We start from the raw sequence: 115343 nt of genomic DNA on the forward strand, positions 1-115343 counted from the left end.
AATGACCTGATAATATTTTTTGTTGGAAAATTTGGACAGGCTCTTATTTAATCAAAAAATATTTTTACGTTTGCAGCTGTATTTAAACAATGTAATATATGAAGCGTGTTCGGCGTATTATAAGAAATATTATCGCATTCTTTTTTATTTCGACGATTCTTTCAGTTCTTTTATACCGTTTTATTCCGGTATATATAACGCCTCTTATGTTGATCCGTTATACACAAGATATTATGGCCGGAGAAAAGCCCCGTTTATATCATCGATGGATTTCTTTAGAAGATATGAGCAGATGGTTGCCTCAAGCGGTAGTCGCCTCAGAAGATAATCTTTTTTTAGAACATTCAGGGTTTGATTTTCAGCAAATAAAGAAGGCGATAGAAGAAAATAAAACACGTAAAAAAGCCAGAGGAGCGAGTACTATATCTCAGCAGACCGCTAAAAATGTGTTTTTATGGCCGGGACATTCCTTTATTCGCAAAGGATTGGAGGCTTATTTTACATTTTTGATAGAACAGTTATGGGGAAAGAAACGAATTATGGAAGTGTATCTGAATTCTATCGAAATGGGCAAAAATATATATGGTGCGGAAGCTGTTGCAGAACACCATTTTGGAACTACAGCCCGAAGGCTTACCCGATCGCAGTGTGCTCTTATTGCCGCATCGTTACCTAATCCTCTCAATTTCGATTCATCGGCACCCTCTCCCTATATGCAGAAGAGAAAGCGAAAAATTTTGTTATTGATGGATCAAATAGGTACTGTGAAATTCTGATGCGATTTTTTATTTCTTGCAAATAGCTATTTTGTGAGATTATTTTTGTTCAAATTTGTAGAATAATAGGATTGTTCGCTTTTATTTTGTTATATTTGCACTTCAAAATAGAGAAGATATGTCAAAACAAAAAAATAACAGTACAAATGCAATATTGCTGATGCATTGTCCAGACCAGCCGGGTATATTAGCTGTTGTAACAGATTTTATTAATGTGAACGGAGGGAATATCCTGTATCTTGATCAATATGTGGATCGGGAAAATCATGCGTTCTTTATGCGGGTGGAGTGGGATCTGACAAATTTTATTATTCCGCAAAATAAAATAGAAGATTATTTCAATACATTATACGGACAAAAATATGATATGAGTTTTAATCTCTATTTTAATGACCGTAAGCCACGTATGGCTATATTCGTATCGAAGATGTCTCATTGTTTGTACGATATATTGGCGCGATATACGGCCGGAGAATGGAATGTTGAGATTCCTGTTATTATCAGTAACCATCCCGATTTAGAAAGTGTAGCTAAAAGATTCGATATAGATTATCATGTATTTCCTATCAATAAGGACAATAAGATCGAACAAGAAGCAAAAGAGTTGGAGCTGTTGAAAGAGTATGATATAGATTTTATCGTATTGGCACGATATATGCAAGTCGTTTCTTCCGATTTTATAACGCATTATCCCGATAAGATCATAAATATTCATCATTCGTTTCTTCCGGCATTTATGGGAGCTAAGCCTTATCATGCGGCTTTTGAGCGGGGAGTGAAGTTAATCGGAGCTACAAGTCATTACGTAACGACAGACCTTGATGCAGGTCCTATTATCGAACAAGATATCGTTCGTATTTCTCACAAAGATTCTATTTCCGACTTGGTCTATAAAGGTCAGGATCTCGAAAAAATAGTATTATCTCGAGCTGTAGAAAAGCATATCGATCGGAAAATATTGACTTATCGCAACAAAACCGTTGTTTTCAATTAAGGGAAAATGAAAGTTGCAATTGTAAAATATAATGCCGGTAATATTTATTCAGTAGATTGTGCTTTGAGAAGAGTCGGGGTAGAAGCAGAAATTACGGATAATAAAGAAATATTGATGTCGGCTGATAAAATAATATTTCCGGGAGTAGGAGAGGCGGCGTCGACGATGCGTTATTTGAAAAAAAATAATCTGGATTCTTTAATTAAAGACTTGAAGCAACCGGTATTAGGCATTTGTATAGGAATGCAACTGATGTGCCGACATTCAGAAGAAGGAGATGTCGATTGTTTGAATATATTCGATGTCGATGTAAAGCGTTTTCATACTGAAAGTATAGAGTACAAAATACCGCATATGGGATGGAATACGGTGAAGAATGTCGATATGCGTGTGTTTCCGCAAAATGTTGAAAACCAATATGTATATTTTGTTCATAGCTATTATGTTCCAATATGTGAATACACCACTGCTGAGACAGAATATATTTTGCCTTTTAGTGCGGCTTTACATAAAGATAATTTTTATGCTTCTCAGTTTCATATAGAAAAAAGCGGAGCTGTCGGAGAAGATATATTTAATCATTTTTTGTCATTATAAACATATAGAATGATATGATTGAATTAATACCGGCGATAGATATAATAGACGGTAAGTGTGTGCGCTTGTCGCAAGGTGATTATAAACGTATGACTACATATAATCATGATCCGCTGGAGGTTGCAAAAGAATTTCAGGATCATGGAATAAGGCGATTGCACGTTGTCGATTTAGATGGAGCTAAAGCTCATCATATAGTGAATTATAAAGCTTTAGAACGTATTGCTTCTCGTACGTCGTTGATAATAGATTTTGGGGGTGGCATTAAATCTGACGGAGATTTGGAAATCGCTTTCGAGTCGGGTGCTCAGATGGTAACCGGAGGCAGTATTGCTGTGAAAAATCCGGAGATATTTTTGTCATGGCTTGAGAAATTCGGTTCAGAAAAGATAATTCTTGGAGCTGATGCTAAAAATGGAAAAATTGCAGTCGGAGGATGGACGGAATCGTCAGATAAAGAGCTTATCCCGTTTGTTGAAACGTATGTAGAATCCGGAGTAAAAAAAGTAATTACTACGGATATTTGTAAAGATGGAATGCTGAACGGGCCATCTGTCGATTTATATAAAAAGATGATGTCTGTAATTCCTGAGATTTATTTGATAGCAAGTGGTGGAGTTTCCTCTATCGAAGATATTGAAAAATTAGAGTCGGCCGGAGTTCCTGCCGTTATATTCGGGAAAGCCCTTTATGAAGGCCGTATAACATTGAAGGAATTGTTACGTTTTTTATAAAAATAGATATGTTAGCAAAGCGAATTATTCCATGTTTGGATGTAAAAGACGGTAAAACTGTAAAGGGGGTAAATTTTATAAATTTCAGAGATGCAGGAGATCCGGTTGAATTGGGGCACGCATATAGCCGACAAGGTGCAGACGAGTTGGTTTATTTAGATATAACCGCTTCTTATGAAGGACGCAAGACATTTACGGAAATTGTCAAGAAGGTTGCAGCTAAAGTATCTATTCCGTTTACCGTCGGTGGTGGAATAAATGAAATAAATGATGTTGACCGTTTACTGAATGCCGGTGCAGACAAAGTTTCAATAAATTCTTCTGCATTGAAGAATCCGAAATTAATTGAAGAAATTGCAAAAAATTTCGGTTCACAAGTTTGTGTTGTTGCCATAGATGCTAACTTTGACGATAATTTATGGCGTTGTTATTTAAATGGAGGAAGAGTTTCGACAGATAAAGAGCTTTTTTCTTGGGCAAGAGAAGCACAGGAGAGAGGTGCAGGAGAGATATTGTTTACCAGTATGACTCATGATGGCGTAAAAGACGGATATGCAAATGATGCGTTAGCAACGTTGAATTCTGAGCTGAATATTCCGGTGATAGCATCAGGAGGCGCTGGTAAGAAAGAACACTTTAGAGATGTTTTCCAGAAAGGGAAGGCTGATGCTGCTCTTGCCGCAAGTGTATTTCATTTTGGGGAGATTTCTATTTCAGAACTTAAAGATTATTTAGATCGAGAAAATATTTGTGTAAGAAAATAACGTATTGAAATGAATATAGATTTTGCAAAAATGGGAGGATTGATTCCTGCGATTATACAGGATAGTTATACTTCTAAAGTACTGATGTTGGGCTTTATGAATGAGGAAGCGTTAGCAAAGACTAAAGAATTAGGTAAAGTAACATTTTTTAGTCGTACTAAGAATCGATTATGGACAAAGGGTGAAGAAAGCGGTAATTTTTTGTTGGTTGATTCAATAAAAGAAGATTGTGATAAAGACACGCTTCTTATCAAAGTACGTCCGGTAGGTCCGGTTTGCCATACGGGTAGCGATACGTGTTTTGATGAAAAAAACGAGGAAGATATTATGTTTATTAAGTATCTTCAAGATTTTATAGATCGCCGTAAAAAAGAGATGCCGGAAGGTTCGTACACGACTTCTCTGTTTAACAAAGGAATAAACAGAATGGCGCAAAAAGTCGGAGAGGAGGCTGTGGAGACGGTAATTGAGGCAACGAACGGGACAGATGATCGGCTTATCTATGAGGCATCTGATCTAATTTACCATTTGATTGTATTATTGACGTCAAAAGGATATCGGATAGAAGATCTTGCCAGAGAATTGAAAAAACGGCATAAAGAATAGAATTTATGGAAGATGCGTTATTGATACAATATGACCATGTTGAAGTCTGCCGTAAGGAACTTGTTGTTCTGAAAGATGTAAATTTTAAATTGTATTCGGGAGAGTTTGTTTATTTTATCGGTCGGGTAGGTACAGGGAAAAGTAGCCTGTTGAAGACGATGTATGCTGAGATTCCGGTAGTTGAAGGGGAGGCCTCTGTTCTTGGATTTAATATGAAATCTCTCCGAAAGAAGGATATACCTCAGTTGAGGAGGAAAATAGGTATCGTATTTCAAGATTTTCAGTTATTGACCGATAGATCTGTAAAAGACAATCTCAATTTTGTTCTTCAAGCGACCGGTTGGAAAAACAAGGCAGAGATAACTGAGAGAGTAGAGCAAGTCTTGGTGCAAGTCGGCATGCAAAATAAAGCGTATAAAATGCCGCATGAGTTATCGGGAGGGGAACAGCAAAGAATTGTTATAGCCAGAGCGTTATTGAATTCTCCGCAGATTATTTTGGCGGATGAACCGACCGGAAATCTCGACCCTCAGACTGGACAACAAATTGTATCGTTATTGCATTCTATTTGTCAGACGGGCACGGCTGTTATTATGACGACCCATAATCATCGGCTGGTAGAAGAGTTTCCCGGTCGCTTATTGAAATGTGAGAACAAATGTTTATCTGAAGTCTCTCTTTAAGTATCGGTTGCTTATTATATATAATATCTTATCTTTGCATTTTAGATATTGAATATAAATTATTGAAAATACAGGTATTTAATATACGAACTATTAATTGAAAGAATAAAAATGAAAGTTTTAAAGTTTGGTGGAACTTCTGTGGGCTCAGCACAAAGAATGAAAGATGTTGCCAAATTGATTTGTGATGGAGAGCAGAAGATAGTTGTTTTGTCTGCTATGTCCGGCACAACGAATACACTCGTAGAAATTTCGGATTATTTATATAAAAAAAATCCGGATGGAGCTAATGAAATTATCAATGGCCTTGAGCATAAATATATGCAGGTTATCGATGAACTGTATAGTACAGACGAGTATAAACAGAAGGCTACTGAAATTGTAAAATCTCACTTCGACTATATTCGTTCTTTTACGAAAGATCTTTTTACTCTCTTTGAAGAGAAAGTGATTTTGGCTCAAGGAGAGCTGATATCGACGGCTATGGTAAATTTGTACCTGAATGAGACAGGTGTAAAATCTGTATTGATCCCGGCTTTGGATTATATGCGAACGGATAAAAACGCCGAGCCAGATCCGATATATATTAAAACGAAATTAAAAGATTTATTGTCTGTAAATCCCGATGCACCTATTTATATAACGCAAGGTTATATCTGCCGGAATGCTTATGGTGAAATAGATAATTTGCAACGAGGAGGAAGCGACTATTCCGCTTCATTGATCGGTGCAGCTATTCAGGCTGACGAGATACAAATATGGACAGATATTGATGGTATGCATAATAATGATCCTCGATTTGTTAAAAATACTTCTCCGGTAAGATATTTGCATTTTGAGGAGGCTGCGGAATTAGCATATTTCGGGGCAAAGATATTGCATCCTACCTGTATTCTTCCGGCTAAACTAAATAATATCCCGGTACGTTTATTAAATACAATGGAACCTGAAGCTCCGGGAACTTTGATTTACAATCAATCAGAGCCGGGAAAGATAAAAGCTGTAGCGGCAAAAGACGGTATTACAGCCATTAAAATCAAATCGGGGCGTATGCTCTTGGCTTACGGATTCTTGCGTAAGGTTTTTGAGATTTTCGAAAGCTATCAGACAGCTATAGATATGGTGACCACTTCGGAAGTAGGAGTCTCCGTGACTATCGATAATACAAAACATTTAACAGAAATTTTAGATGATCTGAAAAAATTCGGTACTGTCACAGTCGATGAAGATATGGTTATTATTTGTGTTGTCGGAGATTTAGAATGGAATAATATCGGATTCGAATCGAATACAATGCAGGCAATGAAAGATATTCCGGTAAGAATGGTATCTTACGGAGGTAGTAATTACAACATATCGTTTCTGATAAAATCAAAAGACAAGACTGCTGCATTACAATCTTTAAGTAAATATTTGTTTGATAAATAAGAAGAGAAAAAACACGGACTATTAAAAAGTAGTCCGTGTTTTTTAAAAATTGGTTGCATTTATTGTAGTCGACAGGCCTAAAAACATTTTCATAGGCTTTTAAATCTTAAAATATTAAATTGATAAATATATGAAAGGCGTTTTCCCGATCGATAAGTTCAGAAATATAGAGACCCCCTTTTACTATTATGATACCTCTTTACTGAGGGAGACATTAGATAAAATAAAACAAGAAACAGTTTTGCATTCAAATTATCATGTTCATTATGCTGTAAAAGCGAATGCCAATAACCGTATACTCTCTATTATTAGAGAGAATGGATTAGGTGCAGATTGTGTGAGCGGAGGAGAAATAAAAGCTGCTTTGGATGCTGGTTTTCCGGCTCAAAAAATCGTTTTTGCAGGGGTTGGTAAGGCTGATTGGGAAATTAAGTTAGGACTGGAATCTGATATATATTGTTTTAATGTAGAATCCGTTCCGGAGTTGGATAATATCGATGAATTAGCGGCTTTATACGGTAAGACCGCTTCGATAGCTTTACGTATTAATCCTAATATTGATGCACATACGCATCACTATATTACTACGGGGTTGAGTGAGAATAAGTTCGGGATTAGTTTAGTTCATTTAGATTCGGTGCTCGGCCATTTAGAAACACTGAAAAATGTTCGGCTTATCGGGTTGCATTTTCATATCGGTTCGCAAATTACGGATATGGATTCGTTCAAGGGTCTTTGTATTCGAATTAATGAAATACAAGAACATTTGTACCAACGGATGATTATCGTAGATTCCATAAATGTCGGTGGCGGTTTGGGGGTCAATTATGAAGAACCGGACAAACAGTCTGTTCCTGATTTCAAAAATTATTTTGACGTTTTCCATAAACATCTTAAGTTGAGACCTAAGCAAGAAGTTCATTTTGAATTAGGACGATCTGTCGTGTGTCAATGTGGTTCTTTGATTACAAAAGTCCTGTATGTGAAGGAGGGAGTAAACAAAAAATTTGTAGTAACTGATGCCGGGATGACAGATTTGATTCGTCCCGCTTTATATCAAGCTTATCATAAAATAGAAAATATTACTTCAGATCAGTTGCCGGAAGAGTATGATGTCGTAGGTCCTATTTGTGAGTCGTCTGATTGTTTTGGAAAAATGGTCTCATTAAATAAAACTCAACGAGGAGATTTATTGGCTATCCGTTCGGCAGGTGCATATGGTGAAATTATGGCTTCACAATATAATTGCAGAAAACTGCCTAAAGCTTATTATCAAGATAAAATATGATATTTCCGTAGGTCTTGACAAATAAAATAGAGAGGGTTTGTGTAAACAAGCCCTCTCTATTTTATTATCGGATATTTTTATTTTTGTTTTGATTTGCTGATTTCTTCTTGTACTATGGCATCCAGAACGGCAACAGTCGTCAAGTTTACAATATCTCTTGAAGAACTTTCGATATCCGTAAAATGTATAGGTTTGTTTAATCCCATTTGAATCGGTCCGATAGACTCTGCTAATCCCATTTCCAATAACATCTTATATGCCGAATTGGCTGAGCTTAAATTCGGGAAAATGAGTGTATTTACTTCTTTTCCTGCCAATTTGTTGAACGGGAATGTTTTGTCTCGCAGAGTTGTATTAAGAGCAAAATTGATTTGCATTTCTCCGTCAATTGCCAATTCAGGATAATTTTCCTGCATTTCTCTGACCGCTTCATGCACTTGTACCGGACTACCGGTATTGTCAGCGCCGAAATTAGAATAAGATACCATTGCCATAACAGGTTCGTGGGCAAAGAATTTTACGGCATGACGGGCTAAACGAGCAATATCTACTAATGTCTCTGAGTCGGGATGGCGGTTGATGAGTGTATCGGCAAGGAAATAAGTTCCTTTTTTGGTATTCATGATATGCATTGCTCCGAAATGTTTATGACCTTCCCGAATACCGATAACATCTTTTGCAATTTGTATGGTTTCGGTATATTTGGTATAAGTTCCGGTTATAAATGCGTCAGCATCACCTACTTCTACCATCATCATTCCAAAATAGTTGCGGTCGAACATTTTTTCTCGAGCTTCGTCTAAAGTGATACCCTCTCTTTGACGTTTCTGTGCTAATATTTTTGCATATTTTTCACGACGTTCCGTTTCTTCGCCGCTTCGTAAATTTACGATTTCGAGACCATCGAGATTTAAACCGTTTTGTTCGGCTACACTATGTATATAGTCGGTATTCCCCAGTAAGATCGGGAAACAGATACCTTCTTGATAAGCAGTAACGGCAGCCGAAAGCATATTGGCGTGATTGGCTTCGGCAAATACGACACGTTTCGGATTCTGAACAGCCATTTCGGTGAACCGACGTATCATTTTATTGTCATATCCCATTAGAGCTCTCAATTTACTTTCATAAGCATCCCAATCGGTTATTATTGGAGCTGCAGCACCAGATTCGATTGCTGCTTTTGCAACTGCCGGAGCAACGGTCGTGAGTAAACGGGGGTCGAGAGGTTTGGGAATAATATATTCCGGGCCGAAACTTATTCGTTTCAGATTATATGCTGCATTAACGACATCAGGAACAGGTTTTTTAGCTAATCCTGCAATGGCATAAACTGCCGCTAATTTCATTGCTTCATTAATACAAGTTGCTCTTACATCGAGAGCTCCTCTGAATATGTAAGGGAATCCGAGAACGTTGTTGATTTGATTCGGATAGTCTGATCGACCTGTTGCAAAAATTAAATCAGGACGAGAAGATTTGGCTTTATCGTATGCAATTTCCGGGTTCGGATTGGCTAATGCAAAAACGATTGGTTTCTCGTTCATAGAACGAATCATTTCAACGCTTAATACGTCCGCTTTCGAAAGTCCGAGAAATACATCCGCACCCCGCATAGCTTCTTCTAAAGTATCGATATCCCGGTCTGTGATAAATTGCTTTTTCGATTCGTTCAGGTCGGTACGTTTTTTGTTTATCACTCCACGACTGTCGACCATTACGATATTTTCTTTTTTCGCACCCAACATCATGTATAATTTTGTACATGAGCTGGCTGAAGCTCCGGCTCCGTTAACGACGATTTTTACATTTTCGATTTTTTTACCTTGTATTTCGAGTGCATTTAACAATCCAGCTCCGGATATTATAGCTGTACCGTGTTGATCATCATGCATTACGGGTATGGATAGTTCGGCTTTCAACCGATTTTCGATCTCGAAACATTCGGGAGCTTTTATGTCTTCAAGATTAATACCTCCGAATGTTGGGGCAATGGCTTTTACGGCTTGGATAAATTTTTCAGGATCTTTTTCGTTTACTTCGATATCGAAAACATCTATCCCGGCAAATATTTTGAACAGAAGACCTTTTCCTTCCATGACAGGCTTCCCTGCTAATGCACCGATATCACCTAATCCTAATACTGCCGTTCCATTTGATATAACCGCGACCAGATTGCCTTTTGATGTGTATTCGTATGCTTTTTGTGGATCTTTCTCTATTTCGAGGCATGGTTCGGCCACACCGGGAGAATAGGCGAGTGATAAATCCATTTGTGTGCTGTATGGTTTGGTGGGAACAACTTCTATTTTCCCGGGTTTGCCCTGACTATGATATAAAAGGGCTGCTTCTTTCGTTACTTTTGACATATGCTGTAAATTATATATGTAATGTAAATAGAATATTAATTCAATATTTATCAAAATTTTCCATGCAAATCTAATAATTTATATTTATCCCGAAAATAAAAAATACAAACTATAACATTGTTAAATAATGTGTTCATTTTGAGATCGCCTTGTTTACATTAATTAACTGTATTGAAAAATGGATTATTCAGAAAACTTTATGTGTTTTATAAGTTTTCATTTATCTTTGTCAAATATAAAAGAGTGATTAAGCTTTTTAATGCAAAAATTTAGACAAGCTCTTAAGTAGACTCTAAAAGAAAAAAGCCGTATGAATAAAGAATTGAGAAACAGAATTATTGATAAAGCTGCGGTTTTGTTCACCAGACATGGGATTAAATCTGTGACAATGGATTATATCGCCAGTCAGATGGGAATCTCGAAACGTACGCTTTATGAAAACTTTAAAGATAAAGACCAGTTATTGTTAGAATGTATTTTGTATATTCAGAAAGAGACAGAAGATGAGGCTGAAGAGATTTATAAAACTGCTGAAAATTCGTTAGATCTGTTGTTAAAGGTTTTTCAAAGTACATGGCGTAAAATGCAAAATGTGAATAGAAATTATTTTAGTGATGTAAAACGCTATCATCCGTCTATTGCACAAGTTCTGGATAATAATAGAGATCAAAGAGCCGGATATATGGCTTCATTAATGGAACAAGGCAAACGAGAAGGTTTGATTCGTGAAAATTTGAAGTCGCAAATAGCTTCTTTTTTATTGATGGCGCAATTTGATTTTCTTTTTAATTCAGATGAAGTATTTGCCTCGCATTATTCGTTTATAGATGTTTATGAAACGATTTTCATGAACTTTATTCGTGGTATTGCGACTTCAAAAGGAATTATGTTTATCGATGAGTTTGTCGATAGAACAGAGAATACATAAAGATAAATTTATTAGAACCCAAATAAGTATGAAAAAAGATATGTGTTTAAGACAGGTCGGGATGACTTTGTTGTTAACATTTGCGATTGTATATAAAGTCGGAGCTCAGGAGCAGTCTCGGTCTTTGACCTTAGATTTGGATAAGGCTATCGAAATTGCTTTAAGCGAAAACCCGACGATAAGAGTAGCCGATATAGAGATCACCAGAAAAGATTATTCTCGCAAGGGGGCTATCGGAAACTTATTTCCTACGATTACGGCATCCGGAGACTATTCCCGAACATTGAAGAAACAAGTTATGTATATGGACATGGATATTCCGGGAATGGATAATGGTATGAAAGTCGGGCAAGATAACTCTTATTCTATGGGATTTAATTTTCAATTGCCGATTGTTGCTCCTACGTTTTGGAAAAATATACAACTTTCGAAAGCTGATATAGAGCAGACTTTAGAAAGTGCCCGGGCTTCGCGGTTATCTTTAGTAGATCAGGTAAAGAAGGCATACTACAATGTTATGATGAGTGAAGATTCATATCAAGTTTTGAAAGAGAGTTATGATAATGCCTGCCTAAATGCAAAGGATTTTAGAAATAAATATGAACATGGTGTCGCTTCGGAATACGATGTGTTGCGCGCTGAGGTTCAGGTACGGACTTTAGAACCCGGATTATTACAAGCCGAGAATGGGGTGAAATTATCTAAGGTAAACTTGAAGGTTCTTTTGGGATTGGACATGAATATTGAGGTTACTCCTGCAAATAAGTTGTCAGATTATGAGGCTGATATGTATGAACAAGCGTTGAATATCGATACCTCTTTACAAAATAACACAAATTTGAAACAACTCGATTTGCAAGCGGATTATTTGAAAAAAGCATTGGTTGTACAAAAGATGTCATGGTATCCGACTTTAACAGCAACCGGTTTATATAATTGGACTTCTATGAGTAATGGGCCTATATTTAAAGATTTTCGTTGGAATCCGTATTCAATGATCGGTTTAACCTTATCAATCCCGATTTTTCAAGGAGGTAGCCGTTATTATAAGATAAAGGATGCACAATTAACGGTTAATCAGATGAAATTCCGCCGGCAAGATTTAGTTAGGAATTTACAGATGCAATCTATCTCATATATGGATAATATTCAAAAATCCATTAAACAAATTGCCTCTAATAAAGAAGGGGTAAGACAAGCCGAAAAAGCATATTCAATCATGCAGAAAAAATTTGAGATCGGAGCTGCAACTTTTATCGAAGTAAATGATGCTAATGTTGCTCTTACAAATGCCCGATTATCATATTACCAAGCTATCCATGATTATCTGGCTGCTAAATCGGATTTGGAACAAGTTACAGGTAATGTCGATTTGAGTAAATATATGAAAGATCAACAAAATTAATATTTATAATTCTCAAAAAGTCAAGGAAATAAAAAACAATAAATATGGTAAGAAATAAGAAATTCTGCATTATGTCATTAGTCGCTTCGGTTGTGATGTTCTCTTGTACTTCAGAAAAAAAACAAGAAGTTAAGGTTGATGAAAAACCTCTTGTCCGACTCGAGACTGTAAAGACACAAGAGGTAGAACAGATACAGGAATTCACAGCGACGGTCGAAGCCAATGTCGTAAATAACATAGCTCCGTCAATGTCATTGCGCATCAATGATATTTTGGTTGAAGTCGGTGATCATGTCCGTAAAGGGCAAGTATTGGCTCAGATGGATAAAGCAAACTTGCTCCAATCGCAGACTCAATTGGAAAATATTCAGTTAGAATATGACCGTGCATTTGAATTATATAAAGTCGGTGGAGCATCTAAACAAAGTTTAGATGCTCAAAAGACACAGCTGGACGTAGCAAAAACTGCCTATGAGAATTTGAAAGAAAACACGAGATTGGTCAGTCCGATAGATGGAATTGTTACGGCACGAAATTATGATAGTGGAGATATGATCGGGGGTGAGCCGGTTGTGACTATTGAGCAAATGTCACCGGTCAAACTTTTGGTAAATGTTTCGGAAAGTTTTTATACTCGGGTAAAAAAAGGAATGGATGTTAATGTAAAAGTCGAAGTTTATGGAGATGAGATATTTCAGGGAAAAGTTAGTTTGATTTATCCGACAGTCGATCCCCAGACAAGGACATTTCCGGTAGAAATCAAGTTACCGAATAAAGATCTGAAAGTTCGTCCTGGAATGTTTGCTCGTGTTACGATGAATTTCGGAACACAAAATCATGTAGTTGCGCCAGATTTGTCTATAATCAAGCAAGCAGGATCTGGAGACCGTTATATCTATGTATATAAAGATGGAAAGGTCTCCTATAATAAAGTTTTATTAGGTCGTCGGATGGATGATAAATACGAAATTATTTCCGGAGTATCCGATGGGGATCAAGTCGTTGTTGCCGGGCAGAGCCGTTTGACGAATGGGGCAGAGGTTTCTGTTGAGAATGCAGAGTAGCAAAATCGATAAGAGTTCCTCTTTCCGTATTTCATTTAAATGTAAAAAGAATAAGTTATGAGTTTATATTCATCCGCAGTAAAGAAACCGATAACAACAGCTCTCTGTTTTGTCGCTATTGTAATTATCGGTCTTTTTTCGTTGAGTAGATTATCTATTGACCTGTTACCGGATATTGAGACTAATACTATCATGGTGATGACTGCATATCCGGGAGCTAGTGCTTCAGATATAGAAACAAACGTAACGAAAGTTATGGAGAATACGTTGAATACCGTAACCAATTTAAAACATATAACATCTCAGTCAAAAGAAAATTTGTCTATTGTTACTTTGGAGTTTGAGTATGGTACGGATATAGATGTCGCGACAAATGATGTCCGAGATAAACTGGATATTGTCGAGACCTCCCTTCCGGATAATGTCGAAAATCCCATTATTTTTAAATTCGGAACAGATGATATACCGATTTTGATTCTTTCGGTTACGGCAGAAGAGAGTATGCCTGCTCTTTATAAAATTTTGGATGATAAGGTCGCTAACCCGTTAAAACGTATCGGTGGAGTGGGGTCGGTATCTGTGACCGGAGCTCCGGAACGAGAGATACAAGTATATTGTGATCCGCAGAAATTAGAAGCATATAACCTTACTGTTGAGGGTATATCAGGAATCATCGCTCAAGAAAATCTTAATACTCCAGGAGGTAGTATCGATATAGGTTCTAATACCTATTCTTTACGAGTTCAAGGGGAGTTTACGGACGCAAAACAGATGGAGGACATTGTTGTCGGTACGTATGGCGATAAAACTATTTTTTTGAAAGATGTAGCACGCATAGAAGATAGTGTTAAGGAGAGGGCTCAGGAAGCATATAATAACGGACTTCAGGGAGGAATGGTTATTATTCAAAAACAGTCTGGTGCAAATTCCGTAAATATTTCTAATGCTGTTTTAAAACGGTTGCCTGCTATTCAAAAAGATCTCCCTTCTGATGTGAAGCTGGATATTATTATAAATACATCCACGAATATCGAAAATACGATCGGCAGCTTAGTAGAGACTGTAGCCGTTACGTTTGTTATTGTAATGCTGGTCGTTTTGGTTTTTCTGGGGCGTTGGAGAGCTACATTTATTATTGTTATTACGATACCTATTTCTTTAATAGCTTCGTTCGCTTATTTGTTGATATCCGGAAATACGTTAAATATTATATCGTTGAGTTCGTTAAGTATTGCTATTGGTATGGTTGTAGATGATGCTATCGTAGTATTGGAAAATGTGACTAACCATATTGAACGGGGAAGTGCTCCGAAACAGGCGGCAATACACGGTACGAATGAGGTTGCAATATCGGTTATTGCTTCTACTCTTACTATGTTGGCAGTATTTTTGCCGTTGACGATGATTACCGGAATGGCTGGTATTTTATTTCGTCAGTTAGGATGGATTGTGAGTATAATAATGATTGTTTCTACAGTTTGTGCCCTATCTTTAACACCAATGCTTTGTTCGCAGTGGTTGCGTCTCGATCCTAAAAAAGGAAAGCTGTTTATGCTTTTCTTTACACCGATAGAAAAAGTTTTGGATTTGCTGGATACCGGGTATGCAAAATTAATTACTTGGGCAGTCGGTCATCGTACGATTGTCGTATGTGGTGCTGCGGTAATTTTTGTCGGAAGTTTGTTTCTCACAAAATTCATTTCTACCGAATTTTTCCCGACGCAAGATAATGCTCGTATTGGTGTGACAATAGAATTACCGGTCGGTACACGTACGGAAATTTCAAGAGAACTGGCCTTGAAAATAGATAAGGAGTTCAGAGAAAAATATCCGGAAATTTTAATTTCGAATTTTACGGTGGGACAAGCAGATACGGACAATACTTTCGGATCGATACAAACCAACGGAACTCACATTATTTCATATAATATTAATTTGTCCAGTGTCGGTGATCGTGAACGAGGATTAGTGGAGATTTGTGAATTGATGCGTCAGGATCTGAAAAAGTACCCGGAAATTAAAACTTTTGAGGTAAATGCCGGAGGAAGCTCTGAATCGATGGGGGGACAAAGTACCGTAGATGTCGAAGTTTATGGTTATGATTTTAATATGACCGACAAGATAGCCTCCGAACTTTCGGATAAAATGAAAGATTTAAAAATTTGTTCAGGAGTACATATCAGTCGGGAAGATTATATTCCTGAGTATCAGGTTGATTTTGACAGAGAGAAGTTAGCTTTGAACGGACTGAACGTAGCTACGGCATCTTCATATTTACGTAATCGTATCAACGGATCGACAGCGTCTTATTACAGAGAGGATGGTGATGAATATGATATTACTGTTCGTTATGCACCGGAATATCGCCAATCTGTAGAAGACATTGAAAATATAATGGTATATAATTCTCAGGGACACGGTGTCCGGATTCGAGATTTGGGAAAAGTCGTAGAACGTATGACCCCTCCGACGATAGAACGAAAAAACAGGGAGCGGGTCGTAACGGTAAAAGGAGTTGTTGCTCCGGGTGCTGCTTTAGGAGATTTGGTTTCTGAAACACAGAATATAATTTCCAAAATGGATATTCCGTCTGACATAAGTTTGAGTATCGGTGGAGCTTTTGAAGATCAACAAGATACATTTAAGGATTTGACTATTTTAGGAATTATGATCATAATACTTGTGTTTATTGTATTGGCGGCACAATTCGAATCTCTTACCGATCCTTTTATTATTATGTTTTCCCTACCATTTGCTTTTACCGGTGTATTTATAGGATTAGCCGTGACGGGAACGCCGTTAGGTGTTATGGCGATGATCGGTGTCATTATGTTAGCCGGTATCGTAGTGAAAAACGGTATCGTATTAATTGATTATACTATTTTGAATCGGGAAAGGGGACTGTCTATTACTCATGCCGTAATACATGCCGGCAAGTCTCGTTTGCGTCCCGTGTTGATGACGACTTTGACGACTGTGTTCGGTATGATTCCCATGGCTGTGGGAACTGGCGAAGGCTCGGAGATGTGGCGTTCTATGGGTATGACAGTTGCTTGGGGATTATCTGTGTCAACGTTGATTACGCTGGTGATCGTACCTGTTGTATATTGCATATTTGCTAAAAACGGAGTATTGCGAAAACGACGTAAATTAGCGGCAGAATTGAAAGGATTAGAGAAATTGTAATTATATACTCTTTCAGGGAATCTGTCATTTCCTGAAGTTTAAAATGTAAATAGCTAACTTATGAAAGCAGTATTTATAGCCTTTGATCAGGCTCATTTAGAGATGATTCAGAGTATTTTAGATCATCATAATTGTCGAGGGTTTTCATATTGGGAAAATATTCAGGGGAGAGGCTCTGTAAAAGGTGAACCACATTATGGTAGTCATGCTTGGCCGAGTATGAATTCTGCGATATTGACCATGGTCGAAGACCGGCAAGTCGACGGATTATTGAAACTTCTCAATAACTTAGATAAACAAAAGGAAGCTTTAGGGCTTAGGGCTTTTGTCTGGAATATAGAACAAAGTATATAAACAAGTTATGGCCGAAAAAGCAAATGTTATTGTCAAATTTATGTTGAGTGCTCGAAAAAGGAGAGGTATCTATTTTTTTTCGACCACTATATTTATTATTACAATATTTTTATTTTTCTTATCTGTTATTTTATATGGGCAGCATTTGCCGGGACGTCGTTTAGCGTTGCTATTCGCATTGATGGGAATCTTGCTATTCTTTTTTTCTTTATGGGCTATTTATAGTTTACGGAAAGATGGATATGTAGGGATGATTATATCGGATGAGGGAATTACTGATCTTTCTACCGGTTATAGGATTGGCACGGTACTCTGGAATGATGTGACGAAAATTAAGGTTATGGATGATCTTGAAAATCTGAATTATAAATATGTCGTTTTGGTAGTCAAAAATCCCAATCAATATATAATGCAAGAACCCACAGCAATAAAAAAACGATCTTTAATGCTGAAGCTACATCAATATGGCTCTCCTATATGTCTTTCGATACGGGCACTGGATTGTTCTTTTGAGGAATTGTATGCGGTAGTAACATCTCGATATCAGGCTATAAGAGGAGTGAATGCGGTCATTGTATCGGATTGATTACGAATCAAATAAAAAAGGCAGGATTTTAAATCCTGCTTTTTTTATAAGGGAAGTTCTTCACATTCTTTTATCCATATTGTACTGTTTGCATCACTCGGCATTTTCCAGTCACCTCTGGGCGAAAGGCTCACCGAACCGACTTTTGGACCGTCGGGAAGGCATGAGCGTTTAAACTGTTGGTTGAAAAAACGTTTAAAAAAGATTGTTAACCATTTTTGTATCGTACTTGTATCATACTTTCCTTCGAAAGCTTGTCGGGCTAAGAAGTAAATTTTGGCGGGACGGAATCCGAACCGTAAAAAATAATATAAAAAGAAATCATGCAATTCATAAGGTCCTACCAAATCTTCGGTTTTTTGTTTGATATTGCCGTGCTCATCTCCCGGAATTAATTCCGGACTAATAGGAGTATTGACGATGTCTAATAATGTATGTTTCGCTTCGGCAGATATTTCTTGAGATGCAGCCCATTCGACAAGATAACGCACAAGAGTTTTAGGAATACTTCCGTTTACTCCATACATCGACATGTGGTCTCCATTATATGTAGCCCATCCTAAGGCCAATTCGGATAAATCTCCTGTACCGATAACCAATCCGTTATTTTGATTGGCGACATCCATAAGAATTTGAGTCCTTTCTCTTGCTTGAGAGTTTTCATAAGTAATATCATGAATATTAATATCATGATTTATATCTTTAAAATGTTGTATGCATGCCTCTTTGATGCTGATTTCCCGTATTGTCACGCCGAGCAGTTTCATTAGTTCTTTAGCATTATGGTAGGTTCGGTCGGTAGTACCGAAACCGGGCATGGTAACACCGATGATTTGTTCGCGGTTTAGTTTTAGTCGGTCGAATGTTTTTACACAAACTAAAAGTGCGAGTGTCGAATCAAGTCCTCCCGATATACCGATAACTGCACATTGTGCGTGTGTATGGATAATACGTTTTGCTAAACCGGTTATTTGTATATTGAAAATTTCTTCGCACCGATCAAACAAAAGTTTATTTTCGGACGGGATGAAAGGATGAGGTGTTATGGTTCTTTTCAATTCTGTTAATTCGTATGTCGGAAGATGGAAATCTATACTCCGGTATTTTTCTGTAGAATACATCGAGCAACTATTATACCCTGAATTTATTCTTCGGTCAAAAAGTAAACGGTCTATATCGATTTCTGAAATAATTAACTGTTTTTCAGAAATAAACCTCTGACCTTCAGCGAGAATTGTTCCGTTTTCTGCAATTATTCCATTTCCTGCAAAAATGAGATCAGTCGATGACTCTCCGCTTCCGGCAGATGCATATATATAAGCGGCATTACAACGAGCTGATTGCTGTCGTATAAGTTCTTCTCTGTAAATTTGTTTCCCGATTAATTCATTGCTGGCCGATAAGTTTAACAATATATTAGCTCCATTTAAAGCCTGTAATGAACTGGGAGGAACAGTAACCCACAAATCCTCACAAATCTCTGTACCGATAACGACTTGATCTGACCGGAACAATAAATCCGTACCGAACGGAACTTCTTGTCCACAAAAATTTATTGAGGTTTGTCGGTTATCCATAGAAGACGAAAACCATCGCTTCTCATAAAACTCTTTGTAATTAGGTAAAAATGTTTTCGGAATGATCCCCAATATTTTCCCTTCTTGGAATACGATAGCTGCATTGAATATTTGATTACCGTTGGTGACAGGAGCACCGACAACACACAAAAGCTTTTCATCACTTGTTTTGTCGATTAGTTTCTTTAAAGCTTTTTCTGCGCTTTCTATTAATAACTGTTGAGTGAATAGATCTCCACAGGTGTAAGAAGTAATACATAATTCCGGGAAAACGATTATTTCTATATGTTTTTGTCCGGCTTCTCGTATTAATTTTTCAATTTCAATTGTATTGTAAATGCAGTCAGCGACTTTTGTTTTTGGAATAGCTGCTGCAACTTTTACGAATCCGTTGGTCATGATTTGCTCGAATTAGGGTTATTTTTGCAAAAGTATGAATTTTATGTAGCCTATGGCGGTTTGGAATAAAAAAATATTTCGCAGATTTTTATCTTGAAATATGAATATGTACTTTTGTAAAAAACAAAATATATACAAATGAAAAAAGTCATTTATGTAGCACTTCTGTGCTTTTGTGCTCAATCAGGCTTTTCAGCACATACGTTTGATTTAAAGTCTATCGTATCCGGAGAATATCAAACGAAGCGAGTTCCTGCATTTTTACCTATGAATGACGGAGAACACTATACTCAAAGATCGAAAGATAAAACCATGATTATAAAGTATAGTTATAAAACCGGACAGGCTGTGGACACATTATTTAATGTAGCTTCGGCAAGAGAATGTCCTTTCAAAACTTTTGACGGCTATTCAATGAGTGCAGATGAAAAAAAGATATTGTTATATGCCGATGCAGAGCCTGTTTATCGCCGTTCTTTCAAGGCTGTATATTATACCTTTGAAATAAGAAGGAATTTGGTAAAGCCTCTTTCTGATAAACCGGGAAAGCAACAGATTGCGACATTCTCACCTAATGGAAGAATGGTTGCATTTGTGAGAGATAATAATATTTATTTGAAAAAGTTGGACTATGGAACTGAGTCTGCAATTACTTCTGATGGAGTAAAGAATAAAATATTGAACGGAATTCCTGATTGGGTTTATGAAGAAGAGTTTTCTGTTGTCAGCACTTTGTCGTGGTCTCCCGATAACACTACATTAGCATTTGTAAAGACAGATGAAACGGATGTTCCGGAATATTCAATACAGATGTTTGAAGGGGAATGTCCGAGTCTGACTCCTTATGCGTATTATCCCGGAGAATTTGTGTATAAATACCCGGTTGCCGGAACAAAAAATAGTAAAGTCGCTGTTTTTACTTATACAGTAGAGACTCGTGCAGTAAAAAAAATGAATGTACCTGTTGATGAAGACAGTTATATACCGCGTATTCGGTTTACGCAAAATCCGGATCAATTGGCCGTGATGACCCTTAATAGGAATCAAAATGACTTTAGAATGTTTCTGACAAACCCGAAATCAGGAGTGAGTAAATTATTGATTCAGGATAAAAATGAAACATGGATAGATCCGGATATTATGGATTACATTACTTTTTATCCTTCCGGTTTTATTTTTGCATCAGAAAAAAGCGGATTCAGACATCTTTATCATTACAATATGTCAGGTACTCTTATTCGACAAGTTACCCGAGGAAATTGGGACGTGACAGCATATTACGGACAAGATGCCAAGGGGTATTATTATTATGAATCTGCTGCTGAAAGTCCTTTATGTAGAGCTGTTTATCGTGTTGACAACAAAGGAAATATTGTAAAAATATCAACACAAAAGGGGTATAATCAAGCCCATTTTAATCCGGCCTGCACCTATTTTGTAAATGAATATAGCAATGCGGTAACTCCGCCGGTTGTGACAGTACATAATTCTCAAGGTAAACAATTGCGTATTATCGAAGAAAATTCAAAATTGAAAAATCTGCCATTTTCTCGGAAAGAATTTTTTACTTTTAAGAATGAGTCGGGAGAAATATTAAATGGTTATATAATGAAACCGGATAATTTTATCTCCGGGAAAAAATATCCTGTTGTGATGGTGCAATATAGCGGACCGGGTTCTCAAATGGTTTTAGATAAGTGGGCTGCTATAGACTGGACTCAATATTTAACGGATAACGGTTATATTGTTGCATGTGTGGACGGTAGAGGTACAGGGGGTAGAGGTACAGCTTTTTCTCGCGCTATATATTGTAAAATGGGAATTTTAGAAGCTCAAGATCAGATAGCAGCAGCCCGTTATTTGGGATCGTTGGGATATGTAGACTCAAGTAATATTGCTATCTGGGGCTGGAGCTTCGGCGGATATACGACATTGATGTCAATGTCGATGAGTTCAGGAGTGTTTAAGTCGGGAATAGCTATTGCTCCGGTAACCGATTGGCGTTATTATGATACGGTATATACTGAACGTTATATGCGTACTCCTCAAGAGAATAACGATGGCTATATACAGACTTCTCCATTAAAAAAAGCCGCAGATCTTGATGGGAAGTTATTGATTATTTCCGGTACTGCGGATGACAATGTTCATTATCTTAATACATTGCAATATAGCGAAGCTTTGGTACAAGCAAATAAGCAGTTCGAAATGCAGATTTATACAAACCGTAACCATAGTATTTACGGGTGCAATACCCGATATCATCTTTATACTCGGGTATATGATTTTTTGCAAAGAAATTTAAAATAAGAACAAGACTATAAATAAAAAGAACAGACTGAGTGCATAATTATTCAGCCTGTTCTTTTGTTATTATATTATACAAAAAATAAAGTTGTTCGCTATTTTGTTTAAATCTGGATATTAGTATTTTAGAAGATCAAATGTTAATCTGCTGGATTATGTTGCATATTACATAAAAATACTGCATCTTAGCTTCGAGTTTAGCCTATAAGGATGTATAACAATTATGCTTCTTCTTCCTTGATTAGGTTAGGGGAAATAAAATTCTTCATTCACCGTAAAAGTGCTATTCTACATGTTAACTTGATAGGAATGACTTAGAGAAAGGTTGTTTAATAAATAATTTTATTGCCAGAGTAAATAAAAAGACTATACTTGAATATTTAAAGTTTCGTCTGTATTACTGGGAATGTAAATTTTTTTTGAGCTCTCTGATAGTTGAAATATGAAACAAGAAAAATTGTTTAAGCATAGATATTTTTATTTGCAGTCGGCAGGTCTTTTACCTCTTTTTCTGGTATCGTTAACCAATAATCATTTGACAGAAATTAATACAGTAAAACTGGCATTGTTTATAGGTTTGATTTGTCTGTGTATCGAAATTTTTTACCGGATATTTTATCGTCGATTTTTGCTTATGTTCGGAGTTTCAACTCTTACGTTGATCCAATTCGCTTCTTTGAAATTGCTTTTTTACAATTCTTTATTTCTTATTTCCAATACTGTTTTTCTAGGCATATTGCTTTTTATTAATATTTTGATCGTTCGAGGATTACATAGGGTTTTATTTCATAGGCATTCTCGTGGTTATTCACGTAAAGATCGTGTGGTGATGGCCAATATAATGCATGAATTTATGTATATGTCACGATTATTGCTGTATGTATTGAGTTTTTATTTGGCTGTTACGATTATGTTCAATACTTATTCTCGTAGTATGTATCCGGATATATACGTTTTCTTGAATTATCGTTTGAACCTTATTTTGATGGTGTTTTATTTTGTTTACGAATGTATCCGGATTATTTTGTTGAATAAAATGCTTTCTAAAGAAACGTGGTTACCGATTATTAATGAATCTTTATCTGTTATCGGAAGAGTAGAAAAACACGAGAGTTTCCGTCGTGGGAATCATTATCTCCATCCGCATTTGCGTGTCATCATTATGTGTGGTAATAGAATATATTTGCAACCGGGTCAAATAAAGGGAAGTTTATCGGGACTTCATTTGGATACTCCGGTATCTGAAGATTTGCGTTATGGAGAAACGCCTGATAATGTGTTGAAAATGGCTACGGAAAAATATATATCTGTAGAAAACCGAAATGCCCCGCGTAGAATATTGACATCGAAGTTTAAAACCGATATCATGAATCGTGTAATTATGTTATATGTTTTGAATGTTTCCGATGAGTCGTATGTCATTAATAAACCTCGTGGAGGAAAGTTTTGGACATCCGATCAGATTGATGCAGAATTGGGAAAAGGTGTGTTTAGTACCTGTTTTGAACAAGAGTATGAGTTTTTGAAGAATACGATTTTGCTCGCATGGGAATATACTGAGAAGGAAAAATGAAATATATGTTTGATTTAATAACGATATTAGGACCTACGGCTTCTGGGAAGACTTCTTTGGCTGTTGCTTTGGCTGCTGATTTAAATACGGAAATTATAAGTGCGGATTCCCGTCAGATTTATAAGCGCATGGACATCGGTACGGGAAAAGATTTGGAAGAGTATAAATATGAAGATAAAGAAATCCCGTATCATTTGATTGATATTTGTGAACCGGGATATAAATATAATCTTTATGAATATCAAAGAGACTTTAATGTAGTTTTTCAGGATTTGAGGACGAGAAAAAAATTTCCTATATTATGTGGGGGAACAGGTCTTTATATAGAGACTGTCTTAAAAGGTTATAGTATGCCTCAGGTTCCTGAAAATAAAGAACTTCGTGAGAAGTTGAAAGACAAGACATTGACAGAGTTGACATCTATATTGAAAACTTATAAGACTTTGCATAATACTACGGATGTAGATAGTTGTAAGCGGGCTGTAAGAGCTATAGAAATAGCCGAATTTTATAGGAATCAGCAACCGGAGGAGAGAAAAAACAAGCCATTGAACAGTTTTATCGTAGGAGTCGATATAGAAAGGGAAGCCCGTCGGAGAAAGATTTCTGAACGTTTACAGATGAGACTTGATTCGGGAATGGTGGATGAAGTAAGAGCTTTATTAAAAGAAGGAATTTCTCCGGATGATCTTATTTATTATGGCCTTGAATATAAATATCTGACAGAATATTTGATAGGGAGACTTTCTTATGACGAAATGGTGAGTAAATTAGAAATAGCTATTCATCAATTTGCGAAAAGACAAATGACATGGTTTCGAGGAATGGAACGGAGGGGGTTTTCTATTTTTTGGTTAGATGCATTTTTACCTTTGGAAGAAAAAATCATAAAAATTAAAGAACAGCTGAAAAAATAGATACAGGGATATCCGGGCTATTCAGTAAAGAGAATGGAAAGTCAATCAAATGTTTAAGATGTCCCTGTACCTTTATATATGGTATTTATGGCTGTAAAACATTCCTATTTATAAATATGTTCGTCTGTATAAGACAGTTTTTGCCATAAAAAATATTATTTTTGCATCCGTTTGGATATAAATAAAATACAAATGGAAAATTGCATGAAGAAGGTATTTTTGTTTGTGATTTTTTTGAATAGTTTCACAAGTGCTTATACTACAAATTTCTTGACTACAGACAGTGCGCAAAATGTTCCCGTCAGATATTTGATTTCAAGGAAAACGCCGGAAAAGATAAATCGTATAACAGAAGCCAAATGGTTTCAGATGACCTATATTTCTGTTCCTTTAATTGTTACCGGCTCTTTGGTAGAAATGAAAAAAGAGCCTTTTAGGAGCTTAAGAAATGAATATGTCCCGTCATTTCATCATGGATATGATGATTATTTGCAGTATGTTCCTATATTTGCATTGGTCGGAATGAAAGCTGCTGGAGTTGAAAGTCGCAGCTCATGGGGAAGAATGTTGACTTCAGACGCTTTCTCTGCAGCTCTTATGGCAACGACTGTGAATGTTATGAAACTTGTTATAGATTCTCGGAGACCTGACGGAACGGCTTTGAATTCTTTCCCTTCTGGGCATTCAGCAACGGCATTTATGGCTGCGACAATGTTTCATAAAGAATATGGCGTGCGTAGTCCGTGGTACAGCATAGGAGCGTATACGGTGGCTACTGCAACCTCAGTTTCCCGATTATTGAATAATAGACATTGGGTATCTGATGTAATGGTAGGTGCGGGAATCGGAATTCTATCTACTGAATTAGGTTATTATTTCGCAGATTTAATATTTGGCAAGAAAGGACTTAGACACCCTCAATATGATTTTGATGTTACATATTCCGATATATCCTCTTTTTTAGGATTATATATGGGTTTTACAATGATGCCGCGCCATATATCTCTTTCTCCGGAGATAAATTTCAATACCTCTACGGGAAGTACCGTAGGTGTGGAAGGCGCTTATTATATAACACCGTATGTGGGGGTCGGAGCTGAATTATTGGCAAGTAGTGTCCCTATGAAAATACAGGGCGGATTGTCTGTGCCTTCTGATGCTCGTTTAGAATCTGGAGCATTCAATACGATTACGACATCTTTGGGCGCATATTTTTCGTTACCGATTTCCAAACGCTGGTATTTAGGAAGTAAATTGTTGGCTGGGTATGGAAATTTTCAGGGAAATGGTGTCGATGTGGTACAGAATGATCCGGAAACGGGTACGGAAGTAAGATCGGATTTTTTGAAAATGAAACATGCTAATTTTTTTAATGCCGGGACGGGTATCTCCTTAGCGTTTTGGGCAAAAAAGAATCTTCTTGCCAAAGGCTTTTTAGATTATAAAGTTGCACCGGTAAATATTCAATATTATGAGGCTTCAGAATCTCGTCCTTATCAAGAATCTCGCCAAACATTGCATTCACTTACTTTAGGAGCATCTGTAAATATTGTATGGTAAGGCAGTAATATTTTTTACTGAAGAAAGTGAACCTTTGAGGATTGTTTGAATTAAAAAGAGTTGATTGATAGATAAAAATTGAGATTTTATATGATCTCAATTTTTGCACATCTTATGTCAATATATATACCTTATTGTATTATTCGATTGCTATTTTTGATTTATGAATTTAAATCGAAATAGCATGAAAAATTTTTTATCTTTATTATTGGGAGGACTACTGTTGGTGCAGTTCGGTGTTGCACAGGTAGACTCGACATCTCCTGTATGTGTTGTTAATGATGATTTTTCAAGTTGGACAACGGAAGATCAGACACCGTCTAAATCTACAACTCAAAGAAAGAAGCCTGTATGTATTGATGGAATAGTTCAGGATTATGACTATTTTTATTGTGGTATTACTCAAGTTGCTTCAGGTAGACTTACTTTGGATAAATTTTCTAATGGAGCATATTTTCAGTTGCCGGAGTTTCAAATACAGACTATTCAGCTTGATGCGACTTGTCCTGCCGATAAAGATATGCGCCAAATTGTTGTACAGCAATTGGTAAATAATGTGTGGCAGACAGTTGAAGGAGGCACTAAGGATTGTAATGGAACAGTGACATTCGTGATTAATGCTTCTGAAGCCGTTTCGGTTCGTTTTATTAATCCTAACAATGGAGGGATATATATTCAGAACCTGAGAGTAATGGCAGGAGCTCCTATTCCTCAAGCTGAGATAAAGAGTTTTTCTTTTAGAGAACAAACGTGTCCGGCTGTGATTGATAATGAAGCCGCAACGGTGCATGTTACAGTACCTTGTGCTGTAGATCGAACGAATCTTATACCTGAATATACAGTTTCTTCAGGTGCAAGTATTGTATGTAACAATGATGACCCTTATGATTTTAGCCATAATATGATATATACGGTGACAAATGGAAATCTGAGTAAGAATTGGACTGTGATTATAGATTGTGAAGATGTTGAGGTCTATTACAGTTTGACGCCAGAAGTTGAAGGTTTTGGACAGGTCAAGCTGTTTCCTTCCGGAGGTAAATATGAAGCAGGAACAGTTGTCACGGTAATAGCAGAGCCATTTTTTAATTCTGTTTTTTCCGGTTGGTCGGGAGATTTGTCTGGAACAAATTTGACAGAAAAAGTTATTATGGATGCGTCGAAAAGTATAAAAGCTGTGTTCTCCGGAGGAGAAATGGATCTTGATTTTGAAAAATGTATAGGTTTTGCATCAGTTCCTAATAGTGACTATCCTGAAGGAACTGTCGGGGGTAAAAGTGGTATTACTGTTTATATAAAGAATATGGAAGAGCTATCTAATTTTTTGTTAGATAGAATGTATCGTTGGAAAGGGAAAAAAATTACAGATGCAAAGACTAATTGGGGAACTTTCTTATGGGAGAATCCGCAATATCAACCTTATATTCTTATATTAGCACCGGGAACATATTCCAATGATGGAGGAAATCCGGAGTCTTTACGTAATGATATGCTTGATGTAAAAGAACATAGTTCTATAACGATTCAAGGAAGTAGAGATGTCAAATTCTTAGGAGTAGGCATACAAATAAATAAGGCCCAAAATATAGTTGTCAGAAATATAACGTTCGAATGTATCCCTGCTCCGGGTGATGGAATTAATGTAGATAATGGTCAGCATATATGGATTGATCATTGTACATTTTGGGATGGTCCGGGACGAACTTCCTATCAAGAATTGGATGGGGCGGTAGATATTAAAAATGGTTCTAATTATTGTACGGTTTCATTTTGTAAGTTTATGATCCATCGTAAAACGTGTCTTTTGGGTCATACCGATAAAAGTAGTGTAGATGTCAATAAATTGAAAACAACTTATTATATGAACTTTTGGGATGCTACTTTTTCACGCCATCCGAGGGTTCGTTATGCAGATTGTCATATTTTGAACAATTATTATAATAACGTAGGATTAGGTATTGAAGCTCATCCGAAAGAAGGTTGCGGTACAGGTGCGGCCGCTTGTTGCGATGCGCAATTGTATATTGAAAATAACTTTTATCAAGATACCCGTTGGCCGATGTTCGTAGCCTATGATGTTGCTAAATGGAAAGAAGTCTACGGTACGTCATTAGATTCTCCTTCAGGAAATATTCCGGGTGCAATAGTCCATACGGGAAATGTATATGATGATACAAACCTGACAAAATCTTTGGAAGGTATTGTGAATGACGAGATGCTTAATCCGAGTAAGAAATCGATAAAATTCGATGGTTATACTCCGGAATCGAAGCCCGAAACTTTTACTTTTAATCCTTCGGATATATATTCTTATTATCCATATCCTGCAGATGTCGTGCCTCAATTGACAACAAAATATTCCGGAGCAGATAAGATCAAATTTCCTGATTATGTATCGGCAGTGAACAGGGTAACTTTAGGTAATACTTCTTTACAAATATATCCTTCTCCGGCTACGGATTATATTCAAGTTGTTGTCCCTTTTAGCGGATTGTATGAGGTGCGTATTCTCTCGGTTTCTGGAATGTGCTTATATCAAAAAAGGTATGGCGAAAGTACGATACAGATTGATTTAAGCAGTGCGGGGATTATGCCGGGATGTTATTGGATACAGATCATTTCGAAAAATATGAGATATCAGAAAAAGTTTCTTGTAAAATAATTGAGGGTTCAATAGAGCTTGAAAATATCCGGAGCGTATGATGTTACCTCTGGATATTTTCATTCAAAAAATAAAATCGATCGAACGTTTTTTCTATTTTTCTTGTTTAATAAGAAAAATAGAAGACTATGTATAGACTTATATTATTACGACACGGAGAAAGTGTCTGGAATAGTGAGAACCGATTTACCGGGTGGATGGATGTCGATTTATCTCCTAAAGGAGAAAAAGAAGCAGAAATGGCAGGCTCTTTATTGAAAAGATATAATATTTTGTATGATTTGTGTTATACATCTTTTCTAAAACGAGCTATCAAAACTCAATTTATTGTTGCAGAGAAGGTTGATCGATTGTGGATTCCGGTTGTTAAATCATGGCGATTGAATGAGCGACATTATGGTGCTTTACAGGGATTGAATAAAAAGGAGACTGCTCTGGAATATGGAGATGAACAGGTAAAAACATGGCGAAGAAGTTTTGATGTACGTCCTCCGCAAATCAGTTTAGAAGATCCTCGTTTCCCCGGTTTTGATCCTCGATATGCTCAATTAGATCCGGCAATTTTACCGCAAGGGGAGTCATTAGAAGATACTGTTGCAAGAGTTCTCCCTTATTGGCAAGTTGAGATTGCTCCGCAGATAGCAGAAGGAAAAACTATATTGATAGCTGCACATGGTAATAGTTTAAGGGCTTTGATTATGTATCTTGAGGAATTGAGTCCGGAGAAGATCGTAGGAGTAGAGATACCTACGGGAACGCCGTTAATATATGAATTGGATAAACAGTTAAAACCTGTTACTCATTATTATTTGGAATGAGCGATAATCTTTTTACCTTTGTTTGGTAGTAACAAGAAAGATCATGAAGGTAAATAAGACTAATGCAGCCCGTTTGCTGGATAAGGCAAAGATCGTTTATGAGTTGATTCCGTATCAAGTGGATGAGTCTGATCTGGCGGCTACGCATGTCGCCGAACAGTTGGGCGAGAACATAGAACAGGTTTTTAAAACATTGGTTTTGCGAGGAGATAAATCAGGTGTGTTTGTCTGCGTCATTCCGGGTAATATGGAGGTAGATTTGAAAGCTGCGGCGAAAATATCCGGAAATAAAAGTGCCGAAATGATCGCTATGAAAGAACTCCTGCCCGTTACCGGGTATATCAGGGGCGGTTGTTCACCGATAGGAATGAAAAAGCATTTTCCGACATATTTTCATGAAACATGCCTTGATTTCCCTTATATATATGTAAGTGCGGGAGTGAGAGGAATACAGATTAAAATCAATCCTGCAGATTTGATAAAATTTGTTTCTGCAAAAGTCGGTGAGATTGCAATGTAAAAAAAATTTACAGTAGAGAGCCGAGATTCATTATTCCGGCTTTTTGCTGTAATATTTACAGTATTCTCTTATACCACATTCAAGACATTTCGGTTTTCTGGCAGTACAAACATATCTGCCATGCAATATGAGCCAATGATGAGCGATTGGCAGTAAATGCCCCGGAATATGTTTTACTAATATCCTTTCTGTTTCAAGAGGCGTTTTGGAGTTATCTGTAAGTCCTATTCGGTTCGAGACGCGGAAGACATGTGTATCTACGGCCATAGCCTCTTTATTGAATACGACCGATGCGATTACGTTTGCGGTTTTTCGGCCTACTCCCGGCAATTTTTGTAATTCATCTACATCAGAAGGAATGATTCCGTTAAATTCACTAAGTAATTTCTTTGCCATTCCGACCAAATGTTTTGCTTTATTATTGGGATATGATACGCTCTTGATATATTCATATACAACTTCAGGAGTTGTCGCCGCTAATGCTTCGGGCGTAGGGAAAGCCTGGAATAAAGGCGGAGTGATTATGTTTACCCGTTTATCGGTACATTGAGCGGAGAGGATAACGGCAATTAGTAATTGAAACGGATCTTTGTAATGAAGTTCCGTTTCGGCAACGGGAACATTTTTTGAGAACCACTCGATGATTTTGTCGTAACGTTCTTGTTTTCTCATTCTGTATAAATATAAAAGGTACAAAGTCTATGTGGAAAAACTTTGCACCTTGTTTGGGTTCGTTTTGATCTTAATGAGCAGATTCGAATTCTTCTAAAAAGCGTTGATCGTTTTCAGAGAACATTCGAAGGTCTTTTACTTGATATTTTAAATTTGTAATGCGTTCTATCCCCATTCCAAGTGCATATCCTGTATAAGTCTTACTATCTATGCCGCATGCTTCCAATACGTTCGGATCTACCATTCCGCAACCTAATATTTCGACCCATCCGGTATGTTTACAGAATGAACATCCTTTTCCTCCGCATAAGTTACAAGATATATCCATTTCTGCAGACGGTTCGGTAAAAGGGAAGTATGAAGGTCGCAAACGAATTTTCGTATCGGGACCGAACATTTCCTTTGCAAAAAACAGCAATGCTTGTTTCAAATCTGCAAAAGAAACGTTCTTATCTACATAAAGGGCTTCTACTTGATGAAAGAAACAATGAGCTCTGGCGGAGATCGCTTCATTCCGATATACACGTCCCGGACAGATAATGCGAATCGGTGGTTGAGAATGCTCCATTACCCGAGTCTGTACGGAAGATGTGTGGGTACGAAGTAAAATATCCGGACTACGTTGAATAAAAAACGTATCTTGCATGTCTCTTGCCGGATGATCTTCTGCAAAATTCAATGATGAAAATACATGCCAGTCGTCTTCAATCTCAGGACCTTCCGCAATGGAAAAACCTAAACGTCCGAAAATTTCGCATATTTCGTTTTTTACAAGAGAAATCGGATGACGAGTTCCTACATTAACAGGATAGGCTGTGCGTGTAAGATCTATCAGGTTATTCTCTTGTGCGCTGCTATCAAGGTTTTCTTTTAATTCATTAATACGATTGAGAGCTTTCTCTTTCAGTTCGTTCAGAAGTTTGCCGACTTCTTTTTTGTTTTCGGCAGCAACATTCCTAAAATCATTAAAAAGAAGAGATATTTCTCCTTTTTTACTTAAATATTTTATACGTAAAGCCTCTATTTCGTCTGCCTTGGATGCTTTTAATGCGTCTATTTCTGCTTTAAGTCGATTTATTTTATCAATCATGATTTTGCTATTTTCCTGTTTTAGCTGCAAATTTAATAATTAATAGTGACTTAAAAAGTCGTTTGGGAGGTAAATATTTTATAAATCAAAAAAAACAGTTACGTTTGTACATTGCATTTCGAAATTCGGATATATGGATTTATCAGAAATAACGCTTCGTGTGAAGCGATTTATCGATTCAAGAATACATCTTGATAAAACTATGCCTGTTCTTATCGGTCTTAGCGGAGGGGCTGATTCAGTTGCTTTATCGGATATTTTAGTTACATTAGGTTATCGATGTATTGCTTGCCATTGTAATTTTCAGTTACGAGGAGAGGAGGCGGAAAGAGATATGGAGTTTGCCCGGAATATAGCACAGACATTGAATATTCCTTTTCGCAGCATACGTTTCGATACGGAATTATATGCTTCAAAAAAACATATATCCATTGAAATGGCATGTAGAGAGTTGCGTTATGAATGGTTTGAAAGGCAGCGTAAGGAAATCGGTGCAGGGGCGATTGCTATTGCTCATCATAGAGATGATTCGGTCGAAACTGTTCTTTTAAATTTGATTAGGGGTACGGGAATATCCGGGCTTACGGGAATTCGTCCTGTTAACGGGTATGTCGTGAGACCGTTATTGTGTTTAAGTCGCAAGGATATTGAATCATATTTATCGTTACGGGGAATGCCTTATGTTACGGATCGGACAAACAGAGAAGACATTTATATACGAAATAAAATTCGTTTACAAGTTTTACCTTTATTGGAAAGTATAAATCCGTCTGTTTATGAAACGGTAGAACGTACGGCTTCAAATTTATATGAAACAGAACAATTGTATCGCTCTGCCATAAGTTCATTTATAGACAAAATAACGGAACAGAAAGATGATGAATTGTATATTGATATCTCAAAGTTGCTTGATTCTCCAGCTCCTCGTACGTTATTATTTGAAATTTTGAAACCTTTTGGATTTTTACCTATTCAATTAAACGAAGTTTTGAAAATGGCTTCTGGTATATCGGGAAAATATATTTTATCGGGAACTCACATTTTGTTAAAGGATCGAGGATTTTTTATTGTAAAAGAAAAAGACGTTTGCAAAAATGATGTTGTCGTTATTTCTGAAAATGTTTTGAAAATATCTTATCCGGTAAAATTAGAGATTTCCCGGATAAATAGAACTTCTGAATATGAAATTCCCAAAGATGCATGTATTGCGGTATTTGATGCGGATAAGGTCGGTTTTCCGTTAATGATCAGATGTTGGAAAGGAGGAGATCGTTTTATTCCGTTCGGAATGAAAGGCAGCCGTAAACTGAGTGATTATTTCAGGGATAAGAAATTTACATTATACCAAAAGCAAAAAGCCTATGTCCTGCTTTCGAAAAATGAAATTATTTGGGTAATAGGGGAAAGAACTTCCGATAAATTCAGAGTTGACGAAAAAACAACTCGCATTTTGGAAATAAAATGTGAAAAATAATTAATACGAAAACTTATTGTTAACCATTTTTGTTGTATTTCCAAAAAACAAGTGTACATTTGTAGCGAAATAAAAGAGGGTTATATGCTCTCTATCTCAAATTATTTCCGAACAAATTCCAATTTAATATTATTTTATTATAGTTTTTGCCTTACTTTTTTAAGGCGATGATTTTGATTAATGTAGTTAACTCTATCACACCAATATAGATTCATGTATAACATTCTGGAACTAAAAGATAAGTCTTTGGAAGACTTGAAGGTAATAGCCCAAGAAATGGGTATAAAAAAAATTGATGCTTCTGAAAAAGATGATTTGGTATATAAAATATTAGATCAGCAAGCAATCGATATAGCAGGTAAAAAAGTTGCAGCTCAAGCAGAAACAAATGCTGCAAAGAAAAAAAAGACCACGACTAAGGCAGCAAAGCCTAAAACAGCTGTCAAAAAAACAGAGACAGAAGCGACCGTAGCTGTAACGATCTCTACCGAACAAGAACCTGTCGTAGAAAAAAAGACGACAAAAGGGCGTAAGCCGAAAGCTGAGAAAACAGTTGAGGCTACTGTCGAAAACAATAATAAGTCGGATATTTCAGAGCCGGTTGCGGTAGAAGAAACAATACAAAAAGAACCTGAACCTCTCAAAACGAAAAAAGCAAAATTTTCACATCCGGCTTTGAAAGAGCAGGTGGAACTGCCTGTTGTTGAAAATAATGAAGTTCCGGTTGTTGAGAAAACCGTTGAAACGGAAAATAATGAAAAGCCAAAGACTCGGAGAATTTTTAAAAAAGAAATATCCGAGCAACAGCAAGAAGGTGTTTTGAAAGAAGAAAAAAAAGAATCTGCTTCTGAATTTTCAAAACCTACAGACAAATCGGCAGCAGAAGTTCCGGTAAAGGAAAAAGTTCAGTATGAAATGCCTTTACCGATACAATCCGAAACCCATTTGGAATCATTTTTCCCCCGAAGTGAAAGACAACGTTTCGTACCGCGCAATCAGCAACAACGCTATTCAAATAATAATAATTCAAATAATCAGAGTAAGGATATACAGCAAACTGCACAGCAGCCTGAACGTGTTAATAACGAAGTTAAGGTTGCAGAAAAGCCTTATGAATTTGAAGGTATACTTACAGGAAACGGAGTTCTTGAGATGATGCCTGACGGGTATGGCTTTTTGCGTTCTTCTGATTATAATTATTTGACGTCTCCTGATGATATATATGTTTCTCAATCCCAAATTAAGCTTTTTGGTTTGAAAACAGGTGATGTGGTAGAAGGGCCGATTCGCCCACCGAAAGAAGGAGAAAAATATTTTCCGTTGGTTAAAGTAGAGAAAATTAATGGCCGTACTCCGGAATATGTTCGTGATCGGGTTCCATTCGACCATTTGACACCTTTGTTTCCTGAAGAGAAATTTAAACTGACCACCGGTCGTTCAAATGATATTTCGGCAAGAGTCGTAGATATGTTTTCCCCGATAGGTAAGGGACAACGCGGGCTGATTGTCGCTCAACCGAAAACAGGAAAGACCATGCTTCTGAAAGATATAGCCAATGCTATTGCAGAAAATCATCCGGAAGTATTTATGATTATATTGCTGATCGATGAACGCCCTGAAGAAGTAACCGATATGGCCCGCAGCGTGAAAGCAGAAGTAATATCTTCGACATTTGACGAACCGGCCGAGAGACATGTAAAAGTCGCCAGTATAGTTTTAGAAAAAGCAAAACGTATGGTAGAATGCGGTCATGATGTTGTTATTCTTTTAGATTCTATTACTCGTCTTGCTCGTGCTTATAATACGGTTTCTCCTGCATCTGGGAAAGTTCTCTCCGGCGGTGTGGATGCAAATGCGTTACATAAGCCGAAAAGATTTTTTGGAGCAGCCCGTAACATTGAAAACGGGGGAAGTCTCACGATTATAGCGACAGCTCTTACCGATACCGGTTCTAAAATGGATGATGTGATCTTTGAAGAATTTAAAGGAACGGGAAATATGGAATTGCAATTAGATCGTAAGCTTTCTAATAAGCGTATTTTTCCGGCTGTCGATATTACGGCTTCGAGTACTCGTAGAGATGATTTGCTTCTTGATAAAGATACGTTGAACCGGATGTGGATATTAAGAAAATATTTGTCGGATATGAATTCTATTGAAGCGATGGAATTTATTAAGGATAGAATGGAAAAGACATCTTCGAATGAAGAATTATTATTGTCTATGAATGACTAATGTACTTTCTGTAAAAAAATAAAAGATGACTTGTGGAGTTCTTCACAGGTCATTTTTTATATCTTTATTTTCTTATCTTTGAAAGTTATGCGAAAGAACCGTTCATATTGTAGATTTCAGATTATTATATTGTCTATGATTTTATTGAGCAGTTGTCATACGATAAACCGGACGACAACTACTTCCGATTTGGCTATATTCAAATCGTTGGGGGTAGAACTTAATAGGAGTGATTTTATTCCACTATACAAAGAAGCGGCATCATGGATAGGAACTCCGTATAAATACGGTGGAAACACTCGCTCAGGGGTTGATTGTTCGGGTCTTACCTGTATTATTTATCGTACGGTTTATGGCATTTTTTTAGACCGATCATCCGAAAATATTTATAAAAATTGTATTCATCTTTCTAAGAAGCATTTAAAAGAAGGTGATTTGGTCTTTTTCTCGACAGGAAGAAAACAAAAGATAAATCATGTCGGCATTTATTTGAAAAATGGATATTTTATTCACTCTTCAACATCTAAAGGTGTTGTGATCAGTCACTTAAAAGAGTCTTATTATGCCGATAACTGGAAGGGTGGAGGAAGGATAAAAAAATAATGTCTATCTTTTTGAAGAGAGACATTATTTTTTAAATCTGTTTTCGTACTTAAGCCAGTCGTATGAATTTTCCGACAAAAAATACGACCAGGTCATTTTTGTGTTTTCTTCCGGTCTGTTTTCCCGTTTTCACTTGTCAGATAGCCTGCTATCATCCTCGTAAAGACAATAAAAACATCTTCGAAAGAAAATCTCAAAACTGACTCGAGTAAAATTTAGAAAGGCTTTTACAGTTTCACAAGTTTATTATGTCTTTTAAATTATTTAAGTTTATAGTAATTGACCAGTTCCGTTATACCATAAATAATTGCACATATACCGAACATGATCAAGATCGCATCTTGAGTTTCGAAAGGATTCAAGACGGTTATAATTCCGGCAATAAGAATTAATATAGGGGTGATATAGTAATATAAACTTATCGGTATATTGCGTTGTATATTAACCAGCGATATAATTTGAGTTATACTTCCTAAAATGAGAAGGAATCCGAGGCAGTACATAAAAAATGCCGTGAAAAATTCAGGAATCAATGCCATACATAAACCTAATAATATACTGCCGATACTTTCTATCAAAATATAAGAAGGTAATTTCATCCCTTCCTTAGACTTGCGTATCCAATAATTGATTAATGTAACGATTCCCGGTATGATAAAAAGGATACCGATAATTATGATAATCATGTTCGGGGCAAGTCTTGGCCATTTGATTAATACGATTCCTATTACGATAGCAACAATACTTCTAACGATTGTATTTTTTAATTTGTACATAGCTTGAATATCTTTTATTATTCAGACAAAGATAACATAAAATTTGTTCTATATTCTGTTTGTTTTGGTCTGAAATAACAGATTTTTTAGTATTTAAAACCCTTGTTGGGAATTATAGTTTTTACAGATTGGATTTAAATGGTTACATTTGTATAGTAAATGATATAATTTGTTTTATTTATCTATGGGCACTCGAAAACGTCTGTTGGCTATTATAAATCCGATATCAGGAACTCACTCAAAAGTGAATATTCCTGAAACTATAAAAGCGACATTGGATGACAGCATATTTGATATTCAGATCAAATTTACCGAATATGCCGGACATGCCACTGTTTTGACGAAAGAGGCTGTAACTGAAAAAACAGATTATGTGCTTTCTGTAGGTGGAGACGGTACTTGTAATGAAATAGCAAAAGCTCTTATCCATTCCGATACGGCTTTAGGAATTATTCCTATCGGATCGGGTAACGGTTTGGCACGTCATTTAGGAATTCCTATCGATGTCGTACGTGCATTGAAGATTGTCAATGAAAATAGAATTGTAGCTTTGGATTACTGTAAAGCTAATGATAAAGTATTTTTCTGTACTTGTGGTGTCGGTTTCGATGCTTGGGTAAGTATGAAGTTTGCGGAAGATAAGCATAGGGGAGGACTTACCTATTTGAGAAAAGCTGTTACTGAGTATATGAAATATAAAACCGAGACTTATCGTTTGGAAAGTAAAGACGGATCGGTTAAAGAAAAAGCATTTTTAATAGCATGCGGCAATGCTTCCCAATATGGGAATAACGCATATATCGCTCCACGTGCCAATATGCAGGATGGGAAGTTGGATGTTACGATCATACGACCCTTTACTCCGTTTGATATAGGACCGTTAGCAGTTCAATTGTTTACGAAGCTTATAGACCGGAATAGTAATATTAAAACGTTCGAAACAGAGTCTATATCTATCATTCGGGAAAAACCGGGAATCATGCATATAGATGGAGAACCGATAATGATGGATGCCCGTATAGATGTGAGCTGTATTCCGGGAGGATTGAAAGCCCTTGTTCCGGAAGAGAATAATAAAAAATCACTGATAGAGCCTATACAATCTGTATTCTGGGATGTTGTCGATACGATAAAGACGGAGTTGAATATTTAGACAGCCTCTTAATTCCATTATAAAAGACCTTTTAAATAGCTTTGTAATCGTAGAAATTCGATTTCAAAATTAGGTGTAAATATTTGCTTCCCTATATTTTGTTCAATTTCGTCAATGCTCCAAAAACGACCGGTTTCTACTTCGTCTTTATCGGGAACTATCAGTCCGTCATATATAGTGCGGTAAGAATATACCATTTCCTTTTCTATCTCAGATTCAAAGATATATGAAAACGAGAAAGTCGGAGAGAAATCCGTGATGCCCAGTTCTTCCCGAGTCTCACGAAACAAAGCGTCTTCAATACTCTCACCGTAATCAACGTGTCCTCCGACTGCGGTATCCCATTTCCCCGGTTGAATATCTTTGTTCATAGCTCTTTTCTGGAGATATAGATTCCCGCATTTATTAAAAATCTGTAAATGAATTACCGGATGCAACAGTTTACTTCCGTTATGACATTCTTTACGAGTCGCTTTCCCTATTGTATAGCCCTGTTCGTCTATTATCGGAAATAGTTCCGTAGAATTATTCTTCATTTCGTTCTGTATTATATTTTTCTACAACCTTTTGAAGTCCCTCAGTCGAAATATCCGGTGGGCAATCAGAAAAATTAATTCTGAATGTACAGCCGTTTTTCCAGTTAGAACATCCGTATGCAGATTTACCTTTTAGTATTTTCCCTTGCTTGCATATAGGACAAGTTATTTCATTTATTTCCGATTCAAGCCTTTGATCCTTTATTTCTTTTTTTGTCGGATTCGCATTTTTGCTTTTCTTTTTCGTATCTGTTTTTTTCGCTTTATCCGTTTCTTTTTTTTCCGTATCTTGAATAGTAATGCTTCTATTGACAGAGTCATTTCTGACGTGGTTAACGATTTGAGTAACCATTATTTTAAGTTCGTCTAAAAAGTTTTTGGCATTATATTCGCTACGCTCTATTTTTCTTAGTTTATTTTCCCATATACCTGTCAATTCGGCTGACTTTAACAGTTCGTCCTGTATTGTTTGTATCAATTCTATACCGGTGGATGTAGGAATGAGATTTTTACGCTCTTTTCGGATATAATTCCGTTTAAAAAGTGTTTCTATTATTGCTGCACGAGTGGATGGTCTTCCTATACCGTTTTCTTTCAGTGCATCGCGTAATTCATCATCATCTACTAATTTCCCTGCAGTCTCCATTGCTCTTAGCAAGGTAGCTTCGGTATATAATTTGGGGGGCTGTGTCCATTTCTCTGTTAAAGATGGCTCATGCGGACCGCTCTCTCCTTTTATAAAATCGGGTAAAACTCTTTCTTCTTCATTTTCTTTTTCCGGATCTTTATCTTTTTCGAAAACAATCCTCCAGCCGGGTTCTATAACTTGTTTCCCTGTTGTTTTGAATTCGACATTATTGACTTTTCCCAAAACAGTTGTCGTTGCGATTTTACAATCCGGATAAAATACTGCGATAAAACGGCGAGCGACTAAATCATATACCTTCCGTTCATTATCCGTAAGATTATTCGGTCGTACATTCGTCGGAATAATTGCGTGATGATCTGTCACTTTTGAGTTGTCAAAAACTTTTTTAGGTTTGGGCAGTTTCCCTTTTTGTAAAGAGGTTATTAACGGTTCATAAATCGAATTAGAGGCTACAGCTTGCAGTATTCCGGGAACTTTAGGATAAATATCGTCACTTAAAAATGTCGTATCTACACGAGGATAGGTCGTTACTTTCTTTTCATATAAAGATTGTATCAATTTGAGTGTATCTTCTGCCGAAAATGCAAATTTCTTATTGCATTCTACTTGTAGAGATGTCAAATCAAAAAGTCGGGGAGGAGCTTCTTTCCCTTGTTTTTTGGAAACATCGGTTACTTCAAACGGGATTCCCAGAACTTCTTGCAAGAAAGTCTCTCCTTCTTCTTCCGTCTGAAAACGGCCTTTCGTAACAGAAAAGACGGTTTCTCTATATATTGTTTTGAGTTCCCAATAGGGTTGCGACACAAAATTATCAATTTCGAGCTGACGGTTGACGATCAAAGCTAAAGTCGGAGTCTGTACACGTCCTATTGATAAAACTTGTTTATTCTGACCATATTTTAATGTATATAAACGGGTGGCGTTCATTCCCAATAACCAGTCTCCGATAGCTCTTGATAGTCCGGCTTCATATAAAGTATTGAAATCTTCTTGTTTTTTCAAATTTTCAAAACCTTCCCGTATAGACTCTTCGGTAAGAGAGGATATCCATAGCCTATATACCGGACATTTGCAGCCGGCTTTTTGCATTACCCAACGTTGTATAAGTTCTCCTTCTTGTCCTGCATCACCGCAATTGATAACAGCCTCAGCTTTGGACATGAGAGTTTCGATAATACCGAATTGTTTCTCAATGCCTTTATCCTGAATCAGCTTTATCCCGAATCGTTGAGGTATCATCGGAAGACTCCATAAGGACCACGATTTCCATTGTGGAGCGTATTCGTGAGGCTCTTTCAATGTACAAAGATGACCGAATGTCCACGTAACCTGATATCCGTTCCCTTCATAATATCCGTCATGTCTGGTTTTTGCTCCTACGATGTCGGCAATTTCTTTTGCGACACTCGGTTTCTCGGCAATACAAACTTTCATTCGTTTACTGATTCGATTTTCTTTACAAATGTAAGATTTTAATTTTAATGCAGAAAAGAGCTTTCGTCGATAATCTTATATTATATTTGTAAATCATTTGATGAAGAATGATTATGCAAAGAATAAGCTTCAAGAAATTTAATTCGGTCGGTTATTTTTGTTTAGGGGCATCAGCAGTTTATTGCCTGATATTTATCATTTATTCGTTTTATTGGTTGATTTCTCCTTATCCGAACGAATACCGGGAGTTTGCTAATATTGACATTACCCGTATGTTTCTTGAAGGAAAGAATCCGTATGATACGGTTAATATACCTCCTTTTTTTTATGTCTATGGATTTGTCGTGCCGTTATTGACATCTTGGTTATATTCCCTTATTAGTTTTATTCATATAGATCTGTTGTTGTTTCAACGTCTTATCGCTTTATTCGGCACTATACTATGCGGTTGGATATCAGCGAAGGAGGTAAAAAATCAGACAAACTCGATTGTGTATGCCTTTCTTACATTTTCGATAACTTTGATTGTCGGATGGAGCATGGGACTTTGTGTAGCCTTACCTAATACGTTAGGAGTTTTTGTTATGTTATTGACCTTATACAAAGCTAAAAGAATAAAAACTATCACAGATATTTGCGGGGTATCATTTCTAACCATATTGTCATTTTTTATAAAACAGTATTTTGTAATTGTCTGTGTGCCTGTATTTATATGGTTGTTATTCCGATCTAAAAAACAGGCTTTATATTATGTCTTGTTTTCGATTTTTGGTTTCATTTGTGCGGCAAGTTTTATAAACTATTTATATCCTGCTTTTTTTTCGATAGCCATTGTTCATCATTTAGCTATCGCATCACATAGTTTGTCTCATTTGATAAAGCAATTGGCTGTAACCGGATTGTTTTATTTTCCGTTGCTTTTACTTTTTTTGCTGGTAGTGTATAATCGGTATAAGAATATATCCGGGAAGATCATAATATCTTTTAATTTAGGGAAAGATCGGAATAGTCCATTAATAAAGTTGTCCGAAATGCCCGATATTTATGCTATATCCGTTTGTGTATATTTTATCGTTATACTTCGATTGGGAATGCATGAGGGAGCATATATGACTTATATTTACCAATTGTTTATACCGGTTTTAGCTATTTATACGCTATCCCATATTGATATATTGAAAAAAGATAAATTAAAGAATGTTGTTCTTATAGGAACTGTTTTATTTTCGTTATACCATATCGGTCTTTTTATTAATATTCCGAGAGAGATGAATGATCGGGAAAAATCTGAATGGGAAAGTCTTTATAAGATTTTAGATACAGACAAAACTAAAGGTGTGCAGATATATTCCCCGTTATTAGCAAAATATGCATGGGATAATCAACTCCCTGTTTGGAACAACGGACAAACGGAATATATTTCTACTTTACAGAATAGTAGTGCTATAAGTCATATTTTCCCGGAAGCGAATAAAATAGCATTGAAGAATAAAGACTGGCAGCTGCAACTCCATCAACAGATTTCGACTTTTCAAATACCTGTCATTATTACGGATAATCTTTCGTTTTTGAACTCTTCTTTTTTAAAACAGGCCGGATATTGCATAACAGACTCCGTTTCATTGAAAGCCGGAACTACTCCAAATTACACCGTTTATCGTTGGATACCGTGTCGGGTACGAAATTGATGTTGATTTCGTTCATTAATTGCTTTAAGAAAGGTTGTTCTATGTAGAATGTATATGTGTCGAATTCTTTCGATGTTAATTTCCTTTTCATTGCATTCAAACGAGGAATAAATTTTCTGGTATATAATAAATCGAGAGTGATTCCCGGATTCAGACCTAATTGACTCGTATATATATCGTATGTTTTTTGTGTATTCAGTTTTTCTCTTATTAATATTTGTTCTGATGCGTATTTATGGTTGAATTCATACATTCTGGATGCAAAATTTTTAAAGTTTACAGTATCGCTTAGGTTCTTTAAATTCATAGAAAAAACGATTAGCTCTTTCTCATCCGGAGTTAATTTCACTCCGATATTCGCAAAAGAATCGATGAGGTCTGAAGATGAAATTTTTCGAGTGGCAAGAAGAGGATTCGACAGCTCTAACCTGTTGATGAATAATTTATAGTCGGCAGCGAGAAGAGAATTTTCGTTATTTAGTGGTAGAGTTTTAAGAAATTGATAATACTCTTGCGGAATTTCTTGGTTCGGAAACTTGCGAATATGATAAGTCTCATAATCAAGCAGCATACGGGCATAGGCGTAATCTGAATTTAGTAAAGCTATTTCTGCAGTCTTGCTTGAGATATTATTTTTTTTCAACCACTCTTTTAGTTTCTCTCGTTGTTGATGATATTCTCTTGTATATTTTTCTTTAAAAAGAATAGGAGATAACGTCAATATATCTGTTGCTAACTCTTGTATATCGTTATGAAATGATGTCCGAATATTTCTAAGCTCATAGTTCGTTTGGGCTAAGTTCCCGTAATATTTTGCATAATTATGTTGTTTTTCGAGGTCTTCTATATTTCTAACAGGTGTAGTAAGATGATCCATTTCTGTTTCGACGAATAGGGTATCTCCCGGTTCTATATAAAAATTGATATATCCTTTGGGAAAGAATAACGTTTGTTGTACAGGGTAATATAGCTGCAATGTTGTTGTAAAGTTTCCAAGACTATCGATATTTACGGGAATTGTTCTCTGTTCTTTAGTTATTACGTTATCTAAATAAATCGATCCGTTTCCGAATTGAAGTCTTGGATGATAGCCGTTGATATGGCCTTTTAATACAGCAATATTCTTTTTTAAGATTACTGTATCCTGCTGTGAAATATTTTTATGAAATAATGCCGTTTGGATTGTATCTTTATCAGAAGATACGGAAGCGTCTTGTAAGTTTATATTGATGATTCGTATAGGGAAATCTTCCGACCTTTCACATAAATCTATTGTTTTTATTCCTTTAGGTAGAGCCGGAAAATCTATACTGATATTGGCTTTTCCTTGTTCCGATACTTGGAATTTACGGTTAAAATCAGTTCCATCTATCTCGATAGCTTTCCATTCTCGCTTATCTGCCGGAGAGATGATATATAAGTCGGAATGGATGATCATCCATTGGCCGGGAATATGATTGCACGTGGCATAAATACGGGTTAAATCATCCCTTATTTCTATGCTGTCTATACTGAAAGTTGTCGTATTCCTCGCTTCAAAAGACGGCTCTCTGATAATTTTTGCTATACCGGGAACAAATTGAGTAAATAAGAACAGAAGTGTAATAATGGTGATGCGCATAAAAAAAATGTTAGTAATAAATAAAAGCTATTTATTACTAACAATAATATCTCTTATTGGTTCATTCTAAGAGTTTGCCTAAATTTTGCTCGGGTCAGATTTGGAAGTTTCTTTCAGGAAAATAGACCAGAAGAAAATGCGAAGATGACCTGATAATATTTTTTGCATCGGAAAATTTAGACTGGCTCTTAAAAAGGTTATTTTATTTTCTCAAATTGGTATATATAGATAATATCTTTTACATCATTTCCTTTACGAGTACTTTTTAATATATCGGTAAATTTATATTTGTCGGAATATTTACCGGCAATATGAGGATAGTCTTTTTCTCCCACCAACAAATATCCTTCTTCCGGTTGTTCTTTTTCAAATTCGACAACTCTGTTGTCATTATAAAAATTGATAATGAAGAAACGCATCATCGGAGCTCCGACATAGGAATATATTTTCCCTTCAGGAATAAGCTCTTCTACTTGTTGTGCAAAAGGACGCATTGATTTGGCATTAAGTATTGTCGGTAAAATCGTGGCATCTAAAAGGATTTGCAACCAAAAGAATAGTGCTACTACCGAATATAGATAGCGGTTATTTAAAGATAATTCTCGTTTGTTTTTATATACCTGATAAAGAACTATTATTAAAATTACTACACATCCGACACTGACGAAATCCCATGAAGAGTGGAATGCGTTAATGTAGTAGATTATATCTTCTGGAAAGTTACCCGAGTTTGTCAGATACGGCAATATCCATCCGGATTTAAGAACTATGAATATGATAAGCACCAGACTCGTTAAGATAGATAAAAATATGCCGAATGCTCTCCAAACTTTCTGATGTTTTTTTAATAAATAAAGCATATATTCTGCAAGAAAGAATGCGAGAAAAGGATAAATCGGTAATAAATATACAGACCGTTTACTTTTAGGGATACAATAGAAAATGAAAATTACCACGAAGGCAAGGAATGTAAAAAGTTTTATGGAATCTGTGTTTTTGACGGCAGATCTTAATTTGTGCCACCATGTCTTAACGGAAAGATTAGGACAAGAATATTTTAGGGCAAAAAGGGAAATTAGAACTAAGATAGACCAAGGAACGAAACCCGCAATAGTTGTATAGATATAATAAATAATGGGTTGCTCATGGGATTCGTATGACATTTTACCTAAAAATCTTCCGAAATTTTCTTCCATGACCAAATTTATAAATTCACTGCCACCTTGTCGATAGGCTAAATAATACCAAATAGCAGGTAATATGCATGATATCAAGGCTGTAATCAAAAGTTTATAGAAAAGCTTCCAGAAATTTTCGTTTCGTAGCAACAAATATGCTCCGGTAACGACACACGGAAGAATAATTCCGACAGGCCCTTTGGTCAATGTTGCAGCACCCATAAACAGAGTTGCAATTAGGGGAATTCCTCTTAGATTTTTCTCTGTCCATTGGTATAGTTGGAATAGTGCTAATACGATAAACAAAGTCAGTACCATATCAACACGAGAAGCCATAGCTGCCCGATGAATCTCAAATGCAGACAAGAATAGCAAAGATGTCAGAAATGCAAGGTTGTTATTCGTCCTTTTTGCATAAAATAAGAATGTAAACAACGCAATAATAATTGCTGATAAAGCTGACGGAAATCTGGAGGTAAATTCTGTCACTTCTCCTGCAAAAAATGACGTTACGGCGATTGCCCAATGGAACATGGGTGGTTTGTAAGCCATATCTCCGCCATTGTTTTCGGGTAATATCCAATTTCCACTATCTAACATTGAAACAGCAACAATGGCTTCTCGGGGTTCTCCTTTTGTATGAAAATCTGTCAGACCGATAAAAGGGATAAGTGTTAAAAAACTGATTGTTACCAATAGTATTCCGAGCGTCGATTTAGAGTCAAGTTTCATGTTATATATTATTATTTAAACTCTTATTGTTTAGTTTTAAATGTAATAAACTTATTCAATATATAATTGGATATTGTATAAACTATCATTGCCGGAATTTGAGCCCAGTTTGCATTGATCTTGCAATATTCAACTAATGTTCGGAAGCATACGAATTGGATTCCGTAACAGAGTACGAAAATAAGAAAAAAATAGATTGCTTCACGGATAATATTCCCTCCGTTTTTTCGGAACACCCATAATTTGTTCCAAAAAAAACTGTTGATAAGTCCCGCTATATAAGCGATAAGATTAGATATGTACTCGTTTATATCTATCCAATTATACAATATATAAAAAATCGCCAGAGATAATCCTGTATTTATGCATCCGACAATTGCAAATTTTATTAACTGGATAAATGTCTTATCTTTAAAAATGTTGGATTTGTATCGCTCCATGAAATTCTGCTAATTAGATTCATCATCATCCCCATGTAAAACGGGAAGTCCCCAGTGATATTTAACTGCAGCAAAACGAGTAAGTATGACACTTGCTGCGGCAATAGATTGAGTTATTTCATCCGGTAGTTGCAATGTATAGCATCCCCAATAAAATATTCCGCCGACAACGCAGGCTAAAGCGTAAATGTCTTTCCTGAAAATCAGGGGTTCTTCGTTGATGAGTATATCACGAATTATTCCGCCGAAAGCACCGGTTATAGTTCCCATAACTATTGCTACCCAAAACGGATATCCTACGGCTAATGTCTTTTGGATACCAACAACGACAAACAGCGCCAGTCCGATAGAGTCGAAAACGAAAAATGTATTTTGCAGACGGATTAAAAATTTCCCGAAAACGATAACGGCGACAAGAGCAATGCCTGTTACTGTCAGATAGATACTGTTCTGCATCCAGAAAGGGGGAAGGTTTAATAATAAATCACGTAAAGTTCCGCCTCCGATCGCTGTCACTAATCCTACGACATAGGCTCCGAACCAATCAAACTGTTTTGCGGAAGCTAAACGTATGCCGCTTATTGCAAAAGCCAATGTCCCAATGATTTCGATAATGGAAACGAATGTATTCCCCATGATTTTTGAGTTAGATCGTACAAAAATACAAAAAACGCTGGAATAATCAACTGAAATCAGAATAATAGTGTTTATTTATCTGATTATAAGTATATTATGATAAAAATCTTAGAAATGTAAGAAATGGTAATTCTGCAAAGAAACGTAAGGTAATGAAATAGAACGATTGTCTAATCGTTACCATATATAATGGAGTAAGATTTTTCTTTGTGTCGCCACATATTATAGTTCTTTTTTATCTCAATGGATGATAAGGAATTTCGTAGTACGAAAATATTGGATTTTGTGAAGTTTGTTTAAGGTGTTGTTCTATGTGAACGTAAGCAAAGGAGAAAAATGAAATTATTTCCATTATGGAACGAGTGACAACCAACGGTTCAATACCCTAATTCAGTTGTAAACGTACCATTGCAAAAAAACTTTGGGATGAGCCAAAGGTGAGAGTCTTACGAAACGGAGAACCGTAAATTAACGAACTACATCAACAAGATTTTGCATTACTTTCCGTATGTGGAAAAACTGATGACGATGATTAAATAGCTTAGCGAGAAAATGGGTTACAATGACGATTTTATACGAAAGCCGTGTGTTCTCAAGGAAATTCCCGTTACAGGTAAACTCTATTCCAGTAGTGCATAACTAATCGTTCTTGGCTAATGGTGCGGGCTGATCCCGCAAACAAGCTAAAAAGGGACGATTTAATCTTTGAATCGATGACTTCACCTATCTTGATTCAGTGCAAGGAAGATGAGTTTATGAAAGTGTTAGAATTGCCAACAAGCAGAAATCAAAATTGAGGGTTGAAACTCTAAAACACACCTCTAAGTTCGTAATAATTCGCTCGTAGAGTGCTTATTATTACAATTTTTTTACTAATTTTGCAGTTGGATATGAATTACTTTATCCAAGACATATGAGAAAAAGAAGAAGCGTTATGCTTATCTTGTACTTGAAAACGTAGGAAATTTTCAAATTGGATACGAGGATAGCATAGTGGTTCTCACGCTATAGCGTGGGCTGCTATTGTTACATCCGTATCCAAGGTTTCCTACGACCTTCAAGTAAGAGTGTGGCATACAGTTCCACGCTTTTCTTTATAGATTAAAATCCTTTAGGAACTGGAGATTAAAATGTACAGTGTATGAACACAATTAAAAATTGGTTATTAATTATTTGCACTATTCTATTAGTAAATGGGTGTGCACCACTTCGAACACCTGTAATAGTAAGGAATGCTCCTATTGAAATGTATAAATACGCATACATTTCCCCGACAAAGGAATTGACATCAAGCACAGGAGGTACATATGGAGGACAATATGGCATCTATGGCTCTTCAACCACCAAAAGTGTTAATCCGAGTGATGTGATAGCAGGAATACTAATAAAAGAAGGATATATTATATTACCCGAACTCAAATCCGAATTATCTAATGAAACTCTAATCGTCAATTATGGCGAGAGTGGTAGGCGTAATAGAGGTTTAGGTTATACAATAGAAGTAACCATACAATTTAGTTCTGCAAAAACCAATGAAATGATATGCTCTTGTACGGCAGAGGGACAAGGTGAGACAGAGGCAGATGATATTCGTCAAGCCATTAGAAGAGCATTATCAGGTTTATTCCCTGATAAATAAAATCCGTTAATTGTCAAATAATAATATAACATATTATGAAAAAGCTTTTTATATTACTTACTTTAATTATGACTTCTTGCACACTCTCTAACGAGGAAAAAGCAGAGAAATTGGTTAAAGAGACGCTTAAAGACTATCTTTATCACCCAGATTCTTATGAACCAATATCAACAAGAGTTGATAGTATGTTCATTGATGTAACTACTATTGAGCCTATTATGGAAATCAGCGATGAAATCAAAGATTCGATGTCCAAAATAAATAGATGTAAAAGAAAAATTAAATCCGCTGAATCTTCTATGGATATTTGGGTTCCTAATGGTTATTCTTCTCAATACTCTCGTGGAGAGTATGCACGGGCAAAAAAAGAAAAAGAAGAAGCGAAATCTGATTTGGATAAATATATCAAGAAACTTTCAGAACAACTTGCTTCTCTAAAAGAAAATGTTGCTAAATATTACAAAGGAGAATTTACTGGTTGGGTAGTAAGTCATAGATTTAGGAGTCTTAATGGCGCAGGTTCAATGACCATTCCGGGAGAAATGCTTTTCTTTTGCAATGAAGAGTTTACAACTTGTAATGGTTATGAAGTTGATAAGATCGAGAACTTTGCAAAAATTTTGAAAGCTGTAGATGAGGCAACTTCTGATGAAGATATAATGGATTATTTTAAGGACAATAGCTTTTTACTATAATTTCCGTTTTTTATTAGCATAGAAAGTTAGAGTGTTTTTGTTGTACGTTAATTTTTATACAATGTAAGTATTCGCAACTACAAATCTTTTTTCTAATATGCAGTGGGGGTTTATTGGGGTTATTTGTATTATAGCTATTTCAATTGTTGTAATAGCTATGGTACGAACACGCCTCAAAAACAAATCCAAAGAATTATCAGAAAATTTAAATCATATATCTGTTTATAGCGATAAGTCCAGTTACAAGCAAGCCCAAGAGAGATTATCTAAACTAAATAATGTTGTATTTGTGGATATTCCGACAGCCCTAGATAATGGCTTTTATGGTAAGATAATATCGACAACGCAAGAAAAGGATTTCACCAATCATTATATATCATATTTTCAAGAAGCACATTCACTCGTTAAGAAACTTGAAGCTTTCAATATCACTCCATCTGAAACCATTTCCAAATTCATCAATGATTTTGGAGTCATCAATAAACTTGTAAAACAGCATAATGAGGGCGTTATTACATTTTTGCTTGACACTCATAAAGATTTTTTCGACCATTGTCTAAAATATCCATTAGACAAGCAACAAAGACGTTCAATCGTTTCAGAGGAAGATAATTGTTTGGTGGTTAGCAGTGCGGGTAGTGGTAAAACATCTTCTATCATTGGCAAGGTTAAATATCTTACCGAAATCAAAGGTATATCCCCCGAAAGAATTTTGCTTATCAGTTATACAAATAAAGCAGCAGCCGAACTGACAGAGAGAATGGCTACTGATGGTTTGAAAGGTTATACATTTCATAAATTAGCCATTGATATTATCGGAAAAGCGACAGGTATAAAACCCTTTATTTGCGACAATACTGATGCCTTATTCATAGATATTTATCACACTTTATTAGGAAATAAGGCTTTTAAGAATAGTGTAGTAGAATACTTCATTGATTACCAAACTAATGAAGCAGATTGGGAGCAACGCAAGAATGAAAAGCGAGAAAAGTTGTCGGAACAAAAAAATGTTCAACTAAAAGCGATGTTTCCCGATATGGACGGTAGAGCCATATATGTGAGAAGTGAACAGGAGCAAAAGATATGCTTTGTTTTATCATCACTTGGAGTAAAATTCAGATATGAAGAGCCATACGAACATCAATTAGCAGATGAAATGTACTCTCAATATCGCCCCGATTTTTCTATATACTTCGAGCAAAAGGGAGTAACCAAACGGATCTATTTGGAACATTTTGGAGTTGATGAGCATAGTCTTGTCCCTGCTTGGTTTGCAAAAGACAGGAATATAACATACGAAGAAGCCAATCAAAAATATAATGATGGTATAACTTGGAAGAAAGCTGCTCATGAGAAATTTGGCACTCAGCTTTTAGTAACATCAAGTGCTGATTTCCATTATTCTGATATAAGGGATAAACTCCGTAAACTATTAGATGATGCAGGTGTACCAATTCAAGAGAAAACGGATGAAGAGTTATATGATTGGGTTTTGCCCAAAGGTAGTAAGCAGGAAAAGGCATTTATACGACTTGTTGTTACTTTTGTGACATTGGTAAAATCAAGTTGTAAATCAGTTAAGGAGGTTCTTAAACAAGCAAAGAATGCAGATGATGAGCGGAGTGTTTTTATTATCAAGAACATATTTCAACCTATATATGAACTCTATATAAGCGCATTAAGCGATAGTAACCAAATTGATTTTACCGATGCGATTCTTAAAGCCACAGAAATATGTCGTGCTTCACATCCTGTTGAGTATGATTATATCATTGTAGATGAGTTTCAAGACATATCGGTTGACCGTTATAATTTCCTAAAAGTATTGCGAGAGGGAAGCCCGCCTGCAAAGTTGTATTGTGTGGGCGATGATTGGCAGTCCATATATCGTTTTTCGGGAAGTGATATGGCTCTTTTTAATCAGTTTCCCGAATACTTTGGAGCAACAGAGATAAACAAAATTGAAACTACGTACAGATTTGGAGAGCCTTTGGTTTCGTTGTCCTCTCGCTTCATACAGCGCAATAAAGCCCAAATACAAAAGGACATACACTCGTTCAGCCCTGAAATGAAAACAGAGTTGGAGTTCCATGCATACGATAGACGAGATTATTGCAATACGATAGGACAACTTGTGGCTTCTATTCCATTGGATAAATCTATATTTTTGTTAGGGCGTTATTCCTTTGATGATTATTACCTCTCTTTTATGTATCAATCCATTAAAGAGGGCAATAGGTTCTTTTATGTGATAGGAGGACGAAAAATCGAGTTTTTGACCGTACATAAGTCGAAGGGGCTTGAAGCTGATTATGTAATACTCTTACAATGTAATAAGGATACATATGGTTTCCCTTCTCTTGTGAGTGACGATCCTGTGCTTAACTACGTACTCACTAAAAGCGACCAATTCCCATATGGAGAAGAACGCAGATTATTCTATGTTGCAATAACAAGAGCCAAGATAAAAACAGTAGTACTTTACGATAACCGTTTTCCCTCTGTCTTTGTTGATGAGTTTTTACATCCTGAAAAGGTTTCAGAAGAGAGTTATGTTAAACATCCTAATGCTAATAAAAGGTGGACGAGAAGCGCAGACCAATTTCTATTAAAACTACATAGTGAGGGCAAGAGCGTGAAGTATATTGCAGCTAAAATGGGCAGAAGCCAAACTTCAATCGTAATGCGATTGAATAAGCTAAACCAATAGGCTATTTTATTTTTTCTATGATACGGTACATGTATCGGACTATTCTATAACCTTTGTGGTATTAAAAGGCTAACAATGAAGAACTTAGAAATATAAACAGTTGCTATCTCATTACCCAATTTCCAAGTAATCTGATCAACATATTTGTTCTAAGCAAGTTATCTTTCTTGCAGAAATACAAAAAATATTCCTTGAAAAGCTAAAACGGGAATAAGTGTCATAATTTATATTTTCCCGAAATAATTCAAATATGGAGTTTTTGTTTTGGGTAAAATGAAGTATCTTCGTTTGCTGTTTTATAATTGTATGATGTATTTTGAATTAAAGAAATATATATTACTTTTCCCTTTTCTGTTTTCTTTTTTAAATATGGCAGCGACATCCTCTAAATACGAAATAAGAGGGGTTTGGTTGACTACCAATTGGGGATTGGATTGGCCGAAAAAGATCATAAAAACGAAAGAAGATATAAAAAGGCAACAAGAGGAATTGTGTTATTTATTGGATCAAGTCCAGAAAATGAATATGAATGTCGTCTTTTTCCAAACTCGATTGCGGGGCGATGTTTTATATTTTTCTCGGTATGAACCATGGAGTTCTGTTCTTACAGGCATATCGGGGAAAAATCCAGGATATGATCCTCTCCGTTTTGTTATCGAAGAATGTCATAGAAGAGGACTTCAATGTCATGCTTGGCTTGTTTGCATGCCATTGGGAACTTCCCGTCAAATAAAAAATCAAGGTAAAAGTTCTGTGGTATCAAAATATCCAGATATGTGTAAATATTGGGACAGAGAATGGTATCTTGATCCCGGGAATCCGAAGACCGCTTTATACCTTGCATCTATTGCCGGAGAGATTGTCTCGAATTATGATGTAGACGGAATACATCTCGATTATATCCGCTATCCTGATAAAGCCGGCTTTCCTGATAGGAAGACATATCTGAAGTATGGTTCTTCCGGTAAAACTTTGAATCAGTGGCGTAGAGAGAATATCAATAAAATCGTATATACGGTTTATGATTCTATAAAGAAAATTGATCCGGCAGTGAAATTAAGCAGTGCTGTCATCGGAAAATATAATACGCTTTCGGTATTTTCTTCTTTAGGGTGGAGCGGAATAGAGAGTGTTCATCAAGACCCGGTAGAATGGCTGAAACAGAATAAGCATGACTTTATTGTTCCGATGATGTACTTTTCCGAGCGTTCTTTTTATCCTTTTTTGATAGATTGGGTAAAGCATTGTGCGGAGCATCCGATAGTTTCCGGATTAGGAGCATATAGGCTTTGTGCGAACGACGGAGATTGGCGACTGCAAGATTTTATGCGTCAAGTTTATGACGGTCGCAGGTATGGTGCAAGGGGACAAGCTTACTATCGTTTGGAAAATTTGATAAATAATGAGAAGTTTGTATATACGGCGCTTTTACAAGCATATCGCTATCCGGCATTATATCCTCCGATGAATTATATGGGGAAAACATTGCCTTGTGCGCCTGACTCTTTGTGTGTAGAATATAAAACGCTATCGACCTTTCTATATTGGAATTCTGTAACAGATGTGCGGGAATATGTTTTATACGGAAGTGATAGTTATCCGGTAAATACAAATGATCCGGCAAATATTATTGCTTCAGGAGTACGTGGATGCTCTTTTGAGACTTCTCTGAAAAAACGTTTTTATGCAGTGACAGCTGTAGATATGTATCATCAGGAGAGTATTCCTGTGCAAATGTCGTTTCCTGAAACTTATTATAAAAGTGCAGATAATGAAGTCGTTTTGTCGAATACATTGGAAAACTTTGATAGAATTGCTATTTTTAATATTTTTGGGAAAAAGATCTATGAAGGAAAGTTTAAAGTTTCAATAAAAACAGATGGCTTATTTTCAGGCGTTTATCGAGTCGAACTATATAATAATCAGGGTAAGGAAGAAAAAATATTAATTGTCAACTGAAAAATAATATGATGTATCCATTAAAATTTGAAGTTATCCTCAAAAGTATTTTATGGGGAGGAAGTGAGATTTGCAAGTTTAAAAATTTAAGCGCAAAGCTTGATGGAATCGGTGAGAGTTGGGAAATTTCTCAAGTAAAGGACAATGTCTCAGTTATTGCAAATGGAGAGTATAAAGGGAAAAACCTGACAGAACTTATGCAAGAAAAAGGTGCTGAATTACTCGGTCAGCATGTTTTGGATAGGTTTGGGGATAAATTTCCTTTATTGATTAAATTTATCGATGCTCGGGATAATTTGTCGATTCAGGTTCATCCGAATGATAAGTTGGCTAAAGAGCGCCATAATTCATTTGGTAAAACAGAAATGTGGTATGTTATTTCAGCACAGGAAGGAGCTGGGTTGTATTCAGGTTTTTCTAAGCAAATTACTCCGGATGAATATGTCGAACGGGTAGAAAATAATACGATTATGGATGTCCTTCAATTCCATCCGGTTAAGAGTGGAGACGTATTTTTCTTGCCTGCAGGAAGAATTCATGCGATCGGGAAGGGGATATTTATTGCTGAGATACAGCAAACTTCTGATATTACATACCGGATTTATGATTATAATCGAAAAGATGCCAATGGAAAAGGGCGAGAATTGCATACGGCTTTAGCAAAAGATGCGATTGATTATAAAATGTATTCTGATCTGAAAACAGAATATACTCATCAAGAAAATGAACCGGTATTGTTAGCCAGTTGTCCTTATTTTACAACGAATTTGTTGGAGATAAATAGTGAAAAGACTGTAAAAAGAGAGATTGCAGATAAGGATTCTTTTGTTATTTATATTTGTATGGAAGGAGAGGCTGTCATGGTTGATAATAATGGATGTAAGACAGAGCTCCATCGGGGAGAGACGGTTTTAGTTCCGGCATCCACAAGTTTCGTAGAGCTATCGACGACACAGTCGGTTAAGTTGTTGGAATGTTATATTCCTCGATAATAATAGAATTCCTTATAAAAGAGATTGATTAGTATTATAGTGGAAGATTCTTTTGTTATAATGAACAAGATCTTCCGCTATTTGTTTATTTACAAAAAATATATGATATGAATAGGTATGTTATAATTATTTTTGTTTTGATATTAGGCTTTTCTTTGGATGCCTGCAAACATACAAAACAAAAAAATCCTGTCGTCCAGGAGTCGTCTGTATCTGAAGATTCTGTAAAGTATATTTATGAGGGTATTTTGCCTGCAGCCGATGCAGCCGGAATACGTTACACGTTGACTATTTCAGCTCCTCGAAATAGCGGAGACGGTGCATTTGTCCTACAACAAGCTTATTTGGGAACAGGAGAAAAAGATACGGTATTTACAACTACGGGAAGACGTTATACCCATAGGGGAGACGCAAATGATATAAACGCAACAGTTTGGCAATTGAAATCTGATAATGGAAATGATATATTCAATTTCTTATGTGAGAATGATTCGACTTTAATATTATTAAATGAGAACTTTGAAAAAAGTGATTCTGAATTAAATTATTCTCTTCATTTAGTTAAATAGTAAAAAGCCAGTTCGAAAAAGGACTGGCTTTTTTATTGTCTTCCTCTAATTCTATTAGAGGAAATGTCGTATCTCGGTATAAGCAATCGAATAAGTCCGTTGTTTCTGTTCTCGATTTACAATTTATTTTAGAATATTTTCTATTTTACATAATTCATCAGGAGTAAACTCCGCATTATCTAAGGCTTTTAGATTGTCTTTTAATTGAGTTACTGAGCTTGCCCCGATGATGACACTGGTTACCCGATTGTCTTTTAATAACCATGCTAATGCCATTTCTGCGAGAGTTTGTCCTCTTTGTTCCGCTAAATCGTTTAGCAATTTTATTTTAGCAATTTTATCTTCTGTAACTTGATCTGATCGTAAATGTCCGGTAGATTTTGCCGCTCTTGAATTTTCAGGAATCCCATGTAGATATTTATTTGTCAGTAGACCTTGAGCTAATGGCGAAAATGCGATCATGCCTACTCCGTTTTCATCTAAGAGTTGTAGCAGCTCGGGTTCTACCCATCTATCGAACATTGAATACCGGGCTTGATGTATCAGACATGGTACTTTCATTTCTTTAAGAACAGATATGGCTGTTCGGGTTTGCTCTGCATTATAATTCGAAATGCCTACATATAGGGCTTTCCCTTGATGCACCATGTCAGCTAAGGCACACATAGTTTCTTCTATCGGAGTTTCCGGATCAGGGCGATGAGAATAAAATATATCGACGTAATCGATTCCCATTCTTTTCAAGCTTTGATCCAGACTTGCCATCAAATATTTACGGCTTCCCCAATTTCCATAAGGTCCTGGCCACATATCATATCCGGCTTTGGAAGAGATAATCAGTTCGTCTCTATACAATCCTAATCCTTTTTTTAATATTTGTCCGAAATTTTCTTCTGCCGAACCGTATGTAGGGCCATAATTATTTGCCAGATCGAAATGTGTTATTCCGTTATCGAAAGCTGTATATGCAATTTGAACGAAATTATTGAATACATCTACACTTCCGAAATTATGCCATAATCCTAAAGAAATAGCAGGCAACAATAGTCCGCTTTTACCACAGCGGCGATAAGTCATTGTATCGTACCTGTTATCGGATGCTTTGTAATTTTTCATTATTGTTATTTTGAAGGTTAATGAACAAAGATATGTGTTTTTTTGTAAAGATGTGATATTAATAAAAAAAGAGATTCCAAGTTTTCCTGAAATCTCTTTCTCTGTTAAAAAAAACATTATAACATTTCAACGGATCGTTTAATAAACTGACTTAAAGCTTCACCTTTTAACATATTGTTGGATAATAGTGCCAAATCAACTAATTGACGAACCAACTTATGTTTGTTGGCATACTGTGTAAGTAGTTCGGATTCTTTTTTCCGTAAAGAGTCGACTTCTTTTTCTTTATTTCGAAGTTCTTCTTTTTCAGTAACGGGAATCTCTTCGTCTTTTTTCCCTTTCGATGCTTCCTGAAGTTTGGCGATAGCATCATTCAGTTCATTAATTTCTTTTTGTATAGGTTCTATTTCTGCATGACAGTCCTTTTCTGTTTCTTCTATTACTTTTTTAGACAAAGGATGTTCTGTATTTATTATTAAATTGAAACTGTCAGGCATCTCTCCGTAGAAATTTATTCCCGGTTGCATGGCCGACATATCTTTCATTCGGCGCATAAATTCGTTTTGGGTTATAATGACCGGCTGAGATTGTTCTCCCAAAGCTTCAAACATCACCATAAATTCGGCTTTTTCCAAAGTCGGTATTTGAGATTTGAATACTGTGGTCATCATATTTCTCTGAGCGGCATCTAAAGAAACTTCGGTTTTGTCATTTTTCCGAACAAGATTGTCTATGATGTCACTGTCAACTCTCACAAATCGGCTTTTTTCCAATTTTTGTTCAAGTAGTCCGATAAAATGAATGTCCAGTTGACCATCCATCAATAAAACATCATAACCTTTAGATTTGGCTATCTCGATATAACTATATTGTGCAACAGCATCTGTAGCGTAAATATATATCAAATTCTTGTCTTTATCCGTCTGATTCGCCTCGATCAGAGTTTTATATTCTTCGAGCGTATAATATTTCTTGTCTGTATCTTTTAATAAAGCGAATTTTTGCGCCCGATCATAAAATTTTTCATCAGACAGCATTCCGTATTCGATGAAGAGCTTGATATCATCCCATTTTTCTTCGAATTGTTTTCGTTCGTTATTGAATATTTCTTGAAGTCTGTCTGCAACTTTTTTTGTGATGTAAGAGGAAATCTTCTTAACATTAGAATCGCTTTGCAGGTAAGACCTGGAAACATTCAGCGGAATATCAGGTGAATCGATGACCCCTTGTAACAACATTAAAAAATCAGGAACGATTCCCTCTACAGAATCGGTAACAAATACTTGGTTGGAGTAAAGCTGTATGCGGTTTTTATTTATATCGAGGTTGTTTTTTATTTTGGGGAAATAAAGAATACCTGTCAGCTTGAACGGATAATCAACGTTTAGATGTATCCAAAACAAAGGTTCATCCAACGAGGGATATAAATCGTGATAGAATTTACGATAATCTTCTTCTGTCAGTTCTGTCGGTTTCTTTGTCCATGCAGGTGTCGTATCGTTTATGATTTTATCTTTATCCGTATCGATATATTTACCGTCTTTCCACTCTTGTTCTTTACCGAAAATGACCGGAACGGGAAGGAATCGGCAGTATTTCTTCAATAAAGACTCAATTTTTGAGTCTTCGAGGAATTCTTTATTCTCATCATCAATATATAATACGATATCTGTACCGCGTTCTTTTTTATCAATTTCAGACATTGTATATTCCGGAGAACCATCACAGCTCCACATTACTGGTTTGGCATTTTCTTGATAGGAAAGAGTTCTGATTTCTACTTTCTTAGCGACCATGAAAGAAGAATAAAATCCTAAACCGAAGTGTCCGATAATAGCATTAGCATCATTTTTATACTTATTCAGAAATTCTTCAGCTCCGGAAAATGCAATTTGATTGATGTATTTGTCGATCTCTTCTGCTGTCATTCCGATTCCATGATCCGATATTGTAAGAGTACCTTCTTTTTTATCGATAGATACTTTCACGTTCATCTCGCCTAATTCTCCTTTAAAATCTCCGAAAGAAGATAAGGTCTTTAATTTTTGAGTTGCATCTACTGCATTCGAAACGAGTTCACGTAAAAAAATCTCGTGATCACTGTACAAGAACTTTTTAATAATGGGGAAGATATTATCTGTTGTAACCCCGATAGTTCCTTTTTGCATAGCTATATTATTTTTTAAAGTTAAATTTTATCACAATCGTTTGTAGAAAAACAAAAAAAATGCCAGACCAACCGGTCTGACATTTTGACTTATTCATTATTATTTTGTCACTCTTTATCACTATGTACAGAAGATACGATCTTGTCCTCATGCTTATCGTAGTCTATGATTATTGTGTCTCCTTCTTTTATCGAATCACGTATTACCAACTCTGCAATCTCGTCTTCCAAGTATTTTTGTATCGCTCGTTTTAAAGGACGAGCTCCAAACTGAATATCATACCCTTTGGAGGCTACGAATTCTTTTGCCGCATCGGTCAACGTAAATTTGTAGCCCAATGCTTGCATTCTTTGGTAAAATCCTTTTAATTCGAGATCGATGATCTTGTAGATTGCTTCTTTGTCGAGTTGGTCAAACATGATTATATCATCGACACGATTCAGAAATTCCGGAGAAAACGCTTTGTTCAAAGCTTTTTGTATAATACTCCTCGAAAATTCTTTATCCTCTAATGACGCAGACGTAGAGAAACCGACACCCCGTCCGAAATCTTTCAGTTGGCGTGTACCTATGTTGGAAGTCATGATGAGAATCGTATTTTTGAAATCGACTTTTCTTCCTAAACTATCTGTCAATCGTCCTTCGTCCATTACCTGCAGCAGCAGATTGAATACGTCTGGATGGGCTTTCTCCAATTCATCTAATAAAATTACGGAATAAGGTTTCCGTCTGACTTTCTCTGTTAGTTGCCCACCTTCTTCATATCCTACATATCCCGGAGGAGCGCCTATTAATCTCGATACACTGAATTTCTCCATGTATTCGCTCATATCTACCCGAATCAGAGCATCTTTAGAGTCGAACAGATATTCTGCCAATATTTTTGCCAGATGTGTTTTTCCTACTCCTGTAGGGCCTAAGAACATGAATGTCCCGATCGGTTTATTCGGATCTTTCAGACCTACCCGGTTTCTTCGAATGGCTTTTACTATTTTATCAACAGCATTGTCTTGTCCTATGATAGCTTGGCGTAAAGTATCACCCATGTGTAATAACTTGGTGCTTTCTGCACTGGCAATTCGCTGTACCGGTACTCCTGACATCATTGCAACTACTTCTGCTATTTTTTCTTCGTCCACGATTTCACGATGTTCTTGGAGTTCTTCTTCCCATTTTTGTTTTGCAGTTTCCAGTTGAGCCTGAATATCTTTTTCCTTGTCTCTGAAACTTGCCGCTAATTCATAATTTTGAGATTTTACAGCTTTTATTTTTTCCTCTCGTATCGTTTCTATTTGAGCTTCGAGAGTTTCTATTTCTTTAGGTACTACGATATTTGATATATGTACACGCGAACCCGCTTCATCCATTGCATCTATGGCCTTATCCGGGAAATTACGATCACTGATATAACGTTCGGTCAGTTTTACGCAAGCTTTTAACGCTTCCGGTGTATAGGTGACATTGTGATGGTCTTCATAACGGCCTTTGATGTTATTCAATATTTGCAATGTCTCTTCAGGTGTTGTCGGATCTACCATTATCTTTTGGAATCTTCGTTCTAATGCACCGTCTTTTTCTATACTTTTTCGGTATTCATCTAATGTCGTAGCTCCTATGCATTGAATTTCGCCCCGAGCCAAAGCTGGTTTTAACATATTTGCCGCGTCCAAAGTTCCGGTTGCACCACCAGCACCTACAATAGTATGGATTTCATCTATAAAAAGGATTATATCCGGATTCTTTGTCAGTTCGTTCAATATAGCTTTGATACGTTCTTCGAATTGTCCGCGATATTTAGTCCCTGCGACGATAGAGGCCATATCCAAAGATATAACCCGTTTGTCAAATAAAACACGAGACACTTTTCTTTGAATAATACGTAAAGCTAAACCTTCTACAATAGCAGATTTGCCGACTCCCGGTTCTCCTATCAATACAGGATTATTTTTTTTGCGCCGACTTAAGACCTGAGCTAACCTTTCGATTTCTTTCTCACGACCGACAACCGGGTCTAATCGATTTTCTTCTGCCGCTTTTGTCATGTCAGTACCGAAATTATCGAGAACCGGTGTATCTGCAGATGTTTTCCCGGGAGAAGTTGTCGCTTTTTGCTGTTCGTTTTTATATCGTTTTTCTTCTTCGAATTCATCATCATCGTCATCTGCAAATTCAGCTCCCATTAGAGGATTATCAGATAGAGGTTTGGACATTTTAAAATATTCCATAACTTCTTGATATGTTACATCACAATCTTTTAAAGAACGTGTAGCTGGGGTATCAGGATCTTTTAGTATCGCTAATAAAAGATGTTCGGTATCTGTTGTATCACTTTTTAAAATTCTAGCTTCTAAGATGCTCATTTTTAATACCTTATCTGTGCTTTTGCTGATTGTAATCTCATCTCCGGCATTAATATGATCGTTTGATAATCTTAAATCTTTTTCAACGGAAGCTTTCAGCTCGGCTAATTGGACTCCGAGATGCCGCAAAGCCTCTATGGCTTTACCAGAACCGTCTCTCAGGATTCCCAGCAAAAGGTGTTCCGGGCCGATATATGAGTTTTGTAAGCGTTCCGCTTCTTCTCGGCTATATCCAAGAACATCTTTAACTCTTTGTGAAAAGTTTCTTTCCATGTAGTTGATCTTCCTTTCTTCTTTATTCGATAATTTACAATACAAATATAAAATGAATATGTGTAAACCTTGTTTTCGTACAACATATATTATATGTATTTAATACAAATAGTATGCCATTATTTTTGATTTTTGATACGCTTGAAATTATCGAGGAAATTATAAACGAAAAGATATGTTCTAAAATTGTGAAATTAGAAATCTTCTTGTATTATTTCCGATTGAAAAAATTTTTCTAATCGGGAAGAATGTTGTAATTTAGTGCAGTTTTTTCAAAACAAGTAAATGTATTAACCAATCTTTTAAAAATGATTGACCAGGAGGATAGAATTTTAAAAATTAACATTGAGAACGAGATGAAGAAATCATATATCGATTATTCGATGTCTGTGATTGTCGCTCGTGCTCTTCCCGATGTGAGAGATGGTTTTAAACCTGTACACCGTCGTGTACTGTTCGGAATGAATGAACTCGGGAATACATCTAATAAACCGTATAAAAAATCTGCCAGAATCGTCGGTGAAGTATTAGGAAAATATCACCCCCATGGCGATTCTTCTGTATATTTTGCAATGGTGCGTATGGCTCAGGAATGGTCTTTGCGTTATCCATTGGTGGACGGACAGGGTAATTTCGGATCGGTGGACGGAGATAGTCCGGCTGCCATGCGTTACACAGAAGCCCGATTATCAAGATTAGCTGAAGAAATGTTGCGGGATATAGATAAAGAAACCGTTGATTTCCAAAATAATTTTGATGATACATTAAAAGAACCGCAGGTTTTACCGACTCGGATTCCCAATTTATTGGTAAATGGAGCATCCGGTATTGCAGTCGGTATGGCTACCAATATGCCTCCGCATAATCTGACAGAAGCCATTAATGCGACTATCGCATTGATAGACAATCGGGAAATGGAGATTGCAGATTTGATGCACTATATCAAAGCTCCCGATTTCCCTACTGGCGGATATATATATGGCTATTCTGGAGTAAAGGAAGCTTTTGAGACCGGACGAGGACGTATTGTTATCCGTGCCAAGGCAGAGATTGAAACGGAAGGGAATAAAGAAAAAATCGTTGTTACCGAAATTCCTTATTTGGTCAATAAAGCGGAGTTAATTAAGAATATTGCCGATCTCGTAGAAGAAAAACGATTGGATGGCATATCTAATATTAACGACGAGTCTGACCGAGCAGGAATGCGTATCGTCATTGATATCAAGAAAGATGCTAATTCGAGCGTTGTGCTTAACAAATTGTATAAGCTTACGGCATTACAATCTTCGTTCAGTGTCAATAATATCGCATTGGTAAACGGTCGTCCTCAAGTGCTTAATTTGAAGCAATTGATAGAAGCGTTCATCGATCATCGTCATGAAGTTGTTGTTCGTCGCACGCAGTTCGAATTGAGAGAAGCCGAGAAAAAAGCTCATATTCTTGAAGGACTCATTATTGCTTGTGATCATATAGACGAAGTAATTCAAATTATACGTTCTTCAAAAAGTCCGGATGAAGCTCGCGAGCGTTTAATCGAGCGCTTTGGCCTTACGGATGCCCAGTCAAGAGCTATTGTGGATATGCGCTTGCGTCAATTGACAGGTTTGGAACAAGATAAACTTCGTGAAGAATATAAAGCTCTTATGGAGTTAATAGCTTATTACAATCGTATTTTATCTGATGATTCAGTCTGTATGCAGGTTGTAAAAGATGAATTGATAGAGATTAAAGAAAAATATGGGGATGACCGGAAAACGGAAATCATCTATGCTTCGGAAGAATTTAATGCAGAAGATTTCTATGCCGATGACGAAATGATTATTACCATTTCTCACTTAGGGTATATCAAGCGGACACCTCTTTCGGATTTTCGTGCTCAAAATAGGGGAGGAGTCGGAGCAAAGGGAAGTGAAACGAGAGAAGAAGACTTTATAGAATATATTTATCCGGCTTCTATGCATAACTATATGCTTTTCTTTACACAAAAAGGAAAGTGTTATTGGTTGAAGGTGTATGAGATTCCTGAAGGTGCTAAAAATTCTAAAGGGCGCGCTATTCAAAATATGCTGAATATTGATGCCGACGATAAAGTCAATGCCTTTATACGGGTTAAACAATTGCAAGATCCCGAATATAATATGTCTCATAATTTATTGTTCTGCACACGTAAAGGTGTGATCAAGAAAACGAAACTTGAAGCATATTCTCGGCCTCGTCAAAATGGTGTGAATGCAATTACCATACGGGAAGACGATCAGGTAATCCAAGTTCGTTTAACGACAGGTGACAGCCAAATTATTATGGCGAATAAACATGGTCGTGCCATTCGTTTCCATGAAAGTACGGTTAGAGAAATGGGACGTACAGCAACCGGAGTTCGTGGTATGACGCTTGACGAAACAGGAGATGACGAAGTAATCGGAATGATTTGTATCAAAGATCCGGAAAAGGAAACTGTAATGGTCGTTTCTGAACAAGGATATGGTAAACGTTCTGAAATAGAAGATTATCGTATTACTAACCGTGGCGGTAAAGGCGTGAAGACTTTAAATATTACAGAAAAAACCGGAAATTTGGTTGCGATCAAGAGTGTTACCGATGAAAATGACTTGGTCATTATCAACAAATCGGGGATTACTTTACGAATGAAAGTTGCCGATGTCAGGATTATGGGGCGTGCAACGCAAGGAGTTCGGTTGATTAATCTTGAAAAGCGGAATGATGAAATCGCATCTGTATGTAAGGTTTTGTCAGAAACCGAATCGGATTCTTCTAATTCAGAAAATATAGATTCGTCATCTGAAATGAATGAAGCTGAGGCTTCGGAAACAACAGAATAAATTAATTATTATACTTCTAATCCTAAAACGTGAAAAAGATGAAAAAGGTTCTATTGACAGCAGGTATATGCCTATTTGCCGGAAGCGTTTTTGCTCAAATGAAGAATGTGAATGCGGCATTTAATGAGGCAAAGATGCCAAAGCCTAATTTTGGCGAAGCTCGTAAGTCCATTAATGAAGCTTTAAAGAATCCGGATACAAAGGATCTTGCTAAGACTTGGTATGTGGCAGGTTTTATTGAAAATAAGAGTTTTGAAGGCGATTATAATAAGACTCTTATAAAACAGAGTGTAAATGAGAAGAATATGTATAACGCTTTGTTGGATTCTTATGAAAAATATTTGGTAGCGGCAAAGCTGGATACGATGCCGAATGAAAAAGGGAAAGTGAAATCTAAATATCTGAAAGATATTAAGAATACGATTAAGAACAATCAACCTCATTTCTGGAGTGCCGGAGCTTATTTTTATAATGAAAAAGATTATAAAAAGGCTTATAAAATGTGGGAGATATATCAAGATATTCCCAAGTTGAATTTCATGGCTAAAGAAACTCTGAATGCAACGGACAGTTCCTATATGCAGATTAGGTACTATGCTGCTTTAGCTGCTTTTCAAACAAAAGATAATAAATTGGCGATTAAAGCATTGAATGAAGCAAAAAAAGACAACTATGAAATTCAAGACATTTATTATTATTTAGTTTATGCATATAGTCAAGAAAAAGATACTGTAAACCAGCTTAATACATTGAAAGAGGCTGTCGAGGTTTTAGGTGAGAAAGCAAATGATCCTAAATATCAGTTTATGTCTCAATTGATTAATTTATGTATTTACACAGGAAAGGGGGATGATGCAATAGCCTATTTGAAAAAAGCGTTGGAAACCAATCCTAACATCGCTGAGTACTGGAAGGTTTTGGCTGTTCTGTATTATGAAAATAAAAAAGATGAGGCAAATGCTGTGCAATGTTTGGAAAAAGCGATATCTGTAAAACCTGATTATGCCGATGCCTATGGTGAATTGGGCCGTATCTATTTTAATAAAGCGGTGACAGCAAGTAATGAAGCCAGCTTGATTAAAAATGATGAGGAATATCAAAAAGTAAGAGAAGAAGTTGTGTTGGCTGCATACAAAAAAGCTCTTCCGTACTATGAAAAAGCTCATTCGATGAAACCTGATGAAAACGAATATATGATTGCGTTGAGAGGTATATATTATAATTTGGGTGATGAAGCTAATTTAAAGAAAATAGAGGCTGAGATGAATGCATCTGAATAAAATAAATAAATCTATATAGAAAACGGGGACAAAAAATGTCCCCGTTTTCTATATGGTAATTTCTGGCATTTGCATTAGAAAAGCTTCTGGAAAATTTTTTCGTATATATTGATTTATTATATTCAAAGAATCTTGAACAATGATTTCATCTGCATGAGGAGATAGATTATATATGACAGAATGTAATTTTAAATTCCTATTTTTAATAGCTTCAAGACTTAGAAATGTATGGTTTATACTTCCTAATCTACCGGAAGTTACTAATATTATAGGATAATTTTGTTGAGATATATAATCGATTGTCAACAAATCGGGAGTAAGGGGAACCATGAGTCCTCCTGCACCTTCTAACAGAACTATATCATATCGCTCTTTTAGAATCCTGCTGGACAAGGTTATTGCATCAATATCCAATTCTTTTTTATCGATTTTTGCTGCAAGATGGGGAGATGAGGGGTAGCTGAAGATCACAGGAGCTGTCAGTTTTGAAATATCTTCCGGGAGCATTTCCATTTTCATAATCTTTCTATGAAGCTCAATATCTTCTGAATATTCTTTATTTCCTGTTTGTACCAATTTTTGTGTGATAACTTTTACATGTTGATTTAATAGTTGTTTGGCAAGCCATCCGGTTGCTATAGATTTTCCGATGTTTGTATCGATACCGCTAATAAAGTAAATTCCTTTCATGATTTCTATTTTTTTGATGCAATTATATAGATCGGGTGATATGTTAATGGAACTCCGTAATCTGATTTGAATAGTCTATTATACCGATCTGTGAAATATAAAAAATCTGATTTTGTCCATTTTTCTGAGGCGATACCGTTGACACCTGAACGCTTTAAGTGTAATAGTACATCTTTAGGTAATGAAAAATAAACAGTTTTGATCTCTTCTTTCATTTTGATAATTTGGAATGAAGAAGAAATAATATGCTCTAAATCTGATTTTGTAAAATAAGATAAGCCGATATTGGTAACTTGTTTTATTTCTATAAGATTTTTTTCTCCGAATGTTGAAATCGCCACAAGACCTTTGTCAGAAAGACTACGGTTTATTTTTTTTAAAAATAATGGAAAATCCTCTAACCATTGTATTGCCGATGATCCGGCTATCAGATCGTATTTATCCGGAAAATTAATCGTTTCCATATCTCCGGAAATAAATTTTATGTCATTAGGAATATAATTGACAACTTCAGGACAAAGGTCGTTTGCTGTAATAGTTGCGGAAGAGAAATGAGAGTGTAGTAATCGGGTGAAGAAGCCTGTTCCGCATCCGATTTCTAAGATCGAAGACACAGGATAGTTTGAATATACAGATAATAATCTGTATAATTCCATTGCTATTTGATATTGAACAAAGGCTTCTTGTTCATATGTGGAGATAGCCTTTGTAAATGATTTTCTTATTTGCTGTTTATTAATCGACATATTTATTGAAATCTAAGAAATGGGCTTCGTCTATAATATCGTATTTGTTTTTTTCCCATGCTTTTAGCTGATTTTTTGTTGGGAAAATGAAATCACGCGTTCCTATTATCGCTTTATCCCATTGAAAGGTTGATGTCATATCTTTTTTAACCATTGATTGTATAGAAATTAATTCTTGTTTTAGACTTTCAATAGATCTGTGGGAAGTATGATTTATAAAAAACTGAAAATTCTCTTTGTTTCCACACATCCGTTTATTAAACTTTAATAAGTTCTGTTCATTCAATAAATCTATTGTTTTTTGGAAAATTGTCGGATCTATGCCTTTTTCTTTTTCTATCGGAAAGATCGTTCCGTTTATTGCGACGCTTTTCCGAATAGGTAAATTACAATCCTGTAAAACTTGAGATGCTGCCCATACACCCATCGACCATCCATATACATCAATTACTTGATAATTTTTATAATGAGATTTTTCGAAATCTATATTCGTATAATCGAAACAGATGCAGGTATCGAAATCCTTTTTATTGATAGATAAGGTGTTTTGATCCATGCCCCAACCTGTGAAAAATAAAATCAGAGACTTATTATTTTCCTGTTTTGTAAAATATTGTTTCATGATTTCGATAAATTCCTGATGCAGTATATTAATCGATTTATTTCTTCTTCTGTACAATTTGCAGTTAGAGAAAACCGTATTCTTGCTGTTCCATCGGGAACGGTTGGAGGACGTACCGGAAGAACATAAAATCCTTGCTTTTGAAGTTCTTTTGCCGTATTATGTGCAGACTCTGAAGATCCTGTGATATAAGGTATAATATGGCTGCTACTTTGTATTTCCCGATTTTCCGAACTGAGTTCTTTTTTTAACAAGTTTGAAATTTTTTTTATATGTTCTCGTCGGCCATTCATGCCAACGGCTTTATTCAGTGTAAAAAGAGTCCATTTGAGATTGATAGGAGGCAGTGCTGTCGTAAAAATAAATGTCCTCATTGTATTAATAAGATATTCTCGCATTATCCTATTGCAAATCAAGAATGCTCCGCAAGATCCTAACGCCTTTCCGAATGTACCGATCAAAAAATCGATATGTTCGATAATATTGTGTTCTTCACAACAGCCCAGTCCGTTATTCCCTCGTACACCGATTGCATGTGCTTCGTCTATGTAAAGCATAATTGCCGGATATTTTTGTTTAAACCGGACCAATGTTCGTAAATCCGACTCATCTCCGTCCATACTGAAAATGCTTTCCGTAACAATAATTATGCGGTCATAGCGTTCTCCGGCCTGTTGTATGAGGCGTTCGAGCTGTCGATAATCATTATGTTTGAAACGAATACATTTGGCCTGGCTTAGACGAATACCGTCAATAATACTTGCGTGAACTAATTTGTCGGCAAGTATCATTGAACGGGATGTGGTTATCGCCGGGAGGATTCCTGTATTTGCATGGTAACCGCTATTAAATACCAACGCTGATTCAGAATGGAATAATTCGGCTAAACGTTTTTCTAAGATAATATGAGCCTCGTAATTTCCTGTTTGTAATCTGGAAGAGGATGCAGAAAACTGAAAATCATTATCTTTTAAGTTTTCTAAAAACTCGGAATATAAATGGCGGTCTGTAGCGATACCTAAATAATCATTGGAGGTAAGATTTGTGAACTTTTTATTTCCTGCAACGATTCCGTTTTCTATATTGGTTATTATTTGCAATTCCCTTAGATTTCCGGAACTTTCTATTTCTTTTAATCTATTTTCAAAATATCTGTCTTTCATTGTTTTATTGCTTGCTTACAACACTTAATAATGCTGATGTCAATCGAGTTAATTGATCGGGATTGATGATGTATGGAGGCATAATATATACTAACTTACCAAAAGGTCTTACCCATACACCATGTTCGACAAATTGACGTTGTATCTTGGACATGTCTACAACCTCTCTCATTTCAATGACTCCAATAGCGCCTAATACACGAACATCTGCGACTTGGGAGTATTCTTTGGCAGGAGAAAGATCTTCTTTTAATTGAGCTTCAATACTTTTAACTTGCATTTCCCAGTTGTTTTCTAATAATAGGTTGACAGATGAAAGAGATATTGCACAAGCTAAAGGATTTCCCATAAAAGTCGGTCCGTGCATAAAGACTCCGGGAAATCCGGAAGAGATTACATTAGCTACGAGATTTGTCGATAATACGGCAGCCATTGTAAGATATCCGCCGGTTAAGGCCTTTCCGATACACATGATATCCGGAGAGACATTAGCGTGTTCGCAAGCAAAAAGTTTTCCAGTACGACCGAATCCGGTAGCTATCTCGTCGAATATTAATAAAAGGTGATACTCCTCACAGAGTTTTTTTGCAGCTTTTAGATATTGAGGATGATAAAATCTCATTCCTCCAGCACCTTGTACTATCGGTTCTAAAATCAATGCTGCAATATTTTCATGATGAGCTTTTATACATTCTTTTAACGGCACAATACAATTTTCATCCCAATCATCGTAAAAACGACAGCTTGGTGAAGGTACAAAATATCGGTGAGGAAGTGAATTTCCAAAAATAGAGTGCATACCTGTCACAGGATCACAAACCGACATAGCGTTCCATGTATCGCCGTGATATCCCGATCGGATAGTAACAAAATTTGTTTTTTCATTTTTCCCTTGAGCATACCAATATTGTACCGCCATTTTAAGAGCTACTTCTACAGCTACAGATCCGGAATCACAATAGAATATTTTCTGGAGTTTCTCAGGAACTAATGTCAATAATTTTTCTCCCAGTTCTATTGCCGGACTATGTGTTAATCCTCCGAACATGATGTGGGACATTTTAGACAATTGTTCTTGTGCTGCTCGATTCAGTACAGGATGATTGTATCCGTGTACGGCAGCCCACCAAGAAGACATTCCGTCAATTAACTTTTTCCCGTTTTTTAGTTGAATATATACCCCGTCTGCCCGCTCTACTTCATACGTAGGTATGGGATTTAATGCAGATGTATAAGGATGCCATAAATGTTCTCTGTCAAAATTATTCGTTTTCATATTCATTGTCAATAGAATATCCGCAATTGGTAAATAGTTTTTTATCTTCGGCAACTTTAGAACCCACAGTTGTCAACATATCTCCGACAATAGAAGAATTGATACCGATCATTAACGCTTTTTTCAGTGTATCTTGAGATAACTGAGCCCTTCCTCCGGCTAAACGCAAGTATGCGTCAGGGTTAATAAAGCGGAAGAGTGCGATAGTCGTGAGGAGCTCGTCTGGAGATAATGGAACTGTTTGTTCTAAAGGTGTACCGGGTATGGGCTGTAATATATTGATAGGTATTGAATATATGTTCAGATGTTTCAAAGTAAAGGCCAATTCTATTCTTTGTTCTGCTGTTTCTCCCATACCTATTATCCCTCCGGAACAAACTTCCATTCCGATTTCCTGTGCTGCACGAATCGTTTTTATCTTTTCCTCTTGAGTATGGGTAGAACATAAAGTCGGAAAATAGGAGGGAGCGGTTTCCAAGTTACAGTGATACCGTTTTACTCCGGCAGCCAAGAGTAATGATAATTCTTGTTTGTTCAGAAGACCTAATGATGCGCAGAGACGGGTATTTATATTTATGCTTGATATATATTTGTATAAGTCGCATACTCGAGTTAATAATTCTCCTTGAACTTTACGTCCGCTTGTGACTAATCCTAAATGATGTATTTTCTGTTGAAATACCTGAGAAGCTAGTTTTTTACACTCTTCTCGATCAATAAGGGAATATGTATTGATCTGGGTTTTGTAGTGCCCGGATTGTGCACACCATTTACAATCTTCCGGGCATTTCCCGGAGCGAGCATTTATAATGGAACACATATCGAATTTGTTCTTACAAAAATGTTTTGTAATTTCTCCTGAGGCCTTATATAAAGCTTCTTTATCTGTCGTTTTAAGCAAAGAGAATGCATCTCTTTCTGATAAATGTTCCCCTGATAGGACTTTGTTTTTTAATTTTTCGATCATATTTTTTTATAAAAAAAGACCGAGAACTACATGATAGACAGTAGTTCTCAGTCTCTATTGGGTATAATAGAAAATAAATACAATAAGGAATATCGTTTGATAAAATAACGGGTAATATCTCTAATTTTTTGAATAAAAATAAAATATCTGGAGGGGTCTTGCCATCATTTTCATCGGCTTCCGAGTAACAGATAAAATCACTTTTCTTCGATGTATAGAGAATACCTTTTTGTTTTTTCAAGGAAATATCGATGATTGACTTACATACGCATCCGATATTTACACATTTCCCGATACTTTGAAATGCAGCAAACTGGTTTCGACTCCAACGACGGAAACGAATGGTTTTCGAAATATTTTTTATGCTTAAAGTCATCGGTTGCAAATGTAATAGAAATAACTATAAAAAGAGTATTTTGTCTTTCTTTTAATTGCAGGATTTAATAAAACTTTGCATGTGATTTTGTTACATTCTTCTTATATTTGATGCATAATTTGATATTTGAATATTTAATGAATTTGAGAAATTGTATATATATTATTGTCTTATTGGGTGTAATAGAATCTTTTTGTTGTGAACCTCTTTTTGCTAAACGGAAAAAAGATAAAATAGAAGAGGTAGAACCGAGTGCTGAGGAATTGTTCGTTAAAAATAATTTTGAAGAAAAAAGGTGTGCCGAATGGACTAAAGGACGACGATTTATTTATGTTAGCGATGACCTTTCTCTTTTATTAAAGCCGGAACAGGATACAGTTCCGATGCATGTCTCTTTTAAAAATAAGATTTTCACATTCGAAGGTATGATTGAAAAGTCTATACTCGGACAGGCGCAGTATGCTGTATTGATTTTTGATTGTGAGGGGATAAAATACCAGTATAGAACCGAAAAGACTATAAAAGAGATAAAGGATAGCGATTATAAACCTTTACTGCCGGACATGGTTGCTGAAGAGGATGTACTGAAAGCCCAGAAAATGTTGATAGGAAAGACTTTATATATCAAAACATCTATTTGGTATGATGAGAGTGGTCTGGAAATAGGAGGTCATAAATTCGTCCCGGTGGTGATCAAAGATATATTACCCGGAGATAAGGTATTACCGATAAAATTTGTTTTTGAGGATAATGCAGGAAAAACAGCAAATGTATTGGGTACTTTATTCCCAGAAACATTAGCAACGCAATATACGACATTTGACAGACTTTTTAGTTTTGAGAACCCAAGACGTCAGTATAAAACGATCTCTGACGTAAATTGGGATCTTATAACTAAGTCCAAAGTAATGAAAGGAATGACAAAGGATGAGTGTCGTTTGTCATTAGGTCGGCCTAGTGATGTGAGAAGAATACCGACTTATGGGGGATTGAAAGAACAATGGTTTTATAATACAGGGAGTTATCTGTTTTTTGAAGATGGGATTTTAACGGACTTCAGATTATAAATTTTTGAAATACATATTATGATAACAATAGAAGAGAATAAATCTCTGCAACAATTACATACTTTTCATTTATCTGTTTCATCCCGATGGTTTATCGAATATCAATCGGTAAAAGAGCTGATAGACTTATTAAAAACGGATTTATTGAGGGAGAATCCATTTTTGCAAATCGGAGGAGGTAGTAATTTATTGTTTATGTCCGATTACGAAGGTGTAATATTACATTCAAAAATAAGATTCATCGAAGTAGTATCGGAAACTTCTGAATATGTAACTGTAAAAGCCGGTTCAGGAGTGGTTTGGGACGATTTTGTTAAATATTCGGTAAGTAATGGATGGGGTGGAGCAGAAAACTTATCATTAATTCCCGGAGAAGTCGGAGCAAGTGCCGTTCAGAATATCGGAGCTTATGGTGTTGAAGTGAAAGATATTATTTTGCAAGTAGAAGCGATTGATGTTGCAACAGGCAAAGAACGGACTTTTACGACAGCAGAGTGTATGTATGGATATAGAGACAGCATATTCAAGAAAGAACTAAAAGGTAAATATATTATAACGTCGGTGGTGTATTTGCTTCGAAAAAATCCGGTTTATCATCTTGATTATGGAAATCTTCGTCATGCTATCGGCAATAAGAGTATTAATTTGCAAACAATAAGGGATACCGTAATAGAGATTCGAAAATCGAAACTTCCCGATCCTGATGATTATGGAAATGCCGGTAGCTTTTTTATGAATCCGGTCATTCCTGTTTCTCAATATGATCTATTAAAAGAAAAATATCCGGAAATGCCGTTTTATCCGGTTGATACTCAATTTGTAAAAGTCCCGGCAGCATGGCTTATCGATAAAGCCGGGTGGAAAAGTAAAATGTTGGGAGGAGCAGCAGTACATGATAAACAGTGTTTAGTATTAATAAATAAAAATAATGCTGTAGCAAAGGATATTATAGATTTGGCTCAAAATATAGTTGATTCTGTAAAATCTCTTTATGGAATAACAATTAAACCTGAAGTAAATTATATATAGTTTCTGCCGGAATATTATGCAAATTAAATTTTTAGGAACAGGGACATCGACCGGAGTACCTGAAATTGCATGCCATTGTGAAGTTTGTTCTTCGAACGATCCGAGAGACCGAAGATTAAGGACATCGGCGTTGTTTACAATAAAGGGTAAAAATATTTTAATAGATTGTGGTCCGGATTTTCGGCAACAGATGTTATGCAGTCATACAGAAAAGATCGATGCGGTTTTATTAACCCATGTACATTATGATCATACGAGTGGTTTGGATGAGTTGCGAGTCTTTTGTAAAGAGCATTCTGTGGATGTCTTTTTAGAGCCTTGGGTTGCAGATGCGATAAGGGCAAGAATACCTTATTGTTTTGTCGAACATCCTTATCCGGGTGTTGCAAGTCTTAATCTAAATGAGATTGGCACAGATCCGTTTTGCGTACAGGATATCTCTGTAATACCGATTCGAGTAATGCATTATAAGCTTCCCATATTGGGTTATCGGATTGAAGATGTAGCTTATATTACGGATATGTTATACATCTCAGAAGAAGAGATAAAGAAAATAGAGAGTGCTAAAATATTAATTATAAATGCTTTACGACATACAGAGCATATATCTCATCAATCATTAGAAATGGCGTTGCATCTCGTAAAACGTGTAAAGCCCCAAAGGACTTATCTTATTCACATGAGCCATCATATGGGATTACATGAAGTGGAATCGAAAAAACTACCTGAGAATGTATATTTTGCTCATGACGGATTACTAATCGACACGGAATATATATAAACGGACAACTAATTTATAACTTCAGTTGTTTTATTAGAGTAATTCAATTCTAAAGAGTTTTTTTATGAAAAAGACAACTGAACCGAACGTGGAGATAGGTACAACTGCTGCTCCTGAGATGTTTTATATTAAAATCTTGGCAGACGGACCATATTTGGTATACGGAAATCCTCCTATTGATCAAGAGATTATTATGCCGAATGAAGACGGAGCTTCTTGGGTTTATAAAAAAGGACGTCATTACAAGACAGAAGGTGAATATACGGCACTTTGTCGTTGTGGTGAATCTTGTAAAAAACCTTTTTGCGATGGTTCTCACACTAAAGCGGACTGGAATCCGGAAGAAACAAGTGACAAGCGTCCTTTATTAGAAGATGCCGAATTGTTCGAAGGTCCGGCAATGGTGTTGGCCGATAATGAGAAATATTGTGCTTTCGCTCGTTTTTGTGATGCATACGGTCGTATCTGGAATATTGTACAGACTGCGGAAACTCAAGATGAAATAGACCTTGTCAAACATGAGGCTGGCCATTGTCCAGCTGGACGCTTGGTTGTATGGGATAAAAGAACGAAAAAAGTTTTTGAACCGTCGTTTGATCCTTCAATTGGGATTATAGAGGATCCCGGAATCAAGGTAAGTGGTCCTATATGGGTGAAAGGTGGGATTCGTGTTGAGAGTGCTGACGGAAGTAGCTATGAGATTCGAAATAGAGTTACTTTGTGCCGTTGCGGTCAATCTTCCAATAAACCTTTTTGTGACGGGACTCACGCTTCTATGCATTTTAGAGATAATTTGCCTTTAGAAGTCGGTAAAGAAGAATGGTAGTTCTATTTTCAAGTATGTTTTTCCGTTCCGGACTACGAGACGTGTAGAGAAGGATAAAACAACTCTAAATTAGGGATATAAGAACTTATTAAAGTTTTGTTGGGGTCAGTTTTGAGAATCCTCTTTCGAGGATATTTTTCTGTTTTTGCAAAGATGATAACGGACTATCTGATGATTAAAAACGAGGAAAAAGACCGAAAGAAAATGCAAAAATGATCTGATAATATTTTCTTATTGGAAAATAAAATTAAGACTGGCTCTAGAAATCTGAGTATATATTTTTACTCAATTTAGGCCAGTTCTTATTTATAAAACAGATTTTCGACCAATGGAATCAACAAAGATGTCATAATTCCCATCAGTCCTATTGCAAGTCCGCTAATAGCTCCTTCTACCGCACCGAGTTCTATTGCCTTAGCTGTACCTAAACCATGCGCAGCCGCGCCAAGAGCAAGACCTTTAGCAACCCGGCTTTTTATATGCAATTTACGAAGAATAAATGGCCCGATAATTCCACCCAATATACCGCATATAACGACAGTAATAGCTGTTAATGACGGAATTCCTCCACTTTTTGCAGAAAGGCTTAATGCTATGGGAGTAGTAACGGATTTAGGCTCTAATGAGACAATGACACTATGTTCTACTCCCATTAATTTGCAAATCCAAATTACGCTTACGATCCCTACTAAACTTCCGACAATAATAGAAGAAGTGATGGATAGAACTTTTCCTTTCAAATATCCGATTTGTTCGTATAAGACATACCCCAATGCTACGACAGAAGGTCCTAACATAAAATGGATCATGTAACTGCCTTTGGAAAAAGTCTCATAATCGATTCCTGCCCATTTTAAGACCCCTATAATAACCGCTATGCTGATAATAATGGGATGAAGAAGTGCAATTTTACTTTTGGTATAAATATATGTTCCTGATAAATAACTTGCTAATACAAGGAATAATAAAAATGGGGTAGATGATAATATCTCGTTCATACGAATTACTGTTTATAGCTTTTTTTCCAATTTATCTTGCATATATCCGACAACAGCGATGATAACAGCTGTCGTAACGACAGATACGATTAATAGTGCTGCCCAATAGCGTGAAATGAGATCGAAAGACGCCATAAGTCCGACTCCTGCCGGGACAAAAAAAAGTGCCATATTCTGTGTCAATGCATTTGATACACCTCTTACATCTCGAGGTTTTACCAATTTCAACAAAAGAGATAAGAATAACAGAACCATTCCGCAAACACTGCCCGGAACAATTCCATTAATTAAAAAACTTAAGCATTCTCCTAAAAAATAGAATAACATAATAATAGATGCACCTTTAACCATAATTCTTATATATAATAAAGTCCGTCTTTAACCTGAACAAACTGTTCATCACATAAAAAACGTAATGTCTCGACTATTTTTTCCTGTGAAAAAGGAATACGCTCTATAATTGTGTCGAGACTACATTTATCAGCCTGCAATAGTTTGTAGATTTCTTTTTCTATCCGGGAGAAATCTCCGGTGGTTAACTCCCCGCATTTTTGTTGTAAACAAATATCGCATAATCCGCATACTCTGTTAAATGTCTCGCCAAAATAGTTTAATAAGATTTGAGTTCTGCACTTTTTATCGTGAAGTACATATTCCAACATACTATGAATACGATGAGAAAAACGTTCTTTGCGTTCTTCATAAACATTTCTGGGTATTGATAAATACTTCAGATCTTCTCGAGGTGCAGTATATATAATAAAAGGGGTTCTTTTTTGCGGTATATAGTGTAAAATATGCTGTTTTGAAAAATAGATTAAGTTTTCGTACACCTCTTGAGAAGAGAACCCGCTTCGTTTTGACAAGAGATCTTCCTGAATAAAAACGTAATCGGCGAATAAACCTGTATAAGAGCGGAGTAAACATTGTAATAGTTCTTCTTTTCCAGAATCGTCCGTTTGCAATTTGTACAATTCATCACGTTGTACGGTTATCATTACTCTCGACAGAGATTCTATTTCTTCCGTAAACTCTATATATTGAGCTTGTTCTAATATTTTTAGTGCGTTAAATGTCGGTAATATGGGAAATTTAAACGTTTTGCAGAATGTATTTAAATTGAAATCAAAAACAGAATTCATTCCCGATCCGACTGCTACTTGCAAAAAGTTTCCTAATGCTTCATATACACGGGCTATAAATTCTCGTTCGGGAAACATATCACGGATTCTTTTTTCTAATTTTACTTTATCGGCATTTGCATATAGAATGACTGCGTATGCCTGAAGTCCGTCTCTTCCTGCGCGTCCGGCTTCTTGATAGTATTCTTCTGGAGAGTTAGGTAAATCCAAATGAATAACGAGCCGCACATCCGGTTTGTCAATACCCATTCCGAAAGCATTTGTAGCAACGATTACTCGACAACGATCTTCTTTCCATGCCTGTTGTTTTTGGTTTTTATCTTCTGATTTCAAACCTGCATGATAAAAATCAGCATTGATTTTGAATCGTCTTAATTCTTCCGAAATCTCTTTCGTTTTTTGTCTACTACGGACATAAATTATGGCACTTCCCGGAACACGGTTGAGGATATGTATTAATTGTTGAATTTTATTTTCTCCATAGCGTACTACATAAGAAAGATTGGGACGGAAAAAACTTTTTTGAAAGATTTTTCCTTTTTTGAAATGGAGTTTTTCCTGTATATCTTCTACGACTTTGGGAGTTGCAGTTGCAGTCAGGGCTAATACAGGAACTTCAGGAAACAGAGTCCTTATGCCGGCAATTCTTATATATGAAGGTCTGAAATCGTATCCCCATTGAGAGATACAATGGGCTTCATCTACTACTAATAGAGAGACTTTCATTGCCTTTACTTTGGATAGGAAAAGATCGTTTGAAAGACGTTCTGGAGAGACGTATAAAAATTTATATTTACCGAATATGCAATTTTCTAATGTAACAATCGTTTCATGACGAGTTAATCCGGAATATAGATAAATCGCTTTTATATCTCTGGCTCTAAGATTATCCACTTGATCTTTCATTAAAGCGATCAGGGGTGTTATAACCAAACAAATTCCATCCATGGCTAAGGCCGGAACTTGAAATGTTAAGGATTTTCCTCCTCCTGTCGGCATCAAACCCAAGGTATCGTTTCCTGTTAGTACGGAATTGATAATGTCTTCCTGTAAAGGTCTGAATGTATCATATCCCCAATATCGTTTTAATATTTCATAGATGTTTTGTCCCATACCTATATTCGAGGTTGCAAAATTACAAATTGTAACGGCATATTTTTCTTTTTGACGATTATTTTGTACATAATAAAACCGGCTTCGAATATATATTATCGAAACCGGTTGAAAATTTTCAATTTTATATGTTATATTATCGAGTTTGAGAATATTCAATGAAGTTATATATCAATTTTTTAGCCACATCAGAAGATCCAGAAGACTGATTTAGATTCGGCATAATATCTAATGTAGAGAAGATTATTTTACCTTTGCCGCAAGGGATGATTCCGACTGCTGTTCCAAGATTAAAACCATGGCTACGATAAACTCCGGCAACCAATTCTTCTCCTTCGAGTTTTAGTCCTAACCTGTGATCTCCGTCATGAACTAATGCTTGATAAGGCCAGCTCATACCGACATTGCCCGGCAGATCTTTAAATAGGGGATGTGCTTTTACAAAATGAACTCCGCCGACCCAATTTCTGCCCATTGCAAAATTACCTTTATTTTTAAGATTGGTATATTTAGAGATGACATCCATCCATGTTTCCGCTGATTCTAACAAGATAAGGGTAGTTCCGTCATTTTTGCAGCGATCTATTAATGATTTAGGATCGAGTGTGGCATTCCCCGGCGTGGACCACTGTAATTGAATCGTTCCGGTTTGTTTTTGTTGTCGGTATTCTACTTGAATATTTATAGCTTTTCCAGCTTCAAGAGTAACAGGACGTTGGTAAGCATACATTTTTTTATTACCCCATTCATCTATTACCCGTTGTCCATTAATAGAAAGGCGTAGGCCTCCGTCTGTATTGACCGCTATAAGATATTGTCCGGAAACAGGAGGTACGAGTTTCCCTTTCCATATTGCAGAAAACGGTTGATTTGCTGATACAGAGGCATCTGGTTGTGCACCGTCTGCGAATTGGAAATCAATGTGCGTGTCTGTGCGAGTTCCGGCTGCTTCTCTTAAATCATCGTCTTTAAAGAAGGTTGCTGCAATTCCCGGTCTATTATCATTTGTTATGTACACTTCTGGTTGTATTTTTTGTGGAGCATCTAATGGAGGACGTGTAATGACAACCCAGTCCAATTTACCTGCATTTTCAGAGAAGTCGGAAAGTATATTTCCGGTTTCTTGTTTATAAAAACTTACAAATGTATTCTTTGTGTCATTTTTATAGATAGCTCCAGTACCCGATAATTTTTGAGAATTCCAGTTTACTCCTAATACCTGATCTTTTCCAGAGGCTTGTTTTTCTTTATTTAGATCATATAAAGTTGCTTCTATTGAAAACATTCCGGATTGATTGTTTAAAGGAAGTTGCATATTTCCGATTAGTAGTTCTCCGAATGTTTCTCCTCCCGAAAGTTGAACATTTTTATTTTCTTGATATATGTTTTTACCATTCGGGTCTTTTACATTGATAGATAAGATGTATTTTCCTTTCAGATTTTTTTCATTAACGATATAAAAATCTACCGGAACGGGATTTGGAGTATGTATAATTTGTTTTCTCGGACTGATTGCCACATAAAGCGGTTGGTTATAATATGCTAAAATTTTAGAGTCTCCTTTTGCATTCCTATAAAGGTCCACTACACCGGAATGGTTGTCATAGGGCATAGATTCCCATCCGTTAATTACGTAGCAGTCGCCTAAGTTCTGCATTCTCATACCTTGAATTCTACGACCTTGGTGTTCGAATGATATGTCTCCCATTTTTTCGGTGAGCATATCGACTGATTTGAAATATGGTTCTAAATTTTTATCTGAGAAAAATTTACAGAATTCTTTGTATTGTTTTTGCCAGAATTTCCCGTCCCAGCCGGTTTTCCCGGTTTTAGAGAGATAATCGTCTATTTCTTTAATACGAGGAGGTGTAGAAATTGCAGCCTCTTCTCCACGCATATATATTTCAGTATTATTATCGGTGTACATAAGATTGTCAGTCGGTGATTTATAAAAATCTTCTCTCCAAGTTTCCGGTCCTCCGGCTCTATGGTTATCGAACCAGCCGCTCATGTATAGTTTTGTATCGAACGGACGGAAATGGGCTTTTGAATCTTCTAAAGCATCTCTTTTGTTAGCCCATCCCGATGTAAATGTAATTGTTCGGCTCGGATCAATGGCATGTGCATCCCGCATATCCTCGAATCGTTTTGCTACCAATTCTTTATCTTTAGATAAACGACCTCCGAATTCATTAATCATATTATAAATAACCAGACTGGGATGACTTCTGTCTCGCTTGATCATACGGAATACTTTTTCACGTAAGATAGTCCGGATAAAAGGATCATGAGTACCCGAATGAAAAGAACCAGGTTCTTCATAATATAATAACCCCATTTCGTCAGCTTTATCCAATACAACAGGAGTTCCTATGTTTCTATGAAAGTTCAACATATTGAGACCTAACTGTTTTGCTGTAGTTATTTGTTTTTCGGCCATTTCTGGAGTTGCAATTAACCCTGTTACCGGCCAATATCCCCACGAAATAGCACTTCTCAACATAACACGACGACCATTGAGTTTCAATACAGCTTCTTCTCCGATATTCTCTGGTGCGAACCATCGAAACCCGAAAGTCCGTTCATCATTGTCTTTGTTGGAAAGAGATACTTTACTTACATATAAATTAGGGGATTCTATATCCCAAATTTTTGCATTTGGAGCATCTATTTCTATTGTTATTCTACTATCCCCTTGGGGAATTTGATGATTTTTTATTTGCTTTGAAAATAATTTTATTGACGGGTTATTTTTTTCAACGATATCAAGGTTGATATTTTGCTTAAGTTTCTTATCCGTCAGATTTCGTATAGAGATAATTGCATTTACTTTTGTCTTTTGCGGTGTATTTTGCATGTAAATGTCAGATATATATACCGGATTTAATGCTTTCAAGTTCACATCTCCAAGTATGCCTCCAAAACCGCGTCCCGGTGGGATCAAATATTTTCCCCAATTCATGACGTCGAAATCTTGCCAATGAAAATTTCCTCCGGGATTGGTAACACGAACGGCAAGAAGTTGTTTTTCTCCCGGACGTATAGCTTTGGTCACATTTGCTTCGAATGGGGTTTCTCCGACAATATCATATGCCACAAGCTGCCCGTCAAGATAAACTTCGGCTCTCATTCTTACAGCTCCGAACTCTAAAATAAATGTTGCATCTTTCAGGTCTTTGGGAACATCGAGAGTTCTAAACCACCAGCTAACACCGGAAAAATCGGTAGGCTGAGGCCAGTCCGATACGGTCATATATTCTTCGACAGTGCCCGGTACACTTACCTTTTTTGCGGTGTTTGTATTTAATGATTCCCATCCTCCGGTGGGCGGGTTAACCGGTAGCTTAGACAGATCTGATACTTCTGTCGGCAGATATAACCGGTCATTGTTCCAGCCAGCAGGAGAATTTGCCGATAATGTTGATAATCTCGCCACTTCGCTTGGCAGGTAAAGTTTGTCATTTTTCCACTCAGCTTTCGTATCACGCCATAGGTACCATTCCGACCCAGATAGAGGAATAATAACACGAGATTGATTTCTTGTGGATGCAATCCCTAAAAGAGTATTGAGCAGGAGAAAATAGCTCAATAAATAAATTTTTTTCATGTTTATTCTGATTTTTAGATAAAGTTTCTATGTTACAAAATAAGGGTTCTCCTATTAATATTTTATCGAGATATGTATTAAAAGGCACATAATATCCTATTAAAAATTATATTATTCGGTAATATGAACTGTTTACTGACAAAAATGTTATTAATATCCAGAGTCGAGAAGTGTAAAAGCTGTCAGTATTATTTTTAAGTTAATTATAGTCGCTGTCTTTTTGGCAGATTTTTAGTAAAAAATATATTTGGCATAAAATTAGCTATAAGATTATTGCTTCTCAAACGATGAATGGGGAGCGGAAAGATAATTATTAACAACTAAAATATAATAACAATGAACATTAGACCTTTAGCAGACAGAGTTTTGATTAAACCAGCGCCTGCAGAAGAAAAAACCGTTGGTGGTATTATTATTCCTGATTCAGCGAAAGAAAAACCTTTGAAAGGCGAAGTTATCGCTGTCGGTAACGGTACTAAAGATGAAGAAATGGTTGTTAAACCGGGTGATCATGTTTTATATGGCAAATATGCCGGTACGGAGATCGAACTGGATAATGACAAATTCCTCATTATGCGTCAGTCTGACATTTTAGCTATTCTCTAATTAAAATTGTTTCATTTTAAGAAATCAAATCATGGCAAAAGAAATTAAATTCAATATCGATGCCCGCGATGAATTGAAAAAGGGTGTTGACGCTTTGGCGAATGCGGTAAAAGTAACTTTAGGCCCGAAAGGTCGTAATGTAATTATTGAAAAAAAATTCGGTGCTCCCCATATCACTAAAGACGGTGTATCAGTAGCTAAGGAAATCGAGTTGGAAGATTCATTTCAAAATATGGGAGCTCAGTTGGTGAAAGAGGTAGCATCAAAAACCGGAGATGATGCAGGTGACGGTACTACTACTGCAACAGTTTTAGCTCAATCTATTGTTAATGTAGGGTTGAAAAATGTAACAGCAGGAGCTAATCCCATGGATTTGAAACGAGGAATAGATAAAGCTGTTGCTAAAGTTGTAGAAAGTATTAAAGCTCAATCAGAGGAAGTGGGTGATGATTTCGAAAAGATCGAATCGGTAGCTCGTATTTCTGCTAATAATGACAGCGAAATCGGTCAGTTGATTGCAGAAGCGATGAAAAAAGTAAAAAAAGAAGGTGTAATTACGGTCGAAGAGGCTAAAGGTACTGATACTACGGTAGAAATCGTAGAAGGTATGCAGTTTGATCGTGGATATATTTCTCCATATTTTGTAACGAATACAGAAAAAATGGAGTGTGAAATGGAAAATCCTTATATCCTGATTTTTGATAAGAAAATTTCTTCTTTAAAAGAAATGCTGCCTATTCTGGAAGCAACTGCACAATCGGGACGTCCTTTATTAATCATTGCCGAAGATGTTGATAGTGAGGCTCTTGCAACTTTAGTTGTAAATCGTTTACGTGGTTCTTTGAAGATATGTGCCGTTAAAGCTCCGGGATTTGGAGATCGTCGTAAAGAAATGCTTGAAGATATTGCTGTATTGACCGGTGGTGTTGTTATATCTGAAGAAAAAGGTTTAAAACTGGACGGTGCGACGATCGATATGTTAGGTCGTGCGGAAAAAGTAACAGTTGATAAAGAAAATACTACTATTGTAAACGGTTTGGGAAATAAAGATGCTATCGCTTCTCGGGTAGCTCAGATCAAGGCTCAGATCGAAAAAACAACTTCGGATTATGATCGGGAAAAACTACAAGAACGTTTGGCAAAACTTGCGGGCGGTGTTGCTGTTTTATATATCGGTGCGGCTTCAGAAGTTGAAATGAAAGAGAAAAAAGACCGTGTAGATGATGCTTTAAGCGCAACTCGGGCTGCAATTGCTGAAGGTATTGTTCCTGGTGGTGGTGTCGCTTATATCCGCGCAATTCCTTCTCTTGAAGGTCTGAAAGGCGATAATGATGATGAAACTACAGGTATTGAGATCATTAAACGGGCTATTGAAGAACCGCTTCGCCAGATTGTCGATAATGCCGGTGTAGAAGGAGCTGTTGTCGTTCAGAAGGTAAAAGACGGTAAAGGAGATTTCGGATATAATGCTCGTACGAACACGTATGAAAATTTCTTTGCTGCAGGTGTTATTGACCCAGCTAAGGTTACACGTGTAGCTCTTGAAAATGCAGCATCGATTGCCGGAATGTTCTTAACTACAGAATGTGTTATTGCAGATAAGAAGGAAGAAAATCCAGCACCTATGCCAGCTCCGGGAATGGGCGGAATGGGAGGTATGATGTAATCCTTGCTTAGAATATAATATCTGAATAGACCAGGCCAAGAAATAAATTTCTTGGCCTGTCTTATTATTTTTAAGAGTCTGTTTTTTTACACACGCTTTGAAAGAATAGAAATAATTAAAGCAAATTACTTGCCAGTTCGGAAAGACGGCTTCTTTCTCCTTTAATTAAGTTTACATGACCAAATAACGTTTGTCCTTGCATCTTATCTATCATATAAACTAACCCGTTAGATTGAGAGTCTAAATAGGGTGAATCGATCTGTTGTATATCTCCAGTAAATACCATTTTTGTCCCTTCTCCGGCTCGGGTTATAATGGTTTTTATTTCATGAGGAGTTAAGTTTTGAGCTTCGTCGATAATACAAAATGTCTCGGAAAGACTTCGTCCTCGTATATAAGCCAAAGCCTCGATAACCAATGTTCCTTTTTCCTGCATATCTTGTAAAACTCTGTAATCGCTGCTTTCAAGAGAAAATTGATGTTTAATGACATTTAAATTATCGAATAGAGGCTGCATGTAAGGAGCTATTTTTTGTTTTTCATCTCCGGGTAAATATCCCAAATCTTTATTAGCCAAAGCTACAATAGGACGAGCTAATAAAATTTGTTTATACAATTTGTTTTGTCGTAAAGCTCCGGCTAAAGCTAATAGCGTTTTCCCAGTTCCGGCTTTTCCCGTTAAAGCTAAGAGTTTGACTTCAGGATCATTTAGTAAATCAAAAGCAAAGGTTTGTTCTGCATTACGTGGTTCTATGCCGAAATTCTTTTCTTTAACAACTTTACGGACTTTACCGCTTTCGGAAACATAGCGGGCAAGGACAGAAGAAGTTCCACTTTCTAAAACGAAACATTCGTTCGACTTAAACGGTTCATTCGATATTTCTGTGGCCGGAATACCATCTTTAGATTTATAAATAGTATCGATAATTTCTGGAGAGACGTTGTCCAATACCCTATGCTCTGATTCGAAAATATCGATATTTTTGACTTTATCATTGATATAGTCTTCAGTTTCAATACCTATAGCACGGGCTTTCATCCGTAAATTTATGTCTTTAGTTACCAGAATAGTCTTTTTGTCAGGGTGATTTTCTCTTACTATCAATGTTGCTGCCAGGATAAGATGATCAGGTTTCTTTTCTGGAAATACCGATTTTACTTTTTCAGGATATGTACTATTGACAACGATGGACAATCGTCCTAAATCAGGGCCTAATAATGCGCCTTCTGTAAACAAATGATTATCTGTAATCTCGTCTAACTCTCGAACAAATTCTCGAGCATTGAAATTAATTTGGTCGTTTCCTTTTTTGAATTTGTCTAATTCTTCTAAAACAACTATGGGAATGAAAATGTCATTATCTTGAAAATTAAACAAGCATTTGTAATCGTGCAGAATAACATTCGTATCTAACACAAAATTTTTTTTGGCACTCATAATAGCATGTTTTAATAGTTAATATTTTGAATAAAGACATTTTGTCTTTCTCAAATATAATCATTCATTTAGAAAAAAACTTTCTTTTTGGATTAAAATAGCTTAACACTATTGTGAAACCAGCTTTTGGAACAGAAAATGTGAAATAAGGAAAAGTTTATGTATGTTTGTGCCGGATTATATCGGAAAATATGAAAAGAATAGGATTATTATCTGATACACATGCTTATTGGGATGAGAGATATATTAAATATTTTTCAGAATGTGATGAAATATGGCATGCCGGAGATATAGGATCTATGGAAATTGTCGATAAGTTTCAATCATTTAAACCGTTCCGTGCAGTTTACGGTAATATTGACGGACAAGATATACGTGCTGTGTTTCCGAAACATCTTCGTTTTATTGTAGAAGGTGCAGATATATGGATGACTCATATTGGCGGATATCCCGGAAAGTATGACAGAGAAGTTATCCCCGAAATTTATAGAAATCCTCCGGATTTATTTATATCCGGACATTCTCACATACTAAAGGTTTTATATGATAAAACTTTAAAGCTTTTACATATAAATCCGGGAGCTGCCGGTAAATATGGTTTCCATAAGAAGAGGACATTGGTACGTTTCACGATTGATAATAAAATGTTTAAAGATTTGGAGGTGATAGAATTAGGAGAAAAATAATTTATTTTTTCATACATGTCAGATAGATGAAGTCTATATCATAAGCAAATTCTTTTTTTATTTTCGGAGAAATTTGATTATAAATTTTTTGCAAGATCTCTTGTATATCGATAAACGATAGAGCAAAGGTTTGAATATTTACATTGTTTTGTATGATTGTATTTTCACCGGTTTTCAGAATAAAGTCTATTTCTTTGCTATATTTATCGAATGTTTTGTCAATACCGTTTTCCTTTATATTCAGTATTATTTTATCGATATTCCGAATTATATCGTCTAAAACGAAGTCATGGACTTTTACTTGATTTTCTATTTCTTGAGATGTGGAGAGGTTGTTTTTTATATTTTCTAAATTGTTAATAAGGTCGGTCAATGGTAATTTTTCAGGATTATAACCCCAAAATATATTAATAAAACCATTCGGAGATGAATTCGGAGGAAACGTATCATGCTCAATTCTCTGTAAATAAACACAAATTTCTTTGAAGCCTAAACCAAGAAATTCATTACTGCAATTTTGGTCAATTGTCGCTTGTTCCGGGTGTTGCTGTTGATATGAAATAGAGAAATATTTATTCATATTAGGTTTCTGTATATGCTTAATAACAAAAACTATAAAAAAAAGTTTTTCTAATTTATGTGAACACTTTTTATTATAAAGCTGTTTTATGTTTTAAATTCAATAAATGAGTGTATTTTTGCCTAAATAACGGAGGATGATATGGGATTAAAACGTTTCGGAGTTTCTTTGGATGAAAATTTATTAGAGTCTCTTGATTTATTTGTTGTTAATAACGGTTTTACAAATAGGTCTCAGGCAATTAGATTTTTGGTTGAAAAAAATATTGCGGAGACTAAATGGCTATGTAATCATGTTGTAGCCGGAACAATCATTATTATGTATGATCAGAGTAAGAAAGATATTTCTGTAAGAATTGAGGAAATACAACAAGCATATCAGCAGGTTATTTTGTCATCTTCTCAATATTACCTCAATAGTAATTTTTGCCTTCATATTGCAACGGTAACCGGAGAAGCTTATAAGTTGACCGAACTTTCGGACAGGCTGATCGCAATAAAGGGGATAAAACATGGAAAGCTTGTTATGAGCAGGGCTGATTAATTTTTTTTGAATTTATGGTAACACGATAATAAGAAAACGTGTCACTCAAGTAATAAAACTAAAAAGGATAAAGATGAAAAAAGGTATTCGACACATTTATTCAGTTGTATTTTTATTTTGTATTGTTTTTTCTACTCATGCAGGACCGTCGGTAAAAGATACGTTGGATATACAAGAAGTTGTTGTCACTGCGACAAAAACGAAAGTGAACAAAAACAATACTCCTTTGTCTGTTTCTATAGTCACTCGTCAAGAGATTGAGCGTAGTAGTGAGTCTGCTTTACTTCCGGTCTTATCTCAAAGAGTACCCGGATTATTTGTCACTCAGCGGGGAATTACCGGTTTCGGAGTATCTACGGGATCAGCCGGAACGGTAAATATAAGAGGTGTGGGAAGCGGTAATAAAGTGCTTATGCTATTTGACGGGCAACCTCAATGGGCAGGGATTTATGGACATAGTCTTCCTGACACTTATGTTGCATCTGATGTGGATAAAGTAGAGGTGATACGCGGGCCGGGATCGCTTCTATACGGATCTAATGCAATGGGAGGGGTTGTGAATATAATCACCCGAAGTCAACATGAAGAAGGAGTCAGTACTCATGCGAGAGCGATGTACGGTTCTTATAATACCCAGAAATACATGATCAATAATGGCGTGAGGTCGGGAAAATTTAACAGTTTTATTTCCCTGAATCATGATCGTACGGATGGACATCGCAATAATTCGAAATTTAATATTACGAACGGATTCATAAAAATCGGCTATGATATTTCTTCTCATTATAGTGTTGTCGGAGATATTAGTGCTGCATATTACGATTTAAGGAATCCCGGAAAGGATACCGAGCCGTTATTAGACGGTTGGATGCATATATGGCGTGGAATCGCATCTGTGGGAGTTGAAAACAAATATCAGAAATATTCCGGAGCAATAAGGGCTTTTTATAGTTGGGGAAATCATAAAATTAACGATGGCCATGAAGCGGATGAAGCGGCAAAAGATTATTTGTTTCATTCAACAGACTTCAATTACGGTGTACAGGCGTATGAATCATTTTTTATTATTCCGAACAATCAATTTACATTAGGAGTTGATTATAAGAATTGGGGTGGAAACGCGTGGAATGCATTTTTTTCAGGAGAAAGAAAAGACATTATTGCAGATAAAAGCGTACATGAATTGGCCGGATATGCGATAATGCAACAAGAATTCTGGAATCAATTCACTCTAAATGCAGGAGTTCGCTACGAACATAACAGCACATACGGTAGTGAATGGGTACCGCAGGCAGGATTTACATGGAGACCTTTTTTCGGAAATTCTATTAAAGCTTCTTTTTCGAAGGGGTTTCGTAGTCCTAATATGCGAGAACTTTATATTACATTCGGACCTGGAAATAAAGCGAATGCAGATTTGAATCCAGAGAGCATGTTGAATTACGAGGTGTCTATCGGACAATATTTTTGGAACAATCGGATACATGCAGAAGTAACGGCATTTTATATCGATGGAAAAAATATGATTCAAGTTGATCCACAGTCAGGGCAGCTTGAGAATGTCGGAAAGTTTTATAATAAGGGTATTGAATTGGATGCAGATATTCAGGTTTTACGAAATCTGCGCTTTTCTACAAATTATAGCTTTTTACACACCAACAAGGAGATTGTTGCTGCTCCTAAACATAAATGGTTTTTAGAAGGCTTATATACGTGGAAAAATTTGAGTGTAACATTAAATATGCAGTCGATATTCGGTTTATATGTCAGTAATTTAATGAAGAGCGAAGATTATACTCTTCTGAATGGACGTATTGCCTATAAAATAGGAGATAAAAAACAGAATATTATGTTGTTTATAAAAGGAGAAAATTTGACAAATACGAAATATACCATTAATGACGGATATCCGATGCCGGGTGCTATAGCAATGGGAGGATTCGATTTTAAATTTTAAATTTTTACCGAAACTAAGGATCAAGAGGCTGTCTCAAAATAAACTTGAGATGGCCTCTGTTGTTTCATTTCCAATTGAAGTCATTTGTATTTTCCCAAAAGAGAAGTTTACAAACTTAGTTTTGAAGGTTTCATCCTTTCAAACTGCTTTTTTCGTAGCCATAAGCCACCTAAGAGGCTGCTTTTGCAAGATTGTGTGCTATGGCCAGCAGGCCGAACTCAATTTCAACTTTCTTTAGCCCACGAAGATGGAACCTCTTGAAGTGCTTGTTGTTCTTGAGGTTTCCAAATACAGCCTCCACATCCTGCGGCCGCTGACTGCGATATTTCAGACTTTCATCAGAGATCAGCTTTTCACGTTCCCTTTCCCTGATTTTCCTCAGACGGTGGTTTACCTGTACAATCCTTTCCGAGCGGCCGCTGTGGCACCGGCATCTTAGCGGGCAGCCCTTACAGTTACGTGCCCTGTATCGTGATATGGTCTGCACAAAACCGTTGTCTGTTACCCGCCTTGCATCGGAGAGTCTTTCCATTCTCTGCCCCATCGGACAGTACATGCCATCGGTCTCTTCATTATAATAAAAGTTGGCGGACAGAAACGGATCGTTCCGGAAGTTCCTCTTCTGTTCCTTATGAAAACAATTGTACTTTATAAAGGTTTCAATGCCATGTCTGAAGGCGTACAGATAGTTCTCCTCGCTTCCGTATCCGGCATCACAGACAGATACAGCGGGGTATCTGCCGTAAAGGGAATGGAAGTCCTCCATATGCAGGGGATAGGTGGAGGTATCACCGGCACATGGATGGAGGGTATAGTTCAGAATGAACTGTCTGTTGGTACTGATCTGCGGGTTATATCCGGGCTTGAGTTGCCCGTTCTTCATGTGGTCCTCTTTCATCCGCATGAACGTGGCGTCAGGGTCTGTCTTGGAGTAGCTGTTGCGCCCGTCAAGAATCTTCCCTTGGGATTCATATTTCTTCAGCTGTTCAGGCCATGACTTCCTTACACGCCGTACCTTGGCTTTCACTTTCCTGTCAGCATCCGTACCCTCCAGAGCTTCATGTATCCACTCCAGTGCCTTTTCCACTTTTTCCGGGGTGATATCCTGATATGTGAGGGGAGCGGAATCACGCAGTTCCTGCTTGGTGACGGACTCGGCGTACTGCCATATCTCCTCAAGCTGCTCCGCGATTCTGGATATGCGGGTATGTATGGACTTGCCCCAGACAAAAGTGTAACGGTTGGCGTTCGCCTCCATTTTTGTTCCATCAGTGAAAGCCACATCCAGACTTACAAAACCTTCCGACACGAGGATCTTTACAATGGTGGCAAATATTGTCTTCAGCACATCCTTCAGCCGGCTGCTGCGGAAACGGTTGATGGTGTTATGATCAGGAGTCAGGTTGCCGGTAAGCCACATGAAGCGGATGTCATTGCGACAGAACTCCTCTATGCGGCGGCTGGAATAGATATTACGCAGATAGGCATAGACAAGAATCTCAAGCATCATGCGCGGGTGGTACGCAGAACAGCCTTTGGGGGAATACTTACGGTAAAGTTCTTCAAGGTTTATCTGCTCAATGATACGGTGAACAACCCTGACCGGATCGTTTTGGGGAATAAAATCGCCTAAACACGGAGGTAAAAGCAGATTATCGTTGGATGTGTAACTTTTAAACATTATCTTTGGGATATCTTACTTGATTCCCTAAGATACAAAAAATTAGGGAGACGGGCAAGTTCCGGCTGAGCGAAGTTTGGGCTTGCCCGATTTTTTTGCAGGTACAAAAAAGGCCATCTCAAACTTTATTTGAGACAGCCTCTTTTTAATTAATTGATTATTTTTGTACATTTAAATGAATCTTTAGAGTGATGTACCGAATTATATTATTTATGACTGGCATTGGCTTTATTTTAGGCGGGTGCAGTAGTAATATTCCGGACTCTTATGAATTGAACGGAGAAGTTTATAATCCCCGATTTAATGGAAAGATTATATATCTTTCTAAAGTGGACGGAAATGAGCTTACGAACATAGATAGTACATTAGTAGAGGAAAATAAGTTCTATTTAAAGGGCGTTCAAGATGCTCCGACAGTTTGTTATTTACGTTTTAGGGAAGATCTTTTGTTACCGGAATATGTGCCGGTAACGTTTATATTAGAAAATGGAACGATAAATGTTCAAATTACAAAATCAGATTCTAAAGCGACAGGAACAGCATTGAATGATTCTCTTTTTTCATTTCAAAGGTCTATGGACAGGTATGGAAAGCAGCTTACTCGTATAGAAATACAATATAAAAAAATGATAGCTGACAGTACGATAAATAAAGAGACCGAGAAGCAAATATACGAAGAGTATAACTCTGAGGAAAAAGCAAATCTGGAATTTATTAAGAAGGTTATAGGGCAGAATCTGAATAATATATTAGGCGCTTATATTTTTAATTTAAACCGGAATAGATTAACGGATAAAGATATTGAAAATATTTTGCAAAAAGCCGGATCTACATTTAAAAATCAACCGGATATAAGAGTTATTTCCGAAAGAATCAGACGATTGAATAATGTAGCTATAGGAAAAATGTTTAAAAATTTTGATTCTCAAGATGTTCGAGGAAGAAAAAAATCTTTATCTGAATATGCCGGACGAGGAAAATTTTTGATTGTAGCTTTTTGGGCATCTATATCTCCATCAAGCCGAATAGAAATGAAAAATCTAATAGAGATACATAAAAAATATAAATATAAAGGTATTGATATTGTTGGAGTGTCTTTAGACACAGATTCTTTATCTTGGATAGAAAATATAGAACAACATAATTTAGCTTGTCCACATTTATCAGATCTTAAAGGGTGGGAGAGTGATGCCGCCAAAGCTTACGAAATTAATAAAATACCTTATATCCTCCTGTTAAATCCGGATGGAAGTATTGCCGCAAAAGAAACAGATTCTAATCGTTTGAAAGAAAAATTAAAAGAATTATTTGATTGATTCTGGGCTTATTAAATAATTCTGTTATTGTGCTTCTAAGAGTATAAATTTTACTCGGATCAGGTTTGAGATTTTCTTTCGAGGATGTTTGGTTGTTTTTACGAGGAAGATAGCGAACTATCTGACGAGAGAAAACGGGAAAAAGATCGGAAGAAAACACAAAGATGACCTGATAATACTTTTTTGTTGGAAAATTTAGACAGGCCTTTAGTTTTAAGGAAATTCTCTCATTCAAATTTAATCGATTTTGCCGGTCGTATGAGAGAGACCAGGTAAGAAGGGCCGATAAGCATTAACAAAGAAATCACCAGGCAGCTGATATTCAGAATGAGTATATATCCAAAATTCAATTCGATAGGAACTGCCGGAATATAATACACATCAGGATCTAATTTGATAAGTTTGAAATGAGCTTGTAGCAGGCATAATAGTATCCCTATTATATTACCCCATATCATTCCTTTTCCGACTAAGAAGGTCGAAATATAAATAAAGACTTTACGGATAGAATAATTGGTTGCCCCTAAGGCTTTTAATATGCCGATCATGTTAGTTCGTTCCAAAATAATAATTAATAAGCCCGAAATCATCGTAAAACCGGCAACAATAGCCATTAAAATAAGAATTACCCATACATTCATGTCCAGCAAATCCAGCCAATTGAATAACTGCGGGTTCAATTCTCGGACAGAACGAACAAAATAGTGTTCCCCATATCGGTCTGTACAATTCATTAAATCGAAATAGAGATTTTCGGTTATTTCATCTAATTTTGAAAAATCTCGTAATTTCACTTCAATACCACTAAATTGGTCAGTTTCCCATCTATTAAGTTTTTGAACATGACGAACATCTCCGATAATAAAGAGTTTATCGTATTCGGTAAAATTGGTCTGATATATTCCTGTTATCTTAAATTTTCTGGCTCTGATGTTATCTTCTATAAAATAACAAAGTATTTGATCTCCGGCTTCTAAATGTAGTTTGTTTGCAATATAATGTGATATTAATATTTCATTTGAAATGGCCGAGTCGGAGAGGTGAGGAGGGACGCCTACCAAAAGATTCTTTTCAAAAAAAGACCAATCATAATTTTTATCTACACCCTTAAGTGCTATCCCTAAAAATTCATTATCGGTCTTTAATATACCCGGCTTAGTAGCGAAATTTTCAATGTATAAAATTTCAGGATTTTGTCTTAATGCGGTTTGTAAACTATCGGAAACGCCGATAGGCAATGTTTCAAAAGATGAATTATTTGAAAAACCGCTGATTTGGATATGTGAGCTGAACCCTATTACTTTACCGCTGACCTCATGTTTAAAACCTATGACAATAGCTACAGATACAATCATTATGGCCAATCCTAAGGCTACACCCAAGGTTGCTATACGAATAGCCGGAGGAGAAACTTTTTTTCTTCCGTCTTTATTGAAATGTATTTTTTTTGCTATAAATAGCTCTAAATTCATATAGTTCTACCAGGATAAGCTTCCAATGCTTTACTTAATACAATCAAAGCATTCGCTAAATCTTCTTTTTTCAAGACATACGCTAACCGAACTTCATTTTTACCTAATCCCGGAGTCGTATAAAATCCAGATCCAGGAGCCATAAACACGGTTTGCCCTTCATACTCAAAATGTTCAAGACACCAAGCGCAAAATTTATCCGCATCATCGACCGGTAACTTTGCCATTGTATAAAATGCACCCATAGGAATCGGAGAATAACAACCGGGAATACGATTAATCCCGTCTATAAGAAATTTACGACGTTCTACATATTCGTTATATGTATCCAACAAATAGTCTGACGGAGCACCAAGAGATGCTTCGGCAATTAATTGTCCGATAAGGGGGGGACTTAAACGTGCCTGACAAAACTTCATTACGTTCTTTTTCAGCTCTTTATGTTTGGTTATTAAAGCACCTATACGAATTCCGCATTCGCTATATCGTTTTGATACAGAATCAATCAATACGACATGATCTTCGATTCCCTTCAAATGAAAAGCAGAAATATAAGGTGCTCCGGTATAGCAAAATTCTCTATATACTTCATCGGAAAAGAGAAATAAATCATATTTTTTTACCAAATCTCTTATTTGATTCATCTCTTTTTGTGTATATAAATAACCTGTCGGATTATTAGGGTTACAAATCAGTATTCCTCGAGTTCGTTCTGTAATCAAGGCTTCAAATTTATCTACTGCAGGTAATGCAAAACCTTCCTCTATAGAAGAGGGAAGGGTTTTTATTGTCGCCCCCGCTGAAATCGCAAATGCCATATAGTTTGCATACGCAGGTTCGGGAACAATTATTTCATCTCCCGGATCAAGGCAAGCTAAAAAAGAGAACAAAACCGCTTCTGAACCTCCTGTAGTAATGATAATATCATCGGCATTTACCTGAATATTAAATTTGGCATAGTATTCGACGAGTTTCTCACGGAAGCTGAGAATTCCTTCGCTTGGGCTGTATTCTAAAATTTTACGATCTAAATGCCGTGCGGCATCCAACCCTATTTCCGGAGTCGGTAAATCCGGTTGTCCTATATTTAAATGATATACTTTTATTCCTTTTTGTTTAGCTTTATTTGCTAACGGAACTAATTTTCGAATTGGGGAGGCGGGCATTATTTCACCGCGGTTAGATATTTTCGGCATACTTTAGTAGTATAATCTCGTATATTCTATAATTTATCGTTTTATTCTCGCTACAAATTTATTATTCTTTGTGTTATTAAGCAAACAAATGCAGAGGATAATGCGGCAAATTGACGTTTCACAATAAATCTTTCAAACAATTCAGCAATAAGTATTGGCATTATTATTATTTTTGTGTCCACTTAACGAAGAGGAAAAATAATGTTTAAGAATATCGTATCCAATTTGTTCGCTTTGGTCGTTGCCCCAAGTAAAGCGTGGCAGAACATATCTTCTAAGGAAGAAAGTCCGACAGCTTTTTTAAACGGATATTTATATCCGATTATGGGAATTACGGCTCTTTCGGTTTTTGTAAATTTGTTCAGTGACCAATTTACATTAGAAAAAGCGCTAAAACTGATGACAATCGATTTTGTCAAGTTTTTCATAGGATTTTATATTGCATCTTTTTTGATAGACGAATTATTACAGAAATTTTTTGATAGAGAAAAAAATCCCAAACAAGTACAATTATTTGTCGGTTACACTTTAAGTGTCTATATGTTGATAACGATTTTTCTTAATTTGTTTATGGGGATGTTTTCTTTTTTACGATTTGCACCTCTGTACATCATTTATGTTATATGGGAGGGATCTAAGTACTATATGGATATCAACGAAAATAAGCGTTTGATATTTGTCGTTTTATCATCGCTGATTCTTATATTTTCTCCGGATATTATTGAACGGTTTATGTTCATTTTGATGCCGGGATTAGGAAACTAAATGTATAAAAATATGAAATTACCACAGATCAACATAAAAAATAAAAGAGCTTCTTTTGATTATGAGTTGCTCGATACATATCAAGCAGGAATAGTGCTTACCGGAACGGAGATAAAATCGATTCGTCTTGGGAAAGCTAGTTTGGTAGATACATTTTGTTTCTTCAATAATGGAGAGTTATGGGTTAAGAATATGTATATTGCAGAATATTTTTACGGAACTTATAACAATCATCAAGCAAGAAGGGATAGAAAGTTATTATTGACGAAAAAAGAACTACAAAAGATACAACGTTTATCTAAAGAGTCCGGTTTTTCTGTAATTCCTACGAAAATATATATCAATGATAAAGGTCTTGCAAAAATTATTATTGCCGTTGCAAAAGGTAAAAAAGTATATGATAAGCGAGAGTCGATAAAGGAAAGGGAAGATAAACGTCAAATGGATCGGGCATTTAAACGTTAATAATTTTCTCACAAATAATGAAGATCTTTTTATCCGGGCATAATGTCGTGGCGAATATATAGATATTTCCTCCGTCTTTTATTTTAGACTTTCGTCGCAACTCTTCTGCTGTCATTGGAAAATTTCGAACTGTAATATTCGCAGAAGGGTATTGTGCGAAAAGTTTCTTTAAAGCCTTACCTGAAAAAGGCATAATTTCTTTTACGATAAAGACACGACCGGGAAAATTCGCTACAAATTTATCGGATGTATATAAGTGGCTGTTTTTATGCATTTTAGATATAGAAAATGAGATGGCTACAGATTTGAATGCCCCAGCTTTTAGAATAGAAGAATTAGGTTCATATAAATAGGATCGGACAGACGTTATAGGTTGTAACAGAGAAATATTTTTTTCATCCTTTAATGTAAATATATAATTATCAGGTTGTTTTACAGGATTCAAATTAACACAGTTAATAGAGATTTCTCCTTCTATAAAATGATTGTTAATGACAAAAAATAATTCTTTACATTCATTCTTTACAGAGATAACATATACTTCCTTAACAAATTTCAGATCTTGTATAGCTCGACTAATATCAATCATAGGAGATGCCTTTAATAAAATTACCGGAGCTTTTTCCAATAGAATGTCCTGCAATTCTATTATGTTTGGTTCACAATCACGTAAGTCGTATAACCTTTTATTTTCCGAATTACGTCTAGCTGGATCAATGTAAAACGCGTCGAATTTTATATTACATCCGAGAATGAATTTTAAGCTATCCGAACAAACTATTTGAATATTGTTTTTTTGTAATATACTAAAGTTATACTTTGCCACATTACAGTATAACGGATAACGTTCTACATAAGTGACTTTTTCTGCTGAAGCGGCAAAATAGTATGAATCTACACCTAATCCTCCAGTCAAATCACATATTGATTTATATCTCGATCCTATAATATCCTGTTTATATTTGGCGGTAATTTCAGATGATGCTTGTTCTGCAGATAAAACAGATGGAAATAATAACTTCTTGTTTTGATTCCAAAGAGGTAATTTATTTTTAATTTTTTGTCTGGATTCTATTTGATCAATAGCAAAAGAGAGATCAAAATTCAAGTTTTCAAATCTCTTTAATCTGAGTTTTATCGGATTTTCTTGTGAATACTTTTCTATAAAATCAAATAAATTATCTGAGATTTCCATGTATTATATGAGCAGCTAATTTTTAACAAAGATATGATTTTATTGTTTCAAAAACAAACTTGTATTTGTTATATAATTTGTATTATGTTAAATAGAAAAAGTGTACTTTTACCTTAATACCCTATTTACAAAGAATTTCCTTTAATCAAAAGAATCATTAGATTGTTTATCAGAGTTTGTATTTCCCGACATTTTTTCGATAATATAAACGAGCAAAAAACCTACAATCATAAGAAATACTGCCTGCCAGATATACACATTCGGCAAGATATTTTGTTCGACTAAGGGTTTAATAGTCCCATGACTATCTACAAATGTCTCTAATGTTCTTTTCCATGGCCAGACTTTATTTAATGATCCCAACATAAAACCTGTCAATATAGCAATTGTTATGTCATGAAACTTACGTAATAAATAAGATAAAATGTTGGAAAACAGCACCAATCCTATAGCTGCACCGCAGGCAAAAACAATAATAATTGTAATATCTAATGATTTTACCGCATTCATAATAAACTCATATTTACCTAATAACAATAGAATGAAACTACCCGAAATTCCGGGTAATATCATTGCACATATGGCAATAGCCCCGCATAAAAATATAAATGACAGATTTTCTGGTGTTTGAGATGGAGTTGCGATTGTTATATAATACGCGATCCCTACTCCTATAATAAAAGAGAGCCAACGCTTCCAATCCCAAACTTGAATTCTTTTGGAAACAAAATATGTAGATGCAATAACTAAACCGAAAAAGAAAGCCCATACTAATACCGGATAGTCATCTAATAGAAAAGTTATAAGTTTAGCCAAAGAAAAAACACTTATGAGAATGCCTAATATTACAGAAAGTAAAAAGTTTCCATTAATATTATTCCAAAAACTTTTCAATTTAAATGTAAAAAGAAATTTTAAAGTTTTAATATCAACGCTTTTTATGGAATTAATCAATTCTTCGTATATCCCCACAATAAAAGCAATAGTACCGCCTGATACTCCGGGTACGACGTCTGCAGCGCCCATTCCCATCCCTTTTAAAGTCAGTATTACATAATCTTTAATGCTTCTTCTCATATTACTAAGTTATAATTCTTCGTTTAAACTTTTCTTTAGAATCGTTTTTAATTTATCGATTATTTCTCTAGTTTGTTCTAGTTCTTTACGGTTTTCTTCAGATATATTTTCAATGTCATCAACTTGTAATGTCGTTTCATCTAATTGTTTGATCATATCGACGGCTTTTTCCTGATTACCAGAATTAAAATGAGCGAGGATTAACTTAAAAGTTAATTTCACATTATAAATATCAATAGACAAAGCTCGATCATAATATGATATTGCTGTATTGTAATCGGTATTTTGAGAGGCCAAATCTCCTAAAAGAGTGAGTGCATCTTGATTTTCCGAATTCAGTTTTACCGATTGTTCTAAAGCTATTCGGGCTTTTGTAAATTCTTTTATTTCAACATATATTTCTCCGAGAAAAGCTAATGCATCAGCATCTTCAGGCTCTAATTCAATACTTTTTCGTAAGCATTGAATTGCGTTAGAAATATCACCTAAATCATAGTAATTAGATGCCTGTTGATAGTATAAATTAGCATTATCAGGGGTATATGATAATGCTTTATCCAAATATCGGATAGCATCTTCATTTTTTTCTAGTTTAGTATAACATTCGGCAATTAATTCATAAGTCATAGACTTGTCTTCAATTACACCTAATAACTCTTTAAATACTTCTATTGCCTGAGCATAATTTTCATTGTCATATAGACAATATCCTTTAAAGGAAAGAATGGTTTCATCCCCTTCTTTGGCCGTCAGGGCAAAATCACAAGCATCAACAGCTTTATCATAGTCTTTTTTTAAGGCATGTATTTTGGCCGTGTTAAACCAATCGACATAGGAATAAGGATCTCTATCGAGCAAAATATCATATACAGACAATGCGAGGTCATATTCTTGACGATCTTCATAGATGAGCGCCAATTCTCTTAATACCTCACTCCCGTTCACCAATACTTTGTCTGCTGCAAAAATAAAATCTTTTAGTTCATCTATATATCCGAAATCCAAATACATATCAATAATGTCGAAACAAAGATCGACAGATATTTCATCTGAAGATAACAAACTGTTCAGCAGAGAAATAGCCTTATCTCCATTTGCTTGAATAAAACTCAATTCTGCACAAATCAAAACAGCATCTACCGAGTCGTGAGGTATAGAATAAATTTGTTTTTCAGCTTCCTCTACGCAATCGAGACATAAAAGATATTTGGCTCTTTTAATTCCTAAACTCATGCTTCCCGGATGCATGGACATACCGCGCTCTATTACTTCCAATGCTTTTTGATAAAGATCTCGTATTTCATACTGATATGCAATCTCTTCCAGATCATCTGCATCAAAATAGTAGTTCGCATGATCTTTTATCATCTGTTCATATCGGATCAATAACTCAGGACGTTTATCTTCAGACATGTATTTGTTTCTAAAAATCAGGCTGTTGAATTTCTTTTATCAGAGAAATTCAACAGCCTCAGTATTTATTATTTCTATATTATTTCCCTTTTATTTTTTCCCAGCTATCTTTTAACGATACAGTACGATTAAAAATCAGTTTATCCGGTTTAGAATCTTTGTCCACACAAAAATATCCTGTACGTTGAAATTGGAATCTGTCCCCCGGTTTTGCATTTTCAAATAAATAAGGTTCTATCCGACAATTATCCAATACTTTTAAAGATTCAGGATTTAGTAATTCCCTGAAATCTTTCTCTTTTTCTTCTGCCGGATTTTCTACACAAAATAAGCGATCATAAAGTCTTATTTCTGCAGGCTTGCTATGTTCTACGGAAACCCAATGCAGAGTACCTTTAACTTTTCGTCCGCTTTCTGGCATTCCACTTTTGGTTAACGGATCATACTCACAATATATCTCCTCAATTTCTCCATTCTCATTTTTTTTGCAACCTGTACATTTTACGATATAGGCAGATTTTAACCGAACTTCTTGTCCGGGTGTCATACGGAAAAATTTTTTCGGAGGGTTCTCCATAAAATCATCCCGTTCAATATATAATTCACGGGTAAACGGAATTTCATGGAAACCAGCGGATTCATCCTCTGGATTATTCTCCGCCTTCATATATTCCACCTGATTATCCGGATAATTTGTAATAATAAGTTTTACCGGATTTAAAACTGCCGATACTCGATTGGCTGTTTTATTTAAATCTTCGCGGATACTATGTTCAAGCAAAGATACACTGATAAGTCCATCGTATTTGGTATATCCGATTTTGTCGATGAAATTTCGTATCGATCGAGGAGTGTATCCTCGACGACGTAATCCACAAATGGTCGGCATACGGGGATCATCCCACCCCGATACTAATTTTTCCTGTACTAATTGTAACAATTTACGTTTACTCATTACTGTATAGGTCAGATTAAGCCGATTAAATTCCATTTGTCTGGGACGATAGGTTTCATCTGCCAACTGATCTACAAACCAGTCGTATAATGGTCTGTGGACTTCAAATTCTAATGTACAGATAGAGTGTGTCACTCCTTCGAAATAATCTGATTGACCATGAGCAAAATCATACATCGGATATGCATTCCAAGTGTTTCCTGTACGATGATGCGGGTGTTTAATGATCCTGTACATAATGGGGTCTCTCATGTGCATATTGGGAGAAGCCATATCTATTTTTGCTCGTAATACCATAGCGCCTTCCTCAAATTCACCCCTATTCATTCGTTCAAATAAATCTATATTTTCCTCAATAGGACGATCTCTGTAAGGACTTGGTGTACCCGGCTGTGTAGGTGAGCCTTTTTGTTTCGCTATTTCCTCAGCAGATTGTTCATCGACATAAGCCTTTCCCTCTTTAATCAGACGAAGTGCCAGATCCCATAACTTCGGGAAATAATCTGATGCATAATAGAGCCGATTTCCCCAATCGAATCCCAACCAATGTATATCTTCTTTAATTGAATCTACATACTCAACATCTTCTTTGACAGGATTAGTATCATCGAAACGAAGATTACAAGTTCCTCCGAATTTTTCAGCGACACCGAAGTCCATACAAATGGCTTTTGCATGGCCTATATGCAAATAACCGTTAGGCTCCGGTGGGAAACGAGTGTTTAATCGTCCTCCGTTTTTTCCTGCCGTCAGATCTGCTTCAATAGCGGCTTCAATAAAATTCAGGCTTTTCTTTTCCTCTTCATTGTTCTCTATCTGTGTCATATTCTTATAAGTTACTGAGTATTGTCGTAATTGACCTGCGTAAAATCTTAAACAGGCTTTTTATGAAATGCAAATATAATTAATTAAGTGTAATAATATCTGCCATTATTGATTTTTCTATAAATATATTCGATCATCGAATGTGTAAATATTTATGTGTTTGCAGGCTCAGTCTCCACTCCGGATTTTTTTTGATATATTCAATGACATCTTCTGTATTTTGCATAGAACAAGGTTGCAACATTTTATATCTACACGAGTATTGATCATAAATGCTCATATCTTGGTTTAAATAAACGACTTTTAGTTCATCCATCTGTTTACGGACGCAATCTTTTTTGGGACTGCAAGTGATCCAATCGCACCAGCGAGTAACGGCATCGAATCCTTGTGTTAAAGTTCCATTTGTTTCTATTTGCAAATAAAATCCCTGAGCTTTTAAAAGTGAAAGAAAACGGTCATCTAATTGCATCGATGGTTCTCCTCCGGTCAAGACAATATGCTTTGTCGGAAATTTTCGTACAGTATCGATAATTTCTTCATCAGACATTATTTTACCAGAAAAATGATCAGTATCACAAAATTCGCAATTTAAATTACATCCGGAAAAACGAATAAAAATAGCCGGTACTCCCGTATAGTATCCTTCTCCTTGAATACTATAAAATATTTCATTAATCTTTTTCATAAATAGCAATATTTCCTTCGGATTCTTGTACCTCTACCCGAAAGCAAAAAGGAATCTGATCACATACCCAACGAGCGATGTTTTCGGCTGTAGGATTAAATGGTAAAACTTCATTCAAATTTTTATGGTCTAATTTTTCGTGTATGAGTTTTTTGATTAATGAGAAATCTGTAACCATACCATCTTGATTCAATGTTTCTGCACGACAAGAGATCGAGATAATCCAGTTATGTCCATGTAAAAAAGAACATTTACTTTCATAAGATAGGTTTAAGTGATGGGATGCCGATATTTCTAATGTTTTTTTGACTATATACATAGTTTCTTTTTCTAAAATTCATGCCAAAAGTAACAGATAAATCGGAAATATGAAAGCCATGAAATATTAAAAAAGCCCGGTGTAATACAGGGCTTAAATAAATGCAAAAGGAGTCTGTCATTTTTTAGAGTCTAAATTTTCTGATAAAATTATATATTCTAACCTCTTGAATCTTTTTTCGGTCTGTTTTCCCGTCTCCTATAATATCACGTAATCCGCCACATTTCTTATCGGAACTAAAAAACAGTTCTCAAAAAATGTTTGTAATTAGACAGTACCTTTGCTATTTATTATGGCAGATTCCAGTTCTTTTCGTTATAATAACGCATTAGATGATTGATGGCTTCTTGTAAGTCTGCATGTAATTGATGATTCATTTCATGAATATGAATACGTTTGTGCTCATTCATTTTTTGTAGCAGGTATTTTGAAAAAAGTTGCTCCATATTGTTTTTACCTAATTTATCGTTAAATCCTACGGTTATGCTATCGGCATGTTTGCTTACATAACCGAGCAGTATATTCTTAGAATGTTCCGGATTTATTGACCGAACTTCATAGTGTTCAGGATTGTCTATTGTTGCAGTACAAGGAGGAACTGTAGATTTTAATAATTGTCGTACAGTGTTGAATGCTTCATTTACAACTTCCATAATTATTGATTTTTGTTTTATATTTATTGTAATACAGTCTAACACGTTTTTTTGTTCAATAATTACTCATTTTATAATCCCGAGCATATTTTATATCTTTGCATGGCTACTAATTTTAATGAATTTTCAAGTGATATATCCACATAATTTTGAGCAAAAAATAGGATTTGATAAGATCCGCCAACATATAGAAAATAAATGTTTAAGTACGCTCGGCATAGATCGTGCAAAAAAAATGGCATTTATAAATGATTATGATATTATTGTTAGGAAGCTTCACGAAACTGAAGAGTTTGTTCATATTCTCCAAGAGGAAGACGAATTTCCTGCAAATTATTTTTTTGATGTCCGTCCGGCACTTAAACGGATACGGGTGGAAGGGACTTTTTTGGATGAATCCGAGTTATTCGATTTACGTCGATCGCTCGAAACTATAAAAGGAATTGTTTATTTCTTTCGGAACGAAGAAACTGAAGAGAATACCCCTTATCCATATCTTCAGAAGTTGGCAGGAGATGTAACGGTTTTCCCACAAATTATTATAAGAATCGATCAGATATTAGATAAATTCGGGCATATAAAAGATAATGCCTCCGCTGATCTACAACGTATTCGTAATGAAATAGCGACAACTTTATCGGGTATATCTAAAAGTCTTAGTTCTATTTTGAGAATCGCTCAAAGTGAAGGTGTAGTCGATAAAGATGTGACACCGACAATGAGGGACGGACGGCTGGTTATTCCTGTTATCCCTGCTTATAAAAGAAAGATCAAAGGCATTGTTCACGATGAATCGGCAAGTGGAAAAACAGTGTTTATAGAACCGGCAGAAGTGGTTGAAGCAAATAATCGTATTCGTGAACTTGAAAGTGACGAGCGAAGAGAAATTATTCGTATTTTAACCACTTTTACTGATGAACTGCGGCCTCACACCGAAGATATATTCTATTCATACGAGTTTCTTGCTGATATTGACTTTATTCGGGCTAAGGCTCTATTTTCGATTCAAATTAACGGTTTATTGCCTATATTCGAAGATTGCCAGCAGATAGATTGGTATCACGCTATACACCCTTTATTATTCTTGTCACTTCAAAAGCAACAAAAGCAAATCGTTCCGTTAGATATAACTTTAGATCATAAAAACAAAATTCTTTTGATATCGGGACCTAATGCTGGAGGGAAATCGGTCTGTTTAAAGACTGTGGGATTATTGCAGTATATGTTACAATGTGGACTTTTGATTCCGATTTATGAAAATTCACGAACAGGAATCTTCGATAATATATTTATCGATATTGGAGATGAACAGTCGATCGAGAATGATTTAAGTACTTATAGTTCTCATTTGACAAATATGAAATTTTTTGTCCGAAATTGTGATAACCGTACAATATTGTTGATTGACGAATTTGGGGGTGGCACAGAACCTCAAATCGGTGGAGCGATAGCAGAAGCCTTGTTAGATCGATTCAACAAGAAAAATTCATTTGGCGTTATTACGACTCATTATCAGAATTTGAAGCATTTTGCTGAAGATACCCCCGGTATAATAAATGGAGCTATGCTTTATGATCGACATTTAATGCAACCTCTATTTAAGTTGTCGATCGGAAATCCTGGAAGTTCTTTTGCTATAGAAATTGCCCGAAAGATCGGCTTGCCGGAAGATGTGATTGCAGATGCATCTTCTAAAGTCGGCTCTGATTATATCAATATGGACAAATATCTGCAAGATATAGTTCGGGATAAACGGTACTGGGAAAATAAAAGACAAAATGTACGGTTACAGGAGAAACGCTTAGAAGAGATTACCGCTCGTTATGAAAACGATATAAAGAACATAGAGAAACAAAGAAAAGATATCTTGTCTGAAGCAAGAAAAAATGCAGAAAATATTTTATCTGAAGCAAATGCTCGTATTGAAAACACAATACGTTCTATAAAAGAAGCTCAGGCTGAAAAAGAAAAGACAAAGGAGATTCGGAAAGATCTGGAAAAATTCAAAAAGTCTATAACGGCAGAAACGATAATAGATGATAAAATCAGTCGGAAAATACAGAAAATAAAAGAAAAGTATAAAAGAAATAAAACATTTGCTAATAATGAGAATATTGCATTCGATACCAATGTTATAGTAGTCGGTGATGCGGTCAAAGTAAGAGGTCAAGCTTCTATCGGTGAGGTAATGGAGATTCAAGGGAAAAATGTAGTGATCGCATTCGGAATGTTGAAATCAACTGTTAAGATCGATCAACTTGAAAAGGTAAGTAAAAATCAGATAAAACGGGAGAAAAATATAAAAGCGACATTTGTCGGTGAACAGACTGCAGATGATATGCGAGAGAAAAAATTAAATTTTAAGCAAGATATAGATATTCGAGGATTGCGCGGTGATGAAGCGATACAAGCGGTTACCTATTTTATCGATGATGCCATTCTTGTCGGATGTTCTAAAGTCAGGATTTTGCATGGTACAGGTACAGGAATATTACGCCAACTTGTGCGTCAATATCTTAGAACTGTTCCGGGTGTGAAACATTTTCAAGACGAACACGTACAATTTGGTGGTGCAGGAATAACAGTTGTCGATCTGGAATAAATCCAGATGACAACCGGTTTATTAGGGATTTAATAAATGCCTTCGTCTTTCACAAAAACATATAATGTAGATCTGGATACTCCATATTTTTCAGCTATTTTCCTGACAGATACTCCTTGAGCTCTCAGATCGACAATTTCATCCCGTTTGTGTTTCAATAATTTCATCTTGGGAGAGCATCCTTGTCTGCGTCCTAACACAACACCTTCTGATTTCCGTAACGCTAAAGCTTCTCTCGTTCGAGCAGAAATCAAATTATGCTCTATTTCTGCAACAAGGCCGAATGCAAAACCCAACACTTTGCTATTGATATTGTTATCAAAAGCATAACCATCTTTTACACTATAAACAACAACTTCTTTGCGAATACATTGATTTAAGATAGACATGATCTCCAGCAGAGTCCGGCTTAGCCGGGATAACTCTGTGACGATCAGAATATCACCTTTGGTTAACCGTCTTAATAAGGTCCCTAATTTTCGATCACTACCCTTTTTTTTCCCACTGGCGACCTCTGTGTACCATTTGTCTACCGACAAATTCTTTTTTATGGCGTATTTCTTAATTTCTTCGCATTGATTTTTCAGATGTTGTTTTCCGGTACTAACTCGTAAATATGCCACTACCATTTTTCTATACTTTTCACTATACGCACTTTAAAATAAGCTATAAACATGTGTGATTTAGAGATAATATGTTCTATCTGTAGAATAAAGACCGACAAATTGTCGGTCATATTTTACAAAAATAGTATTTATTTGATGAAAACATAAGAAAGTGCTTAATATTATAAGATTTTTCACACATGAATACTTTTTGCCAGAATAAAAACTTTCTGTATGTTTGTATAAACAAGAGAAATAAAATCTGATTTATGCGTAAGTTCACACCATTTAGAATAGCTTGTATTGTTTTATTATGGATATACCTTTGCTATTTATTAATCAAGGGATACGGAGAAGTCAATTTACGAGTTTTTTTAGTCATTATCGCTTCAGGAATCATTATTTTTGTTCCTATATATAAACGCAATCGGAAATAATTGCAAAAACAGGACATAAGAATCCCTGAGAAATATTATCGTTTCATCTAATAAAAAGCTACATTTGCAACTGCAAAAGTTTATTTAAATATGGCGATCATAAAAGAGCAATTACTCTCGACAATATATAATCCGGATGATTTACGGAAACTTTCTCCTGAGCAACTACCGCAGATCTGTACAGAATTAAGACAATTTCTTATAGACGAACTATCCTGTAATCCGGGACATTTCGCTTCGAGTTTAGGCACTGTAGAACTTACCGTTGCATTACATTATGTATTTAAGACTCCTTATGATCGAATTGTGTGGGATGTCGGTCATCAGGCATATAGCCATAAGATTCTTACCGAACGTAGAGACAAATTTTTTACCAATAGAAAATTTAAAGGATTAAGCGGATTCCCCTCTCCTTTTGAAAGCAAGTATGATACTTTTACGGCCGGACATGCATCCAATTCAATATCAGCAGCTTTGGGAATATCTGTCGCAGCTAATTTAAAAGGGGAAAACGATAGAAAAGTTATTGCAGTTATCGGAGATGCAGCAATATCCGGAGGATTAGCTTTCGAAGGACTGAATAATGCATCTATTAATCCGAATAATTTATTGATTATATTGAACGATAATGATATGGCGATAGATCATAACGTCGGTGCATTAAATCAATATTTGGTAAATATAACAACCTCACCAAGTTATAATAAGCTACGGTATGATATATATCGCACATTGGTGAAACTTAAACTTATTTCGGCAGAACATCGTGGTGCAATTTTACGTTTCAATAACAGCATCAAGGCTTTGATCAGTAAACACCAAAATATTTTTGAAGGACTGAATATCCGTTATTTCGGACCGATCGATGGACACGATGTAAATTATATCATTCGCGTATTGAATGATATAAAAGAGATGTCAGGTCCGAAATTACTACATCTAAAAACTATTAAAGGAAAAGGATATGCCCCTGCGGAAAAAGCTGCGACAGTATGGCACGCCCCGGGAAAATTCAATAAAATAACAGGTGAAAGACTTATCGTTAAAGATAATAACCTACCGCCTCTCTTTCAAGAAGTTTTCGGACGAACATTGGTAGAATTAGCAAGAGAAAATAAAAAAATTGTCGGTATTACTCCTGCTATGCCTACGGGGTGTTCAATGACCTATATGATGTCTGAATTTCCTGATCGCACTTTTGATGTGGGTATAGCTGAAGAACATGCCGTTACTTTCTCCGGAGGATTGGCAAAAGAAGGGTTAATTCCTTTTTGCAATATCTATTCTACATTTATGCAACGTGCTTTTGACGAAATAATACACGATGTTGCGATCCAAAATCTTCATGTAGTTTTTTGTCTTGACAGAGCCGGACTTGTTGGTGAAGATGGTGTGACACATCACGGAGCTTTTGATTTGTCTTATTTAAGATGTATTCCTAATATGACTATTGCATCACCCATGAATGAACATTATCTTCGACATTTAATGTACACGGCTCAGGCCAAAGCAACAGGAGCTTTTGCTATCCGCTATCCTCGTGGACGGGGCTCTCTCGTAAATTGGCATTGTACACCGGAAATACTGGAAATAGGGAAAGGACGGAAACTTTCTGATGGAGAGGATATTGCTCTCATCAGTATAGGTCCTATAGGAGTATCGGCACAGAAGGCTATAATGAGGGCAAGACAACAGGGTGTTTCTGTAGCCCATTACGACATGATATTTTTAAAACCGATAGATGAAGAATTATTACATGAGATCGGAAAGAAATATTCACGGATCGTTACGGTAGAAGATGGAAGTATAAAAGGTGGATTGGGTATGGCTGTTATTGAATTTATGGCTGATAACGGGTATGTTCCCAGAATAAAACGTATAGGTATTCCCGATCGGTTTATTGAGCATGGAACTATTCCTGAACTCTATAAATTATGTGGTATGGATGAAGATAATATCGTTTCTCTTTTGACATCTGCATGGTAAGAAACCAAGAATCGTAAAATTAAAATATACTTTTTATTAAGATATAAAGACTTAATATCCTCTATGAAAATAATAATTGCGGGTGCAGGTGAAGTCGGTACTCATTTAGCAAAGTTGCTTTCTAAAGAAGAACAAGATATCATTCTGATTGATGCAGATATAGAAAAGCTACAATGGATCGATTCTAATTATAATTTGATGACCGTTGCCGGGTCTCCGACTTCATTCAAGGTTTTAAAAAAAGCCGGAGTCAATAAAGCAGATTTATTTATTGCGGTTATGCCATTCGAATCTCGAAATATTACGGCATGCACATTGGCGACTAAATTAGGCGCAAAAAAAACGGTTGCCCGTATCGATAATTATGAATACTTGTTACCTGAGAATAGAGCCTTTTTTCGGGAGCTGGGAGTTGATGAGCTTATATATCCCGAAATGCTTGCGGCAGAAGAAATTGTCACGGCATTGAAAAGAACGTGGGTAAGAAATTGGTTTGAATTGTGTAATGGAGAACTTATTTTGATAGGTGCGAAATTACGTGAAAAAGCGCAAATACTCAATCATAAATTATGTGATCTTACCCGACAAAACAATTACTATCATATCGCTGCCATAAAAAGGAATGAAGAAACTATTATTCCACGTGGTAATGATGAATTGCAGCTTAATGACATTGTTTATTTTACTACAACTCCGGATCATATTCAGGATATTCGTGAATTGACAGGAAAAACAGAAGTAGATGTACGAAAGGTAATGATTATGGGGGGTAGTCGTATAGCAATACGGCTTATCCATATTGCTCCGGAATATATAAAAATGAAATTAATCGAATGTGACCGGGAAAAAAGTTTCAAGTTAGTAGAAAAAATGCATGATACCGTTATTATTCATGGAGATGCAAGGGACATCGATTTGTTGAAAGAAGAAGGCATAAGAGATACCGATGCTTTTATTGCACTTACAGACAGCTCTGAAACAAATATTTTGGCCTGTTTAACAGCTAAAAGATTGGGTGTAGCGAAAACTATCGCAGAAGTAGAAAATATTCCTTTTATTTCTACTGCAGAAGGATTGAACATAGGTTCGATTATAAATAAGAAGTTAATTGCTGCCAGCCGAATTTTTCAGCTACTACTTGATTCGGATTCCTCAAACGTAAAATGTTTAGCTTTAGCTGATGCCGAAGTTGCAGAGTTAGTTGCGAAAGAAGGGTCAAAAATAACAAAAGCACCGGTCAAAGACCTTACGTTACCTAAAGACCTCACGTTGGGAGGATTGATCAGAGATGGGAAGGGTATTATTGTGAATGGAAATACACAAATTCAAGCAAACGATCATGTCGTAGTATTTTGTCTCGATACAGCTATTCGTAAAATAGAAAAGCTTTTTAATTAATAACTTTAATATGTCAGAAATAAATTTTCGAATAGTAGCACGGGTAATAGGCATATTATTATGTTTTGAAGCACTTTTTATGCTACTTCCGTTAAGTGTCGCAATATATTATAATGAAAGTGATATATATGCATTTTTACTGACTGTCGGCATTACGGCAATTGTCGGGCTATGTTCTATATTTATATTTAAAAAACATAGCAAGCAAATGGGTAAGAGAGAGGGTTTTTTAATTGTTTCTACCTCTTGGGTTTTCTTTTCCTTATTCGGAATGTTACCGTTTCTTATTCATGGAGATATCGACAATATTACAGATGCATTTTTTGAAACTATATCTGGATGCACTACTACCGGTGCTACGATACTGGATGATATAGAAAGTTTGCCGCATGGAATTTTATTTTGGAGAAGTTTGATGCAATGGCTTGGAGGTATGGGTATTATTTTATTTACATTAGCAGTTCTTCCCATGTTAAATTCTGGAGGAGGAATTCAACTATTTAATGCAGAAGTTCCGGGTATAACTCATGATAAGCTCAGACCAAGAATTAGTGAAACGGCGAAACGTCTATGGATAGTATATTTAAGTATTACGGTTTTATTGATCGTCTTACTGGTATTAGGACCAATGAATTTCTTTGATGCGGTATGTCATGCAATGACGACTACTGCAACCGGAGGATATTCGACAAAACAGAATAGTATCGCTTACTGGGATTCTGCATATATTGAATATGTCATCATTATATTTATGCTAATCTCAGGAATAAATTTTTCGTTAGTTTATCATGCCGCTCTGGGTGATTATAAAAAGTTATTTCAAGATGAAGAAACCAAATGGTTTCTATTCGTCGTTTTATTAGCCACAGCCGCTATTGCTGCAGGATTATTTATTAGTGGACAAATATACGAGAATGCTGAGAAAACAATTCGTACAGCACTTTTTCAGGTATCGACGTGTATTACGACTACAGGATTTGCCACAGCCGACTTTGCCAAGTGGGGACCTTTTTTTAATGTCGTTATATTCTGTGTCATGTTTTTTGGGGCTTGTGCCGGATCTACGAGTGGAGGAGCTAAAACTATACGAATGGTTGTCGTGTTAAAGAATACGGCAAATGAGTTTTACCGACATCTTCATCCCAATGCAGTCGTACCTGTTCGAATCAATCGACGTGTCATATCCTATGATCTTGTGTCTAAAATATTGGCATTCCTTTTCGTGTATGTGCTGGTTATAGCTGTAAGCGCTCTTATATTATCATCTTTAGGACTGTCATTTGAAGAATCTTTTGGATGTACACTTTCTTGTCTTAGTAATGTCGGACCCGGATTCGGACGAATGAGTTCAGACTTTTCTTTTGAAATCATACCTGCATTAGGTAAATGGGTACTGTCTTTTGATATGCTGATCGGACGATTAGAATTATTTACGGTATTGATTCTTTTCAGTCCGTATTTTTGGAAAAAATCATAAGAGCCTGTTTAAATTTTACTCGGATCAGTTTTGAGAATTTCTTCCGAGTATGTTTTTCTGTTTTTACGAGGATGATAGCGGGCTATCTGACGAGTGAAAACAGGGAAAAAGGTCGGAAGAGAACGCAAAAATGACCTGATAGTACTTTTTTATCGGAAAATTTAAACAGGCTCTAAATGCCAACAAGGAAATATAATTAAAACTTTTTCGTATTTTTGTCTGAGATAAATATACGTTGATAAAAAGCATGATTAAGAAAAAAACAGAAAAAGCATCTTCGAATAAGGAAGATTCTATTTCAAAAAAAATATCGATCTTTCTGAAAAGTGAAAGAACTCATTTTGTGATAGGTATTCTCTGTGTGATGTTCGGGGTATATCTGTTTATCGCTTTTCTTTCGTTTTTCTATACCGGAAATGCAGATCAAAGCAAATTAGAAAATTTACCATTAAGCGAATTGAGTAGTATAAAGAATGAAATACGTAACTGGACAGGTGCTTTCGGTGCGTATTTATCCGACTTGCTTATTAACCGATGGGTCGGAATATCCGCATTTTTTATTTCTTTTTTTATTGCTAAGGTTGGCTTAAAACTAATGAAAGTTAAGGACTTCTCAATTACGAAATCTTTAGTTTATACTTGCTCTCTTATTATCTTAGGCTCTTTGATTTGCGGCTTCTTCTTTATTGATAGTTATAAAGATTCATATCTCTTTTTGGGGGGCTATCATGGTTATTACATGACACTATTATTACAGGCAAATATAGGATGGACAGGGACTTTATTGCTTATTTTTACGGGCATATTGATATTTTTGGTTGCAATAAGTGCTAAAACCGTGCCATTTTTACGAAAAGTGTTTTTATTGGATATCAAACGGAAAAAGAAGAATATAGAAATTTCGGAATCAGAAAATATAGAGAATAATGAAGCTCCTCAAATATCGTCGGAAAACAATAATTTAGGGAATAAACCACCGATTTCTATTTTCGAAGCATCAAACTCCAATGTTGAAGATGAATCCAATATGGTTGAATCTGAAGAGTATACCGAAAAGATTGATCATTATGAGGAAAACTTTTTTGAGATTGTTTCCAAACAGGAAGAGACTTTAGTTAAAGAGGATACAATTCAGGAAGATAAATCAGGAGAACCGGAGTTTGTGATAGAGGAAAATGCTCAAGAGGAGGAAGAAACATCGAACAGTGATGAGTTAGGAGAATATGACCCTACTTTAGATCTTTCACGTTATAAAGCTCCCTCTTTTGACCTTTTGAATAAGTATGAAGGGAACGATCATCAAATCGATATGGATGAACAAAATGCGAATAAAAACCGAATTATCGAAACTCTTGAGAATTACGGAATCCGCATCAGTTCAATTAAAGCGACAGTCGGTCCGACTATTACTCTTTATGAAATTGTTCCTGAACCGGGTGTCCGTATTTCCAAAATACGGAATCTGGAGGATGATATAGCTTTAAGTTTGGCAGCTTTAGGAATTCGAATCATTGCTCCGATTCCAGGAAAAGGGACTATCGGTATTGAAGTCCCCAATAAAGATCCACAAATAGTCTCAATGTATTCTGTTATTGCTTCGAAAAAATTTCAAGAATGTAAATTTGATCTCCCAGTAGCTTTAGGAAAGACTATTACTAATGAGATTTTTATGGTAGATCTTGCCAAGATGCCGCATATTCTTGTCGCAGGAGCCACGGGGCAAGGTAAATCTGTGGGGTTGAATGCCATTATTACATCTTTGTTATACAAAAAACATCCCGCCCAATTGAAGTTTGTATTGATAGATCCTAAAAAAGTAGAGTTCAATATTTATGCAAATATAGAAAGACATTTTTTGGCTAAATTACCAGATGGCGATGAGGCTATTATTACAGATGTAACAAAGGTCGTGCAAACGTTGAATTCTATTACGAAAGAAATGGATGACCGATACGACCTATTAAAAAAAGCTCATACACGTAACATTAAAGAGTATAATTCTAAATTTATTGCACGGAGACTGAATCCTAATAACGGTCATCGGTATATGCCTTATATCGTGGTAATCGTCGATGAGTTCGGAGATCTGATAATGACAGCAGGGAAAGAGGTTGAGTTGCCGATTGCTCGTATAGCACAGTTGGCACGAGCTGTCGGTATTCATATGATTATTGCTACTCAGCGCCCTTCGACCAATATTATTACCGGAGTAATTAAGGCAAATTTCCCGGCTCGTATAGCATTTAAAGTTTCTTCAATGATCGATTCGAGAACAATTCTCGATTGTCCCGGGGCAAACCAGCTAATCGGACGTGGAGACTTGTTGTTTTCACAAGGTAGCGATCTGATTCGTGTACAATCCGCATTTGTCGATACCCCGGAAGTAGAGAAAGTTTGTGAATATATAGGAGATCAAGAATCATACCCTACAGCTTATTTGTTGCCGGAATATGTCGGAGAAAACGGAGAATCTGGATTAACCGACGTTAATTTAAAAGATCGAGACCCTATGTTTGAAGAAGCCGCCCGACTTATCGTAGCAAACCAACAAGGATCTACATCGCTAATTCAGAGGAAATTTTCTATTGGATATAATCGTGCTGGACGTATCATGGATCAACTGGAGGCAGCAGGAATTGTAGGACCGTTTGAAGGTAGTAAGGCACGGCAAGTCCTGGTAATAGACGATCTTCACTTAGAACAAATATTTGAATCTTTAAAATAAATGAAGATAATATGAAAAAATTGCTTCTTCTTTTCATCAGCCTAATAGTTTGCAATGTCTCTTTTGCCCAAAATAAGGCTGGTACATTGTTGGATAAAGTTATAGCACAATATAAAAACTCTAAAGGTATATCGGTAAACTTTCACGTTGAAAATAAAGACCAGAATCGAAAAATAGTAGATAAAATGAGTGGAGAAATGAAACTTATGAATAATAAATTTCAAATCGTTACTCCAGAAGTAATAACTTGGTTTGATGGTAAAAATCAATGGTCATATGTAAAATCGACACAAGAAGTGAATCTCAGCAATCCAGATGAAGCAGAATTACAGAGTATAAATCCATATCAGATATTATCGAATTATAAAAAAGAATTCAAGTATAGTTATAAAGGTAAACAGTCGGGAAATGATATTATCGAGTTATCTCCTATCGGGACAGAATCTGATATAAAAAAAATAAGTTTATCAATTCAAGCTGATAAATTTTACCCTACCGAAATAATAATTTATAATAAGAATAAAACAATTACATCTGTTATTTTGTCTAAGTATCAGACAGGAATGAACTATCAAAACTCACTTTTTGTTTTTGATAA

90 protein-coding genes (1 of these 90 running past the window's edge) are annotated in these 115343 nt (G+C 36.0%); 53 read left to right on the forward strand and 37 right to left on the reverse strand.

Annotated elements, in window-relative coordinates:
• Nucleotides 1-98: 98 nt before the first annotated feature.
• The 9 genes from mtgA (at nucleotide 99) to lysA (ending at nucleotide 7870) form a co-directional block, all read left to right on the forward strand.
• Nucleotides 99-776, forward strand: coding sequence for a monofunctional biosynthetic peptidoglycan transglycosylase (gene mtgA, locus Q0093_RS03665; RefSeq protein WP_294177544.1), 678 nt, complete (start codon nucleotides 99-101; stop codon nucleotides 774-776).
• Between the two features lie 118 nt (nucleotides 777-894).
• Nucleotides 895-1770, forward strand: a complete 876-nt coding sequence (purU, locus tag Q0093_RS03670) for a formyltetrahydrofolate deformylase (protein ID WP_294177543.1) — start codon at nucleotides 895-897, stop codon at nucleotides 1768-1770.
• Nucleotides 1771-1776: 6 nt separating this feature from the next.
• A complete protein-coding gene (gene hisH, locus Q0093_RS03675; RefSeq protein WP_294177542.1) occupies nucleotides 1777-2367 on the forward strand; it encodes an imidazole glycerol phosphate synthase subunit HisH in 591 nt (196 codons plus the stop codon).
• Between the two features lie 14 nt (nucleotides 2368-2381).
• Nucleotides 2382-3101 carry a 1-(5-phosphoribosyl)-5-[(5-phosphoribosylamino)methylideneamino]imidazole-4-carboxamide isomerase gene (gene hisA, locus Q0093_RS03680; RefSeq protein WP_294177541.1) on the forward strand — a complete coding sequence of 240 codons (720 nt, stop codon included), beginning with the start codon at nucleotides 2382-2384 and terminating at the stop codon, nucleotides 3099-3101.
• An 8-nt stretch (nucleotides 3102-3109) separates the two neighbouring features.
• Entirely contained in the window at nucleotides 3110-3865 is a 756-nt protein-coding gene (hisF, locus tag Q0093_RS03685; RefSeq protein ID WP_294177540.1) for an imidazole glycerol phosphate synthase subunit HisF, read from the forward strand.
• A 9-nt stretch (nucleotides 3866-3874) separates the two neighbouring features.
• Nucleotides 3875-4471, forward strand: a complete 597-nt coding sequence (hisIE, locus tag Q0093_RS03690; RefSeq protein ID WP_294177539.1) for a bifunctional phosphoribosyl-AMP cyclohydrolase/phosphoribosyl-ATP diphosphatase HisIE — start codon at nucleotides 3875-3877, stop codon at nucleotides 4469-4471.
• A 5-nt stretch (nucleotides 4472-4476) separates the two neighbouring features.
• Nucleotides 4477-5154, forward strand: a complete 678-nt coding sequence (locus Q0093_RS03695; RefSeq protein WP_294177538.1) for a cell division ATP-binding protein FtsE — start codon at nucleotides 4477-4479, stop codon at nucleotides 5152-5154.
• Nucleotides 5155-5265: 111 nt separating this feature from the next.
• Nucleotides 5266-6582 (forward strand): aspartate kinase, encoded by a 1317-nt coding sequence (locus tag Q0093_RS03700; protein WP_294177537.1) that lies wholly within the window; start codon nucleotides 5266-5268, stop codon nucleotides 6580-6582.
• Between the two features lie 130 nt (nucleotides 6583-6712).
• On the forward strand, nucleotides 6713-7870 hold the full coding sequence (gene lysA / locus Q0093_RS03705; RefSeq protein ID WP_294177536.1) for a diaminopimelate decarboxylase: 1158 nt from the start codon (nucleotides 6713-6715) through the stop codon (nucleotides 7868-7870).
• Between the two features lie 77 nt (nucleotides 7871-7947).
• Here the strand turns inward: lysA and Q0093_RS03710 are convergent, their stop codons facing one another.
• Nucleotides 7948-10239: an NADP-dependent malic enzyme gene (locus tag Q0093_RS03710; RefSeq protein WP_297928483.1), complete on the reverse strand. Its 2292-nt coding sequence runs from the start codon at nucleotides 10237-10239 to the stop codon at nucleotides 7948-7950.
• 310 nt (nucleotides 10240-10549) lie between these two features.
• On the opposite strand from Q0093_RS03710, the gene Q0093_RS03715 reads away from it, so the two are divergent.
• The 6 genes from Q0093_RS03715 to Q0093_RS03740 are packed head-to-tail and all read left to right on the forward strand — an operon-like array spanning nucleotide 10550 to nucleotide 17762.
• Nucleotides 10550-11167 carry a TetR/AcrR family transcriptional regulator gene (locus Q0093_RS03715; RefSeq protein ID WP_294177534.1) on the forward strand — a complete coding sequence of 206 codons (618 nt, stop codon included), beginning with the start codon at nucleotides 10550-10552 and terminating at the stop codon, nucleotides 11165-11167.
• Between the two features lie 28 nt (nucleotides 11168-11195).
• A complete protein-coding gene (locus tag Q0093_RS03720) occupies nucleotides 11196-12572 on the forward strand; it encodes a TolC family protein (protein ID WP_297928484.1) in 1377 nt (458 codons plus the stop codon).
• Nucleotides 12573-12616: 44 nt separating this feature from the next.
• Nucleotides 12617-13636 (forward strand): efflux RND transporter periplasmic adaptor subunit, encoded by a 1020-nt coding sequence (locus tag Q0093_RS03725; protein ID WP_294177532.1) that lies wholly within the window; start codon nucleotides 12617-12619, stop codon nucleotides 13634-13636.
• Nucleotides 13637-13693: 57 nt separating this feature from the next.
• Nucleotides 13694-16822 carry an efflux RND transporter permease subunit gene (locus Q0093_RS03730; RefSeq protein ID WP_297928485.1) on the forward strand — a complete coding sequence of 1043 codons (3129 nt, stop codon included), beginning with the start codon at nucleotides 13694-13696 and terminating at the stop codon, nucleotides 16820-16822.
• Nucleotides 16823-16882: 60 nt separating this feature from the next.
• The gene (locus Q0093_RS03735) at nucleotides 16883-17176 is read left to right on the forward strand and encodes a PG0541 family transporter-associated protein (protein WP_122304509.1); all 294 of its coding nucleotides are present in this window, start codon (nucleotides 16883-16885) and stop codon (nucleotides 17174-17176) included.
• A 7-nt stretch (nucleotides 17177-17183) separates the two neighbouring features.
• Nucleotides 17184-17762, forward strand: a complete 579-nt coding sequence (locus Q0093_RS03740; RefSeq protein WP_297928486.1) for an STM3941 family protein — start codon at nucleotides 17184-17186, stop codon at nucleotides 17760-17762.
• Between the two features lie 44 nt (nucleotides 17763-17806).
• Here the strand turns inward: Q0093_RS03740 and Q0093_RS03745 are convergent, their stop codons facing one another.
• Nucleotides 17807-19738: an NAD(+) synthase gene (locus Q0093_RS03745; protein WP_297928487.1), complete on the reverse strand. Its 1932-nt coding sequence runs from the start codon at nucleotides 19736-19738 to the stop codon at nucleotides 17807-17809.
• 138 nt (nucleotides 19739-19876) lie between these two features.
• Between Q0093_RS03745 and Q0093_RS03750 the strand changes: the two genes are divergently transcribed.
• From Q0093_RS03750 to ybaK, 7 genes are all read left to right on the forward strand, one after another.
• Nucleotides 19877-22048 (forward strand): S9 family peptidase, encoded by a 2172-nt coding sequence (locus Q0093_RS03750; protein ID WP_297928488.1) that lies wholly within the window; start codon nucleotides 19877-19879, stop codon nucleotides 22046-22048.
• A gap of 439 nt (nucleotides 22049-22487) precedes the next feature.
• Complete coding sequence (locus Q0093_RS03755) at nucleotides 22488-23618, forward strand: hypothetical protein (RefSeq protein WP_297928489.1); 1131 nt, start codon at nucleotides 22488-22490, stop codon at nucleotides 23616-23618.
• Nucleotides 23615-24535 carry a tRNA (adenosine(37)-N6)-dimethylallyltransferase MiaA gene (gene miaA, locus Q0093_RS03760; RefSeq protein ID WP_294177526.1) on the forward strand — a complete coding sequence of 307 codons (921 nt, stop codon included), beginning with the start codon at nucleotides 23615-23617 and terminating at the stop codon, nucleotides 24533-24535. Before Q0093_RS03755 ends, miaA begins: the two co-directional genes overlap by 4 nt.
• Nucleotides 24536-24739: 204 nt before the next feature.
• Nucleotides 24740-26095 (forward strand): phosphatase PAP2 family protein, encoded by a 1356-nt coding sequence (locus Q0093_RS03765; RefSeq protein WP_297928490.1) that lies wholly within the window; start codon nucleotides 24740-24742, stop codon nucleotides 26093-26095.
• A gap of 184 nt (nucleotides 26096-26279) precedes the next feature.
• Nucleotides 26280-28757: a T9SS type A sorting domain-containing protein gene (locus tag Q0093_RS03770; RefSeq protein WP_297928491.1), complete on the forward strand. Its 2478-nt coding sequence runs from the start codon at nucleotides 26280-26282 to the stop codon at nucleotides 28755-28757.
• Nucleotides 28758-28885: 128 nt separating this feature from the next.
• A complete protein-coding gene (gene gpmA, locus Q0093_RS03775; RefSeq protein WP_297928492.1) occupies nucleotides 28886-29575 on the forward strand; it encodes a 2,3-diphosphoglycerate-dependent phosphoglycerate mutase in 690 nt (229 codons plus the stop codon).
• 43 nt (nucleotides 29576-29618) lie between these two features.
• Nucleotides 29619-30095 (forward strand): Cys-tRNA(Pro) deacylase, encoded by a 477-nt coding sequence (gene ybaK / locus Q0093_RS03780; RefSeq protein ID WP_297928493.1) that lies wholly within the window; start codon nucleotides 29619-29621, stop codon nucleotides 30093-30095.
• 30 nt (nucleotides 30096-30125) lie between these two features.
• Here ybaK and nth read toward each other — a convergent pair whose 3' ends face one another.
• Entirely contained in the window at nucleotides 30126-30767 is a 642-nt protein-coding gene (gene nth, locus Q0093_RS03785; RefSeq protein ID WP_294177520.1) for an endonuclease III, read from the reverse strand.
• Nucleotides 30768-30837: 70 nt separating this feature from the next.
• Entirely contained in the window at nucleotides 30838-31857 is a 1020-nt protein-coding gene (gene pheS / locus Q0093_RS03790) for a phenylalanine--tRNA ligase subunit alpha (protein WP_294177519.1), read from the reverse strand.
• Nucleotides 31858-31990: 133 nt separating this feature from the next.
• On the opposite strand from pheS, the gene tilS reads away from it, so the two are divergent.
• The 3 genes from tilS to Q0093_RS03805 all read left to right on the forward strand — a co-directional run bounded on the left by tilS (nucleotide 31991) and on the right by Q0093_RS03805 (nucleotide 36169).
• Nucleotides 31991-33331 carry a tRNA lysidine(34) synthetase TilS gene (gene tilS / locus Q0093_RS03795; RefSeq protein ID WP_297928494.1) on the forward strand — a complete coding sequence of 447 codons (1341 nt, stop codon included), beginning with the start codon at nucleotides 31991-31993 and terminating at the stop codon, nucleotides 33329-33331.
• A 213-nt stretch (nucleotides 33332-33544) separates the two neighbouring features.
• Nucleotides 33545-35566, forward strand: coding sequence for a transcription termination factor Rho (rho, locus tag Q0093_RS03800; protein ID WP_297928495.1), 2022 nt, complete (start codon nucleotides 33545-33547; stop codon nucleotides 35564-35566).
• A gap of 135 nt (nucleotides 35567-35701) precedes the next feature.
• On the forward strand, nucleotides 35702-36169 hold the full coding sequence (locus Q0093_RS03805; protein WP_297928496.1) for a C40 family peptidase: 468 nt from the start codon (nucleotides 35702-35704) through the stop codon (nucleotides 36167-36169).
• A 260-nt stretch (nucleotides 36170-36429) separates the two neighbouring features.
• Here Q0093_RS03805 and Q0093_RS03810 read toward each other — a convergent pair whose 3' ends face one another.
• Nucleotides 36430-36945 (reverse strand): HdeD family acid-resistance protein, encoded by a 516-nt coding sequence (locus Q0093_RS03810; RefSeq protein WP_294177515.1) that lies wholly within the window; start codon nucleotides 36943-36945, stop codon nucleotides 36430-36432.
• A gap of 184 nt (nucleotides 36946-37129) precedes the next feature.
• Between Q0093_RS03810 and Q0093_RS03815 the strand changes: the two genes are divergently transcribed.
• Nucleotides 37130-38098 (forward strand): diacylglycerol kinase family protein, encoded by a 969-nt coding sequence (locus Q0093_RS03815; protein WP_294177514.1) that lies wholly within the window; start codon nucleotides 37130-37132, stop codon nucleotides 38096-38098.
• 17 nt (nucleotides 38099-38115) lie between these two features.
• Here Q0093_RS03815 and Q0093_RS03820 read toward each other — a convergent pair whose 3' ends face one another.
• Both Q0093_RS03820 and Q0093_RS03825 read right to left on the reverse strand, forming a co-directional pair.
• Nucleotides 38116-38634, reverse strand: a complete 519-nt coding sequence (locus tag Q0093_RS03820; RefSeq protein WP_297928497.1) for an NUDIX domain-containing protein — start codon at nucleotides 38632-38634, stop codon at nucleotides 38116-38118.
• Nucleotides 38624-40717, reverse strand: coding sequence for a DNA topoisomerase 3 (locus tag Q0093_RS03825; protein ID WP_297928498.1), 2094 nt, complete (start codon nucleotides 40715-40717; stop codon nucleotides 38624-38626). The genes Q0093_RS03820 and Q0093_RS03825 overlap by 11 nt, the downstream gene beginning before the upstream one ends.
• Nucleotides 40718-40830: 113 nt before the next feature.
• Here Q0093_RS03825 and Q0093_RS03830 point away from each other — a divergent pair, with 113 nt between their 5' ends.
• Nucleotides 40831-42405 (forward strand): hypothetical protein, encoded by a 1575-nt coding sequence (locus tag Q0093_RS03830; protein ID WP_297928499.1) that lies wholly within the window; start codon nucleotides 40831-40833, stop codon nucleotides 42403-42405.
• Here the strand turns inward: Q0093_RS03830 and Q0093_RS03835 are convergent.
• The 4 genes from Q0093_RS03835 to Q0093_RS03845 all read right to left on the reverse strand — a co-directional run bounded on the left by Q0093_RS03835 (nucleotide 42353) and on the right by Q0093_RS03845 (nucleotide 47012).
• Entirely contained in the window at nucleotides 42353-44026 is a 1674-nt protein-coding gene (locus Q0093_RS03835; RefSeq protein WP_297928500.1) for a hypothetical protein, read from the reverse strand. The genes Q0093_RS03830 and Q0093_RS03835 overlap by 53 nt on opposite strands.
• 197 nt (nucleotides 44027-44223) lie before the next feature.
• A complete protein-coding gene (locus tag Q0093_RS03840) occupies nucleotides 44224-45936 on the reverse strand; it encodes a glycosyltransferase family 39 protein (RefSeq protein WP_297928501.1) in 1713 nt (570 codons plus the stop codon).
• A gap of 23 nt (nucleotides 45937-45959) precedes the next feature.
• A complete protein-coding gene (locus Q0093_RS14835) occupies nucleotides 45960-46376 on the reverse strand; it encodes a GtrA family protein (protein WP_009316969.1) in 417 nt (138 codons plus the stop codon).
• Nucleotides 46377-46385: 9 nt separating this feature from the next.
• Nucleotides 46386-47012: a trimeric intracellular cation channel family protein gene (locus tag Q0093_RS03845; protein ID WP_297928502.1), complete on the reverse strand. Its 627-nt coding sequence runs from the start codon at nucleotides 47010-47012 to the stop codon at nucleotides 46386-46388.
• 1141 nt (nucleotides 47013-48153) lie between these two features.
• Between Q0093_RS03845 and Q0093_RS03850 the strand changes: the two genes are divergently transcribed.
• From Q0093_RS03850 to Q0093_RS03875, 6 genes are all read left to right on the forward strand, one after another.
• On the forward strand, nucleotides 48154-48651 hold the full coding sequence (locus Q0093_RS03850; RefSeq protein WP_297928503.1) for a hypothetical protein: 498 nt from the start codon (nucleotides 48154-48156) through the stop codon (nucleotides 48649-48651).
• Between the two features lie 35 nt (nucleotides 48652-48686).
• Nucleotides 48687-49346: a hypothetical protein gene (locus Q0093_RS03855; protein WP_297928504.1), complete on the forward strand. Its 660-nt coding sequence runs from the start codon at nucleotides 48687-48689 to the stop codon at nucleotides 49344-49346.
• Between the two features lie 97 nt (nucleotides 49347-49443).
• Nucleotides 49444-52059, forward strand: coding sequence for a UvrD-helicase domain-containing protein (locus Q0093_RS03860; protein ID WP_297928505.1), 2616 nt, complete (start codon nucleotides 49444-49446; stop codon nucleotides 52057-52059).
• Nucleotides 52060-52428: 369 nt separating this feature from the next.
• A complete protein-coding gene (locus tag Q0093_RS03865) occupies nucleotides 52429-54018 on the forward strand; it encodes a family 10 glycosylhydrolase (RefSeq protein WP_297928506.1) in 1590 nt (529 codons plus the stop codon).
• 8 nt (nucleotides 54019-54026) lie between these two features.
• Nucleotides 54027-55010 carry a type I phosphomannose isomerase catalytic subunit gene (locus tag Q0093_RS03870; protein WP_297928507.1) on the forward strand — a complete coding sequence of 328 codons (984 nt, stop codon included), beginning with the start codon at nucleotides 54027-54029 and terminating at the stop codon, nucleotides 55008-55010.
• 107 nt (nucleotides 55011-55117) lie between these two features.
• Nucleotides 55118-55579, forward strand: a complete 462-nt coding sequence (locus Q0093_RS03875; protein ID WP_297928508.1) for a copper resistance protein NlpE N-terminal domain-containing protein — start codon at nucleotides 55118-55120, stop codon at nucleotides 55577-55579.
• A gap of 123 nt (nucleotides 55580-55702) precedes the next feature.
• Here the strand turns inward: Q0093_RS03875 and mgrA are convergent, their stop codons facing one another.
• The 3 genes from mgrA to Q0093_RS03890 all read right to left on the reverse strand — a co-directional run bounded on the left by mgrA (nucleotide 55703) and on the right by Q0093_RS03890 (nucleotide 61496).
• Complete coding sequence (gene mgrA, locus Q0093_RS03880; protein ID WP_297928509.1) at nucleotides 55703-56695, reverse strand: L-glyceraldehyde 3-phosphate reductase; 993 nt, start codon at nucleotides 56693-56695, stop codon at nucleotides 55703-55705.
• 116 nt (nucleotides 56696-56811) lie between these two features.
• Entirely contained in the window at nucleotides 56812-58863 is a 2052-nt protein-coding gene (gene htpG / locus Q0093_RS03885; RefSeq protein WP_297928510.1) for a molecular chaperone HtpG, read from the reverse strand.
• 107 nt (nucleotides 58864-58970) lie between these two features.
• Complete coding sequence (locus Q0093_RS03890) at nucleotides 58971-61496, reverse strand: ATP-dependent Clp protease ATP-binding subunit (RefSeq protein ID WP_297928511.1); 2526 nt, start codon at nucleotides 61494-61496, stop codon at nucleotides 58971-58973.
• A gap of 308 nt (nucleotides 61497-61804) precedes the next feature.
• Here Q0093_RS03890 and gyrA point away from each other — a divergent pair, with 308 nt between their 5' ends.
• Both gyrA and Q0093_RS03900 read left to right on the forward strand, forming a co-directional pair.
• Entirely contained in the window at nucleotides 61805-64336 is a 2532-nt protein-coding gene (gene gyrA / locus Q0093_RS03895) for a DNA gyrase subunit A (RefSeq protein ID WP_294177502.1), read from the forward strand.
• A gap of 38 nt (nucleotides 64337-64374) precedes the next feature.
• Nucleotides 64375-65616 carry a tetratricopeptide repeat protein gene (locus Q0093_RS03900; protein WP_294177501.1) on the forward strand — a complete coding sequence of 414 codons (1242 nt, stop codon included), beginning with the start codon at nucleotides 64375-64377 and terminating at the stop codon, nucleotides 65614-65616.
• 48 nt (nucleotides 65617-65664) lie between these two features.
• On the opposite strand, the gene bioD is transcribed toward Q0093_RS03900, so the two are convergent.
• The 6 genes from bioD to bioB are packed head-to-tail and all read right to left on the reverse strand — an operon-like array spanning nucleotide 65665 to nucleotide 71080.
• Nucleotides 65665-66309, reverse strand: coding sequence for a dethiobiotin synthase (bioD, locus tag Q0093_RS03905; protein WP_294177558.1), 645 nt, complete (start codon nucleotides 66307-66309; stop codon nucleotides 65665-65667).
• A gap of 2 nt (nucleotides 66310-66311) precedes the next feature.
• Nucleotides 66312-67052 (reverse strand): malonyl-ACP O-methyltransferase BioC, encoded by a 741-nt coding sequence (bioC, locus tag Q0093_RS03910; RefSeq protein ID WP_297928512.1) that lies wholly within the window; start codon nucleotides 67050-67052, stop codon nucleotides 66312-66314.
• Nucleotides 67042-67674 (reverse strand): pimeloyl-ACP methyl esterase BioG family protein, encoded by a 633-nt coding sequence (locus Q0093_RS03915; protein ID WP_294177499.1) that lies wholly within the window; start codon nucleotides 67672-67674, stop codon nucleotides 67042-67044. The genes bioC and Q0093_RS03915 overlap by 11 nt, the downstream gene beginning before the upstream one ends.
• Nucleotides 67671-68837, reverse strand: a complete 1167-nt coding sequence (locus tag Q0093_RS03920) for an 8-amino-7-oxononanoate synthase (protein ID WP_297928513.1) — start codon at nucleotides 68835-68837, stop codon at nucleotides 67671-67673. Before Q0093_RS03920 ends, Q0093_RS03915 begins: the two co-directional genes overlap by 4 nt.
• Nucleotides 68838-68841: 4 nt before the next feature.
• Entirely contained in the window at nucleotides 68842-70113 is a 1272-nt protein-coding gene (gene bioA / locus Q0093_RS14840; protein WP_367175053.1) for an adenosylmethionine--8-amino-7-oxononanoate transaminase, read from the reverse strand.
• The gene (gene bioB, locus Q0093_RS14845) at nucleotides 70100-71080 is read right to left on the reverse strand and encodes a biotin synthase BioB (protein ID WP_367175054.1); all 981 of its coding nucleotides are present in this window, start codon (nucleotides 71078-71080) and stop codon (nucleotides 70100-70102) included. Before bioB ends, bioA begins: the two co-directional genes overlap by 14 nt.
• Nucleotides 71081-71599: 519 nt before the next feature.
• On the opposite strand from bioB, the gene Q0093_RS03930 reads away from it, so the two are divergent.
• The 4 genes from Q0093_RS03930 to Q0093_RS03945 all read left to right on the forward strand — a co-directional run bounded on the left by Q0093_RS03930 (nucleotide 71600) and on the right by Q0093_RS03945 (nucleotide 75159).
• Nucleotides 71600-72523, forward strand: a complete 924-nt coding sequence (locus Q0093_RS03930; RefSeq protein WP_297928514.1) for a hypothetical protein — start codon at nucleotides 71600-71602, stop codon at nucleotides 72521-72523.
• Nucleotides 72524-72541: 18 nt separating this feature from the next.
• The gene (gene murB, locus Q0093_RS03935) at nucleotides 72542-73552 is read left to right on the forward strand and encodes a UDP-N-acetylmuramate dehydrogenase (RefSeq protein ID WP_297928515.1); all 1011 of its coding nucleotides are present in this window, start codon (nucleotides 72542-72544) and stop codon (nucleotides 73550-73552) included.
• A gap of 16 nt (nucleotides 73553-73568) precedes the next feature.
• Entirely contained in the window at nucleotides 73569-74333 is a 765-nt protein-coding gene (locus Q0093_RS03940; protein ID WP_297928516.1) for an MBL fold metallo-hydrolase, read from the forward strand.
• Between the two features lie 64 nt (nucleotides 74334-74397).
• Nucleotides 74398-75159: a CDGSH iron-sulfur domain-containing protein gene (locus Q0093_RS03945; RefSeq protein WP_297928517.1), complete on the forward strand. Its 762-nt coding sequence runs from the start codon at nucleotides 74398-74400 to the stop codon at nucleotides 75157-75159.
• Nucleotides 75160-75461: 302 nt separating this feature from the next.
• Here the strand turns inward: Q0093_RS03945 and Q0093_RS03950 are convergent, their stop codons facing one another.
• The 4 genes from Q0093_RS03950 to Q0093_RS03965 all read right to left on the reverse strand — a co-directional run bounded on the left by Q0093_RS03950 (nucleotide 75462) and on the right by Q0093_RS03965 (nucleotide 82019).
• Nucleotides 75462-76157, reverse strand: coding sequence for an LrgB family protein (locus Q0093_RS03950; protein ID WP_294177493.1), 696 nt, complete (start codon nucleotides 76155-76157; stop codon nucleotides 75462-75464).
• A gap of 12 nt (nucleotides 76158-76169) precedes the next feature.
• Nucleotides 76170-76508 (reverse strand): CidA/LrgA family protein, encoded by a 339-nt coding sequence (locus Q0093_RS03955; RefSeq protein ID WP_294177492.1) that lies wholly within the window; start codon nucleotides 76506-76508, stop codon nucleotides 76170-76172.
• Between the two features lie 5 nt (nucleotides 76509-76513).
• On the reverse strand, nucleotides 76514-78412 hold the full coding sequence (locus tag Q0093_RS03960; RefSeq protein ID WP_297928518.1) for an ATP-dependent DNA helicase RecQ: 1899 nt from the start codon (nucleotides 78410-78412) through the stop codon (nucleotides 76514-76516).
• 136 nt (nucleotides 78413-78548) lie between these two features.
• On the reverse strand, nucleotides 78549-82019 hold the full coding sequence (locus Q0093_RS03965; RefSeq protein WP_297928519.1) for a PA14 domain-containing protein: 3471 nt from the start codon (nucleotides 82017-82019) through the stop codon (nucleotides 78549-78551).
• A 336-nt stretch (nucleotides 82020-82355) separates the two neighbouring features.
• Between Q0093_RS03965 and Q0093_RS03970 the strand changes: the two genes are divergently transcribed.
• Both Q0093_RS03970 and groL read left to right on the forward strand, forming a co-directional pair.
• On the forward strand, nucleotides 82356-82625 hold the full coding sequence (locus Q0093_RS03970; RefSeq protein WP_122337526.1) for a co-chaperone GroES: 270 nt from the start codon (nucleotides 82356-82358) through the stop codon (nucleotides 82623-82625).
• 31 nt (nucleotides 82626-82656) lie between these two features.
• Nucleotides 82657-84291, forward strand: a complete 1635-nt coding sequence (gene groL, locus Q0093_RS03975) for a chaperonin GroEL (RefSeq protein WP_297928520.1) — start codon at nucleotides 82657-82659, stop codon at nucleotides 84289-84291.
• A gap of 115 nt (nucleotides 84292-84406) precedes the next feature.
• Here the strand turns inward: groL and Q0093_RS03980 are convergent, their stop codons facing one another.
• Nucleotides 84407-85729, reverse strand: a complete 1323-nt coding sequence (locus Q0093_RS03980) for a PhoH family protein (protein ID WP_297928521.1) — start codon at nucleotides 85727-85729, stop codon at nucleotides 84407-84409.
• 191 nt (nucleotides 85730-85920) lie between these two features.
• On the opposite strand from Q0093_RS03980, the gene Q0093_RS03985 reads away from it, so the two are divergent.
• Nucleotides 85921-86415: a metallophosphoesterase family protein gene (locus Q0093_RS03985; RefSeq protein ID WP_297928522.1), complete on the forward strand. Its 495-nt coding sequence runs from the start codon at nucleotides 85921-85923 to the stop codon at nucleotides 86413-86415.
• Between the two features lies 1 nt (nucleotide 86416).
• Here the strand turns inward: Q0093_RS03985 and Q0093_RS03990 are convergent, their stop codons facing one another.
• Nucleotides 86417-86995: a hypothetical protein gene (locus tag Q0093_RS03990; RefSeq protein ID WP_297928523.1), complete on the reverse strand. Its 579-nt coding sequence runs from the start codon at nucleotides 86993-86995 to the stop codon at nucleotides 86417-86419.
• A 141-nt stretch (nucleotides 86996-87136) separates the two neighbouring features.
• On the opposite strand from Q0093_RS03990, the gene nikR reads away from it, so the two are divergent.
• A complete protein-coding gene (nikR, locus tag Q0093_RS03995) occupies nucleotides 87137-87538 on the forward strand; it encodes a nickel-responsive transcriptional regulator NikR (RefSeq protein ID WP_297928524.1) in 402 nt (133 codons plus the stop codon).
• A 73-nt stretch (nucleotides 87539-87611) separates the two neighbouring features.
• On the forward strand, nucleotides 87612-89495 hold the full coding sequence (locus Q0093_RS04000) for a TonB-dependent receptor (RefSeq protein ID WP_297928525.1): 1884 nt from the start codon (nucleotides 87612-87614) through the stop codon (nucleotides 89493-89495).
• A gap of 169 nt (nucleotides 89496-89664) precedes the next feature.
• Here Q0093_RS04000 and Q0093_RS04005 read toward each other — a convergent pair whose 3' ends face one another.
• Nucleotides 89665-91176: an IS1182 family transposase gene (locus Q0093_RS04005; protein WP_297928526.1), complete on the reverse strand. Its 1512-nt coding sequence runs from the start codon at nucleotides 91174-91176 to the stop codon at nucleotides 89665-89667.
• Between the two features lie 212 nt (nucleotides 91177-91388).
• Between Q0093_RS04005 and Q0093_RS04010 the strand changes: the two genes are divergently transcribed.
• A complete protein-coding gene (locus tag Q0093_RS04010) occupies nucleotides 91389-92492 on the forward strand; it encodes a TlpA disulfide reductase family protein (protein WP_297928527.1) in 1104 nt (367 codons plus the stop codon).
• Nucleotides 92493-92719: 227 nt separating this feature from the next.
• Here the strand turns inward: Q0093_RS04010 and Q0093_RS04015 are convergent, their stop codons facing one another.
• Nucleotides 92720-93964 carry an FtsX-like permease family protein gene (locus tag Q0093_RS04015; RefSeq protein WP_297928528.1) on the reverse strand — a complete coding sequence of 415 codons (1245 nt, stop codon included), beginning with the start codon at nucleotides 93962-93964 and terminating at the stop codon, nucleotides 92720-92722.
• Complete coding sequence (locus Q0093_RS04020; protein WP_297928529.1) at nucleotides 93961-95160, reverse strand: pyridoxal phosphate-dependent aminotransferase; 1200 nt, start codon at nucleotides 95158-95160, stop codon at nucleotides 93961-93963. The genes Q0093_RS04015 and Q0093_RS04020 overlap by 4 nt, the downstream gene beginning before the upstream one ends.
• Before the next feature lie 201 nt (nucleotides 95161-95361).
• On the opposite strand from Q0093_RS04020, the gene Q0093_RS04025 reads away from it, so the two are divergent.
• Both Q0093_RS04025 and smpB read left to right on the forward strand, forming a co-directional pair.
• A complete protein-coding gene (locus tag Q0093_RS04025; RefSeq protein WP_294177481.1) occupies nucleotides 95362-95925 on the forward strand; it encodes a YIP1 family protein in 564 nt (187 codons plus the stop codon).
• 12 nt (nucleotides 95926-95937) lie between these two features.
• Entirely contained in the window at nucleotides 95938-96390 is a 453-nt protein-coding gene (smpB, locus tag Q0093_RS04030; protein WP_294177480.1) for an SsrA-binding protein, read from the forward strand.
• Here smpB and Q0093_RS04035 read toward each other — a convergent pair.
• The 7 genes from Q0093_RS04035 to Q0093_RS04065 all read right to left on the reverse strand — a co-directional run bounded on the left by Q0093_RS04035 (nucleotide 96380) and on the right by Q0093_RS04065 (nucleotide 103515).
• Nucleotides 96380-97585 (reverse strand): SAM-dependent methyltransferase, encoded by a 1206-nt coding sequence (locus tag Q0093_RS04035; protein WP_297928530.1) that lies wholly within the window; start codon nucleotides 97583-97585, stop codon nucleotides 96380-96382. The genes smpB and Q0093_RS04035 overlap by 11 nt on opposite strands.
• Before the next feature lie 141 nt (nucleotides 97586-97726).
• Nucleotides 97727-98662 (reverse strand): DUF368 domain-containing protein, encoded by a 936-nt coding sequence (locus tag Q0093_RS04040; RefSeq protein WP_294177478.1) that lies wholly within the window; start codon nucleotides 98660-98662, stop codon nucleotides 97727-97729.
• Nucleotides 98663-98671: 9 nt separating this feature from the next.
• On the reverse strand, nucleotides 98672-100075 hold the full coding sequence (locus tag Q0093_RS04045) for a tetratricopeptide repeat protein (protein ID WP_297928531.1): 1404 nt from the start codon (nucleotides 100073-100075) through the stop codon (nucleotides 98672-98674).
• Nucleotides 100076-100154: 79 nt separating this feature from the next.
• Nucleotides 100155-101855, reverse strand: coding sequence for a glutamine--tRNA ligase/YqeY domain fusion protein (locus tag Q0093_RS04050; protein ID WP_294177476.1), 1701 nt, complete (start codon nucleotides 101853-101855; stop codon nucleotides 100155-100157).
• A gap of 133 nt (nucleotides 101856-101988) precedes the next feature.
• The gene (locus tag Q0093_RS04055) at nucleotides 101989-102543 is read right to left on the reverse strand and encodes a radical SAM protein (protein ID WP_297928532.1); all 555 of its coding nucleotides are present in this window, start codon (nucleotides 102541-102543) and stop codon (nucleotides 101989-101991) included.
• The gene (locus Q0093_RS04060) at nucleotides 102530-102862 is read right to left on the reverse strand and encodes a 6-carboxytetrahydropterin synthase (protein WP_294177474.1); all 333 of its coding nucleotides are present in this window, start codon (nucleotides 102860-102862) and stop codon (nucleotides 102530-102532) included. Before Q0093_RS04060 ends, Q0093_RS04055 begins: the two co-directional genes overlap by 14 nt.
• 290 nt (nucleotides 102863-103152) lie before the next feature.
• The gene (locus Q0093_RS04065; RefSeq protein WP_297928533.1) at nucleotides 103153-103515 is read right to left on the reverse strand and encodes a hypothetical protein; all 363 of its coding nucleotides are present in this window, start codon (nucleotides 103513-103515) and stop codon (nucleotides 103153-103155) included.
• Between the two features lie 130 nt (nucleotides 103516-103645).
• Between Q0093_RS04065 and Q0093_RS04070 the strand changes: the two genes are divergently transcribed.
• A complete protein-coding gene (locus Q0093_RS04070) occupies nucleotides 103646-106117 on the forward strand; it encodes a Smr/MutS family protein (protein WP_297928534.1) in 2472 nt (823 codons plus the stop codon).
• Nucleotides 106118-106146: 29 nt separating this feature from the next.
• Here the strand turns inward: Q0093_RS04070 and Q0093_RS04075 are convergent, their stop codons facing one another.
• Entirely contained in the window at nucleotides 106147-106746 is a 600-nt protein-coding gene (locus Q0093_RS04075; RefSeq protein WP_009317027.1) for a recombinase family protein, read from the reverse strand.
• A 503-nt stretch (nucleotides 106747-107249) separates the two neighbouring features.
• Here Q0093_RS04075 and dxs point away from each other — a divergent pair.
• From dxs to Q0093_RS04100, 5 genes are all read left to right on the forward strand, one after another.
• Nucleotides 107250-109145, forward strand: coding sequence for a 1-deoxy-D-xylulose-5-phosphate synthase (gene dxs, locus Q0093_RS04080; protein ID WP_297928535.1), 1896 nt, complete (start codon nucleotides 107250-107252; stop codon nucleotides 109143-109145).
• 63 nt (nucleotides 109146-109208) lie between these two features.
• Nucleotides 109209-110543: a Trk system potassium transporter TrkA gene (gene trkA / locus Q0093_RS04085; RefSeq protein WP_294177470.1), complete on the forward strand. Its 1335-nt coding sequence runs from the start codon at nucleotides 109209-109211 to the stop codon at nucleotides 110541-110543.
• Between the two features lie 10 nt (nucleotides 110544-110553).
• Nucleotides 110554-112020: a TrkH family potassium uptake protein gene (locus tag Q0093_RS04090; RefSeq protein WP_297928536.1), complete on the forward strand. Its 1467-nt coding sequence runs from the start codon at nucleotides 110554-110556 to the stop codon at nucleotides 112018-112020.
• Between the two features lie 247 nt (nucleotides 112021-112267).
• The gene (locus Q0093_RS04095) at nucleotides 112268-114745 is read left to right on the forward strand and encodes a DNA translocase FtsK (protein WP_297928537.1); all 2478 of its coding nucleotides are present in this window, start codon (nucleotides 112268-112270) and stop codon (nucleotides 114743-114745) included.
• Nucleotides 114746-114756: 11 nt separating this feature from the next.
• On the forward strand, nucleotides 114757-115343 hold the 5' portion of the coding sequence (locus Q0093_RS04100; protein WP_294177467.1) for an outer membrane lipoprotein carrier protein LolA. The gene runs 40 nt beyond the window's last position; only the first 587 of its 627 coding nucleotides appear in the window; it begins with the start codon at nucleotides 114757-114759; its stop codon lies off the right edge, out of view.

The organism is uncultured Coprobacter sp. (genome assembly GCF_947855755.1).
GTDB lineage: Bacteria > Bacteroidota > Bacteroidia > Bacteroidales > Coprobacteraceae > Coprobacter.

Coding starts and splice junctions, on each gene's coding strand:
- Q0093_RS03830 (WP_297928499.1), top strand. CDS start 40,831: ATGCAAAGAATAAGCTTCAAGAAATTTAATTCGGTCGGTTATTTTTGT.
- Q0093_RS04005 (WP_297928526.1), bottom strand. CDS start 91,176: ATGTTTAAAAGTTACACATCCAACGATAATCTGCTTTTACCTCCGTGT.
- Q0093_RS03730 (WP_297928485.1), top strand. CDS start 13,694: ATGAGTTTATATTCATCCGCAGTAAAGAAACCGATAACAACAGCTCTC.
- Q0093_RS03845 (WP_297928502.1), bottom strand. CDS start 47,012: ATGGGGAATACATTCGTTTCCATTATCGAAATCATTGGGACATTGGCT.
- miaA (WP_294177526.1), top strand. CDS start 23,615: ATGAAATATATGTTTGATTTAATAACGATATTAGGACCTACGGCTTCT.
- Q0093_RS03765 (WP_297928490.1), top strand. CDS start 24,740: ATGAAGAAGGTATTTTTGTTTGTGATTTTTTTGAATAGTTTCACAAGT.
- Q0093_RS04095 (WP_297928537.1), top strand. CDS start 112,268: ATGATTAAGAAAAAAACAGAAAAAGCATCTTCGAATAAGGAAGATTCT.
- Q0093_RS14835 (WP_009316969.1), bottom strand. CDS start 46,376: ATGGAGCGATACAAATCCAACATTTTTAAAGATAAGACATTTATCCAG.
- Q0093_RS03875 (WP_297928508.1), top strand. CDS start 55,118: ATGAATAGGTATGTTATAATTATTTTTGTTTTGATATTAGGCTTTTCT.
- Q0093_RS03805 (WP_297928496.1), top strand. CDS start 35,702: ATGATTTTATTGAGCAGTTGTCATACGATAAACCGGACGACAACTACT.
- Q0093_RS03980 (WP_297928521.1), bottom strand. CDS start 85,729: ATGAGTGCCAAAAAAAATTTTGTGTTAGATACGAATGTTATTCTGCAC.
- Q0093_RS04025 (WP_294177481.1), top strand. CDS start 95,362: ATGTTTAAGAATATCGTATCCAATTTGTTCGCTTTGGTCGTTGCCCCA.
- Q0093_RS03850 (WP_297928503.1), top strand. CDS start 48,154: ATGAACACAATTAAAAATTGGTTATTAATTATTTGCACTATTCTATTA.
- Q0093_RS03900 (WP_294177501.1), top strand. CDS start 64,375: ATGAAAAAGGTTCTATTGACAGCAGGTATATGCCTATTTGCCGGAAGC.
- lysA (WP_294177536.1), top strand. CDS start 6,713: ATGAAAGGCGTTTTCCCGATCGATAAGTTCAGAAATATAGAGACCCCC.
- Q0093_RS03820 (WP_297928497.1), bottom strand. CDS start 38,634: ATGAAGAATAATTCTACGGAACTATTTCCGATAATAGACGAACAGGGC.
- Q0093_RS04075 (WP_009317027.1), bottom strand. CDS start 106,746: ATGGTAGTGGCATATTTACGAGTTAGTACCGGAAAACAACATCTGAAA.
- Q0093_RS04040 (WP_294177478.1), bottom strand. CDS start 98,662: ATGAGAAGAAGCATTAAAGATTATGTAATACTGACTTTAAAAGGGATG.
- hisA (WP_294177541.1), top strand. CDS start 2,382: ATGATTGAATTAATACCGGCGATAGATATAATAGACGGTAAGTGTGTG.
- Q0093_RS03825 (WP_297928498.1), bottom strand. CDS start 40,717: ATGAAAGTTTGTATTGCCGAGAAACCGAGTGTCGCAAAAGAAATTGCC.
- hisIE (WP_294177539.1), top strand. CDS start 3,875: ATGAATATAGATTTTGCAAAAATGGGAGGATTGATTCCTGCGATTATA.
- Q0093_RS04090 (WP_297928536.1), top strand. CDS start 110,554: ATGTCAGAAATAAATTTTCGAATAGTAGCACGGGTAATAGGCATATTA.
- purU (WP_294177543.1), top strand. CDS start 895: ATGTCAAAACAAAAAAATAACAGTACAAATGCAATATTGCTGATGCAT.
- murB (WP_297928515.1), top strand. CDS start 72,542: ATGATAACAATAGAAGAGAATAAATCTCTGCAACAATTACATACTTTT.
- mtgA (WP_294177544.1), top strand. CDS start 99: ATGAAGCGTGTTCGGCGTATTATAAGAAATATTATCGCATTCTTTTTT.
- Q0093_RS04000 (WP_297928525.1), top strand. CDS start 87,612: ATGAAAAAAGGTATTCGACACATTTATTCAGTTGTATTTTTATTTTGT.
- rho (WP_297928495.1), top strand. CDS start 33,545: ATGTATAACATTCTGGAACTAAAAGATAAGTCTTTGGAAGACTTGAAG.
- Q0093_RS03870 (WP_297928507.1), top strand. CDS start 54,027: ATGATGTATCCATTAAAATTTGAAGTTATCCTCAAAAGTATTTTATGG.
- Q0093_RS03755 (WP_297928489.1), top strand. CDS start 22,488: ATGAAACAAGAAAAATTGTTTAAGCATAGATATTTTTATTTGCAGTCG.
- Q0093_RS03750 (WP_297928488.1), top strand. CDS start 19,877: ATGAAAAAAGTCATTTATGTAGCACTTCTGTGCTTTTGTGCTCAATCA.
- Q0093_RS03985 (WP_297928522.1), top strand. CDS start 85,921: ATGAAAAGAATAGGATTATTATCTGATACACATGCTTATTGGGATGAG.
- bioC (WP_297928512.1), bottom strand. CDS start 67,052: ATGTCGATTAATAAACAGCAAATAAGAAAATCATTTACAAAGGCTATC.
- bioA (WP_367175053.1), bottom strand. CDS start 70,113: ATGAAAACGAATAATTTTGACAGAGAACATTTATGGCATCCTTATACA.
- Q0093_RS03740 (WP_297928486.1), top strand. CDS start 17,184: ATGGCCGAAAAAGCAAATGTTATTGTCAAATTTATGTTGAGTGCTCGA.
- smpB (WP_294177480.1), top strand. CDS start 95,938: ATGAAATTACCACAGATCAACATAAAAAATAAAAGAGCTTCTTTTGAT.
- Q0093_RS04010 (WP_297928527.1), top strand. CDS start 91,389: ATGACTGGCATTGGCTTTATTTTAGGCGGGTGCAGTAGTAATATTCCG.
- Q0093_RS03940 (WP_297928516.1), top strand. CDS start 73,569: ATGCAAATTAAATTTTTAGGAACAGGGACATCGACCGGAGTACCTGAA.
- dxs (WP_297928535.1), top strand. CDS start 107,250: ATGGCGATCATAAAAGAGCAATTACTCTCGACAATATATAATCCGGAT.
- pheS (WP_294177519.1), bottom strand. CDS start 31,857: ATGATTGATAAAATAAATCGACTTAAAGCAGAAATAGACGCATTAAAA.
- Q0093_RS03990 (WP_297928523.1), bottom strand. CDS start 86,995: ATGAATAAATATTTCTCTATTTCATATCAACAGCAACACCCGGAACAA.
- Q0093_RS03950 (WP_294177493.1), bottom strand. CDS start 76,157: ATGAACGAGATATTATCATCTACCCCATTTTTATTATTCCTTGTATTA.
- Q0093_RS03920 (WP_297928513.1), bottom strand. CDS start 68,837: ATGAAAGACAGATATTTTGAAAATAGATTAAAAGAAATAGAAAGTTCC.
- Q0093_RS04035 (WP_297928530.1), bottom strand. CDS start 97,585: ATGGAAATCTCAGATAATTTATTTGATTTTATAGAAAAGTATTCACAA.
- Q0093_RS04050 (WP_294177476.1), bottom strand. CDS start 101,855: ATGACACAGATAGAGAACAATGAAGAGGAAAAGAAAAGCCTGAATTTT.
- Q0093_RS03915 (WP_294177499.1), bottom strand. CDS start 67,674: ATGAAACAATATTTTACAAAACAGGAAAATAATAAGTCTCTGATTTTA.
- Q0093_RS03810 (WP_294177515.1), bottom strand. CDS start 36,945: ATGTACAAATTAAAAAATACAATCGTTAGAAGTATTGTTGCTATCGTA.
- Q0093_RS03860 (WP_297928505.1), top strand. CDS start 49,444: ATGCAGTGGGGGTTTATTGGGGTTATTTGTATTATAGCTATTTCAATT.
- Q0093_RS04060 (WP_294177474.1), bottom strand. CDS start 102,862: ATGTATATAGTCAAAAAAACATTAGAAATATCGGCATCCCATCACTTA.
- Q0093_RS04055 (WP_297928532.1), bottom strand. CDS start 102,543: ATGAAAAAGATTAATGAAATATTTTATAGTATTCAAGGAGAAGGATAC.
- hisH (WP_294177542.1), top strand. CDS start 1,777: ATGAAAGTTGCAATTGTAAAATATAATGCCGGTAATATTTATTCAGTA.
- hisF (WP_294177540.1), top strand. CDS start 3,110: ATGTTAGCAAAGCGAATTATTCCATGTTTGGATGTAAAAGACGGTAAA.
- Q0093_RS03970 (WP_122337526.1), top strand. CDS start 82,356: ATGAACATTAGACCTTTAGCAGACAGAGTTTTGATTAAACCAGCGCCT.
- Q0093_RS03695 (WP_294177538.1), top strand. CDS start 4,477: ATGGAAGATGCGTTATTGATACAATATGACCATGTTGAAGTCTGCCGT.
- Q0093_RS03865 (WP_297928506.1), top strand. CDS start 52,429: ATGGCAGCGACATCCTCTAAATACGAAATAAGAGGGGTTTGGTTGACT.
- Q0093_RS03960 (WP_297928518.1), bottom strand. CDS start 78,412: ATGGGACAAAACATCTATGAAATATTAAAACGATATTGGGGATATGAT.
- Q0093_RS03725 (WP_294177532.1), top strand. CDS start 12,617: ATGGTAAGAAATAAGAAATTCTGCATTATGTCATTAGTCGCTTCGGTT.
- Q0093_RS03965 (WP_297928519.1), bottom strand. CDS start 82,019: ATGAAAAAAATTTATTTATTGAGCTATTTTCTCCTGCTCAATACTCTT.
- Q0093_RS03945 (WP_297928517.1), top strand. CDS start 74,398: ATGAAAAAGACAACTGAACCGAACGTGGAGATAGGTACAACTGCTGCT.
- Q0093_RS03955 (WP_294177492.1), bottom strand. CDS start 76,508: ATGGTTAAAGGTGCATCTATTATTATGTTATTCTATTTTTTAGGAGAA.
- Q0093_RS04065 (WP_297928533.1), bottom strand. CDS start 103,515: ATGGAAGTTGTAAATGAAGCATTCAACACTGTACGACAATTATTAAAA.
- Q0093_RS04045 (WP_297928531.1), bottom strand. CDS start 100,075: ATGTCTGAAGATAAACGTCCTGAGTTATTGATCCGATATGAACAGATG.
- ybaK (WP_297928493.1), top strand. CDS start 29,619: ATGAAGGTAAATAAGACTAATGCAGCCCGTTTGCTGGATAAGGCAAAG.
- Q0093_RS03710 (WP_297928483.1), bottom strand. CDS start 10,239: ATGTCAAAAGTAACGAAAGAAGCAGCCCTTTTATATCATAGTCAGGGC.
- Q0093_RS04015 (WP_297928528.1), bottom strand. CDS start 93,964: ATGAATTTAGAGCTATTTATAGCAAAAAAAATACATTTCAATAAAGAC.
- bioB (WP_367175054.1), bottom strand. CDS start 71,080: ATGATCGAAAAATTAAAAAACAAAGTCCTATCAGGGGAACATTTATCA.
- Q0093_RS03715 (WP_294177534.1), top strand. CDS start 10,550: ATGAATAAAGAATTGAGAAACAGAATTATTGATAAAGCTGCGGTTTTG.
- Q0093_RS03815 (WP_294177514.1), top strand. CDS start 37,130: ATGGGCACTCGAAAACGTCTGTTGGCTATTATAAATCCGATATCAGGA.
- nth (WP_294177520.1), bottom strand. CDS start 30,767: ATGAGAAAACAAGAACGTTACGACAAAATCATCGAGTGGTTCTCAAAA.
- Q0093_RS04020 (WP_297928529.1), bottom strand. CDS start 95,160: ATGCCGAAAATATCTAACCGCGGTGAAATAATGCCCGCCTCCCCAATT.
- trkA (WP_294177470.1), top strand. CDS start 109,209: ATGAAAATAATAATTGCGGGTGCAGGTGAAGTCGGTACTCATTTAGCA.
- Q0093_RS03700 (WP_294177537.1), top strand. CDS start 5,266: ATGAAAGTTTTAAAGTTTGGTGGAACTTCTGTGGGCTCAGCACAAAGA.
- Q0093_RS03855 (WP_297928504.1), top strand. CDS start 48,687: ATGAAAAAGCTTTTTATATTACTTACTTTAATTATGACTTCTTGCACA.
- Q0093_RS03735 (WP_122304509.1), top strand. CDS start 16,883: ATGAAAGCAGTATTTATAGCCTTTGATCAGGCTCATTTAGAGATGATT.
- Q0093_RS03835 (WP_297928500.1), bottom strand. CDS start 44,026: ATGCGCATCACCATTATTACACTTCTGTTCTTATTTACTCAATTTGTT.
- gyrA (WP_294177502.1), top strand. CDS start 61,805: ATGATTGACCAGGAGGATAGAATTTTAAAAATTAACATTGAGAACGAG.
- Q0093_RS03890 (WP_297928511.1), bottom strand. CDS start 61,496: ATGGAAAGAAACTTTTCACAAAGAGTTAAAGATGTTCTTGGATATAGC.
- Q0093_RS03745 (WP_297928487.1), bottom strand. CDS start 19,738: ATGACCAACGGATTCGTAAAAGTTGCAGCAGCTATTCCAAAAACAAAA.
- Q0093_RS03840 (WP_297928501.1), bottom strand. CDS start 45,936: ATGAAACTTGACTCTAAATCGACGCTCGGAATACTATTGGTAACAATC.
- Q0093_RS03770 (WP_297928491.1), top strand. CDS start 26,280: ATGAAAAATTTTTTATCTTTATTATTGGGAGGACTACTGTTGGTGCAG.
- mgrA (WP_297928509.1), bottom strand. CDS start 56,695: ATGAAAAATTACAAAGCATCCGATAACAGGTACGATACAATGACTTAT.
- Q0093_RS03720 (WP_297928484.1), top strand. CDS start 11,196: ATGAAAAAAGATATGTGTTTAAGACAGGTCGGGATGACTTTGTTGTTA.
- groL (WP_297928520.1), top strand. CDS start 82,657: ATGGCAAAAGAAATTAAATTCAATATCGATGCCCGCGATGAATTGAAA.
- tilS (WP_297928494.1), top strand. CDS start 31,991: ATGGATTTATCAGAAATAACGCTTCGTGTGAAGCGATTTATCGATTCA.
- nikR (WP_297928524.1), top strand. CDS start 87,137: ATGGGATTAAAACGTTTCGGAGTTTCTTTGGATGAAAATTTATTAGAG.
- gpmA (WP_297928492.1), top strand. CDS start 28,886: ATGTATAGACTTATATTATTACGACACGGAGAAAGTGTCTGGAATAGT.
- htpG (WP_297928510.1), bottom strand. CDS start 58,863: ATGCAAAAAGGAACTATCGGGGTTACAACAGATAATATCTTCCCCATT.